This window comes from Streptomyces sp. NPDC090442, from assembly GCF_044769405.1.
Classification (GTDB): Bacteria; Actinomycetota; Actinomycetes; order Streptomycetales; family Streptomycetaceae; genus Streptomyces.
Genome location: NZ_JBIVXW010000018.1, coordinates 1 through 115,343, shown reverse-complemented (window position 1 = coordinate 115,343; position 115,343 = coordinate 1). Strand labels below are relative to the sequence as shown.

At 69.9% G+C, this 115,343-nt stretch carries 92 protein-coding genes and 5 pseudogenes (1 of these 97 running past the window's edge); 47 read left to right on the top strand and 50 right to left on the bottom strand.

Annotated features, from left to right (window positions below; translation table 11 throughout):
- Both ACIQU6_RS15525 and ACIQU6_RS15520 read left to right on the top strand, forming a co-directional pair.
- Positions 1–663: the 3' end of an SDR family oxidoreductase gene (locus ACIQU6_RS15525; RefSeq protein ID WP_403482134.1), read on the top strand. The gene continues 5,301 nt to the left of window position 1, outside the view; 663 of the gene's 5,964 nt are visible here — the last part of the coding sequence; the start codon falls outside the window, past its left edge; its stop codon occupies positions 661–663.
- A gap of 59 nt (positions 664–722) precedes the next feature.
- Complete coding sequence (locus ACIQU6_RS15520; protein ID WP_403482133.1) at positions 723–1,418, top strand: L,D-transpeptidase; 696 nt, start codon at positions 723–725, stop codon at positions 1,416–1,418.
- A gap of 97 nt (positions 1,419–1,515) precedes the next feature.
- Here ACIQU6_RS15520 and ACIQU6_RS15515 read toward each other — a convergent pair whose 3' ends face one another.
- The 4 genes and pseudogenes from ACIQU6_RS15515 to ACIQU6_RS15500 form a co-directional block, all read right to left on the bottom strand.
- Complete coding sequence (locus tag ACIQU6_RS15515) at positions 1,516–2,331, bottom strand: SDR family oxidoreductase (protein WP_403482132.1); 816 nt, start codon at positions 2,329–2,331, stop codon at positions 1,516–1,518.
- 351 nt (positions 2,332–2,682) lie between these two features.
- A complete protein-coding gene (locus ACIQU6_RS15510; protein WP_403482131.1) occupies positions 2,683–3,261 on the bottom strand; it encodes a hypothetical protein in 579 nt (192 codons plus the stop codon).
- Positions 3,262–3,465: 204 nt separating this feature from the next.
- Positions 3,466–4,230, bottom strand: coding sequence for an NAD(P)-binding domain-containing protein (locus ACIQU6_RS15505; protein WP_403482130.1), 765 nt, complete (start codon positions 4,228–4,230; stop codon positions 3,466–3,468).
- Positions 4,231–4,614: 384 nt separating this feature from the next.
- Positions 4,615–4,791: pseudogene (locus tag ACIQU6_RS15500) on the bottom strand (MepB family protein); the annotation flags it as partial.
- A gap of 118 nt (positions 4,792–4,909) precedes the next feature.
- Between ACIQU6_RS15500 and ACIQU6_RS15495 the strand changes: the two are divergent.
- A complete protein-coding gene (locus ACIQU6_RS15495) occupies positions 4,910–5,257 on the top strand; it encodes a PadR family transcriptional regulator (RefSeq protein WP_403482129.1) in 348 nt (115 codons plus the stop codon).
- Positions 5,254–5,970 carry a hypothetical protein gene (locus ACIQU6_RS15490; protein WP_403482128.1) on the top strand — a complete coding sequence of 239 codons (717 nt, stop codon included), beginning with the start codon at positions 5,254–5,256 and terminating at the stop codon, positions 5,968–5,970. The genes ACIQU6_RS15495 and ACIQU6_RS15490 overlap by 4 nt, the downstream gene beginning before the upstream one ends.
- Positions 5,971–6,063: 93 nt before the next feature.
- On the opposite strand, the gene ACIQU6_RS15485 is transcribed toward ACIQU6_RS15490, so the two are convergent.
- Entirely contained in the window at positions 6,064–7,368 is a 1,305-nt protein-coding gene (locus tag ACIQU6_RS15485; RefSeq protein ID WP_403482127.1) for an MFS transporter, read from the bottom strand.
- A gap of 353 nt (positions 7,369–7,721) precedes the next feature.
- Positions 7,722–8,723: a GlxA family transcriptional regulator gene (locus ACIQU6_RS15480; RefSeq protein ID WP_403482126.1), complete on the bottom strand. Its 1,002-nt coding sequence runs from the start codon at positions 8,721–8,723 to the stop codon at positions 7,722–7,724.
- Between the two features lie 71 nt (positions 8,724–8,794).
- Here ACIQU6_RS15480 and ACIQU6_RS15475 point away from each other — a divergent pair, with 71 nt between their 5' ends.
- The 4 genes and pseudogenes from ACIQU6_RS15475 to ACIQU6_RS15460 form a co-directional block, all read left to right on the top strand.
- Entirely contained in the window at positions 8,795–9,718 is a 924-nt protein-coding gene (locus tag ACIQU6_RS15475) for an alpha/beta hydrolase (protein ID WP_403482125.1), read from the top strand.
- A gap of 29 nt (positions 9,719–9,747) precedes the next feature.
- Entirely contained in the window at positions 9,748–10,095 is a 348-nt protein-coding gene (locus tag ACIQU6_RS15470) for a hypothetical protein (RefSeq protein ID WP_403482124.1), read from the top strand.
- Between the two features lie 509 nt (positions 10,096–10,604).
- Positions 10,605–11,222, top strand: coding sequence for a hypothetical protein (locus ACIQU6_RS15465; protein ID WP_403482123.1), 618 nt, complete (start codon positions 10,605–10,607; stop codon positions 11,220–11,222).
- A gap of 149 nt (positions 11,223–11,371) precedes the next feature.
- Positions 11,372–11,494 (top strand): annotated as a pseudogene (locus ACIQU6_RS15460) (IS5/IS1182 family transposase); the annotation flags it as partial.
- A 55-nt stretch (positions 11,495–11,549) separates the two neighbouring features.
- Here ACIQU6_RS15460 and ACIQU6_RS15455 read toward each other — a convergent pair.
- Positions 11,550–11,915, bottom strand: a complete 366-nt coding sequence (locus tag ACIQU6_RS15455) for a MerR family transcriptional regulator (RefSeq protein WP_403482122.1) — start codon at positions 11,913–11,915, stop codon at positions 11,550–11,552.
- A gap of 146 nt (positions 11,916–12,061) precedes the next feature.
- On the opposite strand from ACIQU6_RS15455, the gene ACIQU6_RS15450 reads away from it, so the two are divergent.
- Positions 12,062–12,967 (top strand): NADP-dependent oxidoreductase, encoded by a 906-nt coding sequence (locus ACIQU6_RS15450; protein WP_403482121.1) that lies wholly within the window; start codon positions 12,062–12,064, stop codon positions 12,965–12,967.
- A 352-nt stretch (positions 12,968–13,319) separates the two neighbouring features.
- Here ACIQU6_RS15450 and ACIQU6_RS15445 read toward each other — a convergent pair whose 3' ends face one another.
- Together ACIQU6_RS15445 and ACIQU6_RS15440 are read right to left on the bottom strand one after the other, a co-directional pair.
- Entirely contained in the window at positions 13,320–14,384 is a 1,065-nt protein-coding gene (locus tag ACIQU6_RS15445) for an NAD(+)/NADH kinase (protein ID WP_403482120.1), read from the bottom strand.
- A 256-nt stretch (positions 14,385–14,640) separates the two neighbouring features.
- Entirely contained in the window at positions 14,641–14,883 is a 243-nt protein-coding gene (locus ACIQU6_RS15440) for a hypothetical protein (protein ID WP_403482119.1), read from the bottom strand.
- An 80-nt stretch (positions 14,884–14,963) separates the two neighbouring features.
- On the opposite strand from ACIQU6_RS15440, the gene ACIQU6_RS15435 reads away from it, so the two are divergent.
- Together ACIQU6_RS15435 and ACIQU6_RS15430 are read left to right on the top strand one after the other, a co-directional pair.
- The gene (locus ACIQU6_RS15435) at positions 14,964–15,758 is read left to right on the top strand and encodes an SDR family oxidoreductase (protein WP_403482118.1); all 795 of its coding nucleotides are present in this window, start codon (positions 14,964–14,966) and stop codon (positions 15,756–15,758) included.
- A gap of 68 nt (positions 15,759–15,826) precedes the next feature.
- A pseudogene (locus ACIQU6_RS15430) lies at positions 15,827–15,985 on the top strand (transposase); the annotation flags it as partial.
- A gap of 273 nt (positions 15,986–16,258) precedes the next feature.
- Here ACIQU6_RS15430 and ACIQU6_RS15425 read toward each other — a convergent pair.
- Positions 16,259–16,807: a winged helix-turn-helix transcriptional regulator gene (locus ACIQU6_RS15425; protein WP_403482117.1), complete on the bottom strand. Its 549-nt coding sequence runs from the start codon at positions 16,805–16,807 to the stop codon at positions 16,259–16,261.
- Between the two features lie 139 nt (positions 16,808–16,946).
- On the opposite strand from ACIQU6_RS15425, the gene ACIQU6_RS15420 reads away from it, so the two are divergent.
- Both ACIQU6_RS15420 and ACIQU6_RS15415 read left to right on the top strand, forming a co-directional pair.
- Positions 16,947–17,459, top strand: a complete 513-nt coding sequence (locus tag ACIQU6_RS15420) for an SRPBCC family protein (RefSeq protein WP_403482116.1) — start codon at positions 16,947–16,949, stop codon at positions 17,457–17,459.
- Positions 17,459–18,502, top strand: a complete 1,044-nt coding sequence (locus tag ACIQU6_RS15415; protein WP_403482115.1) for an LLM class flavin-dependent oxidoreductase — start codon at positions 17,459–17,461, stop codon at positions 18,500–18,502. The genes ACIQU6_RS15420 and ACIQU6_RS15415 overlap by 1 nt, the downstream gene beginning before the upstream one ends.
- A 531-nt stretch (positions 18,503–19,033) precedes the next feature.
- Here the strand turns inward: ACIQU6_RS15415 and ACIQU6_RS15410 are convergent.
- The 4 genes from ACIQU6_RS15410 to ACIQU6_RS15395 all read right to left on the bottom strand — a co-directional run bounded on the left by ACIQU6_RS15410 (position 19,034) and on the right by ACIQU6_RS15395 (position 24,079).
- Positions 19,034–20,434 (bottom strand): MFS transporter, encoded by a 1,401-nt coding sequence (locus ACIQU6_RS15410; RefSeq protein WP_403482114.1) that lies wholly within the window; start codon positions 20,432–20,434, stop codon positions 19,034–19,036.
- A 385-nt stretch (positions 20,435–20,819) separates the two neighbouring features.
- Positions 20,820–22,274, bottom strand: a complete 1,455-nt coding sequence (locus ACIQU6_RS15405) for a CoA transferase (protein ID WP_403482113.1) — start codon at positions 22,272–22,274, stop codon at positions 20,820–20,822.
- Positions 22,275–22,343: 69 nt separating this feature from the next.
- Entirely contained in the window at positions 22,344–23,081 is a 738-nt protein-coding gene (locus tag ACIQU6_RS15400; RefSeq protein ID WP_403482112.1) for a helix-turn-helix domain-containing protein, read from the bottom strand.
- A 416-nt stretch (positions 23,082–23,497) separates the two neighbouring features.
- A complete protein-coding gene (locus ACIQU6_RS15395) occupies positions 23,498–24,079 on the bottom strand; it encodes a TetR/AcrR family transcriptional regulator (RefSeq protein ID WP_403482111.1) in 582 nt (193 codons plus the stop codon).
- Between the two features lie 215 nt (positions 24,080–24,294).
- Between ACIQU6_RS15395 and ACIQU6_RS15390 the strand changes: the two genes are divergently transcribed.
- From ACIQU6_RS15390 to ACIQU6_RS15355, 8 genes are all read left to right on the top strand, one after another.
- Entirely contained in the window at positions 24,295–25,824 is a 1,530-nt protein-coding gene (locus ACIQU6_RS15390; protein ID WP_403482110.1) for an AMP-binding protein, read from the top strand.
- A 2,087-nt stretch (positions 25,825–27,911) separates the two neighbouring features.
- Positions 27,912–28,064: a hypothetical protein gene (locus tag ACIQU6_RS15385; protein ID WP_403482109.1), complete on the top strand. Its 153-nt coding sequence runs from the start codon at positions 27,912–27,914 to the stop codon at positions 28,062–28,064.
- A 192-nt stretch (positions 28,065–28,256) separates the two neighbouring features.
- A complete protein-coding gene (locus ACIQU6_RS15380; protein ID WP_403482108.1) occupies positions 28,257–30,803 on the top strand; it encodes a Pls/PosA family non-ribosomal peptide synthetase in 2,547 nt (848 codons plus the stop codon).
- Positions 30,804–30,995: 192 nt separating this feature from the next.
- The gene (locus ACIQU6_RS15375; protein ID WP_403482107.1) at positions 30,996–34,253 is read left to right on the top strand and encodes an amino acid adenylation domain-containing protein; all 3,258 of its coding nucleotides are present in this window, start codon (positions 30,996–30,998) and stop codon (positions 34,251–34,253) included.
- A 56-nt stretch (positions 34,254–34,309) separates the two neighbouring features.
- A complete protein-coding gene (locus ACIQU6_RS15370; RefSeq protein ID WP_403482106.1) occupies positions 34,310–35,317 on the top strand; it encodes a TauD/TfdA family dioxygenase in 1,008 nt (335 codons plus the stop codon).
- Positions 35,314–36,396, top strand: a complete 1,083-nt coding sequence (gene sbnB / locus ACIQU6_RS15365) for a 2,3-diaminopropionate biosynthesis protein SbnB (RefSeq protein WP_403482105.1) — start codon at positions 35,314–35,316, stop codon at positions 36,394–36,396. The genes ACIQU6_RS15370 and sbnB overlap by 4 nt, the downstream gene beginning before the upstream one ends.
- 36 nt (positions 36,397–36,432) lie before the next feature.
- The gene (gene sbnA / locus ACIQU6_RS15360) at positions 36,433–37,410 is read left to right on the top strand and encodes a 2,3-diaminopropionate biosynthesis protein SbnA (protein WP_403482104.1); all 978 of its coding nucleotides are present in this window, start codon (positions 36,433–36,435) and stop codon (positions 37,408–37,410) included.
- A gap of 270 nt (positions 37,411–37,680) precedes the next feature.
- Positions 37,681–38,103, top strand: coding sequence for a hypothetical protein (locus ACIQU6_RS15355; RefSeq protein ID WP_403482103.1), 423 nt, complete (start codon positions 37,681–37,683; stop codon positions 38,101–38,103).
- Between the two features lie 66 nt (positions 38,104–38,169).
- Here ACIQU6_RS15355 and ACIQU6_RS15350 read toward each other — a convergent pair whose 3' ends face one another.
- Positions 38,170–38,691 (bottom strand): MarR family winged helix-turn-helix transcriptional regulator, encoded by a 522-nt coding sequence (locus tag ACIQU6_RS15350; RefSeq protein ID WP_403482102.1) that lies wholly within the window; start codon positions 38,689–38,691, stop codon positions 38,170–38,172.
- A gap of 188 nt (positions 38,692–38,879) precedes the next feature.
- Here ACIQU6_RS15350 and ACIQU6_RS15345 point away from each other — a divergent pair, with 188 nt between their 5' ends.
- The gene (locus ACIQU6_RS15345) at positions 38,880–40,580 is read left to right on the top strand and encodes a chloride channel protein (RefSeq protein ID WP_403482155.1); all 1,701 of its coding nucleotides are present in this window, start codon (positions 38,880–38,882) and stop codon (positions 40,578–40,580) included.
- A 146-nt stretch (positions 40,581–40,726) separates the two neighbouring features.
- Here ACIQU6_RS15345 and ACIQU6_RS15340 read toward each other — a convergent pair whose 3' ends face one another.
- Complete coding sequence (locus ACIQU6_RS15340) at positions 40,727–41,944, bottom strand: IS701 family transposase (RefSeq protein ID WP_403482101.1); 1,218 nt, start codon at positions 41,942–41,944, stop codon at positions 40,727–40,729.
- A gap of 337 nt (positions 41,945–42,281) precedes the next feature.
- Between ACIQU6_RS15340 and ACIQU6_RS15335 the strand changes: the two genes are divergently transcribed.
- The 4 genes from ACIQU6_RS15335 to ACIQU6_RS15320 all read left to right on the top strand — a co-directional run bounded on the left by ACIQU6_RS15335 (position 42,282) and on the right by ACIQU6_RS15320 (position 45,205).
- On the top strand, positions 42,282–43,118 hold the full coding sequence (locus ACIQU6_RS15335; RefSeq protein WP_403482100.1) for a BTAD domain-containing putative transcriptional regulator: 837 nt from the start codon (positions 42,282–42,284) through the stop codon (positions 43,116–43,118).
- A gap of 137 nt (positions 43,119–43,255) precedes the next feature.
- Positions 43,256–43,840, top strand: coding sequence for an RNA polymerase sigma factor (locus ACIQU6_RS15330; RefSeq protein WP_403482099.1), 585 nt, complete (start codon positions 43,256–43,258; stop codon positions 43,838–43,840).
- Positions 43,837–44,640, top strand: a complete 804-nt coding sequence (locus ACIQU6_RS15325) for an Ada metal-binding domain-containing protein (RefSeq protein ID WP_403482098.1) — start codon at positions 43,837–43,839, stop codon at positions 44,638–44,640. The genes ACIQU6_RS15330 and ACIQU6_RS15325 overlap by 4 nt, the downstream gene beginning before the upstream one ends.
- 22 nt (positions 44,641–44,662) lie before the next feature.
- On the top strand, positions 44,663–45,205 hold the full coding sequence (locus tag ACIQU6_RS15320; RefSeq protein WP_403482097.1) for a methylated-DNA--[protein]-cysteine S-methyltransferase: 543 nt from the start codon (positions 44,663–44,665) through the stop codon (positions 45,203–45,205).
- 12 nt (positions 45,206–45,217) lie between these two features.
- Here ACIQU6_RS15320 and pcaB read toward each other — a convergent pair whose 3' ends face one another.
- The 4 genes from pcaB to ACIQU6_RS15300 are packed head-to-tail and all read right to left on the bottom strand — an operon-like array spanning position 45,218 to position 51,422.
- Entirely contained in the window at positions 45,218–46,663 is a 1,446-nt protein-coding gene (pcaB, locus tag ACIQU6_RS15315) for a 3-carboxy-cis,cis-muconate cycloisomerase (RefSeq protein ID WP_403482096.1), read from the bottom strand.
- Positions 46,660–48,648, bottom strand: coding sequence for an FAD/NAD(P)-binding protein (locus tag ACIQU6_RS15310; RefSeq protein WP_403482095.1), 1,989 nt, complete (start codon positions 48,646–48,648; stop codon positions 46,660–46,662). The genes pcaB and ACIQU6_RS15310 overlap by 4 nt, the downstream gene beginning before the upstream one ends.
- Positions 48,649–48,688: 40 nt before the next feature.
- Complete coding sequence (locus ACIQU6_RS15305) at positions 48,689–49,690, bottom strand: methyltransferase (RefSeq protein WP_403482094.1); 1,002 nt, start codon at positions 49,688–49,690, stop codon at positions 48,689–48,691.
- Positions 49,691–49,739: 49 nt separating this feature from the next.
- Positions 49,740–51,422 carry a class I adenylate-forming enzyme family protein gene (locus ACIQU6_RS15300; RefSeq protein WP_403482093.1) on the bottom strand — a complete coding sequence of 561 codons (1,683 nt, stop codon included), beginning with the start codon at positions 51,420–51,422 and terminating at the stop codon, positions 49,740–49,742.
- 198 nt (positions 51,423–51,620) lie between these two features.
- Here ACIQU6_RS15300 and ACIQU6_RS15295 point away from each other — a divergent pair, with 198 nt between their 5' ends.
- The 3 genes from ACIQU6_RS15295 (at position 51,621) to ACIQU6_RS15285 (ending at position 55,439) form a co-directional block, all read left to right on the top strand.
- Positions 51,621–53,276, top strand: coding sequence for an FAD-dependent monooxygenase (locus tag ACIQU6_RS15295; protein ID WP_403482092.1), 1,656 nt, complete (start codon positions 51,621–51,623; stop codon positions 53,274–53,276).
- Positions 53,277–53,444: 168 nt separating this feature from the next.
- Complete coding sequence (locus ACIQU6_RS15290) at positions 53,445–54,335, top strand: BTAD domain-containing putative transcriptional regulator (protein WP_403482091.1); 891 nt, start codon at positions 53,445–53,447, stop codon at positions 54,333–54,335.
- Between the two features lie 297 nt (positions 54,336–54,632).
- Positions 54,633–55,439, top strand: coding sequence for an SDR family NAD(P)-dependent oxidoreductase (locus ACIQU6_RS15285; RefSeq protein ID WP_403482090.1), 807 nt, complete (start codon positions 54,633–54,635; stop codon positions 55,437–55,439).
- Between the two features lie 110 nt (positions 55,440–55,549).
- Here ACIQU6_RS15285 and ACIQU6_RS15280 read toward each other — a convergent pair whose 3' ends face one another.
- The 5 genes from ACIQU6_RS15280 to ACIQU6_RS15260 all read right to left on the bottom strand — a co-directional run bounded on the left by ACIQU6_RS15280 (position 55,550) and on the right by ACIQU6_RS15260 (position 61,699).
- Positions 55,550–56,209 carry a cupin domain-containing protein gene (locus ACIQU6_RS15280; RefSeq protein ID WP_403482089.1) on the bottom strand — a complete coding sequence of 220 codons (660 nt, stop codon included), beginning with the start codon at positions 56,207–56,209 and terminating at the stop codon, positions 55,550–55,552.
- A 79-nt stretch (positions 56,210–56,288) separates the two neighbouring features.
- Entirely contained in the window at positions 56,289–57,515 is a 1,227-nt protein-coding gene (locus ACIQU6_RS15275) for an MFS transporter (RefSeq protein WP_403482088.1), read from the bottom strand.
- Complete coding sequence (locus tag ACIQU6_RS15270) at positions 57,512–59,200, bottom strand: FAD-binding oxidoreductase (protein WP_403482087.1); 1,689 nt, start codon at positions 59,198–59,200, stop codon at positions 57,512–57,514. The genes ACIQU6_RS15275 and ACIQU6_RS15270 overlap by 4 nt, the downstream gene beginning before the upstream one ends.
- Positions 59,201–59,325: 125 nt before the next feature.
- A complete protein-coding gene (locus tag ACIQU6_RS15265; protein ID WP_403482086.1) occupies positions 59,326–60,942 on the bottom strand; it encodes an FAD-binding oxidoreductase in 1,617 nt (538 codons plus the stop codon).
- Between the two features lie 94 nt (positions 60,943–61,036).
- Complete coding sequence (locus tag ACIQU6_RS15260; RefSeq protein WP_403482085.1) at positions 61,037–61,699, bottom strand: O-methyltransferase; 663 nt, start codon at positions 61,697–61,699, stop codon at positions 61,037–61,039.
- Between the two features lie 376 nt (positions 61,700–62,075).
- Between ACIQU6_RS15260 and ACIQU6_RS15255 the strand changes: the two genes are divergently transcribed.
- A complete protein-coding gene (locus ACIQU6_RS15255) occupies positions 62,076–62,642 on the top strand; it encodes a flavin reductase family protein (protein ID WP_403482084.1) in 567 nt (188 codons plus the stop codon).
- Positions 62,643–62,745: 103 nt separating this feature from the next.
- Positions 62,746–64,323 (top strand): 4-hydroxyphenylacetate 3-hydroxylase family protein, encoded by a 1,578-nt coding sequence (locus ACIQU6_RS15250; RefSeq protein WP_403482083.1) that lies wholly within the window; start codon positions 62,746–62,748, stop codon positions 64,321–64,323.
- 159 nt (positions 64,324–64,482) lie between these two features.
- Here ACIQU6_RS15250 and ACIQU6_RS15245 read toward each other — a convergent pair whose 3' ends face one another.
- The 3 genes from ACIQU6_RS15245 to ACIQU6_RS15235 all read right to left on the bottom strand — a co-directional run bounded on the left by ACIQU6_RS15245 (position 64,483) and on the right by ACIQU6_RS15235 (position 67,865).
- Positions 64,483–65,874, bottom strand: coding sequence for a class I adenylate-forming enzyme family protein (locus tag ACIQU6_RS15245; protein ID WP_403482082.1), 1,392 nt, complete (start codon positions 65,872–65,874; stop codon positions 64,483–64,485).
- Positions 65,875–65,952: 78 nt separating this feature from the next.
- Positions 65,953–67,062 carry a 3-dehydroquinate synthase II family protein gene (locus ACIQU6_RS15240; RefSeq protein WP_403482081.1) on the bottom strand — a complete coding sequence of 370 codons (1,110 nt, stop codon included), beginning with the start codon at positions 67,060–67,062 and terminating at the stop codon, positions 65,953–65,955.
- Complete coding sequence (locus ACIQU6_RS15235; RefSeq protein ID WP_403482154.1) at positions 67,059–67,865, bottom strand: 2-amino-3,7-dideoxy-D-threo-hept-6-ulosonate synthase; 807 nt, start codon at positions 67,863–67,865, stop codon at positions 67,059–67,061. The genes ACIQU6_RS15240 and ACIQU6_RS15235 overlap by 4 nt, the downstream gene beginning before the upstream one ends.
- Positions 67,866–68,204: 339 nt before the next feature.
- Here ACIQU6_RS15235 and ACIQU6_RS15230 point away from each other — a divergent pair, with 339 nt between their 5' ends.
- Positions 68,205–69,014 carry a class I SAM-dependent methyltransferase gene (locus ACIQU6_RS15230; protein ID WP_403482080.1) on the top strand — a complete coding sequence of 270 codons (810 nt, stop codon included), beginning with the start codon at positions 68,205–68,207 and terminating at the stop codon, positions 69,012–69,014.
- Positions 69,001–69,705, top strand: a complete 705-nt coding sequence (locus ACIQU6_RS15225) for a M24 family metallopeptidase (protein ID WP_403482079.1) — start codon at positions 69,001–69,003, stop codon at positions 69,703–69,705. Before ACIQU6_RS15230 ends, ACIQU6_RS15225 begins: the two co-directional genes overlap by 14 nt.
- 83 nt (positions 69,706–69,788) lie before the next feature.
- Here the strand turns inward: ACIQU6_RS15225 and ACIQU6_RS15220 are convergent, their stop codons facing one another.
- Complete coding sequence (locus tag ACIQU6_RS15220; RefSeq protein ID WP_403482078.1) at positions 69,789–74,021, bottom strand: molybdopterin-dependent oxidoreductase; 4,233 nt, start codon at positions 74,019–74,021, stop codon at positions 69,789–69,791.
- A 672-nt stretch (positions 74,022–74,693) separates the two neighbouring features.
- On the opposite strand from ACIQU6_RS15220, the gene ACIQU6_RS15215 reads away from it, so the two are divergent.
- Positions 74,694–75,572: an SAM-dependent methyltransferase gene (locus ACIQU6_RS15215; protein WP_403482077.1), complete on the top strand. Its 879-nt coding sequence runs from the start codon at positions 74,694–74,696 to the stop codon at positions 75,570–75,572.
- A gap of 381 nt (positions 75,573–75,953) precedes the next feature.
- Here ACIQU6_RS15215 and ACIQU6_RS15210 read toward each other — a convergent pair whose 3' ends face one another.
- Positions 75,954–76,292, bottom strand: coding sequence for a DUF4232 domain-containing protein (locus tag ACIQU6_RS15210; protein WP_403482076.1), 339 nt, complete (start codon positions 76,290–76,292; stop codon positions 75,954–75,956).
- Here ACIQU6_RS15210 and ACIQU6_RS15205 point away from each other — a divergent pair.
- Entirely contained in the window at positions 76,282–76,638 is a 357-nt protein-coding gene (locus ACIQU6_RS15205) for a hypothetical protein (protein WP_403482075.1), read from the top strand. The two genes, ACIQU6_RS15210 and ACIQU6_RS15205, sit on opposite strands and share 11 nt — an antisense overlap.
- 503 nt (positions 76,639–77,141) lie before the next feature.
- Here the strand turns inward: ACIQU6_RS15205 and ACIQU6_RS15200 are convergent.
- Complete coding sequence (locus ACIQU6_RS15200) at positions 77,142–78,395, bottom strand: RICIN domain-containing protein (RefSeq protein ID WP_403482074.1); 1,254 nt, start codon at positions 78,393–78,395, stop codon at positions 77,142–77,144.
- Between the two features lie 561 nt (positions 78,396–78,956).
- Here ACIQU6_RS15200 and ACIQU6_RS15195 point away from each other — a divergent pair.
- Positions 78,957–79,376: a hypothetical protein gene (locus ACIQU6_RS15195; RefSeq protein ID WP_403482073.1), complete on the top strand. Its 420-nt coding sequence runs from the start codon at positions 78,957–78,959 to the stop codon at positions 79,374–79,376.
- A gap of 223 nt (positions 79,377–79,599) precedes the next feature.
- Here the strand turns inward: ACIQU6_RS15195 and ACIQU6_RS15190 are convergent, their stop codons facing one another.
- The 5 genes from ACIQU6_RS15190 to ACIQU6_RS15170 form a co-directional block, all read right to left on the bottom strand.
- On the bottom strand, positions 79,600–79,890 hold the full coding sequence (locus tag ACIQU6_RS15190) for a hypothetical protein (protein WP_403482072.1): 291 nt from the start codon (positions 79,888–79,890) through the stop codon (positions 79,600–79,602).
- Positions 79,891–79,943: 53 nt separating this feature from the next.
- Positions 79,944–81,614, bottom strand: coding sequence for an FAD-dependent monooxygenase (locus tag ACIQU6_RS15185; RefSeq protein WP_403482153.1), 1,671 nt, complete (start codon positions 81,612–81,614; stop codon positions 79,944–79,946).
- A gap of 306 nt (positions 81,615–81,920) precedes the next feature.
- On the bottom strand, positions 81,921–82,667 hold the full coding sequence (locus tag ACIQU6_RS15180; RefSeq protein ID WP_403482071.1) for an SDR family NAD(P)-dependent oxidoreductase: 747 nt from the start codon (positions 82,665–82,667) through the stop codon (positions 81,921–81,923).
- Between the two features lie 95 nt (positions 82,668–82,762).
- Entirely contained in the window at positions 82,763–83,194 is a 432-nt protein-coding gene (locus ACIQU6_RS15175) for an Rrf2 family transcriptional regulator (protein ID WP_403482070.1), read from the bottom strand.
- Positions 83,195–83,317: 123 nt separating this feature from the next.
- On the bottom strand, positions 83,318–84,169 hold the full coding sequence (locus tag ACIQU6_RS15170) for a helix-turn-helix domain-containing protein (protein WP_403482069.1): 852 nt from the start codon (positions 84,167–84,169) through the stop codon (positions 83,318–83,320).
- A gap of 136 nt (positions 84,170–84,305) precedes the next feature.
- On the opposite strand from ACIQU6_RS15170, the gene ACIQU6_RS15165 reads away from it, so the two are divergent.
- The 4 genes from ACIQU6_RS15165 to ACIQU6_RS15150 all read left to right on the top strand — a co-directional run bounded on the left by ACIQU6_RS15165 (position 84,306) and on the right by ACIQU6_RS15150 (position 89,153).
- Positions 84,306–85,049: an SDR family oxidoreductase gene (locus tag ACIQU6_RS15165; protein WP_403482068.1), complete on the top strand. Its 744-nt coding sequence runs from the start codon at positions 84,306–84,308 to the stop codon at positions 85,047–85,049.
- Positions 85,050–85,083: 34 nt separating this feature from the next.
- Positions 85,084–85,440 (top strand): nuclear transport factor 2 family protein, encoded by a 357-nt coding sequence (locus ACIQU6_RS15160; protein WP_403482067.1) that lies wholly within the window; start codon positions 85,084–85,086, stop codon positions 85,438–85,440.
- A gap of 479 nt (positions 85,441–85,919) precedes the next feature.
- Complete coding sequence (locus tag ACIQU6_RS15155) at positions 85,920–87,524, top strand: SulP family inorganic anion transporter (protein ID WP_403482066.1); 1,605 nt, start codon at positions 85,920–85,922, stop codon at positions 87,522–87,524.
- Between the two features lie 189 nt (positions 87,525–87,713).
- Positions 87,714–89,153, top strand: coding sequence for an alkyl/aryl-sulfatase (locus ACIQU6_RS15150; RefSeq protein ID WP_403482065.1), 1,440 nt, complete (start codon positions 87,714–87,716; stop codon positions 89,151–89,153).
- A gap of 70 nt (positions 89,154–89,223) precedes the next feature.
- Here the strand turns inward: ACIQU6_RS15150 and ACIQU6_RS15145 are convergent, their stop codons facing one another.
- Positions 89,224–89,469, bottom strand: a complete 246-nt coding sequence (locus tag ACIQU6_RS15145) for a DUF1049 domain-containing protein (protein WP_403482064.1) — start codon at positions 89,467–89,469, stop codon at positions 89,224–89,226.
- 470 nt (positions 89,470–89,939) lie between these two features.
- On the opposite strand from ACIQU6_RS15145, the gene ACIQU6_RS15140 reads away from it, so the two are divergent.
- From ACIQU6_RS15140 to ACIQU6_RS15120, 5 genes are all read left to right on the top strand, one after another.
- On the top strand, positions 89,940–91,043 hold the full coding sequence (locus ACIQU6_RS15140; RefSeq protein ID WP_403482063.1) for an amidinotransferase: 1,104 nt from the start codon (positions 89,940–89,942) through the stop codon (positions 91,041–91,043).
- Between the two features lie 92 nt (positions 91,044–91,135).
- Positions 91,136–91,795, top strand: a complete 660-nt coding sequence (locus tag ACIQU6_RS15135; protein WP_403482062.1) for a GAP family protein — start codon at positions 91,136–91,138, stop codon at positions 91,793–91,795.
- A 353-nt stretch (positions 91,796–92,148) separates the two neighbouring features.
- Positions 92,149–92,622 carry a universal stress protein gene (locus ACIQU6_RS15130; RefSeq protein WP_403482061.1) on the top strand — a complete coding sequence of 158 codons (474 nt, stop codon included), beginning with the start codon at positions 92,149–92,151 and terminating at the stop codon, positions 92,620–92,622.
- 556 nt (positions 92,623–93,178) lie between these two features.
- Complete coding sequence (locus ACIQU6_RS15125; RefSeq protein WP_403482152.1) at positions 93,179–94,540, top strand: TrkH family potassium uptake protein; 1,362 nt, start codon at positions 93,179–93,181, stop codon at positions 94,538–94,540.
- Positions 94,533–95,252, top strand: coding sequence for a potassium channel family protein (locus tag ACIQU6_RS15120; protein WP_403482060.1), 720 nt, complete (start codon positions 94,533–94,535; stop codon positions 95,250–95,252). Before ACIQU6_RS15125 ends, ACIQU6_RS15120 begins: the two co-directional genes overlap by 8 nt.
- A 171-nt stretch (positions 95,253–95,423) precedes the next feature.
- Here the strand turns inward: ACIQU6_RS15120 and ACIQU6_RS15115 are convergent, their stop codons facing one another.
- The 13 genes from ACIQU6_RS15115 to ACIQU6_RS15055 form a co-directional block, all read right to left on the bottom strand.
- Complete coding sequence (locus ACIQU6_RS15115) at positions 95,424–96,890, bottom strand: basic amino acid/polyamine antiporter (RefSeq protein ID WP_403482059.1); 1,467 nt, start codon at positions 96,888–96,890, stop codon at positions 95,424–95,426.
- A gap of 147 nt (positions 96,891–97,037) precedes the next feature.
- Complete coding sequence (locus tag ACIQU6_RS15110) at positions 97,038–98,297, bottom strand: arginine deiminase (RefSeq protein WP_403482058.1); 1,260 nt, start codon at positions 98,295–98,297, stop codon at positions 97,038–97,040.
- Between the two features lie 223 nt (positions 98,298–98,520).
- On the bottom strand, positions 98,521–99,084 hold the full coding sequence (locus ACIQU6_RS15105; RefSeq protein ID WP_403482057.1) for a hypothetical protein: 564 nt from the start codon (positions 99,082–99,084) through the stop codon (positions 98,521–98,523).
- A gap of 394 nt (positions 99,085–99,478) precedes the next feature.
- Positions 99,479–100,288 (bottom strand): enoyl-CoA hydratase/isomerase family protein, encoded by an 810-nt coding sequence (locus tag ACIQU6_RS15100; RefSeq protein WP_403482056.1) that lies wholly within the window; start codon positions 100,286–100,288, stop codon positions 99,479–99,481.
- Positions 100,289–100,435: 147 nt separating this feature from the next.
- On the bottom strand, positions 100,436–101,137 hold the full coding sequence (locus ACIQU6_RS15095) for an HAD-IA family hydrolase (RefSeq protein WP_403482055.1): 702 nt from the start codon (positions 101,135–101,137) through the stop codon (positions 100,436–100,438).
- Positions 101,134–101,790 carry a transaldolase family protein gene (locus ACIQU6_RS15090; RefSeq protein WP_403482054.1) on the bottom strand — a complete coding sequence of 219 codons (657 nt, stop codon included), beginning with the start codon at positions 101,788–101,790 and terminating at the stop codon, positions 101,134–101,136. The genes ACIQU6_RS15095 and ACIQU6_RS15090 overlap by 4 nt, the downstream gene beginning before the upstream one ends.
- Entirely contained in the window at positions 101,787–103,817 is a 2,031-nt protein-coding gene (locus ACIQU6_RS15085) for a thiamine pyrophosphate-dependent enzyme (RefSeq protein ID WP_403482053.1), read from the bottom strand. The genes ACIQU6_RS15090 and ACIQU6_RS15085 overlap by 4 nt, the downstream gene beginning before the upstream one ends.
- Positions 103,818–103,827: 10 nt before the next feature.
- Positions 103,828–105,123 carry a D-arabinono-1,4-lactone oxidase gene (locus tag ACIQU6_RS15080; RefSeq protein WP_403482052.1) on the bottom strand — a complete coding sequence of 432 codons (1,296 nt, stop codon included), beginning with the start codon at positions 105,121–105,123 and terminating at the stop codon, positions 103,828–103,830.
- Positions 105,120–106,823 carry an alpha-amylase family glycosyl hydrolase gene (locus tag ACIQU6_RS15075; protein ID WP_403482051.1) on the bottom strand — a complete coding sequence of 568 codons (1,704 nt, stop codon included), beginning with the start codon at positions 106,821–106,823 and terminating at the stop codon, positions 105,120–105,122. Before ACIQU6_RS15075 ends, ACIQU6_RS15080 begins: the two co-directional genes overlap by 4 nt.
- A gap of 10 nt (positions 106,824–106,833) precedes the next feature.
- Entirely contained in the window at positions 106,834–107,820 is a 987-nt protein-coding gene (locus ACIQU6_RS15070; RefSeq protein ID WP_403482050.1) for an aldo/keto reductase, read from the bottom strand.
- Positions 107,820–109,292, bottom strand: coding sequence for a glycosyltransferase (locus tag ACIQU6_RS15065; protein ID WP_403482049.1), 1,473 nt, complete (start codon positions 109,290–109,292; stop codon positions 107,820–107,822). Before ACIQU6_RS15065 ends, ACIQU6_RS15070 begins: the two co-directional genes overlap by 1 nt.
- A complete protein-coding gene (locus ACIQU6_RS15060) occupies positions 109,285–112,053 on the bottom strand; it encodes a DUF4915 domain-containing protein (protein ID WP_403482048.1) in 2,769 nt (922 codons plus the stop codon). Before ACIQU6_RS15060 ends, ACIQU6_RS15065 begins: the two co-directional genes overlap by 8 nt.
- A 14-nt stretch (positions 112,054–112,067) precedes the next feature.
- Positions 112,068–113,888 carry a class II aldolase/adducin family protein gene (locus ACIQU6_RS15055; protein ID WP_403482047.1) on the bottom strand — a complete coding sequence of 607 codons (1,821 nt, stop codon included), beginning with the start codon at positions 113,886–113,888 and terminating at the stop codon, positions 112,068–112,070.
- A 683-nt stretch (positions 113,889–114,571) separates the two neighbouring features.
- Between ACIQU6_RS15055 and cysC the strand changes: the two are divergent.
- Positions 114,572–115,099 (top strand): annotated as a pseudogene (gene cysC / locus ACIQU6_RS15050) (adenylyl-sulfate kinase); the annotation flags it as partial.
- Positions 115,096–115,343: pseudogene (locus tag ACIQU6_RS15045) on the top strand (hypothetical protein); the annotation flags it as partial. The pseudogenes cysC and ACIQU6_RS15045, both read left to right, overlap by 4 nt.

Here is a 115,343-nt window from a genome sequence, read left to right as displayed (position 1 = left end):
AACGGCAGCAACGCCGTTCACGTCCGGATCACCTCGGACGTCATCAGCCCCCACGGACTGCTCCTGCGCCCGGACCGCGAGCTCTTCCGGGCCACCGTCCTCCTGGACGACGAACCCACCGAGAACCACGACCCCGCCCTCACACAACCCTGGGACGCACACGACGGACTGCCGACGACCGACCCCTACTACCTATCCGATTCCCCCGTCGCACTCTCCGGTGTACTGCGCGCCACCTGCCGATGGCGGGACATGCCGCACGGCACCAGCGCACTGTGGTGCCCCGACCCCACCACCCTGCCCGCCGCCCTGACCGGATTCACCCTCCCCTCCGTCCTGCTCGACAGCCTGGCCCGCTGTCAGGCCCTGCGCCCGCGCCCCGACGGCACCACGGAAGTAGCGGTCCCCCGGGCGTTGCGGCGGCTGGAAATCCACTGCGCCGCCAACGACCCCGTGCTGGCCGCCCGCCACCCCGAAGGCATCGAACTGCGCTGGGACTCCCGCACTTCAGACCACGTCGCGCTCTCCCCAGAGGGCCGACTCCTGGCCCGCCTCTCCGGGATGAGCGTCATACCGATGACCACGCGCACCAATACCGCCCGCCGCACCACGAACAACCAACGGCCCGCGCCCGATCACCGTCGTCACGGCCGAACTCCGTGACTCCTTCCGCCGCCGCCGGTAACTTCTGACCAACCGTCCCACTTCCCCCGGGGGTTGCCGTGGCCGTCGTACCTGCCGGTGTCGCACTCACTGCCGTCCTGCTCGCCCTGACCCCGGACGGCAGCGGCCCGCCGCTACCGGACCGGCTCGCCGACACCGGCGGCGGCAGCCAACTCATCACCGCCGTCGCGCCCAGCACCGACGCCACGACCGGGACACTGACCTGGTGGGACCGACGCGGCGGCACATGGGTCGCGGCCGGCAGCGCACCCGCCCGGTTCGGGGCGAACGGCCTCGTCGAGGGCGACAAGCGCAGACAGAGCACCAACACCACCCCCACCGGCCTCTACGACCTCCCCTACGGCTTCGGGATCAAGGCCCCGCCGAGCGGAACCTCGGTGCCGTACCGCCGCGTGAACCAGAACTCCTGGTGGTGCGAGGACAGCCGCTCGCGCGCCTACAACCGCTGGACCGAGCCGCTGCCCGCCGACTGCCGCGCCACCGAGTCCGAGCACCTCGCCGACTACGACACCCAGTACACGCACGCGCTCGTCATCGGCTTCAACTACGCCAAGCCGGTTCGCGACCGGGGCGCGGGCATCTTTCTCCATGTCAACGGCCGGGCCGCGACAGCCGGTTGCGTCTCCGCCCCCGCGGACGCCGTCCGCCGGATCCTGGCCTGGGTCAAGCCCCACCAGCGACCGCACATCGCGATCGGAACCACCTCCGGACCCACCGCGATCACTCGTTACTAGGAGGATTGCGTGAGGCCGTTGTGGATCAGGTGGTCTGGTGCCTGAGGGTGGTTCTGGCCAGCAGTCGCCATCGATCCGCTGTGAAGGGCACCGTCCACTACGGGCGCAGGAGCGTGCGCATCACCGCATCTGCGGCGCTGGACGGGGCCAGACGCAGGAGGCGCGTCAGGGATGCTTCCCATCCGGTGCGGTAGCGATGGTGCGGTCGGCGGGCGGTGAGGGCGCGGCGGACTGTGCGAGCGACAGCTTCGGGTTGTTGGGGGCGTCGCCCGGTGATGATCCGTTGGGAGCGTTCGTAGCCCTTTGCGTAGCGGGAGTGTGCCGGGAGCCGGGCGAGGGCGTCGGTGACCATCGGGGTGTTGATGAAGCCGGGTTCGATGAGGGAGAGGTGGATACCGGATCCGGTGATCTCGACGCGAAGGGCGTCGGTCAAGGCTTCCAGGCCGTGCTTCGCGGCGCAGTACCAGCCCAGGTACGGCAGGGGGAACACCCCGGCGATGGAACTCATCTGGATGATGCGGCCTTCGCCGCGTTGGCGCATGCCGGGCAGGACGAGGCGCGTCATGCGGGCAGTGCCAAGCAGATTGGCTTCCAGCACGGCGCGCGCGTCGGCTTCGTCGAGGTCTTCGAAGGCTCCGGCGGCTGCGACGCCGGCGTTGTTGACCCACGCCCAGGCGCTGCCGCCGGTCAGGTCGGCGATCTCCGCGACGGCGTCCCGACAGGAGTCGGGGTTGGTGATGTCCAGGAGGACCGTGCGCAGGCTGTGGCCGCGTTCGGCGGCGGCGGAGACGAGCCTTTCGGCCTTGGCCATGGACCGGGCGGTGCCGATGACGTGAAAGCCGTGGGTGGCCAGGTCGAGCGCGGTGGCCCGGCCGATGCCGCTGGTGGCTCCGGTGACGACGACCGTCTTCATGGGCAATCCCTGCGGTGTGAGCGGTACGGCGGCACGGTGTCTGTGGCTTGCGGCTTTGGCGGGCGGCCGATTCGGTCGGCCGGGCCGCTCAGACGCTCGCGACAGCGCAGCTTGACGTGAGTGTGCGAAGTCGGCGACTCCGCGAGTGTGTGACTTCCTACCCTTCAACTCACGTGATTTCACGGCAGATTCATCCGCGTCATGCATTCGTGTGAACGGGTCCTTTTCCCGCTTACCGCTGCAAAGCGCTTCGTGAAATGATGCTAAGCATCACGATGCCGTGTCCGGCGGAACATAAGCGATCCACCGGACACTCCGTGGGCCGATTGTGTCACCCGCGTGCGCTGATGCTCAGAATCCTGGACTCACCCAGTGCGCCATGACCCCGGTGCGTCCGTCGCCCTGGTTGAGGATGGAGGCGCCGCTGCTCGCCCCGACGCGGTACGTCTTGAGCTCCACCGTGTCCCCGGCGGCGAAGACGTGAAGGAACGTCTGCCCGGAGGTCGTCTGGAGCCCGTGACCCGCGCCTGCGTTTATGCCGGTCAGTGCTTCACTGCCGGAGATGACTCCGGCCTGCGTGAATAATGCCGTGTGGATCCACAGTGCCCCCTGCGCGGGTAAACCGATGTTTGCGCGGATGTTGTAGGAGACCAGCCACACGCCGGCATAGGGGATGGTGAATTTCGGAACCTCGGAGACCGACTCGTAGTTGGGGCCGGCGCTGTTGACGGGGTGATTGAAGTCGTTCGGGATGATCTGGATCCATGAGCGTCCCTGCGGGGAGCCCGCAGTGGTCGGTGATGTCATGCCCATCACGCTATGTCCGGCATTGATGGTCAGGCGGGCATTCTTGGCATCCCGGCGGGATCTCGCTCGCCAGTCGGCCGGAAGGTCGCAGAGAAACGTTCCCGCCAATGACAGGGTTTCCACAGTGCGTCTCTCGGGACTCCGAAGAGCCTGACGCGGGGCAGGTCGCCAGGACCGGACCCAACCCCGGACAGGCCCGTGTGCACCGGCTGACGGCCCATCACCGCGTCAGTCGCGGTGATGGGCGGCGCTCGTGAGCCATGGACCAACGCGGTGACCACAACCACCGACTCGCAGGTGGCTCGGGCGCGAGGCGCGTGCCAAGGACTACCGCAGATCGGCAAGCAGGCCGTCGAGGGCCTTCTTGAGGGCTTCGGAGTTGGCCTGGCTGAACCAGGTGGTGCGGATGCGTTCGTTGTTGCCGTTCGGGGTCTCGTGGTCGGCGGCGAGTTGGGACAGCGAGCGGGTCTCGTCGTTGAGGGAGCGGCCCACGCCCTGGAAGAGGCTTCGGACATAGCGGTCGGCGTCATCGGAGGCGATGCCCTGGTCGGCCGCCCACGAGGTGAGGGTGGCGAGGTAGGTGTAATGGGTGGTCAATGTCCCCGTCAGAGCGGAGAAGACGTCGAAGGCGGCCTCGTCCGCAACGGGGAGCGCTCCGCCCAACTGCCCGAAGAGGGCGTCCACTTCCGGGTGCGACGGATACACCACCGTGACGGAGCGGCGCTCGCGTATAGCGGGCAGCGGGATGGCCCGGACCAACTGCGCGTCGGTGGCGAGCGTCTGGCGCAGGTCGTCGTTGGCGACGCCGGCCATCACGTTGACCACGATCTTGTCGCTGTCAACCCGCAGGCCGGCCAGCGCATCCTGCCGGTCCTGGCGGCGTACGGCAATGATCACCAGCTCGGAACGGTCCACCACATCCTGGTTGTCGGCGCACACCTGCACGCCCCCGAAACCTTCGACCAGTTCGGCGCCAGTGCGGGCGCCTCGCGGGGAGAGGAAGACCTCCGTCGACGTGTCGCCCCCGTACCGTAGGCCCATCACGATGGCCCGACCGATCTCGCCCACTCCGATGATGCCGATGCGCTTCACAGTGACTGCCTCCAATAGTGCGTTGCGTGGTGGTCCTCGCCGGTGCTGATCCGAGCCTGGGGCATTGAGTCGGGTCGCGGCCCCGCCCTATGCCGCTCCGCGCCTTTTACGCGGGCCATGGCTCGGGGCGCGCCGTCGCCGGGATGGCCGACGACTCCGATCATCACCCACGGAGCCACCCGGAGTCGACGTCCCGTCGGCCGCGGGCTTCTCCATGGGAGCGCGAGCAACCAAGCTCCCTGCCAAGTAGCAAGTAGGGAGCCGCTGCAGCGCTCACAGATGTGCAGTGTGATGTGCCCCGCTGCTGGCGCCGCTTCGCGTGGTGGAGAGCCCTGACATGCTCCAGGTTCACAGCCCTGGCCTAACCCATGGGCAGGAAGTGGTTCACCTGCCACGCCAGGGTGTTGGGGGCCTGACGGTTCGTCGCCGCACCCACGGCGGGTAGACGCGAAACGCCCGCTTTCCGTCGGAGTCGCCCTGGGGGAGGATGCCCCGCCCACAGAGCGCGCCCCCGGGGATCGCGAACTGTCTGAACCGGTCACGGCCACGGCAGTTGACGACGAAGAGGCGAAGGCGCGCCGGGCTACCGGAGTGTGCACGGCTCTCTCATGGACGTTCCGCGCTTCCCTGCCTCGCACTATCTTGCAGTGCATGACTCTTGCTGTGTAAGGTATTGACCATGGAGGAGACATCCACTCCGCGCGCCCAGTGGCTGCGAGGGGTGCTGGATATGTGCCTGCTGTCCTTGATGGCGGAGACCCCGGCCTACGGGTACGAAATGACCGTCCGGCTCGCCAAGGCCGGGCTTGCGGTCGCAGACGGCTCGATCTATCCGGCGCTGGCGCGGTTGCGCAAGCGCGGGCTGGTCGAGGTCGAGCGCCGCAGCGGGGACGGGGGCCCTGCCCGTACCTACTACAGGCCCAGCGAAGCAGGCATGCGGATACTCCGGTCGTGGACCCGCGACTGGAGCGAATTCACCACGAGCATCGGCTCCATCATCAACCAGCCTACGCGGGAGGCACCATGACACCGACGGTCGAGGAAGCCGTACACCAGGCCAGGGAGACCTGGCGCCGCCTCGGGGTCGAACAGGACGCGGTCGAGGAGATGACCGAAGAACTGGCGGCAGACCTGACCGCCGCGGCCTTTGACGGCCAGTCAGTCACCGATTACCTCGGCAAGGACGTCGAAGCCATTGCTGTCTCCTGGGCGGCCGAACGCGGTCTGGTACCGGTGCGTCGGCGCCTGAAGGAGACCGCCGTCGCGGCAGCTATGGGTGCCACCGTGCCCGCCCTGGCCGCCCTTGGCATCTGGTGGGTGTCCTGGTCCGGCCTCCTCGGCGGCACTACTGAGTCAACGACAGCCACAGCTGGCGGCGGAGTGCTGTGGGAGGTGTACAAGTCCCCCAATCTCGGCGTTCCTTTGATGTGGGTGGGCTGGGTCGCGTGCCTGCTTGCTGCCTTCTTCTTGATCCGCCGCACCGTCGCCGCCGAGCTTGAGCGCACGCTGGACCCCGCGCGCAAAGCCACCACGCGGGCCATGACCAAGGCCCTTCCCCTCATTCTCCCGGCAGCGGCCGTACTGGGCGGCGCGATCGGCCTCTTCGGGGCGTACGCGGTTGGGTATTTCCAACTCCTGTTCACCGTCCCGATTGCGCTGGCCGGAATGATCGGCGCCGTCGCAGCCGGTGCCGCCTGGGTCCGACACCGTGCCTGCCCGCCCGTCACCGTCACCGGTTGAGCTGCATCGGACCACCGGAAGAACCGCGGGAGAAGACCGCCGAAAGCGTGTCGCCTGCGGGCGGCATCCCGGCCGCGATCTCGAACTCGTCGATCAGCGTGGTGAGTTGTGCTCCGTCGATGCGGGGTGCGATGACGAGCGCGCCGCCGTCGCCGCGGTGCCGGCCGCTGTCGGTTCGGGTCGGGACGGTGCCGGATTTCCCTCAGCCTTCGTCGCTCGTTGCCGCAGCGTCCATGGCACACCGATGAGGAGGCAGACGCCGAGCAGCCCGGCGGTCACGGCGAAGGCCGCCGGTGGACCGGACCGCCCGACCAGGACACCGCCGACGGCCGTGCCCAGGGAGCCGCCCAGGTTGTAAGCGGTGTTGATCCACGCGCCCGCCTCGGTGCGCGAACCCTCGGGGACGTACCTGTCGACCAGTTGGTAGGCCGCAATCAGCAGGACGTCGGTGCACGCTCCGGCGAACAGGAGGGCCGCCCCTGCGGCCGCGGCGGCGTACACCAGCACGGGAAGTGTGTAGAAGAGGGCGACGGCAACTTCCATGAGAAGTGGCCGGCGCCAGAGGGCGCCACGCCAGCGGCGTCCACCGTACGTCAAGCCACCGAGGACACCGCCGACGGAGAACAACGTCGTCAGCACCCCGGCCGTCACCGAGCCCCAGGCGGCGACGATCGCGATCTCGACCAGGGAGAAGGCGGCCGCGGTACTCAGCGCGAGCAACAGCAACGGCGGGAACTGCCCAGCGCGCAGGGGACTTTGGGGGTGGCCGGCAGCGGGCGATGCCGCGTCGCCAGTCACCGAGCTCCGACGCAGGGCCGTGGCCAGCCAGCCAAACCCGGTGATGACCAGGACCGCGCACAGCACGAGCACGGCGGGTGCGGAGGCGAGGGCGATCAGGAATCCACCGAGGACGGGGCCGAGTGCGAAGACGGTGGACTCCGCCGCCGTGTCCAGGCTCAGCGCACATTGCCGCTGTGCCTCGTCCGCGGCCAACCTGCTCCACGCCGTGCGCATCAACGGGCCGACCGGAGGCGGGAACAGCCCCGCCAGCACGGTCAGGCAGACGGCGAGCGGGGTTGGTACGCGGACGGCACAGGCGGCGGCCAACGTGCACACGAGCAGCGCGTAACAGACTGCCAGGAGCATCAGTGTGGCGCGATGACGCTCGACCCATCGGGCCCGAACGGGGCCAAGGAAGGCGGCGATCAGGCCGAACAGGCCGGTTGCGGTTCCCGCGACGGCGTAGGAACCGGTGCCCTCCCGCAGTGTGAGCAGCAGCGGGAGTCCGAGCAGGCCGTAGCAGAGCCGAGCGAGCATCGCGGCGGCGAACAGGTTGCGGGCATGTGGGAGCGCGAGGACAGCGCGATACGACGCACTGCCCCGGTCGGGGCTTGGCATGGGGCTCTCCGAGGTGGGGGGACCGGGCATCGCGGCCATGGCTTGGCCTGGTCACGAGCGGGCATGACGGATCGGCGTACCGCCCCTTCGGCCATCACAGGTCATGACTCGTCGTGACTCGTCACGAGGATGCGTTCAGGGGGGCGGACTGGCGATCTGTCAGTCCGGATCGGAGAGAGACACGAGCGGCAGAATAGCCGCCTTCGGCATCCGCAGCCGGACATGTTGCTGATGGCATAGTCCCCGGCGGATCGGACGGCTCCCGGCCCGGTGAAGTAGCTCTCTACTTGTCTCCAACTCTACTTATTTCCCACGATGGTGACGCCTGGTGACCTCACCTGGGCATGCCCGCTCTACCGCCGCCGGGACGGCGTGGCGCGGGCTCGGGTGCGGTATCCACGCCGGTAGGTGGAGGGGGTGGTGTGGAGTGCGGCCGTCATCCGCTTGCGGAGGTTGGTGCCGGTACCGAAGCCAGCTTGACGGGCCACCTCGTCGACGGGGAGTTCGGTTGCTTCAAGCAGGTGCCTGGCGTGGTCGAGCCGCGCCTGGTTGAGCCAGCCCACCGGCGACAGGCCGGTCTCCTGCCGGAAGCGGCGGGTGAACGTCCGCACACTCATGTGGGCCTCGGCGGCCAACTCGGCCAGCGTGTGAGGCTGGTCGAGCCGGGCCAACATCCGAGCCCTGGCCCTCGCCGTCGACGTGTCGGCGTCCTCGGCAACCGGCCGGTCGACGAACTGTGCCTGCCCACCGTCGCGCATCGCGGCGACGACGTTGAGGCGGGCCACCCGGTTCGCCACGGCGCTGCCGTGATCGCCACGGACCAGGTGCAGGCAGAGGTCGATCGCGGCAGCGCCACCGGCTGAGGTGAGCACGCCGGCGTCCTCGACGAACAGCGCGTCGGCGTCGAGGTTCACCTGGGGAAAACGTTGCCGGAACAGGTCGACATAGGCCCAGTGCGTCGTGGCTCGCCGTTCCTCCAGGAGCCCGGCGGCCGCGAGGACGAAAGACCCGGTGCACAACGACACGATGCGGGCCCGCTGCGCAGCGTCGCGCAGCGCCGCGGCCGTGCGCGGCTCAAGCTGGCCTGCTTCGCGCAAGCCGGGTGCGTGCGAACCCGCGACAACCACGGTGTCCGCCTCCAACAGTTCTTCGAGGTCGCCCTGCGGGGCGATCCCGTATCCGGCCGTCGTCGGCGCGATCCGGCCGTCGGGGGTCACGGTCCGCAGGTCGTACGCCGATACGCCGGTGACCACCTCGACGCCGGAGAGGATCTGCGCCGGGATGCTCAGATCGAACGGAACCACCGGCGGTACGGCGAGCACGACGACCCGGTGCGCGCTGCGAATCTCGATCATGGCCCGATTGTTGCATAACGTGCCCCTCGGGCCACTTCTCGATCGGCCTGCCAGGGACGACAGTTGCACCCATGACAACTCCCGCAATTGATCCCGAGATCCAGGCGACCTTGGACGCGACCGACGACCCCTTCCTGCACGACCCCGACTTGATCTTCGCCACCACCGCACGGTTCCCGGCGTTGCGTACCGTCGTGGACGTCCCGCACGACGACCGGGTCGCAGTCCAAGACCACTACACCCCAAGCGGGTTGAGGCTGCGCGTCTACCGCACGGCCAACGCCGACTCGCAGCCGTTGATTTTGATGCTGCACTCCGGAGGCTTCGTGCACAGTCGGCCGGAGACGGAGGAGGCACGCGCACTGCGCTATGCCACAGACGTCGGCGCCGTCGTGGTGTCGGTGGACTACCGCCATGCTCCCGAACACCCCTACCCAGCCGCCGTCGAGGACGCCTACGCCGGCCTGCTCTGGGCCGTCGAACACGCCGCCGAGCTCGGTGCCGACCCGCAGCGACTGGCCGTGGCCGGCTGCAGCGCCGGCGGGGCACTGGCTGCGGCGACCGCGCTACGCGCCCGAGACATCGCCGGACCCACCATCCGCTTCCAACTGCTGATCTACGCAGGGCTCGACGACCGCCTGAACACCCCCTCAGCACGCGATTTCACCGATATCCCCGTACTGACCCGCTTCGCCCTCGAACGCATTTGGGAGTACTACGCCCCCGACGGCGCGCCCGACGGATACGCCGCCCCAGCCCGCGCCGCTGACCTCACCGGACTGCCACCGGCCCTGGTGATGGTCGCGGAGGTGGACCCGATGCGTGACGAGAACATCGCCTATGCCGCCCGACTCAGCGAGGCCGGGGTCAACACCGAACTCGTCCAGGTGCCCGGCGCCGTGCACGGCTTTGACCTGATGTTCGCCCACACGACCATCGGCGAGCGCGGCCTGGCCACCCAGGTACGAGCACTCCGCGAGGCCCTGCACTCCTGAGGAGCAAGAAGCCCGCACACGTATCAGGTATGACGACGCTGCGCGGGCGGCTCCACGGCCGCCCGCACGGCGTCGCGCACGCTCAGCCTCGCGATCACTCCGGCCTCCCGATCCTCCCGACAGGCCAGCGACAAGGCGAACGTTCCCGGGTGCGACTGGTAGTGCTTTGCTACGTGATCCTGCCGCGGGCGCCAAGTTCTGCAACACGCATTGGGTTCCACTACGCGGACACCAAAAACAAGACCTATCGCGTCGACAAGGGCCCGCTCAACGGTTCGTGCAAGACCGGTACCGTGCCCATGCTGAGCAAGGGCGCCAAGACGGTCAAGGCGGGGAAGACCTGCGCCCAATTGTGGGTCAACGGGGGCTGTCGGTGATCGTCTCGGCTGCCACTGGTGCGAAATACGCGGCAATGAGCGATGACACCGGATGGCTGCTCGTTGTTCCCGCCGTCGCGGCGGGCGTATGGGCCGCATCGCGCTATCGACGTCGATAAACAGCCCACACTGTCTCGGTCAAGGCAGTGATGGAGCTTGACTCTGGTCCGTGACGGTCCGCCGGGATTTCCGACGGACCGGCACAGCGTTTCGCACCCTGCGTTTCTCGCCCCAATTTCCGGGGTGTCCGAGTTGAGTGGGTCAGAGTCCGTGAGCGCTTGTCGGCAGGTAGAGCAAAGGGGATGCCCCCAGTCTCGCTGGCTCCGCGGTCGAGGAGTGCCGTTGCGACCCTGCGGATCGTGGGTCCCCGGTTTCGAGGCCGTCTCAAGTGGTGAGCCTGCGGCGGCAGATCAGGGTGGCGATGCTCGTGAAGGTCAGGGGGCGCTCGTCAGTACTCGTCCTCTCGTTCGTAGCGGCGCTGGGGACACCAGCTGTGGCAAGGTCGGCGGATGGATCTGGGACAGGGGTGGGCGGCCGTCCTCGCGGGCGGCATCGGCATGCTCGGGGCGCTCGGCGGGTCAATGGTCGGCGGCTGGGCGGCAGTTCGGGGCGCTCGGGACGCGGCGGCGCTCAACGCGGAGACGGTCCGGCAACAGGTCGCCGACCAGGCGGAGATCGAGCACCGGCACTGGGTGCGGCAGGAGCGGCAGAAGGCGTACCGGGAGGTGCTGGACGCCTACGCCGGGGTGACGCCGATGATATGGGTCATCCATGAGTCACTGGCGTCGCAGGACGAGAGCGATTGGCCGGAACGGCTGGACCTGACCGAAGAGTTCGATGTGCTGAACTCGGGCTGCAGCCGGCTGGTTCTGCTCGGACCGGCGCCCGTCGCGGAGGCCGGGAACGCTCTGAGCCTGGTGTTGCACGAGGTCGAGAGGAGCTTCATGCGGCTGGTGACCAACGGGCCCGGCGAGCCGCTGTCCGGGGGCGACCGGGACCGGGCGGTGGCGTCCATGCGCACGGCGGTGAAGGAACTGCGGGCCGCCTACATCGCGTTCATGAGGGAAAGTCAGCGGGTGCTCATAGATGGGGTGGTGGTCGACGGGGCCGTGGAGGGCAGGGGTTGAGAGCTCCTCACGAACTGATCTTCGGTACGGTTAGATCATTTCGGGACCGGTGATCTGGGGGCGCGTGGTGGCGCGGCCGAAGCCGTGGGAAGTCGACGACCCGTGGGTGCTCACCGAATCATTGCTGCCCAAGTCTGAGCGTCGGGCCAGGCATCCCGCTCGCCGCGTCCCTGACCGGCGGGAACCGCGACGACGGCACCCAGCGGATACCCCTTCGCCAGGCGGTGCCGCCGGCGCAGGCAGGTGCCGGCCGGGCGAGGTGTCTTCCTCGCTCTCGCGTGCGCCCTCGTCTGCTGGCGGCGTCCGAAGTCGTCGCGGCGGCAGCCCTCACCGTACGTGAAAACATTCGGCACTTGGGTTCCGCGTGTTGGCGATCACACCGTCGAGCCGGTCGCGCACGGCGAGCAGGTCAGTGATCCGCTGTTCGACACGGACGCGCTCGGCCTCCAGTTGCTCCAAGAGCTTCGGGGGCGCTTCACCTGAGTCCACGCACGGCAGCACCTGGCGGACCACCCTGCTCGGGAGGCCCGCGGCATACAACTGTTGGATCAGCTGGACTCGGCCGACAGCAGTGTCAGGGTAGTGCCGCTGGCCGCCCGGGCTGCGGGACGCCTGCAGCAGATCCTGTTCCTCGTAGTAGCGCAGCGCCCGGACGCTCACTCCGGCCCTCTCCGCGACCTCGCCTATGCGCACCGGTCCTCCTGTGTTCGGCGGCCTACCCGACTTGCACCTGACACTGACGTCAGGTTTTAGCCTAGCCGGCGACGGCGCTCGCCGATCACTCACCCCACTGATCTCACGAACGGCTGCCCACATGCCGCTCGGGAAGGCAGAACATCATGCGCGCAGTCCGCTATCACGAGTACGGCGGTACGGAGACCCTCGTGGTCGAGCAGGTGCCGGACCCGCATCCCGGGCCCGGCGAGATCCGCGTCCGCGTCGCGGCGGCCAGCGTCAACCCCATTGACTGGAAGGTGCGTTCGGGCGCGCTCCACGAGCTGCTGCCTGTGGAGCTGCCCGCCATCCCCGGGCGTGACGCCGTCGGCGTCGTCGACGAGGTCGGTGCGGGCGTGCAGGGGGTGAGCATCGGCGACCGTGTCTTCGGGCTGGGCGGCGTCACCGGTGCGACGGCGGAGCTGGCGGTGCTCTCGGCCTGGGCCCACGCACCCACCACGTGGAGTGACGAAGAGGCCGCCGGCGTCGGTCTGGCATCCGTGACCGCCATGGGCGGGCTGAAGGTGCTCGGTCCCCTGCGGGGGCGCACCCTGCTCGTCGAGGGCGCCGCCGGCGGCGTGGGCAGTGCGGCGATCGAGATCGCGGCGGCTCAGGGTGCCACCGTGATCGGGACGGCCAGAGAGCGCAACCACGAGTTCCTCACCTCTCTCGGCGCCGTGCCCACCACCTACGGCTCCGGCCTCGCGGAGCGCCTTGCCGCTCTGGCTCCGAACGGTGTCGACATCGCGCTCGACACCGCGGCCTCCGGGTCCCTGGTCGACCTCGTCGCGATCGTGGGCGACCCTGCCCGCGTATCGACGGTCGCCGACCACGCCAACGGGCACCGCCTGGGGGTGCACGTGGCCAACGCGGAGAACGACTCCACGCTCCTAGCCGCGGCGGGCGAACTCGGCCGCCAAGGCCGCTACACACCGCGCATCGAGCGGAGCTTCCCGCTGGAACGGATCGCGGAAGCGCACACCTACGCCGAGCGCGGGCGCACGCGGGGAAAGATCGTGGTCCACCTCTGAACTCGCTCTCACCGTCCGGGGTTTCCCGCGGCTTCGGCCGCGGGGAACCCGCACCTCCGGATCGCCGGCGCAGTGTGGCCAGGCCCGCGCAGAAGGGACCCCGGCGGCCGCAACGCCGAGGACGATCCGGTCGGACGCGTCGTACAACGGCCAGGCCCACCAGTGCGGGCGGCCGCCCGCACCGTGCCCGAAGAGGCCGCACAACAGTGGGACCGCCATGACGGTGACGGGCGCGTAGTGGGATCCGGCGTACCGGCCGACCTCCCGCGCAAGCTCCCAGGGTGAAGGCACGAAGCACCGACCCATAGTCGCGGCCCACCGACGGTGTGGCGCGGAGAGCATGCGCAGACGCTCAGCGCGCTGCTGTGGGAGGCGGTAGTCGTAGGCCCGCCAGGTCCGGTGGCAGGGGAGCGTCGGGGCGCATGAAGGGCGGGGACTCCCCGTCGGTCTCCGTGGCGGGCGCGTCGGCGAGACGGAACCGGTCCCGGAGGCGGCCGTAGAAGTCGGTGGGGTGGAGGCGGATGAGTCGCGCGCGTTGCGGGGCGCGGTAGACGCCGATCCAGTCCCCTGGTTCGAGCACGCCGCGGAGTTGGCCGTCGATGCTGACGGCGGCGCGGCCGGAGTTGGGCAGGATGCGGAGGGCGACCGGTTCGTCGGGGGCCGCCACGACGGTGCGGTTGAACGTCATATGGGGTGCGATCGGCGTGAACACGACGGCGTCCATGTGCGGGGAGAGCACGGGACCGCCGGCGGCGAAGCAGTAGGCGGTCGAGCCGGTGGGCGTGGCGACCGCGAGCGCGTCCGCGGAGTAGGCGGCCAGCAGCCGACCGGAGATGTAGACGCCTGCGGTGACCTGGTGGTCGCGGGCGAGCTTCTCCACGACGACGTCGTTGAGGGCGTTGACGTCCAGGGCGATGCCCCAGCCGTCGCGCACGGTGTTCTCGGGGCGCACCTGGGGCGGCGGGAGAGCGGGGCCGCGCCCGTAACAGAGGAAGGTCTCCATCTCGGCGGGCATCTCCGGCGGTCTGGAGGCTCGCATGGTCAGGGTCATGCGTTCCTCCACCAGCGCGTGGCCCGCGTGGACGGTGTCGAGGGCCGTGGTGATGTCCGCGGCCGGCACCTCGGTGAGGAATCCGACCTTTCCGAGGTCGACGCCGAGCACCGCGGCCCCGGTCTTCACCGCGATCCGGGCGCCGCGCAGGAACGTCCCGTCCCCGCCGAGGGTGACGACCAGGTCGGGGTCCCCGGCGGCGCGCGCCTCCTCGCGGCCGGAGCGGCGCTGGTGGTCCGTCGACCAGACGTCGATCTCGGTGCAGGGGATGCCCTGTGCGTCGCACCAGGCGTGCACGCAACGGGCGGCATCCAAGGCGGCGGCGCGGCCTTGATGGACAACGAGTCCAATGCGGTGCACGGGCATGGCGAACCTCGTCTCGGTGCCGTGTTGCGAAACCCCGAGTGCTCGGGGGCCTCCTGCCCAGCCTGCCACCAGATGGGAGTGGATCCCGGTAGCGGCCGACAACGCGCCAGGAAGTCAGACACAAGGGGGCAGGGAGGTTCCAGTTGAGGTCATCGTGGTACCTGCGAGACGAGGTCACTCGTGACATACCGCATGTCGCTGAGATCGATGGAGTCGATGACGAAGCCCTCTCAAGGGTCTGTTGTGAAAGTGCCGGTCACAGCCACTCGTTGAGGACTGCGACCAGCACGGTCGCCTCGTGGCGGACCGCGAGCTCGTCGTACCTCGTGGCTACAGCTCGGTGGCGCTTGAGGCGGTTGATCCCACACTCGACCGCGTGCCGCTGCTTGTAGCCGTTCTTGTCGAACTTGGGTGGCCGTCCGTCTCGCGATCCGCGCTTGAGGCGGTTGCGGACGCGGTCCGTCGGGACCGGGATCCGCTTGCTTGGAGTGCACTCCAAGGCCATAGCGTCGAGACAGCTGAACCGAACCCCCAACGCGTCGGCGCATCATCCCGCACGACCAACTGGAAAGGCAGCAAGTGGTAGACAACCAATTCACGACGCATGCAGAACTCTTCGATCTGTGTGGAAAGCGCGCGCTCGTCACCGGTGGTACCCGAGGCATCGGAATGATGATCGCGCGTGGCCTTCTCCAGGCGGGCGCCAGCGTGGTCATCAGCTCACGCAACGCAGAAGCGTGCGCTCAGGCGCAGGAACGGCTGTCCGAGTTTGGTGAGGTGCGGGCCATCCCCGCCGACCTGTCCCGCCACGACGAGTGTCGGCGACTGTCCGACCTCGTCACCGCCGACTCGGAGCGTCTCGACATCCTCGTCAACAACGCGGGCACCCTGTGGGACGAGCCGCTGGCGACGTTCCCAGACGCGGCCTGGGACACGGTCGTCGACCTCAACCTGAAGTCGCCGTTCTGGCTGGTCCAGGCGCTGCTGCCCGCACTTCGCAGGGTGGGCACCGCCGACGATCCCGCGCGGATCATCAACATCGGCAGCATCGCCGCCATCCACATCCCCCAGCGGCCCAACTACTCGTACTCCAGCAGCAAGGCCGCACTGCATCAACTCACCAGGGTGCTCGCCAAGGAACTAGGACCGCAGCACGTCACCGTGAACGCCGTGGCGCCGGGGCCGTTCCCGTCGACGATGATGGCTGCAACCCTCGACGAGTTCGGCGAGGCGATCGCGGCGTCGGCCCCACTACGGCGGATCGGCCGCGACGACGACATGGCGGGTGTCGCCGTGTTCCTCGCCAGCCGGGCAGGCGCATACCTAACGGGCGCCGTGATCCCCGTCGACGGCGGTATCGCCACAACCGCGTAGGCCGGTAGGGCCTGTTTGCGAAAGTTGATCTTGATCGTTGGTGATCACGCCCTACGACGCGTGGGGATCTGACGAACGGCCAGTGGGCCCGGCTTGAGCCGCTGTTGCCGCGCGGTATCAAGTCGGGCCGTCCGCCGGTATGGACGCGGCGGCAGCTGATGGACGGCATACGGTGGCGGACCCGGACGGGTGCTCCCTGGCGTGGCGTGCCGGAACGCTGCAGGCCGTGGGACCGGGCCTCGCCGCGCGCACCGCCCGGGAACTGTCCGCTGCCGAATCCTCACCAGCGGCAGGGCTTCTGGCAGCAGGACGACGAACTGACCCCCAGGAAGCCTGGGTTGTGCACCTGGCGGCTACTGGTGCCACCAACGCCGAGTCCGCCGTGCAGCCGTTCCCGGACGCCAACTGCGGGCCATCGCCGGGGGACTCTTCCCCCGCGGCCGCGCGGCGGCGGGGGCTGTCTGATCGCGCTGGGAGCGCGGGCAGCCGGCACCCGCGGGTCAAGCCTCGGTGTCCGCCGGTCGCTCGGAGGCCGCCGGGTCTTGTGCTCCGTCGAGATGGAACCGTCGCCGGACGTCGGGGCGGTTCAGGAGCTGTGCCGGGTAGCCAGGGCCGGGCCGCGGCGTGACATCGGCCCACTCCATCGGCTGTCGGCAGTGCGAGCACACGACGTCCGCATGCGCGTCGTGGCCGCAGGATGCGTGGCGGGTCACCACGGGCGTTCCCGCCTCACCTGCCAGCCATCGGTCGCCCCAACTAGTCATGGCCAAGATGACGTTGTGGAAGTCCCGCCCCGACTCGGTCAGCAGGTACTCGTGCCGCAGGGGCTGTGTCTCGTACACGTGCTTCTCCATCAGGCCCGCCTCCACCAGGCGGCGCAGCCGTTCCGAGAGGGTGTTGCGGGCGATCCCCAGTTCCCGCTGGAAGTCGCCGAACCGGCGGATGCCGTAGAAGGCTTCGCGCAGGACCAGCGGCGTCCACCAGTCCCCGAGCAGATCCATGGTCCGCGCCACCGAGCATGGCCAGTTCGCGAAGGAGGTACGCCTCATGCCCCGAGTGTATGGGTCTCATTACGAGACTGAGCTGTCTGCGACGGGGGAAGGTCTTGCCCGAGTCAGTCTATCTACGCAACTATGGCGTGACAGCGCGGCAGTTGGGCCGTGACGGTCCGAAAGGGAGGCAGCCCCGATGGAGTGGACCGGGCAGGTCTACGCCGACGCACCCACCGTGGCCTCGCGCATCCTCATCGAGGCACCGCCGGAACGGGTATGGCGGTACGTCAGCGACATCCGCGTCATGCCCGGCCTCAGCAGTGAACTGCAGGAGGTCGATTGGCTGGACGGTGTGACCGGGCCCGGGATCGGTCACCGCTTCAAGGGGCGCAGCGCGCATCCGTCGCTGGGTCAGTGGGAGACCGTGAGCACGGTGGTGGAGCTGGAGGCGCCGCGGCGGTTCTGCTGGGCGGTGGGGGATCCGGACTTCCCGACCAGCAAGTGGTGTTTCACCCTCCGCGGCGAGGCGGGTGGCACGGTGCTGGAGCAGTGGGCACAGATGGGGCCCGCACCGTCGGGGCTGAGCATCGCCATCGAGGCGATGCCCGACAAGGAACAGAAGATCGTGTTCGTGCGGCTGCGGGAGTTCGAGAGCGGAATCAAGGCCAACCTCGCAGCCGTCAAGGACCTGGCCGAGGCGGAGAACTGATGCGTACCGCGACCACCATCGAGGCATCCAGCGGCCCCTGGCGGCAGACCAGCGACTTCGTCGTCGAAGCGGAACGCCTGGGACTCGACATCTGCTGGGTGGCCGAGGCGTGGGGAAGCGACGCGCCCTCCCCACTGGGCTACCTCGCGGCCCGTACCAGCACGATCCTGCTCGGCTCGGGCGTGATCCAGCTCGGCACCCGCTCCCCGGTCACCGTCGCGCAGACCGCCATGACCCTCGCCGACCTCTCCGAGGGCCGTTTCCTGCTGGGGTTGGGAGCATCCGGGCCCCAGGTGCTGGAAGGGCTCCACGGGATCCCCTTCGCGCGGCCGCTGACCAGGATGCGGGAGACCGTCGACGTCCTCCGTGCCGCCTTCACCGGCGAGAAGATCACCTACCACGGCAGCCAGTACCGCATTCCCCTGCCCGACGGCGAGGGGCGCCCCATGCGGCTCAGCGCCCGGGCCGTCTCGGTGCCGATCTATCTGGCCGCCCTGTCGCCCAAGATGCTGCAACTGACCGGCGAGGTCGCCGACGGCTGGTTGGGCACCAGCTTCGTGCCCGAAGGCGCCGACGCCTACTTCACCCACCTGGACACCGGGCTGGCCCGGGCCGGCCGCCAACGAGCCGACCTGGACATCTGCCAGGGCGCGGAGATCAACCTCGTCTCCGAGAAGGAGCTGTCGGCCGCCCTCGCCATCCGGAAGAAGGAACTCGCCTTCTCCCTGGGCGGCATGGGCTCGGGCGCCACCAACTTCTACAACCGCGCCTACAGCCGCCAAGGCTGGGCCGAGACCGCAGCCGAGGTCCTCGCACGGTGGCAGGCCGGAGACCGTGACGGCGCCACAGCCCTGATCACCGACGAGATGGTCCTGGCCACCACGCTGATCGGAACCGAGGAGATGGTCCGCGACCGACTCAGGGCCTGGCGGGACAGCGGCGTCGACACCGTCCGCCTGTATCCGGCGGGCGACACCCTCGAAGCCCGGCTGGCCAACCTCGGCCGGGGCATCGATCTCGTCCGCGCCATCGACCCGCGCTGACGGCCGAATTGACCGCTGACGAGAGCCGGCAGGGCCTGAGAGCCGCGCCACAACCCCGGTGGCTCCCGGCATCCCCGAGTCCGCCCGGCCCACGATGGAACGGGCGTCGAAGGAGCCGGGCCGACCGGAGTCGTTTCCCGGTCGACCCGCGTACGGCGACACCCTTCGGGCGCGGGACGAGGCCGGTTGCCCCTGGGAGAACCACGAGCCGCTGACTCTTGAGGGCCAGTGCTCGATCCGCGTCCCCGCCTCGGGCGCGACCTTCGCCTTCGCGACGGACGTGGGGGAAGAGCCCGTACTCTGCAGCGTGTTGGTGAGCGAGTGCCGCCTCCACGCCTGTCGTTTACGGGTGTGCTCCGCTGTGTGCCGGGGCGGCTGCACAAGTCCGAGTTCCTGTACCCGGTGGCACGCTCCGGCCAGGGTTGCGCGGACGCGCTAGGAGGGACGGTCAACCGATGGCCGGTGAGCGTCAGTTGACCTCGCGCGAGAGGTGCCGGACTTCTTCGGAGAAGCTGACGGCCCGAAGTGCCGTCAGCCGTCCGGAGCGAGGCGGATGACTGCTGCCGACACCAGGGCGAGGAGGGTGCACAGGCCCCACAGGATCAAGTAGGCGGTCAGAGTGGGCTGGTGGGTGCTCGGGGAGAGCAGTGTGCTGAGCAGCGCGGCGGCGGCTGCCCCGGCGAAACTGCCGCCGGTGGTCTTGATGGTGTCGTACACGGCTGTTGACACGGCCGCCCGGCCGCGCGGGCTGCCTTCGGCGATCACCGTGGGGATCCCGCCGACAGCCAGGGCGGTGCCGAGGCCGGAGAGGACGTGCCCGGTGCCCCAGACCGGCATGGTGCCGTGTCCGGCGGCCTTCACCGCGAAGCCGACGGCCGCGAGAAGGAAGGCGTACGTCAGCATGGTGCGGTAGCCCACGCGGCGGGCGACAGCGGCCGAGGCGCTCACGGCCAGGAAGCCGGCCAGGGACGGTACGGCCAGCCACAGCCCGATCTCCCCCTGCGTGAGGCCGAAACCGTAGCCGGCGCGTTCTGGAGAGGCGTCGAGGTAGGCGACGAGGACGCCTTGGCTGCCCAGGACCATGACGCCCAGGGTGAATCCGCAGGCGAATGCCGGCGCGGTGGCGCGGCTCGCCATCGCCCGCACGTCAGCGAGCGGTTCGTGGGTGCGCAGTGCCAGCCACAGCCACAGGAGGAGGACCACCGGCGCCAGCAGCAGACCGACCAGAACGCCAGGGGAGGTCCAGCCGTTCGACGTGCCGCGGAAGACGGCTCCCAGCAGCAGCGTCAGGCCAAGCGCCAGCAGCACCGTGCCGCGCCAGTCCATGCGGCCGCCGGCCCGGTGCCGGGTCTCCGCGACCCCCGGGGCCAGGCAGACGGCCAGGCAGACCGCGGCCAGTGCCGCGAGGATCCACAGCACCGCCCGTACGTTGCCCAGGGCCTCGGTCAGGAATCCTGCGGAGACGTCCCCGGCGGTGGACCCGAGGATCAGGGCGGCCATCAGCATCCCGACTGCGCGCCGACCGTCGTCTACCGTCAGCCGATCGTGGGCCAGCCCGATACCCAGCGGAACCATGGAGCTGAGAAAGCCCAGCAGGGCACGGCCGGTGAGGAAGAGGCCAAGTCCCGGTGCCAGGGCGCACAGTAGGCATCCGGCCGTGGTGATCCCGAGCGCGACGCGCAACATGCGGCGGTGGCCGTACAGATCGCAGAGGCGGCCGCAGGCGGGTACGCACACGGCGGCGGACATGAACTGCGTCGCCGAGATCCACATGGCCGGCCCGGTGCCGGTGCCCAGGACATCGCGGATGGCGGGCATCAGGGTCAGGACGCTGCCCTCGACGAATCCGTCAAGTGAGGCGAAAACCAGGAGTGGGAAGACAACGGAAACCGGGAAGGGCCGCGGATCACCACGGAGCGCTGCCGCATTCATCACTCTCCCCGAACGGTTCCGGGACCGGGTGGCATCAGGCGGCCCGCAACTTCCGCCGCACTGTGCCGATATGGCTATGGCCACGCCGCACCACGACCACGGTCCCGTGCCCCGGCCGTCGCCGTGCCGCGCCACCGGTGCCGCAACTGCCCCGTGCCTCAACGGCCTTGACGGCCTTGACGGCCAGCGAAACGCCCCGGTCCTGGAAACCTTGCCGACACGGCGCCGGAAGAACCCGGCTCCCCAGCACACCGCCCGATCGAGTGACAGCGCTGAAACACCTGGCCATGGAGGTGTCGTGTGGGAAGGCCGGCGCGGTGGATGGCGACGCTGTCGGAGGCCGTCCCGGCGATGCGTTCGTCGGGGCGGCCTCCGGGCGCAGCTCCTAGCGCCACTGGAGCGCAGCGGACCCGAGGGGGGAGCGTCGGCCGGGCTGGGGGACCGTGCGGCCGCTGTACGCGAACGGCGTCGCCGGTTCGGTGAGGGGGCCGAAGTCGGTTGCGGTGGTCGAGAGTGCGGCGAGCGGTGTGCGCCCGGGGCGGGGCAGGTCGAGTACGTCCTCCCGGGCCAGCAGCCCGAGTTCCTGCACCCAGTGGCACACTCCGGCCAGGGTCACGCGGATCCGCCAGGAGCCGCCCTCGGTCGCGCGTCGGCGCAGGACCGTGGCGACGGCGGCGGCGCCGAGGTAGGCGGCGAGGTAGTCGTTGAGCAGGTAGGTGGGCGGCAGCGACGGGCGGTCGGTCCACTCCTCGATGGCGAATCCGGTTGCGGAGCAGGCGAGTTGGTCGAACCCGCCGCGTTCGCCCCAGGGTCCTTCGGTGCCCCAGGCGTGGTATTCGAGGGCGATGAGTCCGGGGCGGCGCCGGACGAGTTCCTCGGTCGACGCCCCGTGTCGGGCAAGTCCGCGGTAGGCGTGGACGAAGACGTCCGCTTCCTGGAGCGCGTCATGGAAGGCGGCGCGGTCGTGCGCGTCGCGCAGGTCGCAGTAGGCGTTGCGCTTGCCGCCGCCGGTCATGGCGATCATCGGGATCGGGTCGGGGCGGTCGGGGCGCGTCAGATGCAGCACGTCGGCGCCGAACTGGGCGAGGAGACGTGTCGATACGGGACCTGCGATGACGTGGGTGAGATCGAGTACCCGGATGTCCGTGAGCGCCTCGTCGGCCTCACCGATCGGTTCCAGCGGACGGACCGGTCCGTCGCCGACGCGTTCGATCTCGACGACCGGGCGCTGGGCGACATACCGCCCCGCGGGGTGCGCCAGCCACTCGTCCCGGCTGCGCACCACGCAGGCGACGCCGCCCCGTGCGCAGATGGCCTCCTCCAGCGTGAAGGCGTCCCAACCGGCCGCTGCCTGAGCGATGCCGACCTTGTCGAGGCCGCACCTCAGCACGGAGTAGACCGCGTCCCGCAGATGCGGATAGGTGGTGATGATGAAGATCCAACGGCCGTCGCGCGCCCGGTAGAAGTCGTTGTTGTCGAGTAGCGCCGGGTCGTCGAGCAAGGCACCGATCGGGCGCCCGGCGAGTGTCGTGTGATAGGTCGCCATGAGCTGGTCGATCGCGGCTCCCGCCTGCACCTCTACCTTCTGGCGCCGGTGACCGCGCTGTTCGCCGAGGGCCGCCGTCTGCCGACCGAAGACGCCGATCGCGGCGGACATGGCATCGGCGAGGCGGTGCACCGAGGGCACCAGGGGATCGGCCCCGACGACGGTGATGTCCTCGGCTCCCCGCGCCGGGGCGGGGTCGCCGAGGGTGTGCAGCAGTTGGGAGACGATCTCGTCGGTGGACGACGACGTCGTCAGCGGCGTCGACTTGGACGTGGTCAGCGGGTGTGAAGTCATGCCGGGATGCTCGTTCCCGGCACGGCAGGTGCGCCCGGATTCACGGATATCCGTGAATGGATGCGGACGTCACGTCCGCGTCTCCTGGAGGTGCGCGAGGAGCCGGGCCGCCGCCCGGTCCAGGCGCAGCCGCTCCGAACGGCCGCGACGCCGGTGCATCAGAGCGAGGGCTCCCGTCACGACGGAGCCGTCGGTGACGGGGATCGCGAGCGCGCTGACCTCGGGGTCGGCCAGCCCCTCGCTGCGGCTGATCCGCGACGCCCGGATCGACGGAAGAGCGGAGCGGAACTCGGCGACCGCCTCGGGGTCGTGGCGGGCGAGTTCGTCGAGCAGGCCGCGGCGCTCCGTCTCGTCGGTGAAGGCCAGGAGCAGACGGCCCGCGGCGGTGCGCAGCAGTGGCCGGGCCACGTGTTCGTCGGCGAGCGGGACGAGGCGGGGAATGTGGTCCTCGCCGCCGCGCGCGAGGTACACGGCGTCGAGCCCGACCCGCACCGTGAGCAGCACCGGGGTGCCCGCGACGCGGCTCAGGTCGTCGAGCTCGGCCTGGCTGATCCGCGGCACGACCCGGCCGGCGATGAGGTTGAGGACGTGCGGGGCGGGCCCGAGCCGGAAGCGCCGGTGCTGCTCCAGCAGAAAGCCCGTCGCGACAAGGCCGTTGACCAGATCCTGCACCGAACTCGCCGGCGCGCCGGTCGTCCGCGCCAACTCGGCCACGGTCACCCCGCCCGGCGTCCGCGCGGCGGCCTCCAGGATCCACGCGACCCGGTCCACCGTACGGTGGCGCCCGCGTCGGCCGTGCTCACTCATCCCAACCCACCCTGTCCTTGCGAGCCCGTCGTCATAGGTCTGTCTGCCCGCGCTCGTCGTCTACGGCTGAGGCGCGGCAGCGCCAGGGGGATGAGGCCGGCGGTGGTGAGGGCTGCCAAGCCGAGCAGCCAAGTCCCGGTCAGCACGTAAGTGACGGCGGCGGTGATGGTCGGCACCAGCAGGTATTCGCGCACAATCCCCCCAGGGTTGTCTCCATGCGGACTGGGGCGTGCTCGGCCCAGTCATGCCGGAACTCGCGCTCCGGCGTTGCCAGTTGACGTACGAGCGGTGTCCGAGGCTTGCGGCAAGGCGCGTAGGTGGGGCGTTGCTCGTCCTGCGCCCTCGGTTTGGACGGTCTCGCGTGCCGGGCGCCGGCCGGTGCTTCTGGCTGCGGGACCGTGCGGTGTGGGGCTGAGTCAGGGCGTTGGCCCGGTCTTGAGCAGGGCGTCGAGGCGGTCGAGGAGCCATGACCAGGTGTCCTGGGTGTCGGGGGCGCTGTGGCTGAAGCCGCCGGCCGCCTCCAGGCTGAGGTAGCCGTGGACGACGCTGCCCAGGAGGCGGACGGCGTGCGTCTGGTCGGGTTCGGCGAGGTCGTAGCCGCGCAGGATCGCCCGCAGCATCTGGGAGTGCTTGGGGGCGGCGCTGCCGGCCGCCGTCTCGGAATCCAGGCGCAGTTGGGTGGCGGCGTAGCGGCCCGGGTGCCGGCGGGCGTAGTCGCGGCAGACGTCGGCGAAGGCCGCCAGGGCGTCCTTGCCGGCCCGTCCCGCCATGGCGGCCGAGGCCAGGTCGGCGAGTTCCTCCAGGGAGAACAGGGCAATCCGGGTCCTGAGGTCCTGGAGGTTCTTGATGTGTGCGTACAGGCTCGCGGTCTTGACGTCGAACCGTCGGGCCAGCTCCGTCGGGGTCACCCGCTCGAAGCCGATCTCGTCGGCCAGTTGGGCCCCCGCCTGCACGACGCGTTCCGTGCTCAGCCCCGCGCGTCCTCGTGTCACAGTCATCCCTCCATCGAACTAATCGAATTATGCACTTGCCTAACGTGATTAGGAAATCTAGTTTGTACCCGTGGCGGCGATCCAGCGCGCGCCGGTAAATCCCAGGCACCGACTGCGAGTTAGGGACGATCCTCGCTGCCCACCTTCACTCCGAGCCGCCGCCCCACTCCGGGCCGTCGGCTCGATCGAAACCCCGCTCACCCACTTCCGGAGGAAACCCCATGCCCAACGCCGCCCCGCCCTTCCGCTCCTTCGTGGACGACATCCTGGAGTCGCTCGGGGCCGACCCGGCCCACGAGGCGCTGATCCACCAAGGGCGACGAATCACCGCCGGTGCGTTCCGTGACCTGGTCCACCGGCTGGCGCACGCGCTGCGCTCCCAGGGCCTGGCGCGCGGCCAGACCGTCACGCTGCTCAGTGGCAACCTCCCCGAGGCCCTGGCCGCACGCTATGCCGCCAACCTGCTCGGCTGCCCGGTCAACCACCTCTACAACAAGCTCTCCGCCGACTCCCAGTCCGCCATCGTGCGCGACGTGGAGACCCAGGCACTGATCGTGGACCCGGCATACGCCGAGCGGGCCGCCCAAGTCACCGCCGCGGCCCCGGTTCCGCACGTGCTGACCCTCGGTCCCGGCAGGATCGGAACCGATCTGCTGGAGTTGGCCGCCGCCCAGTCCGCCGAGCCGATCTCGGGACTGGCCCAACCCGAGGACATCTGCTCCATCCGCCACACCGGCGGCACCACCGGCCACCCCAAGGGCATCTGCACCAGCTTCGCAAGGGCCGGCAGGATGCACCGCACGTCCGGCGGGCAAGAAGCCACCCCGTCACGGCAGTTGGTGCCCACCACCCTCGCGCATGCCGCCGGGCTGATCGCCGATCATCTGCTGGCGGCCGGCGGCACGGTGGTGCTGCTGGAGGACTTCGACCCGGGCCAGGTGCTCGCCACCATCGAACGCGAACGCATCACCCACCTCTACCTACTGCCGCCGCTGCTCTACCAACTCGTGGACCACCCGCACGCGGACCGCACCGACACCTCCAGTCTGCGCCAGGTGATCTACGGCGGGTGCCAGGCATCCCCGACCCGCATCGCCGATGCCGTGCGCCGCTTCGGCCCGGTCCTCACGCAGGGCTACGGCCAGACCGAGTCCGGCAGCATCAGCGTCCTCACCCCCGACGACCACGACCTCAACCACCCTGAGCGGCTGCGCTCCGCAGGCAAGGTGCTGCCCGACGTCGAGGTGGCGATCCGGGACTCCGCCGGCAGCGACCTGCCGCCCGGCGAGCACGGTGAGATCTGCGTCCGCTCCGGCCACATCATGCAGGGTTACTGGAAGCGGCCCGAGCTGACCGCCGAGGTCCTCCGGGACGGCTGGCTGCACACCGGCGACATCGGATTCCTGGACGACGAGGGCTACTTGACCATCGTCGACCGGATCAAGGACATGATCGTCGTGGTCGGTGGCCACGTCTACACCACCGAGTTGGAGGACCTCCTCAACTCCCACCCGGAGGTGCTCCAGAGCGCCGTCTACGGCGTCCGCGACGCCGACCGGACGGAGCGGGTGCACGCGACGGTGGTACGGGCCTCCGGGGCCGAGGTGGGCACGGACGAACTGCGGGCCATGGTCCGCCGGGAGCGCGGCACGATGTACGAACCGACGCACATCGTCTTCGCCGACGCGCTGCCGCTGACCGACGCGGGCAAGCCCGACAAGAAGCTGCTGCAGTCACGCGCGGCACGGTAACGGCCCTTCTGACACGGCGGGCCGGTTCATCCACATCCTTTGATGCCCAACGCCGATTGCCCGAGCGGTCCGTTCAACGACCGATCGGGCAATCGGCGTCCGGTGCCGACGGGTACCCGCGTCGGATGCTCTTCCCTGAACGATGTCGCGCCCCGCACGATGGGCCTGAGCCAGAGGGCGAATTAAGATTCATACTGCAGCAGTGGCACCTGGCCAGGGTCTCAGTCTCGGGCCCGTGGGGAATGGAGTGAATGTGCGAGACGAGTGGTCGGTGCGCGAGCCCCCAGGGAAAGCGGCGTGTCGCGTCGATTCCCACGTCGCGGCCCCGTTCGCGGACGAATCCGCCGTTGCGTGTGCGGCGTGGGGGCGGGGAGGCTGTCGTGCAAACTACCCCCTCTGGGTGATCTAGAACGAGTCGATGTTCGATGCCTGCCGTGGTGTAGGCATGGGAATCTTGGTCCGTGGGCTGGAAATTCCTATTGTCCGACCGAGGGTGCGATCTTGGAATGCCGTGGAACATACGGCGGCGGCTGCGACCCGAAGGTCGTGCACGCGACGTCATCGGAGAACTCCCTCGCGACGCCGCGCAAAAACTCCCGTGCAGTGGGCAGGGCGAGGCTTTGTGTCCGCTCCCGGTCTTGGCCGTGCTGATGTGTCGATGCTGTGGCGGGGGAGTGCGTGTGCGGCTCGGTGTGTCCGGCAAGCGCGTTGGGGCGATACGGATCGCCTAGCCATCGCCCGCCCGTCACGGCAAGCACCCCGCGGTCCTCCGGCTTCATCCGGCGCCAGTAGGGCGCTGTTGGTTTGCTGTTCGTGCCGATGTCGGTGGTGTGCGTGTTCGACGTAGCAGCCTGACGGGCCGCTCGGCGGCGAGCGCGGGCGACTTGCTCATGGAGGCGAAGCTTCACACGGCTCCGGGCGGGGCCCGCAGCGCGCCGAGGTGGCCAACGCCCACGGCCAGGACGGGGTTTGCGCTCCGTTTACCTGCGGGTGTCAGCGCGCTTGGCTTACCTCTGTCCATGCTCCCGGAAGCGCCGCAAGGACGCTCTGTCTGATTGCCGGCGTCACCTGTCACGGCAGGGCTGTCGGTTGGCGAGGGGCCGTTCGGCCAAAGACGGTTCGTAGAGGGGACGTTCAACTCTTCGACATCGAGCCCAGGGGCATGGTCGAGGCCACGGGGACCACAGAGCATGGGGAAAACGAAGCCCGCGTCAAGGCGACCGCGAAAATGGCAATTTCGAGCGGCTCGGCATCGCCTCACCTGTACCACATGTCACTTGACCAACAGTGGGAGTTTCGCATCCGATTTGAAAGATCCAGCTCTTCTCGCGTTGTACGACGGGCGCGAAGCCTCGGAGTCGGAGCGCGCGGGGCAGGGGCGCCGCACGGTGATTTCCTAGAACTGTTGCGCCATGCAATACCTGTGGCTTCCCTGTGTGTGGGTCGCATTCCAATGGCCTGATATCGACCGGTCGGCATTCAGCCATCTCGTGTGCCCTTCGCCGCCTCCAACCAGTTGACATGGGGAAGGGGAAGGGGCCGGGAATTTGTATACGTGGATTTGGTTTTTGCTAGAGCTACGCGGGGTCGTTACATGGAAGTCACACGGTAAGCTACCGGTTGATCACTGGAGGTGGACTCGCGAGTTCCGCTCCATTCTGGTGCACAGAGTTTCGTTTCCCCTATGGACTTTGGCTCTCAAGGAGTCTCAATGACGAAGCCAAGCCGCCTGCTTGGGTCAAGAGGCGGGGGTGAAGCCCCGGTTGCCGTGGAGGAGTCCTCCTGCGGCGGCCGCGCCTCGGCGGGCTGGGGCGACGCCGGGGGCCAACACGAGCTTCGCCACGGGGGAGGAGGCTGCCGTCGGCGCAGGTGGCGATGTTGTCTGCGGACGTGGTGGTGAGCTGACCGGTGGACAAGGGGCTCATGCCGGCGAGATAGGGGGGAGAGTGTGGCTCGTCGAGGGGCGCGGGGCGGCGTCTCGTTGATCAGCTGCTCGATGGTCTGAGCCGGCCGTCGGGGTGGGGTAGACCAGGCCGTATCGAGCGCGCCGGGTCGGCTCTCGGCCGGCCGTCGACCTTCCTGCTCCGGTGGCAATGCAGCAGTTCGATCAATTCGCCCACGAACACGGCCAGTTGCGTCAAGCGCCGACGCTCGTTGCCGACTTCTTTCGGGTGCATGGCGGCAGCGTTCAGCACTCCAGTGATGCCTTGCCCACGCCTGAACCCATGCCCGTTGAGTAATGCGCCCTGCCCTGCACAGCGTTCGTTCGGTCCGAGAAAGAACCCGGTGTCGTCGCCCTCGGCACCGGCGCACATGGCAGCACACCTGGATCGGAGGCCGGCCCCGGAGAGTCGGGGCGGCCACACCGCCACAGCCAAGACACCACAGCCGCACCGGCCCTCCCGGGCCACCACACACCGTACGGAGCACACATGGCGAGTAAGTCCACCGACATCTCGACCAACGGCCTGACCGAAACCATGCCCGCCCCTCGGGAGGAGGATCCGACCCACGCCTTGGAGGAGGTCTTCGCCGCGCTGTTGGCCGAAGTAGTGGGCGTCGAACAGATCCCGGTCGAGAGCCACTTCTTCAACGACCTCGGTGCCGACTCACTGGTGATGGCGCACTTCTGCGCGCGGGTCAGAAAGCGACCGGACCTGCCGTCGGTGTCGATGAAGGACATCTACCAGCACTCCACCGTCCGCAGCCTCGCGACGGCACTGGAACACGCCGCGCCCGAGCCTGCCACGCCAGTCGGGCCGGCCCCGGTCGAAGCGCCCCAACAAGGGAGCAGCCTGCGCTACGCCCTGTGCGGGGCGCTGCAGTTGCTGTTCTTCTTCGGCTACTCCTACCTCACCGCCCTCGCCACCACGCGGGGGTACGACTGGGTCTCCAACGGCTCGGGAGTGATCGACGTCTACGGCCGGGCGGTGCTCTTCGGCAGTGCCGAGTGCATCGGTCTGAGCCTCTTCCCGGTCGTGGCCAAGTGGGTCCTCATCGGCCGGTGGAAGCCGCGGGAGTTCCCGATCTGGGGGCTGACCTACCTGCGCTTTTGGATCGTCAAGGTGCTGGTGCACGCCAACCCCATGGTGCTGTTCGTCGGCAGCCCCGTGTACGTGCTCTATCTCCGCGCCCTGGGCGCGAAGATCGGCAGGCACGTCACGATCCTCTCCCACCACGTCCCCGTCTGCACCGACCTGCTCACCATCGGCGCCGGCAGCGTGATCCGCAAGGACGCGTTCTTCCTCTGCTACCGCGCCCACGCCGGGCGGATCCAGACCGGCACAGTCACCCTCGGCCGCAATGCGTTCATCGGCGAGCGGACCGTGTTGGACATCGACACCGCATTGGGCGACGGGGCCCAGCTCGGCCACACCTCCACCCTCCAGCGCGGCGAGACCGTACCGAGCGGCCAGCGGTGGCACGGATCTCCCGCCGAGCGCACCGAGTTGAACTACGTGCGGGTCGCACCAGCATGGTGCAGCACGACGCGCCGAGCCGCCTTCGGCCTGGTGAGCCTGCTGAGGACGTTCCTCGTCACCCTGCCGCTGGTCATCGGCGGTGCCGCCCTGCTGCTGACCGACGTCCCCATGCCGGTGGGCCACAAGGCGCTCAGTGAGGAGCCGGTCACCTCGTCGGCGTTCTACCTCGACGTGTTGATCTTCTCCCTCGCGCTGTTCTTCGGGTTCGTCGTCGTGGGCCTGGTCGTGCTCTGCACCGTCCCGCGCCTGCTGCACCGGGTGATCAAGCCGGACACGGTCTACCCGCTCTACGGCTTCCGGTACGGCGTGCACCGATCGATCGCGCGCATGACGAACCTCAAGTTCTTCATCTGGCTGTTCGGCGACAGCTCCTACATCGTCCACTACCTCCAGGGCCTGGGGTACGACCTCTCCCGCGTCGAGCAGACCGGCTCGAACTTCGGCAGCGGCCTGCAGCACGAGTCCCCGTTCCTGAGCATCGTGGGCAGCGGAACGATGGTCGCCGACGGACTGTCGATCCTCAACGCCGAGATCTCCCACACCTCCTTCAGCGTCTCGCGCACCGAGATCGGCAGGCAGAACTTCCTCGGCAACTTCATCGCCTACCCCGTCGGCGGCCGGACCGGCGACAACTGCCTCCTGGCGACCAAGGTGATGGTCCCGCTAGACGGCGAAATCCGGGAGGGCGTGGGACTGTTGGGTTCGCCCAGCTTCGAGATCCCGCGGACGGTGGAGCGCGACGCCCGCTTCGACCACCTGCGCGACGGCGACGAACTGAGCCGCCGCCTGCCGGCCAAGAACCGCTACAACCTGCGCTCCATCGGCCTGCTGCTCCTCCTGCGCTGGCTGCACTTCTTCGCGCTCACGCTGCTGAGCGTGGCCACCTTCTACCGCGATGACGCGCTCGGACAACTCCTGGACGCCGTGTTCCTGGTGTGCTCCGTGGGATTCACCGCCGTCTACTTCGGGCTGATCGAGCGGTGCATCTTGCGCTTCCGCCCCCTCCAGCCGAAGGTGTGCTCCATCTACGACCCGTACTTCTGGCACCACGAACGGCTGTGGAAGGTGCCCGAAACCCACTTCAACGCCTTCAACGGCACGCCGTTCAAGAACGTCCTGTGGCGGATGTTGGGAGTCCGGGTCGGCCGTCGGGTCTTCGACGACGGATGCTTCATCACCGAGCGCACGCTGGCGACCATCGGCGACGACTCCACCCTGAACGCCGGCAGCAAGATCCAGTGCCACTCGCAGGAGGACGGCACCTTCAAGTCCGATCACAGCACACTCGGGGCCGGCAGCACCCTGGGGGTGGGCGCACTCGTCCACTACGGCGTGACGATGGGGGAGGGCGCGGTGCTCGCCGCCGACTCCTTCCTGATGAAGGGCGAAGAAGTACCCGGCAACGCGTGTTGGGCGGGAAACCCGGCCGCCGAGACCTCCCACCACCGGCAGCGGACGCCCAAGCCGGGCGCCGCAGCGGCGGCCCCCCTGCGGTGAGTCGATCGCCAGACCGCCACAGCGCCGCCGAGCCCACGGAACGGCCAACACCAGTCGCGTCGCTGGGCGGTTGCGACATCCCGTACCACCGACCGGAACACCAACCGGTACGGCACCAGCCACCGCCGACCGCCACGGTCCACGACCACCGCACCGTGGCGCCGGCGAGAAGAGGAACAAGAGGCAACCCCGATGGACAAGCCGCAGGACGTCGACCGCGAGTACTGGACGAGAGTGCTCTCCGCCGGAGGGTTCACCGCGATCCCGCGCTGGACACCCGACCCGGAGACCGGCGTGGCCGAACATGAACTACCCCTTCCGGACGCCCTGGTGACCAGGCTGCGCCAACGCACCGACAACCTGGACGTACGTCTGAACGCGGCCCTGCTGGCCGCCCACGCCAAAGTCCTGGCCGCACTCGCCGGCGAGCAGGAAGTGGTCACCGGCTACATCCCCACCGACGGCGGACCCGCACTGCCCTGCCGGGTCTCCACCGCTCCCCGCACCTGGCGCGAACTGGCCCGCGACGCCGCCTGGGCGGCCGCCGAACTCCGCTCGCACCACGAGTACCCGGTGGACGCCCTGAGGTCCGAACTGGGACTGGCACAACAACCCCCGTTCGAGGCCGAGTTGGACCTGTCCGGCACCGCCGAGGAGCTGGCCGACACCACCGTGCTCAGGCTGGCGGTACTGCGCCACGACGGACGGATCACGCTGCACCTGCGCTACCGGACCGAGGTACTGGACGCGAAGTACGCCGCCCGAATCGCCGGCTACCACCTCACCGCGCTCGCACGCTTCGCAGCAGACCCCGACGCCGCACACGCGACCCAGAGCCTGCTGTCCGTGGCCGAACGCCGCTTCCAACTCGAAGCACTGTCGGGCCCCGACCTCGACCTGCCCGACCACCGCTTCCACGAACTGTTCGAGCAACGCGTGCGCCGCCACCCGGACGCCGTCGCCGCCGTGCACGGCGACCGGCAGTGGACCTACCAGGAGCTCAACTCCCGCGCCAACCGCCTGGGACGAGCCCTCCTGGCCCAGGGACTGACCCGCGAAGGCGTCGTCGCCGTCGTCACCGAACGCAACCTCGACTGGATGGCCGCCGTCCTGGCCGTCTTCAAGGCCGGCGGCGTCTACCTGCCCATCGAACCGCACTTCCCACCCGACCGCATCGCCGCCGTGCTCACCCGGGCCGAATGCCGCCACGTCCTCACCGAACCAGGCAGCACCGCCACCCTCGACCAGGCACTCGCGGCCCTGCCCGACATCCACCCCCTGGACATCGACACCGTCCTCGCCGACGACGACCTCGACACCGACGACCTGGACGTCGAGGTCGGTCCCGACCAACTCGCCTACATCTACTTCACCAGCGGTTCCACCGGCGAGCCCAAGGGCGCGATGTGCGAACACGCCGGCTTCCTCAACCACCTCTACGCCAAGATCGGCGACCTGGGGATCATCGAGGGCAGCGTCGTCGCCCAGACCGCACCGCAGTGCTTCGACATCTCCCTGTGGCAACTGGTCTCCGCACTCCTGGTCGGCGGACGGACCCACCTGGTCGAGCAGAAGGTGATCCTCGACGTCCCGCGCTTCGTCGACACCCTCACCGACGGACGCATCACCGTCCTCCAGGTCGTCCCCTCCTATCTCGAAGCCGTCCTGACCCACCTGGAACTCCACCCCAGCCAACTCCCGGACCTGCGCTGCGTGTCGGTCACTGGTGAGGAGCTGAAGACGGAACTCGCCCAACGCTGGTTCGCCGTCATGCAGGGCATCCGACTGGTCAACGCCTACGGCCTGACGGAGACCTCCGACGACACCAACCACGAGGTCATGGAATGGGCGCCGGGCGACGGCCGGATCCCGCTCGGGCCCTGCGTGAACAACGTGCGCGTCTACATCGTCGACGACAACCTGGAGCCGGTACCGCTGGGCGCCCCGGGCCAGATCGTCTTCTCCGGCGTCTGCGTCGGCCGCGGCTACGTCAACGACCCCGAACGCACCCGGGACGCCTTCCTGGACGACCCGCACTACCCGGGCCAACGGCTCTACAAGGGCGGCGACTACGGCCGATGGCTGCCCGGCGCGAAGCTGGAGTTCCTCGGGCGCCGCGACGCCCAGGTCAAGGTCCGCGGCTTCCGCATCGAGATCGGCGAGATCGAGAACGCACTGCTGCGGGCGCCCGGCGTTCGCGACGGCGCCGTCACGGTTGTCGGGGACAACCAGAGCAAGCGCCTGGTGGCCTTCTACAGCGGCCCACAGCCCCTGCACACCAAGGGCCTCCAGCAGCAACTCGCCAAGTCACTACCCTCGTACATGGTGCCCGGCACCTTCCACTGGCGCGAACAACTGCCGCTGACCGCCAACGGAAAGATCGACAAGAAGGCACTCACCGCGCTCGCCAACCAACCCGAGGACACCGAAACCCACCACGCACCGCGCACACCCGCCGAGCGCCGACTGGCCGGAGCCTGGGCGAAGATCCTCGGCATCCCCGAGGACCGGATCGGACGACAGGACCACTTCTTCGACCTGGGCGGCACCTCCCTGTCGGCCGTGAAACTGGCCATCGCCCTCGACCGCGCCGTCACCCTCAAGGACCTCACCCGGCACCCGGTCCTCGCCGACTTGGCCGAACTACTCGACGGCCACCAGGAGCGCCACCGCGGCCTGTTGCACACCCTCGCCGAACCAGAAGGCGAGCCCATCGGCCACCTGGTGTGCTTCCCCTACGCCGGCGGCAACGCGGTCAACTTCCAACAGATGGCCAAGCAACTCCAGACCGGGGGAGTGGCGGTCCACGCCGTCGAACTCCCCGGCCACGACCTCGCCGTCGACCAGGAACCCTTCGCACCACTGGACCGCGTGGTCGAACAGGTCGTCGAGGAGATCACCCGGCGCGGCCTGACCAGGATCCTGCTGTGGGGCCACTCCTCAGGCACCGCCTTCGCCCTGGCAACCGCCCAACTCCTGCAAAGCCGCCAGACCCCCGCCCAACGGGTCTTCCTCGGCGCCCAGTTGCTCGGCGACGCCCCAGACCGCTACGCCGCCGCCAGCACGCTCGCCGCCCAGAGCGACGAGGAGATCGCCAAGGAACTCAGCGCAGACAGCGGCTACGGCACCCTGGGCGAACTCGACCGCCAACGCGCCACCCGCGCCGCAGCCGCCTACCGACACGACGCCCTCTGCGCCCACCGCTACTTCGCCGGCGCCCTCGACCGCCCCCCGACGGCCAGGCTGACCACACCCCTCACCGCGATCGTCGCCGACGACGACCCGATCACCGCGGACGCCGCGCACCGACACCTCCAGTGGCGGACCCTGGCCGACCACGTCGACCTGCACCAACTCCCCGACGGTGGCCACTACTTCCCGCGCACCCGCCCGGCCGAGGCGGCACAGGCCGTCCTGCGCGCCGTCCACCCACCGACGACTCCCCGGTGACGCCCACACCAAGCCCCGAACCAGCAACGAGAGAACGAGAAAGGAACGGGACGTCAATGCCCGCAACACCACCATCAGCCGCACTGTTCGAGATGACCGTCCTCCCCGGCAAGCCACCGATGTTGCGAGCCGAGGCCGGCAACGACCCCGTGCAGTGGGTGGCCCGACACCGCGACGCACTCCGTGCCGCCGTCACCAAGCACGGCGCCGTCCTGGTGCGCGGCCTCGGCCTGCGCGACGCGACCCAGACCACGGCGGCCTTCCGAACGCTGTCCCCCCACCTGATGGCCGACAAGGAGAGCTTCGCCCCGCGCCAGACCTACGAGGAGGGCGTGTACTCCTCCTCCAAGTGGCCGCAGAACCAACCGATGTGCATGCACCACGAACTCAGCTACACATTGGAACTGCCCGGCCTGATGCTCTTCGCCTGCCTGAACGCACCCACCAGCGGCGGGGCGACCGGCGTAGCGGACTCCGCGGCCGTCCTGAACGCACTGCCCCGCAGGCTCGTCAAGCGCTTCGAACGACAGGGCTGGCTGCTGACCCGCACCTACAACGAGGACATCGGCGCCTCCGTCGCCGAGGCGTTCGGCACCGACGACCGCATCACCGTCGAACAGTACTGCCGGGACAACGCCATCGCCTTCGAGTGGCAACCCGACGGCGGCCTGCGCACCCGCCAACGGCGCAGCGCCGTCGTGCGCCACCCCGTCTCCGGCCAGCGCTGCTGGTTCAACCAGATCGCCTTCCTCAACGAGTGGACCATCGCTCCGGAGATCCGCGAATACCTGGTGGACGAATACGGCGCCGACGGACTGCCGTTCAACACCTTCTTCGGCAACGGCGACCCGATCGACGCCGACACCGTCCAACTCCTCAACACCGTCTACGAGACCCACACCGCGCGCGAGCCCTGGCAGGCCGGCGATCTGATGCTCGTGGACAACATCCGCACCGCCCACAGCCGGGAGCCGTTCGACGGGGCGCGCGAAGTCCTCGTCGCCATGACCGACCCGGTGCACCTGACCGACTGCTCGCCCACCATCGAGGTGACCCCCAAGTGACCACCGCACACACCACCCCCCACTCCCAGACAACCGCCGACGAACCGACACCGCGCACCGCCCCGCCCTTCGCGGTGATCTCCGGCGCCCAGGTCCAACAGGCCCTCACCGGGCACGAGCGCGAGATCGTCGACCTGGTCGAAGCCACCTACCGCCTGCACGGCGACGGCAAGTCGGTCAACCCGCCCTCGTACTTCCTGCGCTTCCCCGACCGGCCGACCTCCCGCATCATCGCGCTGCCGGCCTCGCTCGGCGGACAGTCACCGATCGACGGCCTGAAGTGGATCTCCAGCTTCCCCACCAACGTGGCAGCCGGAATCCCGCGCGCCTCGGCCGTGCTGATCCTCAACGACCACGAAACCGGCTATCCGCTCGCCTGCCTGGAAAGCTCCATCATCAGCGCCACCAGGACAGCCGCGTCCGCCGCCCTCGCCGCCGACCGGCTCAGCCTCGGCCGACCGCGCCCCCGGCGCGTCGGATTCTTCGGCACCGGCCTGATCGCCCGCTACATCCACACCTTCCTGGCCGGCACCGACTGGGAGTTCGACCAGATCGGCGTGCACGACCTGTCACCCGACAGCGCCGCCGGATTCCGCACCTACCTCGAACAGACCTCCACCAACAGCCCGATGATCACGGTGCACGACAGCGCCGAGGAACTCATCCGCAACAGCGACCTGGTCGTCTTCGCCACCATCGCCGGACAACCGCACGTCAGCGACGTGACCTGGTTCGACCACCACCCGCTGGTCCTGCACATCTCGCTACGCGACCTCGCCCCCGAGATCGTGCTCGCCGCCACCAACATCGTCGACGACATCGAACACTGCCTGAAGGCCGACACCTCACCCCACCTCGCCGAACAACGCACCGGGGGACGGGACTTCCTCGCCGGCACGCTCGACGACGTGATGGCCGGACGGGTCACCGTACCGAAGGACCGAACCGTGGTGTTCTCACCGTTCGGACTCGGGGTCCTGGACCTCGCCGTCGGCAAGCACGTCTACGACGAAGTGGCCCGCTCCGGCCAACTACACGTCGTCGAGGACTTCTTCCACGAGCTGCGCCGCTATGGCTGAACGACCAAGGTCACTACCACTGTTCGAAGGGGCGTCATGACCATCATCTCCGTCCCCACGGACTTCAACGAAGAGGACCTGTATGTCGACCTGCGGCCGATCATCAGTCACTCCCTCTTCCTGAAGTGCGAGGGCTTCAACTTCGCCGGTTCGATCAAACTCAAGGCGGCCACCGAAATGGTCGAGGCCGCCGAATGGCTCGGGATCCTCAAGCCCGGATCCATCCTCGTCGAGTCCTCGTCCGGCAACCTGGGCGTGGCCCTGAGCCTGATAGCCGCCAGCAGGGGCTACGGCTTCGTGTGCGTGACCGACTCCCGGTGCAACCTGTCCGCCCGACGGTTCATGGAGGCGATGGGCAGCCAGGTACACATCATCTCCGAACCGGCGGCCGAAGGCGGACTGCTCGGCGCCCGGATCGCCCATGTCAAAGCACTGTGCGAGTCCGACGACCGGTACGTGTGGCTCAACCAGTACTGCAACACCGACAATTGGAAGGCGCACTACCGCACCACCGCACCGGCCATCGCCCGCCGCTTCCCGGGGCTGGACGTGCTGTTCATCGGAGCCGGCACCACCGGAACCCTGATGGGCTGCGCCCGCTACTTCCGCACCCTGCACCGACAGGTGCGGATCGTCGCGGTGGACAGCGCCGGCTCCGTGACCTTCGGCGGCGAACCGGGCCGCCGCATGATCCCCGGCCTGGGCACCAGCGTCCGCCCGGCGATCCTGGACGAGTCCTACGTGCATGAGGTGGTCCGCGTGGAGGAACCGGACACCATCCGCGCCTGCCACCGCCTGGCCAGGCGCGGATTCCTCTTCGGCGGCTCCACCGGCACGGTGGTCAGCGGAGCCGCGCACTGGCTGAGCCAGCACGAGGGCCAGGACCTCACCGCGGTGGCCATCGCACCGGACCTCGGTGAGCGTTACCTGGACACCATCTACCAAACCAACTGGCTGCACGACCTTTACGGCGAGGACGTCCTCAACGAACTCGCCACGGATGTGACGGCCTGACCCGGCGCTCACCAGCGCCGTCCATCCCGACCTCGGTGTCCCGCTTCCACGACCGCCAGCGGTCCCACGCATGGCCTTCGTGGAAGGGGCACTGACGTCCTGACGCACGGGCGCGACAGATATTGAGGTACCGCACGACGTCTTGAACCCACTCCTCGCGACGCGCACCGCTCCCGACACTGTCCCTCTCGGCGAAGCCGGGACGCCACGCCAGTCGGCTCGTTGATCTGCCGGGAGCGCTGTCGTCCGCCGCTCCAGGAGGTTTGCCGCATGCACTGTCGTAGCACGGTAGTCGACCGTGCCGCCCGGGTGACGGCCGCGGTGCTGTGCCTGGCCGTCGTCTGGGTCCACGTCGAGGACCAGGGCGGTATCCCCGGCGATGAGACCCCGCGCTACATCGCCCTCGCCTACTACCTGGTGGAAGGCGGCGGCATCGTATGCGCCGGGCTGCTGCTCGCCGGACTTCGAACCGGCCGGTACCGAGACGCGTGGCTGCTCGCTGCCTGGATCGCGGATGGTCCGCTGCTGGGCAGCGTCCTCGCGTGGATCCCCGAGATCCCGGAGCGCGGCGCCGACGACAGCTACTGGAGCGATCCCCCCGGGGGCGAAAGCGTCGTCGTCGAAGTCCTCCTGCTCACCCTCTCCCTCGCGATGACACTCCTGGAACCCCCGTCGCGGCGCCCCTCTCCGTGACCTGACGCATCCTCCGCGATGGGGGGCGGGCCTCACCCGTCTTCGGACAACGAGCCAATTCTGTCGTCAACGAGGGGTGGGCTCGGTCCAACCCAGCGGGTATGCGTCCGGTCCGACGGCAGGGACGGCTGGTTCGTCGGCGGCCGTGGCGAAGGCGGTGAGGGCCTCGACCAGGGCTTGGCCCTGGGCCGGGTCCATACGACTGACGATGCTGGCGATCTCCTCCCGACGGCGGGCGGTGACCTCGTCGACGATCCGGCCGCCGTCCTCGGTGAGTTGGATCAGGGACTCCCGGCGGTTGGCAGGGTTGGCGCGGCGTTCGGTCAGGCCGGCGGCGGTGAGCCGGTCGATCATGCGCATCGCCGTCGAGGGGTTGACGCCGAGCAGGTCGGCGACCGTTGAGAGGTTGGCGTCACTGTGCGTCGACAGCGCCACGAGCAGACGGAACTGCGGCAGCGTGACCGTGTCCTCCACCGCGGCCAGCGACCGTGCGGAGACGCCGACCAGGACCCGTGAGGCGGTCAACACCGCCCGGGTGACCGCGTCCACATCCGCCATGTTCGATGTCCTTCCTCCGCGCTCGATCATTCCCCTTTCTACCGCGCCCGCCCGCGCACTTGACATCGTTTGCATAATGCAAAAAGAGCGTGGAGGGGAAAACCATGACGGGTACAGACGCGATACCGCCTACTCATCTCGCCACCGCGGCACCGACCGTCGAGGCCCGACCCCCGTCCCCGGCGGCACGGTTGTGGGGGTCGTCGTGGGGCGTATGGATGCTCGCGCTCGTGGTGGGAACCGGCGCCGGCCTCGGGTCCATCGCCTTCCGCTGGCTGATCACGACGTTCACCCGTCTCTTCTCCGGCCACGCCGACTACGCCGCCGCCGGCGGCAGCGCCAACCCCCATGTGCCGTGGCTCGGGCCGGCGTTCGTCGTCATCACCCCGGTGCTGGGCGGGCTGCTCTACGGGCCGTTGGTCGACCGGTTCGCCAAGGAGGCCCGTGGGCACGGTGTGCCCGAGGTGATGCTCGCGGTCGCGCAACGCGGCGGACGGATCAACCCCCAGGTCTCCGTCGTCAAGGCACTCGCCTCCGCACTGTGCATCGGATCCGGCGGCTCCGTCGGACGCGAGGGGCCCATCGTCCAGATCGGCTCCGCCCTCGGCTCGACACTCGGCCGGGTGGCGAAGGTGCCCGCAGACCGGCTGCGCTTGCTGGTCGCCTGCGGCGCCGCCGGAGGCATCGCCGCCACCTTCAACGCCCCACTGGCCGGCGTCTTCTTCGCCATGGAACTGATCCTGGGCGTCTTCAGCGCCGAGGCGTTCGGCGCCATCGTGCTGTCCGGCGTCACCGCCAGCGTCATCGGACGCGCCGCCTTCGGCAACACCGCCTTCCTCACCCTGCCGCCCTTCCACGTCGAACACCTCGCACAGTACGGGCTGTTCGCGCTCCTCGGCGTGGTGGCGGGCGTCGTGGGAGTGGGCTTCACCCGCGTCCTGTACTGGGTCGAGGACGCCTGCGACTGGGCCTGGCGCGGACCGGAGTGGCTGCGGCCCGCGGTCGGCGGACTGCTGCTGGGCCTGGTGCTGCTGGCACTGCCCGAGATGTACGGCGTCGGCTACCCCGTACTGGAGAAGGCCACCCGCGGCGGATACGTCATCGCCTTCCTCCTTCTCCTCCTGGTCGGCAAGGTCGTGGCCACCAGCCTGACCATCGGCATCGGCGGATCCGGCGGCGTCTTCGCCCCCAGCCTGTTCATCGGCGCCATGCTGGGCGCCGCGTACGGCGCCCTGGCCGGGCACCTCATACCCGGCACCGCGGGCGAGGCCGGCGCCTACGCCCTGGTCGGCATGGGCGCGGTCTTCGCCGGTGCCTCACACGCCCCCATCACCGCCGTCGTCATCCTCTTCGAACTCACCGGCCAGTACACGATCATCCTGCCCCTGATGCTCGCCATCGTCCTCGCCACCGCCACCAGTCGCCTCCTCACCCGCGACACCGTCTACACCCTCAAACTCCGCCGCCGCGGCATCGACCTCCACACTCCCGCACCCCACGCAGCCCTCGGCGCACAGACGGTGGGCGCGGCGATGGACGACGTACCGGAACCCCTGTCCCCAAAGGCCGAACTCACCACCGCCGCAGACCTGTTGGCCCGGTCCGAGCGCGGCGTGCTCCCGGTCGTCGACGACCACGGACGCTGCCTGGGCACGCTCACCGCCCGAGCCGTCGCCGAAGCACTCGCCGACAGCCCCGCAGCCCGACCCGGGCGAGTGGGCGACCTCGTCCGCCCCACCCCGGCCATCAGCGCAGACATGCCGCTGGCCACTGCCGTGCACGCACTCGCGACCGCCTCCGGCACCAGCCTGCCCGTCCTCGACCCGGACGGGAAACGCCTCGTCGGCTGGCTCACCCACCAGAGCGTCCTCCGAACCCTGCACGGCACCACTCCTGCGCCGACGGCCGCCGCCGTCTGAAACGGGTCGTCGATACCGAGGCAGACCGCTCCCCACTGGACTGTCGGAGGAACGGCGGTGCCGCGACCGGCCGTTCGGTGATCACAGCGACGGGCAGACGGGTCGGCGCCGTCATCGCAAGGGCGCCGACCCGGATGGTGCCGGTGTCAGGAGCCGGCCGGCTGGAGTTCGCCCAAGGGCGGGGTGAAGTCGTCGGTGGGGACGTGTCGGTCGGGAGCGGAGCCGGAGAGGCGGTGCCATCCGTACGCGGCCGAGACCAAGGTCATGTGGTGGTGCCAGCCGGGGAAGGAGCGGCCCTCGAAGTCGTGGAGTCCGAAGCGTTCCCGGAGGGTCTGCATCGCGGCGCCGACGCCGGCCTGGGTGTGCACCAGGGCCTGGAGTTCGTCGATGTCGGCGATGTTGGTGAGCCAGACACGGGCGGGACTGGGGTGCATGGGGTGCCACTTGGCGAGCAGCCGCATCGTCTGCTGGCCGTGCGGCAGATGGACGGGACCAGAGAGGGTCCACATGGCGGCGGTGTTCCGGTGCCGGTCCCGGGCGGTCGTCACCAGGGATGGGGCACCGCGCTGAAGGCGGCGGTCGACCACGCACAGGCGGGCCGCCAGGGAGTTGGTGCCCACCCGCCGCTGCGAACCGAGGTGCGGACCGCCGCGCACCACCAGGGTCCCCGAGACCGTGACGAGGAACTTCAGGCCGCGGTTGGACAACCCGTTGACCAGAGAGGCGGTGTCGAGGAGCTCCCTGGCGTCCGCCACCACCGGTGGCGGTGGCCCCTCGTGGCGGCATATCTGGGTGTCGACGAGTTCCACGCCGAGCGCCCACAGCGGGCGGGCGTCCGCGGAGTCGGGTATCCGCGCGCGGCGGCGTAACTGCTGGTCCCGGCACCAGACTTCGGGAAGGTGAAGCCGCCAGTCCACCGGTACGTCGCCGCAGCAACTGGACAGCAGCAGTCCGATGCCGACCTGGCAGTTGATGACGCGCCCGGCCGCGGGATCGAAGCGGCGGTGCACGCCGACGGAGTGCTCACCCCGCTTCGGAGCCACGACCGGTACGAGGCTCCAGGCCCGCACGGCGGCCCGTTGCCGGGCCCAGTCCGCGAGGGCGCGGCGCGAAGGGTCCCACAGCCAGGGACTCGCGCTGACGAACTGATGGAGTGACTGGGAGGCGGTGGGACCGCCGGAGACCGCGGCGGCCATCCGCCGCACGGACTTCTTGCCCGGTGTGCCGATCAGTCCGCGCAGATACGTCTCGGCCCAACGGCGTTGATCCTGCCGGGGCAGGTGCCCGAACACATCCCTGCTGAAGGCGTCGATCGTCATCTGGCGGTGTGGACTGTGCATGCGCGACGAACGGTTCGTGGTCATGCTTGCTCCCCCTAGCGGCGTGACCCCGGATACCTGAACTGGCAAGAGAATAGCGGGCGTTGTCCCCATTGCCAGGCGCCAAAACCGTCCGGCGACAATTTTGGCAAGTTGCCCCACGGAGCCCGTGGCGCCCGGGCCTGGGCCGTTGCGTGACGATCAGCAAACCTCCTACATCTTTGGGAAGTTGGCGGTTGTGCGCGTGTCGGGTAAGGACGCATGGTGCACCGGCCGCCCACCACCGGAACGACCGGAGGCCGCCAATGCCCCGACGACAGCACACAGTTCGCCACTCCTTCCCCCTCCCGCACTCCACGCACGCGTGCGGCGGGGGCCTCCGATGACCCGGGTGGGTACGGTCGGGCGCCAGGGCGCGGAGGTCGCGGACCTTCCGCTGCGAGTGGGCGTGCTCGGCCCGCTCTCGCTGGTCGTCGACGGCCACCAACGCACCCCCAGCGCTCCCAAGCCCCGGCAACTGCTGGCCCTGCTCGCCCTCAACGCCAACCGGACCGTCCGCGCCAGCGAGTGCGTCGCGGAACTGTGGGGGGCCTGCCCGCCCAAGACGGCGATCTCCACCCTCCAGACGTACGTGCTCTACATCCGGCAGGTCCTGCGCACCGCTCCGGCCGACCACAGTCACCGCCTGATCACCCGCTGCCAGGGCTACCAACTCGGCGTGTCCCCGAAGGCGAGCGACCGGCTCGCCTTCGAGTACCTGGCCGGCCGGGGACGTGAGGCCCGCGCCGCGGGCGACCCCGCCCGTGCCTCCGCGCTGCTGGGGCAGGCCCTCGCACTCTGGCGCGGCCCGGCCCTGGCCGACGTGCCACCCGGACCGCTCAGTTCCGTGCACGTGGTGGAGTTGGAGGAGGCCCGCACAGGGGTGTTGGAACAGCGGATCGAGGCGGACCTCCTACTCGGCCGACACGTAGAACTCCTCCCGGAACTCGGGGTCTTGACGTCACGTCACCCGACGAACGAGAACATCCACGCGCAGTACATGGTGGCCCTGTACCACTCCGGCCGGCGACTTGAGGCGCTGGACGTCTTCCACCGGCTGCGCTGCCGACTGGGCGGCTCCTTCGGCATCGAGCCCCTACCGCGACTGCGACGGCTGTACGAGGCCATCGACACGGACGACCCCGCGCTGCGGGCGACCGCAGGGTTCGCCGCGCCCTGAGCGGCCACGGACCCGGCGCCGCGGGCGGCTCACCGCAACCTCCCGGGGCACCCGGATCACCACGTCCGGGCGGTGGTGGCCGCTGCCCGGGTTCCCCTTTCCGCAACCCTTCTCCACAGGACGGTGTTTGACTAGCGATGGACGAGGTGGCCGAGCAACTCACCGACCTGCTGGCGACGGATCTGGACGACGGCTTCACGGAGCTGGTGCGGACCCACGCCAGGGGCGTACACGCGTTCCTGCTGCGCGTCTCCGGATCGCCCGCGGAAGCGGACGACTTGGGGCAGGACACCTTCCTGCGCGCCTACACGGCGTTGCAGACCTACTCGCCCGAACGGCGACGGACCCTGCGTCCGCGCGCCTGGCTGATGACCATCGCGGCGAACGTATGGCGCAACCACGTACGCACCAGCACCCGCCGGCCGGCGTCGGTCATGCAGATCGACGACGCCGAGGACATCCTGTCGACCGCGGAGCCGGGACCGGCCGAGCGGGCGCTGAACGCGGACGACCGCGGCCGGTTGGTCGCGGCGCTGTCCGAACTGCCGGAGCACTACCGCGTCCCGGTGGTGCTGCGACACGTGGTGGGCATGAGTTACGTGGAGGTCGCCCACGTACAGGGCTGTCCCGTCGGGACGGCCAAGGCACAGGTCTCGCGCGGCATGTGGGGCTTACGGCGCCTGCTGGCGCCGGACGACGAGTTGAGGGAGGTGACGACATGAACGCGGACGATCAGCGGGTCCACCCCGGGCCGGGCGGAGAGCTGGGCCTGCCACTGGAGCCGGCGGACTTCGCGCTGCGGATCCTCCAGCGCGCGGGCATCGGGCGCGAGCGCTACGACACGTACGCGCGCCTGGACACCGCGGCGGGCGGACTCTATGTGGCCTCCACAACGGAGGCCATCACCGGGGCCGCGCTCGCGGCCGGCGGGCTCACCCCCGAGCGGTTCGAGGAGCTGCACCGGCGGCGCACCGGCCGATCCGCAATCCCCACGACCAAGCGGTTCCCCGGCCTGATGACGGCCCTGCGCACGGGACGGGCACGGAACCTGCCGCTGGACCCGGGCCCGGTGGACGAGGCCGAGGCGGCCGTCCTACGGGCCGTGCGGGCCATCCCGGCCGGCCAGTTGCGCCCGCTGTCCTGGATCGCCCGGGAGAGGGGACTGCCGACCACACGGGAACCCGAGTCGCTGGTGGGCCTGCTGGCCCGCAACCCGCTCGCGGTGCTGGTGCCGTGCCACCGCGTGACGCACGAGAACGGGGCGCCGTGCGACGCGGCGTACCTGCCGGCGATCGGCGACGCGCTGCGCTCGGCGGAGGGCGTCGACATGACCGAGGTGCACCGGTGGTCGCACAACGGCACCGTCTTCCTCGGCAGCGCGACCACCCGCATCTACTGCCACCCCACCTGCGCCCACGCGCGGCGGATCACCTCGCCGCACCGGGTCCCGTTCGCCGACGCGCGGGAGGCCCACCGGGCCGGGTACCGGGCCTGCAAGAGCTGCCGGCCGCTGCCCGCCTGAGCACGACCGTCGAGGAGAACCCATGCCGAGCCCCCGTGCCGCCAACCAGCCCGGCGTCGCGCTGACCGTCCGCGACACCGCGCTCGGCGAGCTGCGGCTCGCCGCCACCGACCACGCGCTCGTCTACTGCGGATTCCACAGCGCCGACGAGGTCGGACGGAAGCTGGCGCGCGCAGGGCTGCGCGAGGCGCCCGCCGACACCCGGACACCGCAGCAGACCACCCTGCTCGACACGGCCGAAGACCAACTCGCGGCCTATCTGGCAGGCAGACGGCGGGACTTCACGCTCCCGCTCGACCTGACGCTCGCCACACCCTTCTGCGCCGAGACCGTGCGGGCACTGGACGCACTCGTGCCCTACGGCCGCACGGCGACCTACGGCCACCTGGCTCGCGCACTCGACCGACCGAGCGCGGCCCGCGCGGTGGGCACCGCCCTGAGCGCGAACCCGCTCTGCGTCGTCCTGCCCTGCCACCGCGTCGTGCCGTCGAACGGCGGCACCGGTTGCTACGCCGGCGGCGAGAGGGCCAAGCGCCACCTCCTCGACCTGGAGCGGGGCGCCTGACACCGACGCCGGTCACGGGAACCCTGGGGCGTCCGAGGCCCGACCCGACGGGGCATGGCGCAGCGCGCGGTCGACGAGGGCGCCAGCGGCCCCGGTGTAGGCGGCCGGATCGAGCAGGGTGATCAACTCCCGGTCCCCGAGGTGAGCGGTCACCTCCGGCAGCGCGGCCAGCACGGTGCGCAGGTCCACCCCGTCCCGCTCGGCCGCGGTGGAGGCGTCGGCGAGCAGTCGAGCCGCGCGGGACCGGCCGAGCCGGGGCGCCAGCGCCGCCGCCACCCGCTCCGACACCAGCCGACTGCCCGTCAGATCGAGGTTGGCGCGCATCCGCTCGGGCTGCACCAGCAACCCCTCGGCGAGTTCCACGGCGGTGTGCGCGGCGCCCCCGGTCAACCGCAGGCACGCGCGCAGCAGGTTCCACTCCGCGTGCCAGGGCCCGGCGGACCGCTCGTCCTCGGTGACCAGGCACTGGGTCAACGCGCCGGCGAGGACCGGGACTTGGATGGCAGCGCTGCGCATCAGCGTTGCCAGGACCGGGTTGCGCTTGTGCGGCATGGCGGAGGAGCCGCCGCGGCCGGCGACCGGCGCCTCGGCGACCTCCCCGACCTCGGTGCGGGTCAACGCCTGCACATCCACCGCGATCTTGCCGAGTCCACCGGCGGTGAACCCCAGGGCCGCCGCGAGGTCGGCGAGCGGGGTGCGCAGGGCGTGCCACGGCAGTACCGGTCGGGCGAGCCCCGTCTCGGCGGCGAAGGCGTCCACGAGCCGGTCGGCGTACTCGCCGGGCGCGGCGGGGGAGCCGTCGAGGGCCGCGTACTCCAGATAGCCGGCCAGCGTGCCCGCGGCCCCGCCCAGGGACACCGGCAGGGAGTCCGCCACGGCGCCCAGGCGTTCGCCGGCCTGCAACGTCAACTCCCGCCACCCGGCCGCCTTGAGGCCGAACGTGGTGGGCACCGCGTGCAAGGCGAGGGTACGGCCGGCCATCGGGGTGTCCCGGTGCCGGGCGGCCAGCGCGCCGAGCGCGCCGACGGCGCGGTCGAGGTCGGACCGGATGATGCCCAGCGCCCGCCGGGCCACCAGCATGGCCCCGGTGTCGAGAATGTCCTGGCTGGTGGAGCCCCGGTGCACATACTCCGCGGCCGTCGAAGACTCCTGCGCGACGGCCTCGCCCAGCGCCCGCACCAACCCGACGACGGGGTTGGCGGTCTCACGGGACGCCAGGGCGAGAGCACGGACGTCGAACCGGTCCGCGACCGCCGCGCCCGTGATGACCTCGGCCGCGGTGCGGGGCAGCGTGCCCAACTCGGCCTGGGCGCGGGCCAGGGCGGCCTCCGCGTCGAGCATGGCCTGCAGCCACGCCTCGTCGGAAACGGCCCGCTCCACGGGAGTGCCCGCGCGGACTGGCGACAGGAGCCCGGCATCCCGTCCCGCGTCCGCGTCGGTGTGCGAGGGCATGGTCATAGTGTTGCCTCCTTCAGTCCGGTGCCGGTCAGGTCGTCCTGCGGTTCGCCGCCGTCCCCGACGGGGGCGAGTTCCAACACGGCGCGTGCGAGGGCGTCGGAGTCGCCCAGCGTCACCGAATTGACGCCGGGACGGATGCCCGCCGCGGTGGCCCAGTGCACGGCCTCCGTGGGCACCCCGTAGGCGAACCGGCGCGGATGCGCGTGGCCGTCGGCGGCCACCACCCGGTAGGGCCGCTCCGTGACGGCCATCCCGCCGGTCTGGTAACTCGTGCCGTGTGCACCGGCGATGCGGTACGCGGTGGCCTGACCGGTCGCCAACAGGTGGGTCAGTAACGGGTCGTCGGTGCGCCGCACGTCGGTTTCGGGCAACCGGGCCTCGACGAGGATGGTGGCGCGGACCGGGTCCCCGCCGACCCGGTCGGAGACGGCCTCGTAGGCCGGGGCCCCGGGGCCCTCGGTGACCACGCGGACCCGCATACCCGGGCCGACCGGCCGGACCGTGCCGGCCTCCACCAGCGCGATGAGCTCCTCGATGCGCGAGACGGGCGGGCCGATCGACAGGAAGGCGTTGAGCGGTGTGTACCAGCCCTGAAGGTCGTCCCGGTAGGAGTTGCCCTCCAGCCGACCGTGGTCCACCACCAGCCGGATCTCGTTGCGCAGGTCCCGCAGGACGTCCAGGGCGGCCTTCAGCGGCCCGTTGACGTTCCCCGCGCGTGCCTCGCGCACGTCCCGGGCCAGATACGCCAGCAGCCAGTCGCGGAACGCCGAACGGTCGGTGAACACCCGCTGCCCGTACGGCAGCGAGATCCGACCCCAGTCCCAGCGGTCGGCGACGGGGATACCGTACGCGTCGAGCAGTCCGGCCTCCTCGCCCGGCCGCGCCGCCAAGTAACGGTCAACGCAGCGGGCGCGCTCCGCCGCCCGGCCGCGGGCGGCCAGCAGCGTCCCGTAGTAGACGCTCTCCACCTCCCTGGCGATCAGCGGCCACACGTCGGTGCCGAACTGCACGTGCTCGCCACGGTCGGCCCGTGCCGTGAGGCGGGCGATCCGCTCCGGGGTGAGCAGGCGCGGGTGGTGGCGGCCGTGCGCCCCCTTCTCGTTCTCGCCCCGCGCGTGATACGGGACACCGCGCCGCGAACCGGCGTAGAGCGTGGGTTCGCGCCCCGACGGCAGATACCGCAGCCGACCGCCCTCCTCGCGCTCGAAGCGCCCGCCGCGCCCGACCGTCAACAGGGCCATTTCGTCGAAGAAGTTGAGGCCCAGGCCCCGCAGCAGCACCGGCCGGCCGGGCTCGGCCGCGGACAGGTCCACCTCAGCGGGATTGGCCGGGGGGATGTACGTCAGCCCGCAGGCCCGCGCCTCTCCCATGACCCGCGCCTCCTGCGGCGAGGGCCGGGCCGGGAGATGCCCCTGAGCGAGGACCACCGCATCGAGCCCCGCCAGCCGGGTGCCATCGGCCAGGGCCAAGACCTGTGTTCCGGCGGGCCCGTCGTCCAGGGCGGTGGCCGGCTGCCGATGCACCCGAACCGAAACGTGGCCGGGGGCGCGCTCGACGACACGGTCGAAGCAGTCCGCCAGGTAGCGGCCGTACAGCGCGCGACTGGCGTAGGAGTCGGGGCCAGTGCGCCGCGCCTCGTCGAGGAACGCCCGCTCCTCCGCCGCGCCGGCGGTGCGGCTGTCCGCGGCCCGGGCGAGCCCCGCCGCCCACGCGTACAGGCTCGGCCCCTCCTCCACCGGCCCGTCCATCACCACGCTGGCGTCGGTGTAGACGGTGACCTGGCACGCCACGGTGTTCATGAGCAGATGCCGGGACTGCGCCGTACGCCACACCTTGCCGGGCCCGGGCCGGTACGGGTCCACCACGTGGACCGTCACCGACGAACTCGACGGGGATTTGCGCTCGTTGGCGCAGATCCGCTCCAGGACTGACAGTCCGCGCGGGCCGCCACCGACGATGCCGACCGTGAGGTGGTCGTTGCTCATCTCACCACTCCGATGTGCGGGGAAGGAGCCGGGGCGGGCCTCACCCGGCCGCCGCCGCGACCAGCAGGCTGGTTTCGAGGGCCAGGGCGTGGACCGACGTCAGCTCCAGGTCGGCGGCCGCGAACAGGGCGCGGTAGCCGGCGAGGTCGCGTTCGCGGCCGCCGGCGGCCATCAGCAGGTGCAGGTCGTACAGGAGCGGCAGCAGGGCCTCCCCGTCGTCGGGCACGACCCGTTCGAGGACCAGCAGCCGGCCCTTGGGGGCCAGGGCGCCGCGGATGTGGCGCAGCAGCGTCAGACAGCGGTCGTCGTCCCAGTCCTGGAGGACGCGCGAGAGCAGATAGACGTCACCGCCGGCCGGCACGCCCGCGAAGGCGTCGCCGGCGCGCACCTCGTGGCGGCCGGCGCCCAGCACCGCGTCGAGGTGGGCCTCCGCCACCGGCACCATGCCGGGCCGCTCCACGAGGATGCCGCGCAGGTGCGGGTGGGCCCGCAGCACCGTGCCGAGCAGCAGCCCGCTGCCGCCGGCGACGTCGACGACCAGGTCGCGGCCGGAGAAGTCGAAGGCGTCCAGGACCTCGGGGAAGAAGACGTTGCCCGCGTTCATGGCCCGCTGGAACTTCGCCCCTGCCTCCGGGCTCTCCAGGTGGGTGTGCAGGCTCGTCCCGAAGGCGTGCTGGAAACCGGAGGTGCCGGTGCGGACGGCGGGCACCACCGCGCCCCACGCGCGGTGGAACTCCGCGCCGTACAGGCGGACCAAGTCGCCCATGGCGTGCGGCGCGTCGGTCCGCAGCAGCTCACCGGTCGGGGCGAGCCGGTAGCCGCCCGCCGACTCCTCGAAGACGTCCATGGCGGTGAGCAGCCGCATCAGCCGGCGGATGCCGTCGGTGTCGGAACGCGTCGCCGCGGCCAACTCCTCGTCGGTGGTGCGGCCGTCCTCGATGTGGTCGGCGAGGCCGAGGGTGACCGCCGCGTACAGGGCCTGGGCCTGCCAGGTGCCGGTCATGATGTCGACGATGCGGCGCGCGGCCTTCTGGTCGGGCATGCTGGGCCTTTCGTGTCGGTGGGTTCGCCGGCGGTCGGCGCTATGGCGGTCAGGCCCCGGAGTGGGCGACGGTGTCGGTGGTCGGTCGGCTGAGCACGTCGCGGTGGCGTTCGCGCAGCACCCGCTTGAGGACCTTGCCGGTCACACCCACCGGCAGCTCCTCGCGGGACGGGGCGAGGACCAACGCGTCGAGCCGGGGCAGGCCGGCCGCGTCGAGGGCCGCGTTGCAGTCGGCGAGCAGCCCGGCGGCGTCGCGGGCGGTACCGGCGGGGGAGTGGACGACCGCGGCGGGGCAGGACCTTCCGGGCTGCCGGGGGTCGGCCACCGCCACCACGGCGGCGTCCAGGGCACCGGTGGCCGTCAGGACGACCTCCTCAAGGGGCAGGCTGTACACGGGGCCGGCCGCGGTCCCGATCACGTCGGGCGTGCGGTCCAGGTGGTACCAGTGGCCCGCGCCGTCCCGGCGCACGACGTCGCCGGTGAGGAAGTAGCCGTTGCGGACGGAGCTCTCCGTCAGCCCGGGGTCGTCCCAGTAGCCGGCGGTGATGCTCGCTCCCCGTACCCCCAGCAACCCGGCCTGTCCGGCGGGGAGTTCACGCCCGGACTCGTCGAGGACGGCCGCCCGGCGCACGGCACGCACGGGGCGGCCGATGTGGCGCCCGTACTGCGTGGAGTGGGCGGTGTGCGCGGCCTTGAAGAGCACCATGCCCATCTCGGAGGAGCCGAGGCCGTCGACGTAGACGGAGCCGGTGCCGGGGGCACCCAGGGCGACCAACGGGCGGATGTGGCGCTCGTGGGAGGCGTCGCCCATGCCGTTCCACGTGTGGACGCCGCGGGCGGCCTCCGGGCGGAGCGTGGCCGGATCGAGCTCGGCGAGGGTCAGCGGGAACCCCAACACGACCGTGGGGCGGAAGCAGTTGATCGCGCGGGCGACCCGGTCGCCGTCGGCGCCGTCCAGCACGAGCGTGGGAACGCCCAGCAGAACGGCCAGGGAAAGGTAGCTGATGCCGGCCGAGTGGCTGTGCGGCAGCGCGGTCAACAGCCGGTCGGAGGTCAGTGACGGGAAGGTCCACAGCCGCTCGCGCTTGCCGGCGAAGAACGAACGGTGGTGGAAGACCGGGGCCTTGGGGCGGCCGGTGGTGCCCGACGAGTGGGAGACCATCACCAGGTCGTCCGGAGCGTGCCGATGGGGGAAGCCCGCCAGGGGCGCGGGCGGCCACCCGGCCTCCGCGTCCAGGGCGTGCACGTCCTGCGTGCGAGGGGCCGTTGCGCCCGACTCCGCCCAAGCCGCGCCGAGGTCCTTGAGCAGGTCGCCGTCGCCCACCACGAGCGCGGCACCGGTGCGGGTGAAGTACTCGGCGGCGGTGTCCGCCGCCATCCGCGGATTGCAGTGCACCGCCGCCGCGCCCAGGCTCGTGACCGCGATGTGGTGCAGCAGGCCGAACAGCCCGTGGCGGGTGCAGAGTCCGACGTGGGACGAGGCCGTCACGCCCTGCTCGCGGTACCAGTGCGCGTACCGCAGCACGGACCGCCGCATGTCGTCGAGGGAGAATCCCGGAATTTCTCGGTGCTGCCAGTCGGGCTGGGTGACATCCGGGTGGAACAGGAACGGCCGGTCCCGGTCGTGCGCGGTGCGCCAGGCATGCCAGAAGAAGTTGCCCGCCCCCAGATTCCGGTCCGCGTGGAGGCGCAGGCGCTGCGGAATCGACCGATGCGTGCCAAGGAGAAACATGAATACCTCACACTCCGGGGGACTCTGAGCGAACGGGCGGCTTCCGCACGAGTCTGCGGGTGCCGTCTAAAGGTCCTCTGGAAGCAGAAGTGCAACGCAATTCACGGGAGTTCGCGGACCCTGCATTAATCCTTCAGCAGGCGTCACGAGGATTACGCGCGCCGGTTCTCCCGAACTCAACCGCCGGAGGCGCCTGCCATGGACCGCTCCGCTCGCACACCGGTCGCCATCGTGGGCGGTGGTCCGGTCGGACTGCTGCTCGCGCTCCTGCTCGACCACCACGGAGTCGACTCGGTGGTCTTCGACACCGCGGACTCGGTCCCGACCGAGCCGCGCGGCAGCACCCACGGCGCCCGGACGATGGAGCACTACCGCAGACTCGGACTCGCCGACCGGATCAGGGAGTTGGGACCGCCCGGCGGCCACAGCGCCGGCATCTCCTTCTTCACCCGCTACCGCGGCCACCTGCTGGCCCACCTGCCCTGGCCCGGCCCCGACGCGGCCCGCGCCCAGGTCGCGGCAGCCGCCCGCACCGACCAGGTGCCCGAGCCCATGCACCGGGCGAACCAGATGTACGTCGAGCGCCTGCTCCTCGACCACGCCCGCACCCGGCCCCGCATCGCCCTGCGCTACGGAAGCCGGATCACGGCCGTCCGCGAACGGCCCGGCCACGTCGCACTCACCGAGGAGGGCCGACACGGCAGCCACACCTGGCGGGCCGCCCACGCGGTCGGCTGCGACGGCGGACACAGCCTGGTGCGCCGCGCGTTGGGCCTCTCCTACGAGGGCGCGGGCTCACTCGACCAGGACGTCCTGGGCCGCCGGGCGACCGCCGCGCACCTGCGCGTCCCCGGCCTGTACGAACGGTTCCTGCGCGGCAACGCGGCCTGGAGCAACTGGGTGTTCAACGACGAACTCGCGCTGAACCTCATCGCCCTCGACGGCACCGACGCGTTCTTCCTGCTGACCAGCTCGGTCGACCCGGACGACCCCTCCGACGACGCCCTCGTGGACCTGGTCCGACGCGCCGCCGGAGTGCCCCTGGACGTGCGGGTGCTCAGCCGCCGCACCTGGACACCGGGCGCGGCCCTGGTCGCCACACGGTTCGGCACCGGCCGGATCTGGCTCGCGGGCGACGCCGCCCATCTGTTCACCCCCAACGGCGGCTTCGGGATGAACACCGGCGTCGACGACGCCGCCAACCTGGCCTGGAAACTGGCCGCCTCCGTACAGGGCTGGGCGGGCCCGGGCCTGCTGCCGTCCTACGAGGCCGAACGGCGACCGGTCGCCCTGCGCAACACCGCCGCCGCCCGCGAACTCAACATCGCCCTGGGCGCGATCGAGCGGCCGACCGCCCTGGAGGACGACTCCGCCGAGGGGGAGGCGGCCCGCACGGAGACGGGCGCACGGCTCGCCGCCTACGGACAGCTCACGCTGGACACGCTCGGCGTCCAACTCGGCGCGCGCTACGACGGCTCACCCGTCGTCGTCGGTGACGAGCGCCCGCCTGACGACAGCTTCACCTCCTACGCGCCCTCGGGGGTGCCCGGCGGCCGTGCCCCGCACCTGTGGCTCGACGACCGCCACGGATCGGGCAGTTCACTCTTCGACCGCCTCGGGCCGGGTTTCACCCTGCTGGACCTGTGCACGGCGCCCCTCGACGCCTCCGGCTTCGAGGCCGCGGCCGCGAAAAGCGGAATTCCGTTTTCGGTGCTCCGGGTTCCCGAACCCGCAGCGCGCGAGTTGTACGGGCGCGACCTCGTCCTCGTACGGCCGGACCAGCACATCGCCTGGCGCGGGAACCGACCGCCCACAGATATCGTAGATCTCCTGCGACGAGTCACCGGCCATTAGCGTTCGGCTACCGCCGAAAAAGGAATGAGCAATTCAGCAATCCCTCTCCGGAGTTCACGGAAAACGATCGACGCGGAGTTGCCAAAGTGGCAAACCGATCATTCGTCGTCCGCCGGCGCGTGGTTACCGTTGAGCCGATACCACCGGGCTCGAATCCGTGGAGAGGTAATGCGTTTCTCGATACTTGGGCCCCTGTCCGTCACCGGAAACGGCAACGACAGAACACCCAGCGCACCCAAGCACCGCCAGATGCTCGTCCTGATGCTGATGAACGCCAACCGGGTCGTGTCCATGGCCCAGTTCGTCGAGGAGCTGTGGGACTACAACCCGCCTCCCCGCGCCGTCGCGGCGGTCCACACCTACGTCATGCAGCTGCGCCGCAGCCTGCACTCCGGCACCACCCCGCCGGCCGACCCCGACCGGATCGTCACCCGCGACCAGGGCTACCTGCTCCGGGTCCACGACGGCGAACTCGACCTGCACACCTACGAACACCGCCTCCGCGCCGGCCACACCGCCCTGGACGCCGGTGCCCTGGACGCCGGCGCCCGACACATCCGCGCCGCCCACGCCATGTGGCACGGACCGGTCTTCGTCGACGCCCCCGCCGGACCACTGCTGCGCGCCGCGCTCGCGGCCCTGGACAGCGACCGCCTGGAATCCGTCGTCCGCCGCGTCGACGCCGAACTACAACTGGGCCGCCACCACCAACTCCTCGCCGAACTGCACGCCCTCGTCCATCAGGACCCCACCCACGAAGAACTCGCCGGCCAACTGATGCTCGCCCTGTACCGGTCAGGCCGCCGCGCGGACGCGCTCACCGTCTTCCACCGCCTGCGCCGCGCACTGCGCGAGGAGTTGGGCGCCTCCCCGCAACCGGACACCCACCACCTCGTCACCGACATCCTGGCCGGCCACACCAGACTGGAACCGCCCCTCCTGCCCCAGGCACGCCTGTCCCTCGACGCCGCCGCCCACACCCCGTCAACCCCGGGCCGCCGTTCCCGCGCGAGGTCCGCGGACCGGCCGCAGGACCGGCCGCTGCTGCTCGGCGCCTGACCCGCCCCCACCACCCCCGACAGGCCGAGGACGAAAAACCCGCGGGCGCGCCCCGACCGCCCGCACCCCCACCACCACGCAAGCGCCAAACCCACGCCACCCGACGGACATCGACGCCCGGCACCCCGCTGCAACCCCTTCGCGCCGGATGGTGTTCAACCCCGCGAGAGCACCGAACGGCACTCTTACCGGCCTCCGGGCCGACACCACCGCACGCCACGTCATCGGATCGCCCGGCACGACGCGAGACGTCAGCACACCGGCATCCGCGACACGGAACCCAAGACAAGGACACCCATGGATCTGCAGCTATCCGGCCGCGTCGCCGTGGTCACCGGAGCCTCCAAGGGCATCGGCCTGGCCATCACCCGCTCCCTCCTCCAAGAGGGCGCCAAGGTCGTGGCGGTCTCCCGCAAGAGCAGCCCCGAGCTGGACCAACTCGCCAGCGCGAACCTGCTCCACGTGCCGGCCGACCTGATGGCTCCGGAGGCCCCGGAGGCGGTCATCGCCCGAGCGGTGGACCACTTCGGCGGCGTCGACATCCTCGTGAACAACGCGGGCGGCCCGCCGCCCGGAGTCACCATGCCGCGCACCGGCTTCTTCGCCGGCAACGACGAGGAGTGGCAGTCGATCTTCGAGCTCAACCTGTTCTCGGCCGTCCGCGCGATCCGCGCGGCGATCCCGAAGATGCTTGAGCGCAACGGCGGCTCCATCATCAACATCTCCACCGGCATGGCCCGTCAGCCCGCGCCCGCCAACATCGAGTACGGCGCCGCCAAGGCCGGCCTGTCCAACCTCACCCAGGCCCTGTCGGAGGAGTTCGGCCCGCAGGGCATCCGCGTCAACACCGTCTCCCCGGGCGCGGTCCGCACCGCCTGGTGGACCGAGGAGGGCGGCGCGGCCGACGTCATCGCCGGCATGGCCGGCGCCGACCGCGACAGCGTCATGGACAACATCGCCCCGCAGATGATGGGCCAGGTCACCGGCCGGCTCATCGACCCGCAGGAGGTCGCCGACGCGGTCCTGCTCCTGGCCTCGCCGCGCTCGGCGAGCACCACGGGCTCCGACTACGCCGTCGACGCCGGTTTCCACAAGAGCGTCTGACCGGACGACGAGCACCGGCCGGGCTCCCCGGCACGCCGGGACCCCGGTGGCCCACAGGCCACCGGGGTCCTCTCACATGCCCCGGACCGCCCCGACGCGGCGGCCCGGCCTCACGCCCCGTCGTCCGCGCCACCCCGCACCGCGCCGAGCCGCGCGGCCACCACCTCGGGCAGCTCCTCCAGTTCGGCCGTCTCCGACGGACCGCGCTCAAGGTACTCGGGATTGCACGCCTGGTACCCCAACAGCCGGGCGAGCGGCGCCAGCGCCCCGTTCAACAGGCGTTGCAACGGCCAGGGACGGTCCGTGAAGCGGAGCACGTCGGCGAACTCCCGCATCGTCACCGCATGCTGGAGCAGCCCCGGGCGCCCCTCGGCGTCCGTCTTGCCGTCCTGCGCCAACCCGAAGAGTTGACGCAGTATCAACTGCTCGAAGCGATCTGCCCGGTTGACCAGCTCCACCACCGCGAACGAGGTCTCCTCGTCGGTGTTGCCGAACCACCGGTGCACCGTGCCCGCCGGCACCGTCACCGTCTGCCCCACCTCGTTGAGCACCACCTCGCGACCGCCCAGGTGCACGCGCAGACTGCCGCGCACCAACGTGAAGATCTCCTGGCTGTACGGATGGACGTGATAGCCGGCCGCGAACCCGCCAGGCTCGACATAGAGATCCATCACCGCCCGACCGCCACCAGTGTGCGCGGCCGGCGTCCTGATGACGATCTTCTCCCGGCAACGGGGGTTGTAGTAGACCTCGCCCGGACGAACGGACATCTCTCCTCCAAAAAAGGAAACGCCCGGCCGGCCCTCCGACCGGGCACGTCGGCCCAGCCTCACCCAGGCCGACCGGGTGTCACACCACCTGATCCCGCTGCGGCGCCCGGCTCCCGCGACGCCCCGCGACCGCGGCCACCAACACCGCAGCGCCCGCCAACACGGCCCCCGCGCCCAGGCTCACGCTCAGCCCGTAGCCATCGACCAGCACCCCGCCCAGCAACGACCCCGCGGCCAGGGAGATCTGCACGGTGGTGACGAAGGCCGCCAACCCACCCTCCGGCGCCTCGGGCACCGCCCGCATCAGCGCCGTCTGCAGGCTCAACGGCACCGCACCGAACGCCGCACCCCAGACCAGGACCAGGACGACCACCGCCACCCCCGCCCCCCGCACCACGGGCAGCAGCCCCGCGACGACCGCGATCCCGGCCGCCGCCCCGACCACCGTCCCCCACACCGAACGGGCCAGGGTCAGCCCGGCCAGGAAGTTGCCCGCGACCCCGGCCACGCCGTACCCCAGCAACACCGCCGCCACCGCGCCGCCCCCCAGATACGCCCGACCCTCCAGGTACGGAGCGATATAGGTGTACGCCGCGAAGTGCCCCAGGAAGGCCAGCGACGTCGCCAACAGACCCACCCGGGCGACCGGACTGCCGAGCGCCGAGACCAGGGCCCGCCGGCCGGTCACCGCCGTCGCCGGCAGCGCCGGCAGCAAGCGGAGTTGAACGGCGAGCGCGACCAGCGCCAGCACCCCGGCCACCCAGAACGCCGTCCGCCACCCCGCACTGCCGCCGACCAGCGCCGCCAGCGGCAGGCTGGCCACCGTCCCCACCGCGATGCCCGCGGTGACGAGCGAGGACGCCCGATGGACGGCCTCCGGCGGAACCAACCGCGGCGCCACGGCCGCCCCCAGAGCCCAGAACCCGCCCAACGCCGCCCCGAGCAGCACCCGCCCGACCAACACCACCAGCAGGTCGCCGCCGATCGCACAGACCACGTCGGCCAGGCACGTCACAGCGGCCAACGCCCACAACAGCGGACGGCGGTCCAGCCGCCCGGCCACCACGGTGAGCAGCGGCGCGGCGACGGCCGCCGCGAGCCCGGGCACGACCACCAACAGGCCGGTCGTCCCCGTCGAGACCCCCAGGTCCGCGGCGATGCCAGGCAGGGCACCGACCGGCAGCAACTCGGAGAGCACCAGGGCGAAGGAGCCCAACGCCACCGAGACGACCGCCGGCAGGCCGCCGCGGCGCCGGACGGTACCCGACACCGCAGCGGCCGACCGATGCCCCGTCGTCCCGGTCACGACTTCGGCAGTTGTACCGACTGCTTGTGCCGGAAGACGTCATGCGGGTCGTACTTCGCCTTGACCCGCTGCAGCCTCGGGTAACCGTCCTTGTAATACAGCGTGTACCAGGGCACGTTGGACTTGTTGTACACCGGGTCGCTCAGATCGACGTCCGGGTAGTTGACGTAGCACCCGTCGGTGACCTCGTTGGGCACCGGTACGCCACCGGTCTCGGCGTAGACACCGTGGAAGAACTCCCGGATCCACTTCAGACACTTGGCCTCGTCCGCCCGGTCCGTCCACCAGATCATCCAGGCCGCCTTGTACGCGGCCTTCCGGTGCGGGGCCGCGGTGGCGTCCGGAGCGACCGCGTTGACCTGCCCCCCGAACGAGCTGAGCATCACCGACGCCGTGGAGTTGCCCACGTCGTCGCGGGTCAACTGCTGGTAGAACCTGTCGATGTGCGGGTCCGGCATCGCCGTGCGGTAGTACGCCGACTTGAAGTCACCGTTCAGGCTCGGGTCGTTCAGCGTCGGGTTGGTGGTCCCCAGATAACGCGCGGCCTGCAACCACGGCATCTTCCGCGGCTTGACGAACTCCGGCATGGCCGGCAGCTCTCCCATGTGGACGCTCAACGGCTCGTGCTCGATGCCCAACCCGGCCGTCACCGCGGTCAGGAAGTCGTCCAACACCTTCTCCGCGCCGGGGGCCGTCGCATCGGCCTGGGTGACCAGACCGATGTACCCGTTCGACTTGTGGTTCAGCGACAGCATGCTGACCAGGTGGTCGTTGGGAGTGCCGGACCCCAGGTGCTTGGCGTGCCAGTCACCGAAGTTCTTCACCAGACGCTTGAAACGCTCCTTCGTCATCTGCTGCCACGGCCAGGAGATGGCGCTCAGCAACACCTCCGCCGGCGGCTGGGGGAGCAGCGCGGTCGGGTCCGAGCCCTTGGCAGTGGGCGAGCGGAACCAGAAGCGCGTGATCACCCCGAAGTTGCCACCGCCACCACCGGTGTGCGCCCACCACAGGTCGTGGTGCGGGTCCTTGGGGTCCCGCGTCGCGACCTTGGCCCGGGCCACGCCGTCCGCGTCGACGGTGACGACCTCGACGCCGTGAAGGTGGTCGACCACCAGGCCCAGCGGGCGGCACAGCAACCCCCAACCGCCGCCGCTGACGTGCCCGCCGGCGCCGACCTGGAAGCACATGCCGGCCGGCACGACCACGCCCCACGTGCGGTACATGCGCTCGTAGACGTTGAGCAGCTCGGCCCCGGCCTCCACCGCGATGGCGTTCATCTTCGGGTCGTAGTAGACCCGGTTCATCTTCGTCATGTCGAGGATGACCCGGACCTCGGAGTTGAAGACGAAGTCCTCCCAACAGTGGCCGCCGCCGCGCACGGTCAGCCGCTTGCCGGCCGACACCGCCTGCTGCACGACCCGGGTCACCTGGGCCGTCGTCTCCGCCAGGCACACCTTCTCGGGCGAGGCCACCCAGCGCTGGTTCCATCCCCGGACCACGTCCGGATACCGCTTGTCGGACGGTGTGATGACGGTGACCGGCTCCGCAGCCGTCTCGCCCCCGCCGTCGGCCGCGACCGCCGTCCCCGACAGGCCCGCGCCCCCTAACAGCGCGGCACTCCCCGCCACGGCGCCCGCGGCGAGGACGTCCCGCCGCCGCACCGCGCCCTCATCGTTCCCCCTCATGACAACTCCTTGCCGTTCCAACGTAGTTGTGGTCGATTGACGCGATCACGCTGAGGAGCGCGCCCGGGGTGCCGGCACCCCGGGAACTGCGCTCGAAACCGAGCCGGCCCCCGCCGGCGCACGGATCAGCGGGCGAGCGGCCGCACCGACTGGCGGTGCCGGAAGACATTGCGTGGGTCGTACGCCGTCTTCACACGCCGCAACCTTGAGTAGTTCTCCTTGTAGTACAGCTCGTGCCAGGGCACGTTGGACTTGTTGAACGCCAGGTCGTTCAGGTCGGTGTCCGGGTAGTTGACGTAGCAGCCGTCGGTGACGTCGTTCGGCACCGGCACACCGCCGGTCTCCACATACGTCTCCGCGTAGCTCTCCCGCGCCCAGGCGATGTACTTCGCGTCGTCGGCGGGGTCGTTCCACAGGACGGACCAGAGCATCTTGAACGCCGCACCCCGGTGCACGAGAGCGGTCTCCCGCTCGCCGACCGCATGCGTCCGACCACCGTAGGGCGTCAACTGGATGTTGATCTTCGGGTTGTCGATGTCGGTCCGCGTGAGGTGCTTGTACAGCGTCTCCGCGTGCGCCCGCGGGAAGTTCGCCTTCATGTAGGCCGACTTGTACTTCGCCCGCAGCGTGGGGTCGTTGAGCTGCGGGTTGGTGGTCCCCATGAAGCGCGTGCACTGCAACCACGGCATCCGCTGCGGCTTGGCCAGATGCGGCATCGGCCCCACCAACTCACCCATCGGCTCGGTCAACGCGCCCGGCCCGGTGGAGACCCCGGCGCTCATGTACGCGAGGTACTCGTCGAGCAACTTCTCGGCGTGCGGGACACCCGCGTCGACCTGGGTGACCATCCCGATCTGACCGTTGGACTGGTGGTTGAGCAGCATGAAACTCGTCACGAAGCGGTTGGGACTGTCCGGCGCCATGTTCGCGACGTGCCAGGACGCGTAGTTCTGCACCAACCGCACGAACTCGTCCCGGGTCAGGTCGCGCCACGACCACGACACCGCGCTGAACAACACCTCGGCCGGCGGCCTGGGCAGCAACCGGCACGGATCGGTACCCGTCGCACCCGGCGAACGGAAGAAGTAGCGCGTCACGACCCCGAAGTTGCCCCCGCCACCGCCCGTGTGGGCCCACCACAGATCCCGGTGCGGGTCGTCCGGCTCCCGGATGGCAACCACCGTCCGAACCGAACCGTCGGCCCTGACGTGCACCACCTCCACCGCGTACAGGTGGTCGACGACGAGGCCGTCGCGGCGCACCAACATGCCCCAACCACCGCCGCTGACATGCCCACCGACCCCGACCGAATAGCAGATCCCACCCGGGATGGTCACACCCCAGGTGCCGTACAGCTTCTCGTAGACATCCAGCAGCCCGGCACCGGCCTCCACTGCGATCGCATTGAGCCCCCGGTGGTAGTACACCGCCTTCATCCGCGACAGGTCGAGCACCATCTGCGTGCCCGCATTGAAGACGAAGTCCTCCAGACAGTGCCCGCCGCTGCGCACGGTCAGCCGCTTGTCACGCCGCACGGCCTCCGCGACGACCGCCGGAACCTGACTCGGCGCGTCGACCACCCGCACCGACTCCGGACGGGCGACGAACCGCGCGTTCAACGCCCGCACCAGGTCCGGGTACTGCCGGTCATCGGGAGTAACCGTCGTCAGGCCGGCCCTGACGCCTTCCGATCCGTGGTTTTCGCAGAGGCCGACGGCTTCGTCGGCAGGGTGATGCACCATGGTCTTACCTTCGTGACGAGGACCCTGAGGTCGTGAATGGGAGAGAAGCCCGGCACCCGCCGGGAGCCGGCCGACCGGCCGGCTCAGGACCTGCTCAGCGCTTGAGGGCGAACGTCAGGCCATCGGCGAACGGCACCACGCTCAGGACCACCCGCTTGTCGTCGCGCACCTTGGCGTTGAAGGCCCGCAACGCGGTCGTCTCCGAGTCCTGCTGCGCGTCGTCGAGCACCGCCCCGTGCCACAGCACGTTGTCGACCACGATCAGCCCGCCGGGCCGCAGCAGTTCCAACGCGGCCTCGTAATACGCCGCGTAGTTCTCCTTGTCGGCGTCGATGAAGACGAAGTCGAAGGAACCGGCCGACCCGTTCTCCCGCAGCAGGGCCGCCAGCGACTGCCGGGCGTCACCGACGCGCAACTCGATCTTCTCCGCGACCCCGGCGCGCCCGGCGAACTCCCGGGCGATCGAGGTCCACTCCTCGCTGATGTCCAACCCGACCACCCGACCGCCCGCGGGCAGCGCCATGGCGGTCGAGAGCAGGCTGTACCCCGTGAAGACGCCGATCTCCAGCGCGCGCCGGGCACCGGTCGCCTTCACCAACAAGGCCAGGAACTGGCCCTGTTCGGGGGAGATCTGCATGAGCGCCAAGGGCAGCTCGGAAGTCTTCTTCCGCAGGTCCCTCAGCACGTCCGGCTCACGCAGGGAAATGCTGGCGACGTAATCCTGCATCGCCTCATCGACGGTCACTTGAATGCGCATGAAACCCCCGTTTCACAAATCGCGATCACGGCTGGTCCGGCAGTCAACGACGGCCCACCCACCGTGCTCTCGGGGCCGCGGTCGCGCCCAACTGGCGCACGACTGACGGAACTTGCCGGTCCATGACCAGACCGCACCCCCGGCTTCCGAAAGCTAGAACGCCGAACCGACGCCCGTCAAGCACTCCAGGAACACCCGTCCCTGGACCGTTTCTTCAGCGCTTGCTCGAACAATGCGAGTAATGCCGCCGGACACACGCACGGGAATTTTCCCAATTCCTTGCCGAACCGCCGACGTCGGCGACACCGGCGACCGGAGCGGAATGCCGGGCACCCGCGCCCGCCTTCCCTCCCCCTTTCCCGGAGGAGGCCCCGTAGTGGATCCGGAACAGCGCGCGCTGAGGGACTGCCTGGGGCAGTTCGCCTCGGGAGTGACCGTGGTGACCACCGCCGACGGCACCGCCGTCCACGGCGCCACCGTCAGCTCCTTCACCTCGGTGTCCCTCACCCCACCGCTGATCCTGGTCTCCCTCGACCGCCGCAGCCGCACCTGCCACCGACTCGCCAAAGCCCCGACCTTCGGCGTCAACGTACTCGCCGCCGACCAACGCGACCTCGCCCTGCTCTTCGCCGGACACCCCGGCGGACCGGCCCCGGAGATCCACTGGACGGGCGAGCCGCACGCGCCCCAACTCCCGGGCGCCGTCGCACACTTCACCTGCCGCCCCTGGGCCGGCTACGACGGCGGCGACCACGTCCTCCACATCGGCGAGGTCATCGACTTCCAGGCACCCGGCGGACCCCCGCTGGTCTTCCACTCCGGAAGCCTCGGCGAACTCCACCGAACACCCGGCGGAACCGTATGGGCCGGCTCGCTCGACGGCCCCGCCCACGGCTGGACCGCCGACTTCGGCGCCCTCGCCGCGACCGCCGGCACACCATGACCACCACCTCGCCACCACCACCGGCCGCCACACCACCCCGGACCGCCGCCCGCACCCGCGGTCCCCACCACCACACGGCCACCAACCGGACAAGGAGCGAAACATGACGCCACCCAACGGCGCCCCGGCATCCAACGCCCCACAGGATCCCGGAACACGTCCACTGACCGGCCGTGAGTACCTGGACAGCCTGCGCGACGACCGCGAAATCTACCTCTACGGCGAGCGCGTCAAGGACGTCACCGCCCACCCCGCGTTCCGCAACTCGGCGCTGATGACGGCCCGGCTCTACGACGCCCTGCACGACCCCGCCCGGCGCGAGGTACTCACCTGCGCCACCGACACCGGCAACGGCCGCACCCACCCCTTCTTCCGCACCCCGCACACCGTGGACGACCTCGTCGCCGACCGCGAGGCCATCGCCGAATGGGCCCGCATGACCTACGGCTGGATGGGCCGCAGCCCCGACTACAAGGCATCCTTCCTCGGCACCCTCGGCGCCAACAGCGACTACTACACCCCCTACGAGGACAACGCCCAACGCTGGTACAAGGAATCCCAGGAGAAGGTCCTCTTCTGGAACCACGCCATCATCCACCCACCCGTGGACCGCCACCTGCCCACCGAACAGGTCCAGGACGTCTTCGTGCACGTGGAGAAGGAGACCGACAACGGACTGGTCGTCTCCGGCGCGAAAGTAGTGGCCACCGGCTCCGCCATCACCCACTACAACTTCATCTCCCACTACGGACTGCCCCTGCGCGACCGGAAGTTCGCACTCGTCGCCACCCTGCCGATGGGCTCGCCCGGACTCAAGCTGATCTGCCGCCCCTCCTACGCCGCCACCGCCGCCGTCATGGGCAGCCCCTTCGACCACCCCCTCTCCAGCCGACTCGACGAGAACGACACCATCTTCGTCCTCGACAAAGTCCTCATCCCCTGGGAGAACGTCTTCCTCTACGGCGACGCCGACCGCGTCAACGGCTTCGCACCCAGATCCGGCTTCCTGGAACGACTCACCTTCCACGGCTGCATCCGACTCGCCGTGAAAATCGACTTCCTGGCCGGACTGCTCCTCAAGGCCGTCGAGATGACCGGCAGCAAGGACTTCCGCGGCATCCAGACCCGCATCGGCGAGGTCCTCGCCTGGCGCAACATGTTCTGGGCACTCAGCGACGCCGCCGCCCGCAACCCACAGGAATGGAAGAACGGCGCACTGCTGCCGCGCCTCGACTACGGCATGGCCTACCGCTGGTTCATGACCCTCGGCTACCCGCGCATCAAGGAGATCATCCAACAGGACGTGGCCAGCGGCCTGATCTACGTCAACTCCGCCGCCGAGGACTTCGCCAACCCCGAGATCCGCCCCTACCTGGACACCTACGTCCGCGGCTCCAACGGCTACGACTCCGTCAGCCGCGTCAAACTCATGAAACTGCTCTGGGACGCCATCGGCACCGAGTTCGGCGGCCGCCACGAACTGTACGAACGCAACTACTCGGGCAACCACGAACAGGTACGCACCGACATCCTCCAGGCCCAGGCCGCCAGCGGCCAACTCGACGAGTACAAGGGCTTCGCCGAACGCTGCCTGGCCGAATACGACCTCGACGGCTGGACCGTCCCCGACCTCGACTCGTTCCCCGAACTGCGCGAACAACGCAAGCGGTTCTGGGGCTGACACCACACACCACGACGAGGCCGGCCCGCTGTCGTGCGGGCCGGCCTCGTGATGGTGTGTGGTGTCAACCGGCGCGACGGGGCACCAGCGCCGGGCGACCCTCCGCCGTCGCTGCGGTAGGCCGCCGTGACGGCCCCCAACCGGCGGTACGCGGGCGCATCACCGGCCCCGACCCACCCGGTCCGGCCACGGCGCCCAGCCCCGCCCATGCAACCGGGCCCGGTCCCGCAGCACCTTCCCACTGGCCGAGCGCGCCAGTTCGGGCACCACATGGAAGGACTCCGGCACCGCCGCCTCCCGCAGGAACCGCCGGCACCAGGCCGCCAGGTCATCCCGCCGCAACGCACCGGACCCGGCCACATGCGCCTCCACCGGGTCCGGGCCCAGCACCACGGCGTCCCGGACGTCCCGGTGAGCGAGCAACACCGCCTCGATATCGACCAGATACTCACCCGAGGACGTCCGCCCATCGCGCCCGCGCAACCGCCAGGCGCCCGTCGCCGCATCCCTGGCCACCAGGTCGTGCGTCGCCAGCCAACCACCGCCCGCCAACGCCGGCCACGGCTCGTACGGATACGGCGACGCGGGAACGTGCACCTGCAAAGCACCGGCGACCACCCGGGTGCGCACACCAGGCAGCGGCACCCCGATCGCCTCCGGCCCGTACGCACCCGCCAGATCCGTGGCGACCACGCCCGTCTCCGTCGTGCCGTACGCCTGCCCCACCCGGACCCCGTAGCGCCGGGCGAACGCGCCCGCGGTCTCCACCGGCAGCACATCACCACCGGACACGGCCAACCGCAGCCGCGGCAGCCGCGTTCCGGCAGGGGCGTCGGCCAACTGCGCGATCTGGCGGGGGCCGCCCAACACCACGTCGGCATCCGCCGCGGCCGCCACGACGCCCGCATCACCACCGGACGTCGGGAAGACCACCGTCGCACCGGACGCCAACGCGTGCAACACACCCCCGATCAACGCGAACGAACGCGCCACCGGCTCCAGGACCGCCACCCGCTCGCCACCGCGCGGCGCCAACGGCAGCGCACCGAACCGTCGCACCTCCGTCAACAGGGACGACGCGGTGCGCCCCGCGGCCTTGGGCCGCCCCGTGGTACCGGAGGAGAACTGCACCAGACAGTGGTCCGTGCTCGCCGGCCGGCCACCAGGCCGCCGCCGCACCAGGACCTCACACTCCGCCGCGAACCGGTCCTCGTCACCGAGGAGTTCCCCGAGCGTGATCACGAACTGCGGGCAGCTGAGCTCCAACAGCGCCCGCCGCTCCGCGCGCGATACCGACGGCTCCAACAGCACGACCTGCGCACCCAGGGACCACAGCGCGCACACCACCCACAACTGCGTGAAACTGGGCGTGCCGTGCAACGCGACCGTACTGCCCGCACGGATGCCATGGGCGGGCAGCACACTGGACAACCACGCGGTGCGGGCGCGGAACTCCCGGAAGGACACCGCGTCGGCGCCCGCCCGTGCCCACTGCGCACGCGGGTCGCCGGCAGCCAGGAGCCCCCCGCCCCACCAGCCTTCGTCGTTCATCTTCTCTCCCGGCCGATGCCTCCCCGCCGGCGGTGCCAACCCCTCACGGGAGCGCGGCACCACCGGCACGCATGGCGGCTACTTCTCGACGCAGAACTCGCCGACGGGCCAGCCGACATGGCGCTTGTCGGTGGCGACGTGCCCGAGCAGCAGGTCGCCCTGCTTCAGCTCCGTCACGTTCAGGACCGCCGCACCCGGGCCAAGGACCCGCACATGCCAGTCGTCCTGCACGATCAGGTTGACCTCGACACCCTCGGGCGACACCGCCCGGATGCCCAACAGCGGACGCGATTCGAGCTTGATCCGCCCCACCACGATCCGCCGGGTCCGACCGTCGGCCCCCACCGCCAACACCGCCGAGCCCGCCTTCAACTCGCTCAGGTAATTGGTGCGGTTGTCCTGGCCGAAGACGTACGAGTGCAGCGCCCCCGCATTGACCCGGAACGGACGCGTTGGCATGTACGGCAGCGGATGCGTCTCGCTCACACACAGGACGAACCCGTGCGCGTACGAGCCGATGAGCATCCCCTCGTCCTTCTCGAAGTGCGTGCAGGTGTCGATGCACACCCGGTCGCCCAGACCGAGGTGCTCGATCGACTCCACCGTCAACGTGGTCAGCTCCAGGTCGGGAGTCCCCTCCCGCAGCAGCTCCACGAGCCGGAAGACGTCGTTGGCGTCGCGCGGGGCCAGCAGGACGCCCTCCGAACCCTTCTCCAGCACGTCGACGATGACCTTCGCCTCCTCCAAGTCATCTGCCCGGCAGACGAGTTGACCGGGGGAGCGGTCGGCGGCCGCGATCACGATCTCCAACGGGATCTTCGTCGGATCCTTGAACTGCACCACCGCGTACGGCAGCGCCACCGCCGTCTCACAGGCCAGGGTCAACGTGGGATCGTCCACGACGTCCACCAGTCCCGCCACGTCCGGCTCACCCGCCAGGTGCCGGGTCCGGAGCCGGTCGAGGCCACCGGAACCGGCGACCTCCCGCAGCACGATCAGCCCGTCCGGAGCCCCCTCGGCCGGCGGCTCCGCGCCGGCCAGGATGCGCTTGACGGTGACCGGGAGCGTGGCGAGCGTGTCGATGTCGCCGTCCACGATGCCGTCGACACGGGCGTGCACGGCCGCGTCGACGACCGCCTCCCGCTGCTCGGCGGGAACGGTACGGAGGTCGATCCAGGCGAACTTCACAGGGCACCTGCCAATTCGGGAGAGGACTCGGACGGACGCGCGGGACCGCTGCCGTGGACGATCGCGGCCAGGTCCCGGACCACGGACTGGGGTGAGGCACTGGTGAACACCCGGCGGCCCACGGCGAGTCCGGCACAACCGGACGTCATCGCCGCCCCCGCGAAGGCCGCCAGATCCTCCGCGGAGCCACCGCCGCCCGCGACCACGACGGGCAGCGGAGCGGACTGGACCACCTCGGCCATCCGCGCCGCCGGCGCGGCGAGCACCGTCTTGACGATGTCGACACCGAGATCGGCCGCGACGCTGACGGCGTGCGCCACGAGCTCCGGCCGGGCGGGATCCGTCACCCTAGGACCCCGGGGATAGACCATCGCGATCAGGGGCATGCCCCAGCGCTCGCACGCCCCGGCCACGGTTCCCAGGTCGCGCAGTTGCGCGGGCTCGGTGTCCGAACCCAGGTTGACGTGGACGCTCACCGCATCCGCCCCCAGGCGCAGACACTCCTCGACATCGCCGACGAGGACCTTGGCGTCCACGTCCGGCCCCACGACGGTGCTCGCGCTCAGATGCACCACGAGTCTGGTGTCCGCCAACAGACTCGGCGGGATCGTCCGGGCTCTGCCCTTGTGCACCACGACGGCGTCCGCACCGCCCGCCGCCAGGTCCGCCACCAGGCCGGGAAAATCGGCCGCGGGCACGATCGGCCCGTCGGAGACGGAATGGTCCAGCGGGACGAACAGATACCGGCCGTCACCGGGACGCGACAGCCGTGCCAGGCGCAGTGCTCTTCCGGTCAGCGGCATCGATGTCATGACACGCCCCCATTCGTACGCGACAGCTCTGCCTCATGACGGAACTCTCGCAAGGGCCGCTGAAGAATCGAGCCAACCCGTCTCCGCAGCCAAGCACCGCCCCCCGCCCGGGACGTCGCCTCGTGGGGCGCTCCACCTCGGAGCGGCCTCCAGATCCCCATGTGCAAACCATTTGGTCAAAACCCCAAGCATGTGCCAGATCATTTACGGATCGGCATCGCAGTTGCAGTATGGAGAGGGCTTCGCCGGCGGCAGGCGAGGAGTACCGACACCTCAGGCACTGCCGGCGTGACCTTCCCGATTCCTGCTCACAAGGCGAGGTACGGAACCATGGACGCACGCACCCTGGACGGCAGCGCGGGCGATGTCGACTACGGCAGCTTCGGCTCCGGCTACTCGGGCTACCGGCGTCCCGACGCCCGCATCGCCCAGTTCGTCGCGGACGCCCTGGGCGGCGCCCGCACGGTCATCAACGTCGGTGCCGGCACCGGATCCTACGAGTCGGCAGCTCCGGCCGTGACGGCTGTGGAGCCGTCCGAGACGATGCGCGCGCAGCGCGCGACGGGCCTGCCCCGGGCGGTGAACGCGGTGGCGGAGAACCTGCCCTTCGGGGACGGGGAGTTCGACGCGGCGATGACGCTGTTCAGCGTCCATCAGTGGAGCGACGTGGAGACGGGTCTGCGCGAGATGCGCAGGGTGGCCCGTGGCCCGGTGGTCGCGCTGACCTGTGACCCGGAGTCGGTACGGAACTTCTGGCTGTACGCGTACGCACCCGAGGTGATCGAAACGGAGGCCCGCCGGTACCCGTCGATCGACAAGATGGCCGCCTCGCTCGGCACGGCTGTCACCGTGCGGTCCGTGCCGATCCCCCTGGACTGTACGGACGGCTTCAACGAGGCGTACTACGGACGCCCCGAGATGCTGCTCGATCCGGCAGCCCGACAGGCATGCTCAGCCTGGAGTTTCGTCGACGACCAGGTGCGCGAGCGGTTCACCACACGCCTGCGCGACGACCTGGATTCCGGCCTGTGGGACCAACGCTTCGGCCACCTGCGCAGCCAGGCGTTCTACAACGGCTCGCTCGTCATCGTGCGCGCGGCACCGCGAGGAGAAGAGGAGCACCGCCATGGGCATACCTGATCGTATGGACGAGAAACTGCGAGCCCTGGGCCTGGTCGAGGCGCAGCGCAAAGCGACGGCACTGTTCGCCGAGGTCGAAGCGCGACACCTGGTGGCACCCGGCGCCGGCGAACGGGAGGTCAGCAACCGGATCCGGGATCTGGCGAACGAGATGTTCGGGACAACGAAGCACTGGCACAAGCGGATCGTCCGTTCCGGCCCCCACACCCTCTTCCCGTACCGCGAGAATCCGCCGGACCGCGTCATCGACGAGGACGACATCGCCTTCGTCGACTTCGGCCCGATCTTCGAGGAGTACGAAGCGGACTTCGGTCGCACCTTCGTCTTCGGCGACGATCCGGTCAAGCACCGGCTACGGGACGACCTGGCGACCGTCTTCGCGGCAGGCCGACGCGCGTTCCAGGCCGACCCCGACATCACGGGCAAGCAACTGTACGCCGAGGTGGAGCAGTTGGCGGCCGAGGCCGGCTGGTCCCTGGGCGGCTGGCACGCGGGGCATCTGGTCGGGGAGTTCCCGCACGAGACGATCGACGGTGCCAAGACGGAGTCGTACATCGTGCCGGACAACGACCATCCGATCCGTCGCACCGACAGGGCGGGCTGGCGCTGCCACTGGATCCTGGAGATTCACCTGGTCGACAAGGAGAACGGATTCGGCGGTTTCTACGAGCAGTTGCTGGACCTGGCCTGACGGGAAGCCGGCGGCCAGGAAGTCGTCCACCACCGGCCGCCGCCCCGGTCCCGACCAGTGGCACAACCGCCCCCGGAACAGGGTCAGTAGACGTCGCGGACGTAGCGCTTGTCCGCGGACAGGCGCCTGACGTAGTCGGCGGCCTCGTCGGCGTCCATGTTGCCGTGGGCGGCGGCGATGTCCCTGAGGGCCTGGTCGACGTCCCTGGCCATGCGCCCGGCGTCGCCGCAGACGTAGAAGTGGGCACCGTCCCGGAGCCACTGCCACAGGCGGGGGCCGTGCTCCCGCATCCGGTCCTGGACGTAGACCTTGTTGCGCTGGTCGCGGGAGAAGGCGACGTCGAGGCGGTCGAGGTGGCCGGACGCGCGGTATGCCTCCAGGTCCTCGCGGTAGTAGAAGTCGGTGGCCCGGCGCTGCCCGCCGAAGAAGAGCCAGTTGGGGCCGGTGTGGCCGCGGGCCCGACGGTCTTCGAGGAAACCGACGAAGGGCGCCACGCCGGTCCCGGGTCCCACCATGATCATGGGGGTGGCGGGGTCGGCGGGCGGGCGGAAGTGCGGCGAACGCTGCACGAAGACCTGCACCGGGCCGTCGTCGGCGTGCTCGGCAAGGTAGGTCGAGCACACGCCCTTGCCGTCGCGGCCACGGTCGTCGGTATAGCGGACGACGGAAACGGTGAGACGGACCTCACTCGGGTGCACGAGCGGGCTGGAGGATATGGAGTACAGGCGGGGCTGAAGACGCTTGAGGACCCCCGCCCAGTCCGCCGCCGAAGCACGGACGGGGAACTCTGCGACGACACCGGCGGCCTGACGGCCCCAACTCCACTTCGCCAGCGCGTCCTTGTTGTCCGGACGCAGCAGCCGCCTCAGCTCGTGACTGCCGGTTCGTTCGGTCACGAACCTGAGCAGGTCGGTGGTGACGCGGGTGATGTCCAGGCGGGTGCGCAGCGCCTCTTCGAGGGGCAGCGACGCCCCGTCGCCGACATCGACGACGTCGTCGGGGTCCAGGCCGGTGAGGGCGAGCCATTCCGCGACGAGTCCGGCGCCGTTGATCGGCCATACACCGAGGGCGTCACCGGCGTCGTAGGCGAGCTCGCCGTCGCGGGTGTCGAAGGCGAACTGCCGTACCTCCTTCTCCGAACTGGGCAGGCTCAGCAGCCGGTTGCCGACGAGCAGCGTGGCGAACGGTGACGCCTTGGTGTAATCAACTGGTTCCGGAGCGGGCGACGGGGTGGGGACGGTCGGTGTGGTGGCGGTGGGGTCGGGCGTGGCCGTCTCGACCGCACCCGCCGGAACGGACCGCCGCTCGTCAGCCGTGCCCAGCGCGGTGACCACCTGCCCGAGCCACCGCTCGGCGGCCTCCTCGAAGTCGGGTTCGCAGTCGGTACGGGGGAGGAGACGGATTGCTCCGAGTGTCGCAAGGCGTTCGTCGAGCCGGCGGCCATGGCCGCAGAAGTCGTCGTAGGTGGAGTCACCGAAGGCGAGGACCGCGTACCGGATTCCCTCCAGTCGCGGAGCGTCCGGCGCGGACAACTCCTGCCAGAAGTCCGCGCCGTTGTCGGGTGCGTCGCCGTCGCCGAAGGTGCTGCTGACGAGGAGGACATCGGTGCCGGGGGCGAGACGAGCCGGGGTCGCGTCGACCATGGGCAGCAGCTCGGCGGTACGACCCGCCTCGGCGAGGCGCGCCACGACGCTGCCGGCGAACTCCTCGGCGTTACCGGTCTGAGAGGCCCACAGGACGACCAGGCCACGGGTCGGTACGGCGGCATCGGCGTCCGGTGCGCCGGTCTGCGCGGACGTCAGGGCCGGCGCGGCGTCGACGGTGCGGGAGTACATCCCGGCGAGGACTCCGTCGACCCACAGCGCGTGGCCCGGATCGAAGGGCGCGCCTGGCGGCAGGACGGGGACGTGCCCGTCGGGCGGGGTGAGGGCGAGGCCGGCGAGATACCCGGAGAGGTAACGGCGCTCCGCCTCGGCCAGCGGCGCGGGGGCGAGGCCGGCGATGCCGAACAGCGTGGCGAGCGCCTGGACGGGGGAGTCCGCGGCAACGGTTGCCGCGTCTGCCTGTTCGGGCACGGGGGGCACCGGCGCGGCCTCCGGCTCAGCGTTCGGGCGGGCCGCCGGGACCGGGGCGACCGTCTTGGCGAGAGCGACGGCGCAGACCTTGAACTCCGGCTGGAAGGAGATCGGATCGACGGCGTCGCTGGTGACGGCATTGACGCTGAGGTACTCGCCGAACAGGTCGTTCCAGTGGAACGGGGCGAAGCAAGTGCCCGGCCGCACGCGGTCGGTGACCACGACGGGCAGGACCGCACGCCCGCGGCGGGAGGTGACCTCCAGGTGGTCACCCTCGACAACGCCGAGAGCCCCGGCGTCCTCGGGGTGGACCTCCACGAACGGGCCGGGGTTGAGCTTGTTGAGCTTGGCGACCTTTCCGGTCTTGGTCATCGTGTGCCACTGGTGCTGGAGGCGGCCCGTGTTGAGGGCGAACGGGTAGTCGTCGTCGGGGAGTTCGGCCGCCGGCAGGTGCGGGCGGGCGAAGAACCGAGCACGTCCGCTCGCCGTCGGGAAGGCCAGCCGGGGACGGGTGCCGTCCCCCCGCTCCAGGAGGGCCTGGCTGACGCCGTTGTTGAGATAGCGGATCGGGTTGCGGTCCGGGCCGTCGACGGCCGGTGCCGGCCACTGGACGGGGGAGACGCGCAGCCGGTCGTAGGTCACGCCGCGCAGGTCCCAGCCGGTCTTGGGGTTCCACGCCCGCTTGAGTTCCTCGAACACCTCCTCGGCACAGGCATAGGTGAAGCCGTCGGCGAAGCCCATCGCGCAGGCCACCCGGGCGATCAACTGCCAGTCCGGCAGCGCCTGGCCGGGCGCGTCGACGACTCCCTGAACAAGGGTGAGGTTCCGTTCGGAATTGACCATGACGCCGTCGGACTCCGCCCACAGCGTGGCGGGCAGTACGACATCGGCGTAGGCGTTGGTCTCGGTCTCGGCGAACACGTCCTGGGTGATGACGAGTTCGGCGGCCTCCAAGCCCGCGATGACGGTCTTGCGGTTGGCCACCGAGGCGACCGGGTTGGTGCAGATGATCCAGCACGCCCTGATGTCGCCCGCTGCCAACTGCTCGAACATCTCTACCGTCCCGCGCCCGACCTCGGTACGCAGCGAACCCTCGGGGATGCTCCACAGGTCCTCGACGAACGCGCGCTCGGAGTCGACCAGTAGGGAGCGCTGCCCGGGCAGGCCGGGACCCATGTAACCCATCTCGCGGCCTCCCATGGCGTTGGGCTGGCCGGTAAGCGAGAAGGGGCCGGATCCCGGGCGGCAGAGGGCGCCGGTGGCGAGGTGCAGGTTGACCAGGGCGTTGGTGTTCCAGGTGCCGTGGGTGGACTGGTTCAGGCCCATGGTCCAGCAGCTCATCCACTCGCCGGCTTCACCGATCCACCGCGCGGCCAGGCGGATGTCGCCTTCGGGGATGCCGGTGATCTCCGCGACCTGCTCGGGCGGGTAGTCCGCCAGGAAGGCGGGTATCTCCTCCCAGCCCTCGGTGAACTCGGCGATGAACTTCTCGTCGGTGTGGCCGTTCGCCACCAGCAGGTGCAACAGGCCGTTGAGCAGGGCCAGGTCCGTGCCGGGCTTGATCTGGAGGAAGAGGTCGGCCCTGTCGGCGGTGGCGTTGCGGCGCGGATCGACGACGATCAGCTTGGCACCCGCCGACTTCACCCGGTCCATCATCCGCAGGAACAGGATCGGATGGCAGTCGGCCATGTTGGCGCCGATGACGAAGAACGCGTCCGCATGGTCGAAGTCCTGGTAGGAGCCGGGCGGGCCGTCCGCGCCCAACGACAGCTTGTAGCCGGTTCCGGCGGAGGCCATGCACAGCCGGGAGTTGGACTCGATCTGGTTGGTGCGCACGAAGCCCTTGGCCAACTTGTTCGCCAAGTACTGCGCCTCCAGGGACATCTGCCCGGAGACGTAGAAGGACAAGGCGTCCGGCCCGTGCTCGTCGAGGATCGCCCGCAGCCGGCCCGCGACCGACTCGACGGCCTCGTCCACGTCCGTCTCAACGGGCTCGGCGCCCCGCTCGGCACGCACCAGCGCCTTCGCCACCCGCCCCGGAGCCGCCATCAGGTCCGCACTGGTCGCCCCCTTGGTGCACAGGCGACCGGAATTGGTGGGGTGCGCCCTGTCCCCGGATGCCTTCGCCACCCGGCGTCGCCCGTCAGCGGGGTCCCGCGCCACGTCCAGAACGATCCCGCAGCCCACCCCGCAGTACGAACAGACCGTACGGACGCTGCCGTCCTTCGAGCCACTTGCCACCAAAACTCCACTCCGCGGCGTGTCCACTCCCTTGAGCCGGACCGCCCCCGTCAGCGGCGGCAGCCCAGAGACAGCACCCTATGGAGATCGAATTTCGATTCCGTCACGTGGTGGGAATGCCTGGGGTTACACCCGGCGCACACGGCACCAAGGGCACGTGTGAGGTGCTCGCGCCGCCCCCTGCAGACAGCCACCGCAGCAGCGTGCGGACGAACTACGGCGCGGCCGCCACCGCGCCGGGCCAGCCACGCCGCGCGCAGCGCTCCGCCAGCCAGCGGCATCGTTGTCATCACACGCCCCCATCCGCACGCGACAGCTCTGCCTCAGGGCTGCACACTCGCAAGGACCACTGAAGAACCGAGCCAGGCACCAACGACGCACGCCGGCAACGACACGGCGATCACGCGCACCTGGCAGAGCTCATCGGGGCCCACGACCGCCTGGCCGACTCGTTCCCGGCCGCCCTTCGGACGCCAGCCCGGCGGGTCGGGGTCTCGCGTGGCAGGGGCTCAGTGCCGGCGGAGTGACGTGGTGTCACCACGCGAATGACTCGATTTCAACCTTGGCAAGAACATGTATGGCACACCTAACATGTCGACTGCTCAGTGACCGTGCCGCGCTCGGCGAACGTCGCCGCCTCGCGGGCGTGGTCCGGTGATCGTGGAGGCGCTCGTGGATACGCACCAACAGTGGGACATCGTGACCGGCATCGGGGTTACCGCACTGGCGGTGGCAGCGGCCAGAGCGGTCGAGACCAGTCGTCCGGCATCCCTGGCCCAAGACCCCTTCGCTGCACGGTTCGTTACTGCGGCTCAGGCTTCGTCGCCGATGCCCACCTCGGTCGAAGACCTGGCCGCCGAGGCAGGCGAAGACGGCGGCGTGTGGCCGAACATGATCGACTACATTGCCGTCCGGACCCGGGCCTTCGACGACCACTTCCTGAACGCGGCCCGAGACGGCATCGCCCAAGCCGTCATCCTCGCCTCCGGCCTCGACAGCCGGGCCTTCCGGCTCGACTGGCGTCCTGGCACGGTCGTCCACGAGATCGACCAGCCGCTCGTACTGGACTTCAAGCTGCGGGTGCTGCGCGAAGCCGAGGCCGAACCGCGCTGCGACCACCGCCCCACGGGCATCGACCTGCGCGACGACTGGGCCGCGGCACTGCAAGGCGCGGGATTCGACCCAACCCTTCCCACCGCCTGGCTCGCGGAAGGACTCATGCCCTACCTCCCGCCCGAGGCCGAGGAAAACCTCCTGCATCAGGTCCACCGACTCTCGGCCCCGGGCAGCTACTTCGCGGCCGAGTACTTCTCCGACATGGGCACGGTGCTGACCGACCCGATGATGGAACGGAACGTGCTGGCCCTCGGTCTTGAACTCGGCGACCTGCTTCACAGCGACCGGCGCCCCAGCCCGGCCGAGCGCCTGGCAGAGCAAGGCTGGCAAACCCAGGTGGTGACAGGCCCAGACAAGGCCAACACCTACGGGCGTGCCCTGCGACCTTCCGCCATGCACGACAACGTCCGCCTCGTCTCCGCACACCTGCCGTGATCCGGGGGCCGCGGAAGACGAAAGCCGAGCACTTGTTGCGCTGAGGCGCCAACGAGCGGCGGCGCCACCTCAGAAGGCTCCCGCCGTCGCCCGCGTCTCTGACCGGGTGCCTGTGCCGTCGGCCTGAATACGCTCGACCTCTTGCTGATCACCCTCGATCGATGAGCCGGCACCGTGCAACATGCGGATGCCCCTCCCCAGCGAGAACACCCCGGCGGAGACATCCTTCGCGACCTCATCGGGAGTGGCGCCCCGATCCGTTGAGGTGTGCGGCCCGACCCGAACACGAGCCGGGCCGGGAGTGGAGCCCTGGTCGGCCAACCTTCGACAGGGCCAGCCTGGTGGACGCACTGACGCAACGGGCAGTCTTGCTACGGCCTGTCAGCGCTCTTCGAAGACCGGGGTGACTTCCAGCTTCCCCTTGCCGGTGTCGCTCACCGGCAGGCTGACCGAGACCGGGACGGTGACGTGGTGCGTCTCGTTCGGCGGGGTTACCACAAGGGCGGTGCCCCGGACGCCTGAGCCGCCGGTGTTGTTGATCGGATAGGCGATGTTGGCGGTGGCCCTCTTACCCGCCTTGAGGGTGAACGGCACCCCCACCTCCTGCTTGTTGCGCTCCACCGACTGCGTGCCGTAGTTGGTCTTCAGGTCGACGCCGGGGAACCCCTCCATCCGGCAGTTACTGCCGGTGTTCGTGAACGTGATGAGGATGTCGCCCACATCCTCGCGGGCCGCGCCCTGGTCCTTCGCCGTGATGCGCAGATTCGAGGTGAGGCACGTCGACTTCTTCGAGGGCGCCGAGGAGGCATGCGAGCCGTTCCCGGACGAAGACCCGGACCCACCGGAGGAGTTGGCAGACGATCCGCTGGACGAGTTCGAGGACGGCGCCGCGGTCGACGAGGAGCCGTCCTTGCCGTTCGAGTTCGAGGAGTCGTTCGCCTCACACGCCGTGAGTGCGACGGTGGCGGCCAATCCGACGGCGGTGGCGGTAACGGCCCTGCGGACGGATATGCGGTGCATGATGTGCTCCTCGGTAGCTGCGGACGTGACGCCCGGCGCAGTTTAGTGTCCGTCGCCGATCCTCTGGCCACCGGACGGCAGCCAGTATCCAATCCTGCGCTTTCGTCCGGCTAACTCCTCGCTAACACCTGCCCGTTGAGAATCGCCCTGCCGTCCCGTCACCTTTGTGCAGTCGCGCCGGCTACGTCCGTGCCCTCGCCGGGCTGCAGCCCGAACCCTGACAACTGCACCGCGCATCACCCGCGTTGGCTTGCCGCGTATGTCTGGCTGCGGTACTTCAACCGTGAGAGGGCCACCGTTACCACCTTCGAGCCAGACGGCCATCGCCGTACGGGACCGAAGTGGTGCGGAGGTGGCCGCGAGTGGGCCGACCTGGCGATTTCCCGTGTCAGGCGAGTCGGTTGATGAGGGGCGGGCTTGTCCGCATCGAGTCGGGTAGCCGCGTCACGGCAACGTGACGCGGCTACCCGACTCAGAGGGTGGACGGGCGGTGGGTCCGGCCGCTGCGAACGGCGGCGAGCTCACCGCCCTCATGGGCCGGGGCGAGGCTTACGCCGGGGGGCCTCCGGGTGTCCCGGGTCCGCCGGGGTCTCCGGGTGTCCCGGGTCCGCCGGGCGGGTCGGCCGCCGCGCTGGCGGGGTCCGGGTGGAGGTAGAAGACCTCGCCGGGGATCGGCGGGGCACTGGGCTGGTTGTGGCGCTGCACGATGGTGGCGTCGTCCGATTTCGAGTTGTGGTCGATGCTGGCGTACAGGCGCGTGGAGCGGTTCCGCAGCTCGGTCTGGTTGGGCCGGAACGGGTCGGGGTGGACCAGGGTCCAGTTCTGGGTGTCGGCCGTCGGGCCGCCCGGGGTCGGGGAGCCGTCCCTGCCGTGGCAGGTCCAGATGTTGAGGGCGTCGCCGGGCCGGGATTGCTGCCCGCTGTCGACGTCCAGGCACTTTTGGCTGCTGTAGCTGATCAGGCGGTACAACGGGCTGGTGTCGATGCCCCCGTTCCGCAGCAGGCCCCACAGCTGGTTGGTGGCGCCGTTGCCGTGGTACTGGACGACGTGCGTCCCGTCGCGCAGGCCGTCCTGGTAGACGTCCAGGTACAGGCCACTATGGGACGAGGTCACGGTGAGGTCCTGCGGCCCGGCCGCGGCCCGCAGCGAGCCGAAGTAGACGGGCCAGTGGTCACTGCCGCGGTTGGCCTGGACAGTGGCCTGCCAGTTCTCCGTCTGGATGTTGGAGACCATGTAGTCCAGTTCACCGCCACTTCGCTGGGTGGCCTGGCCGCTGTTGTAGATCCGGGATCCGGCCGGGAACTCACCGAGGTTCTGCTGGCCGGGGTCACGGTTGAAGTCCCCCAGAGCCACCCAGTTGGTGACGTTGCGCGTGGCCGCCGCGGCGGCGACCCTGCGCACCAGCGACGGTCCGTCGGCACCCCGCCCCCCGCCGTTCCGCCCGGCAGAGGCGTGGACGCTGGCGAACAGGACGTTGTCGGCCTGGCGGACCAGGCCGAGCCCGTCCCGGTACCTGCCGCCGATCTGCACGACCCGGTCGGCGCGGAACGAGGCGACCATGCCGACGTTCCGAGACGCCTGGGGGAGGATGTAGAGGTAGCGGTAGGTGTTGCGGGCGATTCTCCAGGAGTAGACCTCGACATTGCCGATCGAGCGCAGCTGCCGGACCCCCCGGGCCGGCACACTGGGTACTTCCTGAAGTGCCACCACGCTGTTGGTCTGCGCGATCGTGGCCACGCTGGCCCAGCGGTCGCGCCCGTTCTCCATGTTCCAGGTGACCAGCCGGTGGCTGTCGGGACTCACCGCCTGTGCTGTGCCTCCTCCCATCACCAGCAGGCCGCCTAGCATCAGTGCGCTGGCAACGACGGCGGCGGCACGGCGCGGCCGTCTGTCGCGCGCCCGGGTCATGGGCGCCTCAGACGGTCGCTTCGCCCGCCGTCGGCGCAGTAACGCGAGGAATTGCATGATTTGGGCTCTCCTTCGTGAGGAGTTGTGAACTCCGCGACGATCGCGCGGAGCCGGTGGCCCATCGGCACCGGAAGGTGACGGGGCGCCCCGACTCCGACGCTAAGGCCGAAGCCGGCGAATCGCCTGCCCCCCACCGTGCTTGGTAAGACCCCCGTAATAGGTCGACGACGCTCCTGCGTGCGCACAGGTGAAGTCCCTTTGCACGCAGTGGGGGTGAGGCTGTCTCACCAGGTTCTGCCCGAGTCCCCGAGCCGCGATCCGCGCCGTGGAAGTCGCGGTGCCTGCACGGTTGTTGGGACACCAAGGCTTGCGGACACCGTAATCGCCGGGCAGGAGAATGCAATTGGCCTCGACGTCCGCCGGTTCTCCTGGGTGTCGACGAGTTCGCGTTCCGCCGTGGCCGGCGCTACCCCAAGACCGTGCGAGATCGCCGCCCGCGGCTACCAGGGCTGTCGCGGAACCGTCCGCCGCTTCCTCAACTCCCTTGCCCAGCACAACGGTTCGCGCCCGACCTCACCGCCACCACCTGCGGCCGCTTGCCGCCTGGCCCGCAGTTTCGCGGTGATCCTGAGGTGGCGGGAGGGACACCGCCTCAACGAGTGGTGCACGCAAGCTGAGGAGCATGAGGTCAAGGAGGCTCGCGCGTTCGCCAACGGCCTGCGGAAGGATCTCGCGGCCGTCGTCGCCGGCCGCACCCTCCCACTCGGCTCGGGCGGCGTCGAAGTCAACGTCACAAGGATCGAGCTCCTCAAGCGCCAGCACTCTGGACGCGCCGGCTTCGACCTCCGCCGAAGACGCATCCTGCTCGCACACTGACCGACCGCTTCACGGAAATCGCCGAAGAGCCAGTTGAGCGAGTCCATGGACGGCAGCGTCCATACCGTCAGGAGAGTTCATGTCCGCGCCCACCTGACCATCCGGTGCTCCAACTTCGCCCACTCGCCTACGTGATGGACACGTCCCCGTTCACAGAGCTGAGCGATCGACTCGGTCCGCAGCCGCTTCCCCTGCTTCGCCGTGACCGGAAAGACAACGGGCATCAGCATGTTCTCCGTGCGTTGCCCGCACTGGAGTTCCTGCCATGCCTGGCGCAGGATCCGGGCGCCGCTGTAGCCGCCGAAGTCGGCTCCATCGCGATCGCGTCCGCCCGAACCTCAATGACCAGCAGGCAGACTTCGCGCACCCAGGCATCGGCGCCGCGGTCGCCGGAACGGTCATCGAGCACGTACAGGTGACCGTCACGTTCCCGGCCGGTGGCGGCGATGCCCGCTTCGTCGCCGACGGCGGACTGGCTGCCGCTCGCCTTTCGGGCCGCGCGCGAGGGCGACAACTGGCCGGGTAGACCCGCAAGTTCTGGTGCCGCTCCGCCCTCGGCAGCGGGAGTCAGACGAAGGTTCGGCGCAGATGTGCCGTCAGACGTTCCGGTACGGCGGGGTGGAAGCGTCCGGAGAGGTAGCCGTCTGGACGGATCAGGATGGCCTCGCCGTCACGCGGCGCGTAGGCGTCTCGGAACTCACCTGCCGCGTCGCACACCCGTGGTGGGTGCAGGCCGACCGGCCGTGCGTCCCCCGGTACCTCTGCGGCGGTGACCAGGTAGGCGTCGAGCAGGCCGTGAGCGGCGCGATGCGCCTCGGCGGCACAGGACTCAAGCCGGGCGGCACCGTCTCCTGACGCGTGCTGCGGGCCCGCGAACAGCAGCAGCACGTGACGCGGAGTGCGCAGCAGGTCGAAGAGGCGCCGCGGGTAAGTGGCGAGTTCACTGAGCAGGCCGCGGCAGTCAGGTGCCCGGTCGCCGGGAGCAGGGCCGACATCCGGTGTGCCGTCCGCCTGTGGCTGGGTGAGTGGGCTGTCGGGATAGGCGACCAGCAGTTGGGCCTGTCGCCGCAGCATCATCTCGTTGTCGGATCCGTTGTTGAGGGGCCCGGAGCCGGCCTGACGGACGGCGCGGGCATGACGGACCGTGCGGTTGAGTACTTCCTCCGCGACCGGACGTCGTTCTGCGTGATACGTCTCAAGCAGGCCGTCTGTGGCCAGGCCGCGGACGACCAGGGCAAGTTTCCAGGCGAGGTTGTAGGCGTCCTGTACACCGGTGTTCAGGCCCTGCCCGCCGAGCGGTGGGTGGATGTGCGCGGCGTCCCCGGCGACGAAGAGGCGCCCGTTCCGGTAACGGTCGACCAGGCGGTGACTGGTCCGGAAGCTGGACGACCAGCGCAGCGTGGAAGCGGTTGTCACCTCCGGGGACAGCCGGTCGAGCACGGCCTGGATCTGGCCGAGGTCCAGACCCTGACCATCTCCCAGGCCAAGCCCGCTCTCGTCCGACGCGCTCGACTCGTCTTCGCCCTCGGCCTGGGCACTGGGACACAGCATCGACAACCAGTACCGCCGGCCCCCCGGCATCGGGATGCAGACGAGCATGTCGTCCACCTCACCGTTCGCGTCCAGTTTCACGGATCGCATGCTGTGGCCAGCGGGCAGTTCCCAGTCGACCTCGACGTCGCCGATCATGTACTGCTCGGGGAAGGCGTCGCCCTCGAAGGTCAGCCCGGCCACCTTGCGGACCAGGCTGTGCGCACCGTCGCAGCCTACGACGTAGCGGGCGTGCAGGCGCTCGATCTGGCCGTCGGCGTGGGCGAGAGTGGCTTCGACCTCGTCAGGGTGGGTCTCCAGCGAGCGGAGCTCGATCGATCTCTCCACTTCGGTGCCAAAGCTCGCAAGGTGCTCGGCGAGCAGCCGCTCGGTCTCGTACTGGGGCAGCGTGGCGAAGGGGTAGGGGATCTCCGGTGGCAGGGTCAGCTCCACTCGGGGGCGAGGTTTACCGTCGATGTAGACCAGCTGGCCCAGATGGGGCACCGCCTTGTCCAGGGCCCTGCGGACCAGGCCCATGGCGTCCCACACCTCCAGCGTGCGGGGCACGATTCCGATGGCCTTGGCATAGGGTTCCGGGGCGGCCAGCCGATCGACGATGCGGCAGTCCACGCCGTGCCGGCGCAGCTCGGCCGCTACCGTCAGGCCCACAGGACCAGCACCCACCACGAGTACGTCGACATCGGCCATGGTCATGCCCTCTCGTCATCCGGATCGGCTCAGGAGCAAGTCTGCTTGACCAGATCGCATCGTGCCTGCTGGGACTACGCCCCGCCGCGGGAATTGGGTCGCGCTGACTTCTCTCCCTGGCGGGAACATCTGCCATATGGGGCCCTTCCCGAATCTGTCTGTTCCTCGGGAGGCAACACGTCAGACCAGGTTGCATGTTGACCGGTGCGAGGTCGCGTGGCGCGCGGAGGAGATGTCGGTGCGGCGCCGAGTCGGTGTCAGGGAGTCGCCCTCGGCGCGGGATTGCGCCGAGGGCGATCTGTGTGACTAGAGCTGGGTGGCACCGCCGTCGACGAACAGTTCCGCGCCGGTGGTGAAGGAGCTCTGGTCCCCAGCCAGGTAGAGGGCGGTGGCGGCGACCTCGTCGGGACGGCCGGCTCGGCCGAGTGGGGTCGGTGCGGCGGGCTCGGCGGCCTGGCCGTCTTGGGGGAGTGCGGCGCGCAGTTCGTCGGCGCCGGGGGTGGTGACGGGGCCGGGGGTGACGGCGTTGACTCGGATGCCGCGGTCGGCGAGTTCGGCGGCCCAGGTGCGGGCCAGGCTACGGATCGCGGCCTTGGTGGCGGCGTAGATGCCCAGGCCCGGGACAGCGCGCAGGGCGGCGCTGGAGGAGAGCAGGATCACCGAGGCGCCGGCCGGCAGCAGGGGAAGTGCCTTTTGGACGGTGAAGACCGTGCCCTTGAGGTTGATGGAGGTGGTGCGTTCGTAGTCCTCCTCGGTGATGGTGCCGAGCGGGCCGGAGTCGCCGACGCCGGCGTTGGCCACGACGATGTCGAGTTGACCACTGCGCTCGGTGATCTCGGCGAAGATCCGGTCGAGGTCGTCGAGCTTCGATACGTCGCTTTGGATGCCGATGGCGCGGCTGCCGATCTGCTGGACGGCGCTGTCCAGTTCGGCCTTGCGGCGGCCGGTGAGGTAGACGGTGGCTCCCTCGGCGGCGAACCGGCGGGCGATGGCCAGGCCGATGCCGGTGGACGCCCCGGTCACGAGGGCGGTCTTGTTGTCGAGCTGTCCCATGACATTCTCCCAATGGTTGATGTAACTGTTGTGGTTACATTTAGGGGCGCGAAAAGCGCCCGACTGTCGCGGCCCGGTGGGGCCGGCGGTCGAAACTAGGCGGCTTTGAGTACGTCGCGCAGCACGTCTTCCAGGGTGGTTCTTGCCAGCTCCGCGCGGAGGGCGGTCTCGACTCCGTCGTAGGCGACGCCCAGCACCGGTGCGATGCCGTGGCCCACGACGCACTCGGGGTCGGGTGTGGCCGGGTGCAGGGCGAAGATCGGCCCTGGCTCCACTGCCTCGTAGACGTCGAGCAGAGTGATCGTCGACAGGTCCCGCGAGAGCGTCCAGCCGGCGCCGGCGCCTCTTCGGGAGTCGACCAGTGCCGCCTTGCGCAGCTGGGCCAACAGGCGCCGGATCACTACGGGGTTGGTGTTGACGCTTGTCGCGATCTGCTCGGAGGTGGCGACGTCATGGCCGCGGCGCTGATACAGCCCGATCCAGGTCAGGGCGTGTGCGGCGACGGTCAGCCTGCTGTTGGCACTCATCTGGTCTGTGACCTCCCTTCGTGTTGTAACTATAACAGTTATGACTGTCCTCGGCGAGTGCCTGAGCTGACCTCCCGGGTGGAGACCCCGTTCGGGAGGAGCGAGAGACCTCGGTGGTCGCCGTCACCGCCGGTCGGCCGGGCCGCTCCGGTCGCCTGCGGAGCGGTGGGCATCGAGCGAGGCCAAGCGGCGGGCGTCGGGGCTTGCGGGCTCGGCGGTGCCGACCAGGAGGTACTGGCCGGGAGCGTTCTGGACCTCGAACGTCTGGTAGGCGAGCGTCAGCCGTCCGGCCCGCGGGTGGTGGAAGGTCTTGGACTTGTTGGTCAGGCGGCTGACGTCCTGCCGGCTCCAGAGTTCCGCGAACTCCGCGCTCTCCGTGCGGAGTTCGTCGATCAGGGCGCGCATAAGCGGGTCGTTGCGCTCGTGGCCGTGGGCCAGCCGCAGCGTGGCGACGGTGTCACGGGCCACGGTGTGCCAGTCGGCGAACAGTTCGCGGGCCGCGGGGTCGCAGAACAGGGATCGGGCCATGTGTCGAGGGTCCGTGAGCGGAGAGAGCAGGGCGTCGGCGAGTGCGTTCGAGGCGAGGACGTCCAGGCGCCGGTTGACCACGTAGGCCACCGCCGCGGGGAAGGCGTCCATCAACTGCAGCAGTTCCGCCGCGACCTGCTCCTCGGCCGGAGAGGAGGGCGCCTGGTGCTCGGGCACGAGCCCGGCCAAGCGGTAGGCGTGCCAGCAGGCATCGACTCCCAGTCGCAGGGCCCGCGCGAGGGCGTCGACGACCTGGCCGGAGGGATGCCGTTCGCGGCCCTGTTCCAGACGGGTGTAGTAGTCGGCGCTGACCCCGGCCAGGACCGCGACCTCCTCGCGCCGCAGTCCGCTGACGCGGCGCCCTCGGGAAAGGGGGAGGCCCACGTCGCCCGGGCTGAGCCGGGAACGACGCGCCAGCAGGAATTCCCCCAGCTCATTGCCGCTCACCCCCGGATCGTACGCCGCCGCTTCCTGGGAGTGGCACACCCAGGAAGCCCCGTCCTGCCACCTGCGCGGGATCGGACACATCCTGGAGGCACCGGTCATCGCACCCCGTGGCCGTCGTCACCCCGAAGGGAAACCCATGTCCAACCCGTCCACCACGGTCACGTCGAAGGTGGTCCTCATCACCGGAGCCAGCAGCGGTATCGGCGAGGCCACCGCCCGAACACTCGCCGCCGCGGGCCACCACGTGGTTCTCGGGGCCCGGCGCACCGACCGCCTGACTGCCCTCGCCACGGACATCGAAGCCCGAGGAGGAAGTGCCCTTCCGCTCAGCCTGGACGTGACCGACCCGGCCGCCGCGCGGTCCTTCGTCGCAGCCGCCCACGACCGGTACGGGCGCATCGACGTCCTGGTCAACAACGCCGGCGTCATGCCCCTCTCGCGCCTGGACTCGCTGAGGATCGACGAGTGGAACCACATGATCGACGTGAACCTGCGCGGGGTCCTGCACGGCATCGCCGCCGTCCTGCCGATCATGCAAGCCCAGCGCCGCGGGCACATCGTGAACATCTCCTCCGTCTCGGGACTGCGGGTCGACCCGACCGCAGCCGTCTACAGCGCCACCAAGCACGCCGTACGCGCCCTCTCGGAGGGCCTGCGCCAGGAGAGCCGGGAACTACGAGTCACCGTCGTCAGTCCGGGCCTGACCCGAAGCGAGCTGACCGAATCCATCGGCGACAGCGGGGTCAAGGACGCGGTGCGGGACCAAATGGGCATCGCGATCCCCGCCACCGCGATCGGTGCAGCGGTCCGCTACGCCATCGACCAGCCCGCCGACGTAGACGTCAACGAACTCGTCGTCCGACCCACGGCCCAAGAATGAAAACCCGCACCCGAGTCACGGAACGGCAGCACCGATGGTGAGCGAACAGCAGGTACACGACTGGGTCGAAGGCTACGTGCGAGCCTGGACCACCAACAGCAGGAAGGACATCGCCGCACTGTTCACCCCACACGCCGAATATCACGAATGGCCTTACGAGACCGCCTGGTTCGGCCGCGAGGCGATCGTCGACGGCTGGCGCGACCGCGCACCATGGCAGGAGGGCGGCTGGGAATTCGAGTGGACCCTTCTCACCATCAACGGCGACACCGCCGCGATCGAGGGCACCGGCCGGTACAAAGAACTGGGCACCTTCGCCAACCTCTGGACCATGACATTCGACAAGAACGTCACATGCGCCATGTTCCGCATGTGGAACAACCAGGTCTGAATCGCGCGACGGGCAGAGCCGAACGCCGGCGCCCCGCCGCGCTTGGCCCTTCACCAGGTCGGTATACGGCTCGTCCCACGGGTCCTTGAGCCCGAAGCCGCGGTGTGGGTTCTCCAACCAGCTGCACCAGTGCCAGCCCAGACGCCACGACCGGGCCGCGAACGTGTCGGCGATCATCCGGTAGCCCTCGCCGCGCTCGGCCTGGTCGCGTGCCGACCCGACGCGCGAAGGGCTCATGGCTGTCGGACACCAATTGCCGGTATCCGCCAGGAGGATCGGCAGCCCGGTGCGCTCGTGCCACAGGCCGACGTTGTGCGGGTACCGCAGATTCGTGTCGTCCGCGTGGACGATGCCGATGGACGAGAACGGATTCCCATCGGGTGTCAGGAACCGCCATCGGGCCGAAGTGTCCAGCGTGACGTATCCGTGCGCGGCCATGCCCGTCCCTCTCCCGGTCGCCGTGTTCGCGGACCGCGGCAGTGCGCCGGGCCGAAGGTCTTGCTTCGGGGCTACTCGCCGCGGTGAGCCCCGTTGCGGGTCTGTACGGGTACCTCGTGGGGACTATCGCGGGCGCACTGTCCACCAGTTCGGTGCTGATGTCCGTGCAGGGCACCGGAGCGATGGCAGTGCTCATCGTCAACGTGCCCCAGGTGAGGGGCGGACCACAGGCAGCCGGGGCCCTGGCCACGCTCGCCGTGTTGAGCGGTGTGACCATGCTCGTCTTCGGCGTGCTGCGGCTTGGGTCGCTGGTGCGCTTCGTGCCCAACGCGGTGCTCACGGGCTTCGTCAACGCGGTCGCGGTGAACATCGTTCTGTCGCAACTGGCCCACGTCACCGGGTACAAGAGCGCGAGTCCCAACCGTATCGCCAGCGCGGTGGTCACCGCCCTGCACGTGGAGTCCTTCCGCTGGCAGACAGTGGTGGTGGCCGTCGCAACCCTGGTACTGGTCGTGGGGCTGGAGCGGACGCCACTGGGCGCCCTGGGCATGGTAGTTGGAGTGGTGGTCACATCGGCGCTGACGGTGGTGACGGGTTGGAAAGGCGTCGTACAGGTGCAAGAAGTGGCCGCCATCCCCCCGCATCTTCCGTCGCCGCAGCTCCCGTCGCTGTCGACCGTGGCCCCGTTGCTCGTCCCGGCCGTCTCGCTGGCATTCGTCGGCCTGGTGCAGGGCGCGGCGATCAGCCAGTCGGTGCCGAACCCCGACGGTAAGTACCCCAACGTCTCGGGGGACTTCCGAGGGCAGGGGGTCGCCAATCTCGCCGCCGGACTCTTCGGCGGCGTGCCGGTCGGTGGGTCCATGTCGGCGACCTCCCTGCTGCGCACAGCGGACGTGCGCAGTCGGCTGGCCAACATCACGGCAGCCGCCGTGATGGCCGCTGTCATCCTGTTCTTCGCCGGCCTCGCCGGCCTCGCCGGACGCATCGCCATGCCTGCGCTCGCCGCACTGCTGATGTTGGTGGGATTGCGCACCTTCAACATCGACCGGGTTCGGATGGTATGGCGCACTGGGGGGACCCAGGCGATGGTGATGACGGTGACGTTCTTCCTCACGCTGTTGATCCCACTGCAGTACGCCGTGCTCTCCGGGGTGGGGATCTCCGTGGTGCTGTTCGTGGCGCGGCAGTCCAACAAGGTGACAGTCGTCCGTTGGAGATTCCCGGAAGGGGCGATCCGCCCGCGGGAGGACGAACCCCCGCAGGCGCTGCCGGCGCACGAGGTCGTGGTGCTCGCGGTGTACGGGAGCCTGTTCTTCGCCTCGGCACGGACCGTCGAGGCACAACTCCCCGACGTCACAAGGGAGTCGGTGGGATCGGTGGTGGTGCTCAGGCTGCGTGGCAAGGAGGATCTGGGCAGCACCTTCATCCAGGCCGTCACCCGATACGAGCGGGAACTCGACGAGGTGGGGAGTCACCTCGTCCTGGCAGGAGTGGGAGACCGGGTGCGCAGTCAACTGGAGCGCACCGGAGCGCTGGCGCAGCTCGGACCCGACAACGTCGTTTCTGCCACGGCCGAGGTGGGAGAGTCCTTGCAGGTCGCGATCGAGCGGGCACACCGGCTCAGCGGCGAGCCTCCACAAGACTGATGTCCCATCCCATCGAGCGTCGTAGTCAACCGGTTGAGAGTCGGGCTGTTGTACTGGGGCAATGAGCCAGAAACCTGCCGCCTCGGTACTGGTGGAACAGCAGCAACGGTTGAGGGGAGCACTGCCCTTCGCGGACACCGCGGACTTCGACAACGCGGGTCGTGCGACCACTTCGGCGGGGTCAAGGGCGTGACCAACCAGCAGGATGTCGACGCGGGCCAGGTTTGCGTCCTGGCACCTGTGGGCTTCGAAGAACACGCGGTGGCCGAGAACGTCTTCGCGGGCACCGCCATGGCCCGCCGAGCCGGATACATGTACGGCGCCGCACTCGAACGCGGCCCGCGCGGGCAGGTGGGAGCGGGGCTTGGCCAGACCACCTCGACCGGAACCTTCACGCTGATCCGCCCCACCGTGCACGTCACGGAGACGGGCCAGGAGGAAGTCGTTGACGGCATCAGGATGCGCTTCCAACTGGCTCCGCACTCCGAAGCCCCCGCGGAGATGCACATCCACTTCCCCGACCACCGGGCACTGTGCATTGCGGAGAACGCCACCCACACCCTGCACAACATCCTGACCATCCGCGGGGCGCGCGTGCGCGACCCCCATGCATGGGCCGGCTACCTCACCGAGGCGATCGACCTGTTCGCCAACGAGACAGAGGTTGCGTTCGCCCCACACCACTGGCCGACCTGGGGCAAGGACCGCGTGGTGGAGTTCCTCTCCCTCCAACGTGACCTGTACGCCTACCTCCACGACCAGACACTGCGGATGCTCAACCAAGGACTGGTCGGCTCCGAGATCGCCGAACACCTCCAGCTCCCGCCCGCGCTGGAGAACACCTGGCACACCCGCGGCTACTACGGGTCCGTCAGCCACAACGTCAAAGCCATCTACCAGCGCTACATGGGCTGGTACGACGGCAACCCCGCTCACCTGTGGCAGTACCCGCCCGCCGAAGCCGCCACCCGCTACCTCGACTTCATGGGAGGCGCCGACGCCACCGTGGCCAAAGCCCGGCGCTCCTACGAGGCGGGCGACTACCGCTGGGTCGCCGAAGTCATGGGCCACGTCGTTGCCGCCCACCCCGACCACGCCGACGCTCGTACCCTCCTCGCCGACGCCTACGAACAACTCGGCTACGGCTCCGAGAACGGCACTTGGCGCTGCGCCTACCTTTCCGGGGCCCACGAGCTGCGCCACGGTATCTTCGGCACCCCCGTCTCAGGAGTGTCGCCGGACTTGATCGCCCAGCTCGCCCCGGAGCAGCTCTTTGACGCCCTGGCCATCCGGATCAACGGCCCCCGCGCCTGGCACGAACACCTCGCTGTGGACGTGGAGTTGACCGACACCGGCCAGCGCTACCGGCTGCGGCTGGCCAACGGAGTCCTCACCCACAGCGCAGCCCAGCAGCACACACCGGCTGATGCCACGCTGAGGGTGACGAGAACGGCACTGCCGAAGCTGACAGCCGGAGAAGCGACACCAGAGGCCCTCAGTGACCTCGGCGTAGAGATGGACGGCGACCCGTCAGTGCTCGACCGGCTGCTGGCCACACTCGACTCCCCGGACCCGAACTTCGCCATCGTCACCCGTCCACCCGCCGCATGCGGCGATGCCCGTGCCTGACGGGCGCCAGCAGCCCTGGTGGACCCTCGACTCTGACGACGCGGCTACGGGCACGCGAGCGGCATCGCGCTCAGTGTTGCCGTCCGCGCCGGCTCGCGAACCACAGGCCGGAGATCAAACCGATGACCCACACGATCAGCAAGGCCACCCACAACGGCATCGTGATGATGGGGATGATCAGCCTGATCTGAGCTTCCGCTCTGTTCTCGAAGATGAAGACCAGAGCGAGCACGCAGAGCAGAACTGGGACGAGCCAGCTGCTGTGACGCCATCCGCCCGTGCGGTTCGATGATTGCTTTGCCGTCCGCTGTGCCATGACCGCAGAACCCTGCCCTTCTGCGCCATTCGCTATCCACTCCCTTCCAGGGTGCGCTCGAAGGGACCTGCCCGCCATCGGTCTCCCCGGCCGCGCCGGACGTCAGGGTCGACCTTGTCGAACAAGCTGTTCAGAAGAGCTACGGTCACCGCAGGCTGCGATCGCGGTGAAGGCCATAACAGCTCCAACAGTGCCGATGGCATACAGATCGGCAGCGCCACTGTTCAGACCGCCCGACATGGCCACAGCAGGATTTCGGTATGGCGGCCGACAGCAGCAGACTCAGAGACGAAGCCAAGGTCGACTTCGGCAGGATGGCGCTCGATCAGGCGATCATGTCCCGCGCTCCGCACCTTTCGGACACTCATCCCGTTTGCCGGACATGGAGGTAGTGCAGTGGCTCAGTATTTTGCCCACGACGGTCCCTCACTACAGGCTCTGGACCACGCGTGATGTCAGCACTATCGGCCATGACTGACGACGCTGCGGAATCGTCCGCCCCGCCGGTCGGTTCGCACAACGAATGGGACCCGCTGGAAGAGGTCATCGTCGGGCGCCTCGATGGCGCGAGGATCCCGTCCGACCATCCGGTCGTGGCCTGCAACATCCCGCCCTGGGCGACGCGGTTGCAGGCGTTTGCCGCCGGACACAGATATCCGCGCATGCTGATCGAGCCGGCACAGCATGAGCTCGATCAGTTCATCGCTCTCCTCCAGTCGCTCGACATCACGGTCAGACGCCCGGACGCAGTCGACCACGGGCGACGCTTCGGCACCCCCGACTGGTCGTCGCGCGGCTTTTGCAACACCTGTCCGCGGGACAGCATGCTCGTGATCGGCGACGAGATCATCGAGACCCCGATGGCATGGCCGTGCCGGTATTTCGAGACCCACTCCTACCGCGAGATCCTCAAGGACTACTTCCGGCGCGGCGCGCGCTGGACGGCGGCACCAAAACCGCAGCTCACTGACGCACTGTTCGACGCGGATTTCACTGTCCCCGAGCCCGGGGAGCCGATGCGGTACATCCTCACCGAGTTCGAGCCGGTTTTCGACGCGGCGGATTTCCTGCGCGCCGGACGCGATCTGTTCGTGACGCGAAGCAACGTCACCAACCGCATGGGAATCGACTGGTTGCGTCGCCACCTCGGACCCGGCTATCGCCTCCACGAGATCGAGAGCCGCTGCCGCACGCCCATGCACATCGACACGACGTTGACCCTGCTCTCGCCCGGCAAGGCACTGGTCAATCCCGAATACATCAACGTCGACCACCTGCCCGACGTCCTGAAGTCATGGGACATCCTGATCGCGCCCGAGCCCGACCCGATCGACGACCGCCTGCTGAGGATCACCTCGATGTGCGGTGCATGGCTCAACATGAACCTTCTGATGATCGACGAAAACCGGGTGATCGCTGAGCGACACCACACCACCATGCTGCGCGCCCTCGAAGAATGGGGATTCGAGCCGATCCCGTGCGACCTACTGCACTACGCGCCGTTCGGCGGCTCGTTCCACTGCGCGACGCTCGATATCCGGCGCCGCGGCACGCTCGAATCGTATTTCCAGTGATCGGCCCCCAGCTCACTGCGCGCCAACCCCAGGATGGGCCCGCGTGAGACGATCACAGTGCGTTGCAAGGTTGGAGGCAGCCGATGAGTTCCGTGATCGGCGAGGTCGCACCACCTGCGCTGGGAATCGCGCTGTCACCGTTCCCCGTCATCCCGGCGATCTTGTTGTTGTTCACCCGCAGGCCACGGGCGACCAGCAACGTGTTCCTGACCGGCTGGACGATCGGGATCGCCGTACCCACCGGCGTCTTCACCACGCTGGCCTCGGTCATCGAACAGCATGAGGAGACGCCCACCTGGGCCTCTTGGGCCAGGATTGTCCTGGGCACAATCCTGCTCGCCGTCGGTATCCAACGCTGGTTCAGCTCGCGACAGCAGAAGACGGCGCCGCAGTGGATGCGCTCCCTTGAGGAATCAACCCCCGCACCGGCTCTGCGACTGGGGCTGCTGCTGTCGGCAGCCAACCCCAAGATCCTTCTACTGGCCATGGCAGGCGGACTCAGCATCGGCGCCGCCGACCTACCAGCACCCCGCACCGTCACCGCCGTCGTCGTTTTCACCGCCATCGCGGCCTGCACCGTCGCCCTACCCGTGCTGCTCCACGCGCTCCTCGGCGAGCGGATCGTCGCCCCGCTGCGCCGTGCGAAAGGCTGGCTCGAAGTCCACAACGCCACGGTCATGACCCTGGTGATCACCGCGATCGGCATCGTGCTGATCGCCGAAGGATGCACGACGCTGTGGAACCAGCGCTGACCGACGACGGACCGAACCACCTGCTCAGCAACGCCGCTCACGACAGCCACGGAGAGCCGCCTCGCCCGCGGCTCGGTCCATCGCGCGCCCAGCGTCGTCCGAGGCGTCGACACCGACGACCAACGGCGCACGCGGGCCCCCGCCACCCCGTCGGCACGACCGGAGCAGACGCGGTGCAGCGCGCCGCACCACCGGGCCGGCCGGAGGCCGGACGGCCGTGCTGGGGCCGGGTGGCCCCGACGGTGTGGACCTGTGGGCCCAAGCGCCCCGACCCGCTGCGCCGGAACCTGACGACGGGAAGGTGCCCAGGAGCCGATGCCGCTCCTGCGGAGCGGCGGATCACGGAGGTCACCATGAGCGGAACACCAGGGAAGGACCGCATCGTCGTGGGCGTCGACGGCTCGGACTCCTCGAAGGATGCCCTGCGTTGGGCGGTGCGCCAGGCCGAGTTGACCGACGGTGTCGTGTGCGCGGTGACCGCGTGGGAGCACACGCCATTGTTCGGCTCGGTCGGTCGGATGGGCGTGCACGCGGAACTCGCCGACGATCTGAAAGCCGAGGCGAGCCGGGTACTCGACGATGCCGTTGAGGAGGTCGTACCGCCGGAGCAGGCGGCCCGCGTCCGCCGTAGCTTGGCGTACGGCACCCCCGCAGCGGCGTTGGTGGACCAAGCCAAGGGCGCTGACCTGTTGGTGGTCGGCAGCCACGGCCGCAGCGGGTTCACGCGCGCTCTCCTGGGATCGGTCAGCCAACACTGCACTCAGCATGCGCCGTGTCCGGTCGTCGTCGTCCGCAGAGGGCGCGAAGCGCCGGACCGCGGAACGTAGCTCCTCCGCGCCGTCCGCCCCGCCACACCGCCCGCCGGCACCCTCCTGAAAACGGCTCCATCGACAACTGAGGTCGTGTACCTGGCGCGTCTGCCGGGCCCAGCGCTTCGCCAACCACTCCCAGACCGTGGCCAGTTCAGCGACCAGCTCCTGGCGGTCTTGGCACAGACCCCAGTGTTCGATCTGCCGACGTGGCCCGCAATCGGGCCACTACGGCTGTCTACACGGAAAGTCGGCGGGCAGAGCCCCTGACAGTCGAGCCGTGGTCCGTGGACGACAGAAGGCAACAGCAGGACCAGCCCCCGGGGCGGCTCGGCCGACGGTGCTCGTGACCGGCAAGAGGCGGGAGAGCTGGGCAAGTCGTCCTGTGCGGCAGCCTGTCCCCACTTTTTGACGGCACGACTCCGACAGTCGGGCGCCAGCCGCATACGTCGGGGAGTGCTTATCGCGGAATGAAGTGAAATCTGCGGCAAGCCCGTCTATATCTCAGACAGGCTTTGTCGTAAAACCAGCTGAAGGACTGCCGCAAGGAAGGTCAGACGTAGTGCCCGGACGCATGGCACGGCTGTGGCACTCGCTGACCACCGCCCATCCGGCCCGCACGGTCGTCATGGCGTTCGCTGCAGTGATCGTGATCGGCACCGCGTTACTGGCGCTGCCCGTGTCGTCCCGAGAGAACAGTGCGACCGACCTCATCACCTCGTTGTTCACCTCGACCTCGGCTGTCTGCGTCACCGGGCTCGTGGTGGTCGACACCGGCACGTACTGGAGTGGCTTCGGCGCCGGCGTCATCCTCGCGCTCATCCAGGTTGGCGGCTTCGGCATCATGGCGCTGGCCTCGTTGCTCGCACTGCTGGTAACCGGAAAGCTGGGGCTTCGGATGCAGTTGAGCGCCCAGGCGGAGACCAAAAGCCTGGGCATCGGGGACGTGCGCCGTGTCCTGCGCGGGGTCGCGGCCACCACCGCCACCGTCGAAATCGCCGCCGGCGTCATCCTCGCCCTACGTTTTCGCTACAAGTACGGTGAGCCGGTCGACCGAGCGGCATACATGGGTCTCTTCCATGCGGTTTCGGCCTTCAACAACGCTGGCTTCGGACTGCACGCGAACAGCCTCACCCGCTACGCCCAGGACCCCTGGGTGACGCTCCCCGTCGCGGTTGCGGTCGTCCTGGGAGGCATCGGGTTCCCCGTAGTGCTGGAGCTGTTGCACCACCGCCTGCAACGGCGCACGGGCGGACGCCGGCGATGGTCACTGCACACCAAGCTGACACTGGTCACCACGGTCGTCCTGCTGGTCACCGGCACGGTGTTGACCTGTCTGCTGGAGTGGACCAACCCAGCCACGCTGGGACGCTTCGACTGGGACGAGAAGCTGCTGAACGGCTTCTTCCACTCGGCGATGAGCCGTACCGCCGGATTCAACGCCCTCGACATCAGCGAGATGCAAGCCTCGACGTTGCTGATGACGTGCATGCTGATGTTCATCGGCGGCGGCAGCGCGGGCACCGCCGGCGGCATCAAGGTCACCACCTTCGCCGTGCTCGCCGCGGCGATCCTGGCCGAGGTGCGTGGCGAACCGGACTCCACCGTCATGGACCGACGCCTGGAACCGCACGTCCTGCGCCAAGCGCTGTCCGTGGCACTGCTCGGTATGGGACTCGTGACAGCAGCCACGATCTCGCTGCTCACCGTCGTCAACGCGCCTTTTGAAGACGTGCTCTTCGAAGTCGTGTCCGCCTTCGGCACGGTCGGACTGTCCCCAGGGATCACGGCAGACTTGCCCACGTCCGGCCGGCTGGTCCTCATTCTGCTCATGTTCGTCGGCCGACTTGGACCGATCACCCTGGCCTCGGCGCTCGCGCTGCGCAATCGCACCCGCCGCTACCAACTACCCGAGGAGCGACCCGTCATTGGGTAACTACCTGCACGCCCTGCGCCGTCGCCGCCGCGAATGGCTCGCCAAGCAGCACCTGGAGCCGAGTGACGAACGGCTCGCCGTGATCGGCCTGGGCCGTTTCGGCAGCTCGCTGGCCCACGAACTGACGCGCTGCGGTTGGGACGTCCTTGGTATCGACACCGACGCGGCCCTTGTCCAACGGCACAGAGAGGCGCTGACCCATTCCGTCGTCGCCGATTGCACCGACCCCGAAGTCCTCCGGCAGCTGGGAGTGCACGAGTTCACCGTCGCGGTCGTCGGCATCGGAACCGACATCGAGGCCAGCATGCTGATCACCTCCAACCTGTTGGATGTCGGCGTGCCCAACATCTGGGCCAAAGCGGTCAGTCACCAGCACGGCCGGATCCTGGAACGAATCGGCGCCCACCACGTTGTCCTCCCCGAACACGAGATGGGTGAGCGGGTAGCTCACCTGGTGACTGGAGGAATGCTCGACTTCATCGAGTTCGACGACGACTACGCACTCATCAAGACCGTCGCGCCCGCGGTCGTCACCGGCACCCCACTGGGACAGTCCGTCGTGCGCAGCCAGTACGGCGTAACCGTGGTCGGCATCAAACGGTCAGGCCAGGACTTCACCTACGCCACCGCCGAAACGGTCGTCGAAGAGGGCGACATCATCATCGTCACCGGAAAGACCCACGCGGTGGAGGCATTCTCCGGACTCAGCTGACGGCTCTGCGGACTCCGGCATCCTGGAGACGATCGCCGGGACCCGGTGAGCCCGTCACTGCCCGCCGTACTACTTCGTCCTTGCACGGGGCGTTCGTGCTTGGGCCAGCAGGTGGTCACGGGCTCCTGTGAATCCGTCTGCTGGACACGACGGTGGATCCGGTTCGTGGTGTCACAGTTCGATCCAGCCGGCGGCGATCGCCAGGATGCCGACGACGGCACCGACCACGGAGACTGCGAAGATGACGAGTTCGCGTGAGGTGAAGAGGATCCGGCCTTGCTCGCGGCGGGCCATGACGAACAGCACGGTGGCGGGCGCGTAGACGATGAACGAGACCAGCACGAACTTCAGCCCGGCTGCGTACAGCAGGAACGCCGTGTACGCGGTGGCCAGTGCGGCGGTGACCAGTTCGCGGGTGGTGCCTTCCCGTCGGGTGGCGCCGGGACCGCGGTAGAGGGCGATCTTCAGCGCGTAGCCGGCGGCCAGGAGGTAGGGGATGAGTGACAGCGCGCTGGTCAGGTCGAGGGTGAAGTCGAAGGCGTCGTTGGAGAACAGCGTGATGACGAGGACGAGCTGCGACAGGCAGGTGGTCATCAACAGGGCGGGCACCGGCACGTCGGCGGCGGACGAGCGTCGCAGGAAACGGGGCATGTCGTCGTCCTTCGCGGCGACGAACAGCACCTCTGCCGCCATCAGGCTCCAGGCGAGGTAGGCGCCGAGCACGGAGACGATCAGGCCCACGCTCACGAACACGTTGCCCCAAGGGCCGACGGCAGCCTGCAGCACCTGCCCCATCGAGGGCTGACGCAGCGTCGCGATCTCGCGCATGGGCAGGATGCCGTAGGAGACGATGGTCACCGAGGCGAAGACCGCCAAGACGCTTAGGAAACCCAGGATGGTGGCCCGGCCGATGTCTTCGCGGCGCTTGGCGTGGCGGGAATAGACGCTGGCGCCCTCGACACCGATGAAGACGAAGACCGTGACCAGCATCGTGCTGCGCACCTGGTGGAAGAGCGAACCCGCGTAGTCGGCGCCGAAGAGGTTCTCGGCGAAGACACCGGGTCTGAGACAGAACAGTGCCAGGACGATGAAGACCAGGATGGGGACGAGTTTGGCGACGGTGACGATCCGGTTGATTGCCGTGGCTTCCCTGACCCCGCGTCTGATCAGGAAAAAGAACCCCCAGAGGCCGATCGAGGAGAGCGCTGCGGCGAGCAGCGTCTCACCGTTTCCGAGCGCCGGCGCGACGGCCCCGACGGTGGACATGATCAGCACCCAGTAGGTGACGTTCCCCACGCATGCGCTGGCCCAGTAGCCGAACGCCGAGAAGAAGCCGAGGTATTCGCCGAAGCCGGCCTTGGCGTAGGCGTACATGCCGGCATCCAGCTGCGGCCTGCGGACGGCCAGTGTCTGGAAGACGAAGGCGAGCATCAGCATGCCCAGGCCGGCGATCGTCCAGGCGATCAGTGATCCGATGACACCGGTCGCTTGGGCGAACCGGTTCGGCAGTGAGAACACTCCGGCTCCCACCATCGAGCCGACGACCATTGCCGTCATCGTCGTCAAGCTCAGCTTGGCAGGAGCCGGTGACGCACCGTCGGCGCTCTGCGCGCCCCCACCAGCATGCGCCTCGGTCATGTCGCCTCTCCGTTGGTGTCGGCCGGACCCGTGATGGGCGCGGAAGCTCTTTCGATCTCGAATCCGGTGACGCCGCAGGGGACGCTCTTCGCACGTCTGCCGTCAACCCTGATGGCATCGCGTCCTCACGCGCCTGTCGACGGCTGGTCAGTAGGCCACCGGTTCACGGATGATGGGGCAGGTCATGCAGTGGCCCCCGCCTCGGCCACGGCCGAGTTCGGCACCGACGATGGTGATGACCTCGACGCCGGCTTTGCGCAGCAGGGTGTTGGTGGTGGTGTTGCGGTCGTAGGTGAAGACCACGCCCGGCTCCAGGGCAACGGCGTTGTTCCCGCTGTCCCACTGCTGGCGTTCGGAGGCGTAGACGTCGCCACCTGTGGCGATCACGTGCAGCTTCCCGAGGCCCAGCGCCTTGGCGACCACCGTGGTGAAGGAGCGTGAGCCCTCGTCGGTGATCTCGACGCCGGAGGCACCGTCGGAAGGGCGCAGCGAGAAGGCATGGATGCTGTCGGTGATCGTGGGGTAGAGGGTGACGATGTCGCGGTCCGCGAAGGTGAAAACGGTGTCCAGGTGCATCGCTGAGCGCAGCTTGGGCATGCCGGCGACGATGACGTGCTGAGCTGCACCATGGCGGAACAGGGAAGCGGCGACCTGGGTGATGGCCTGGCGGGAGGTTCGCTCGCTCATGCCCATCAACACCACGCCGTTCCCGACGGGCATGATGTCGCCGCCTTCGAAGGTGGCCTGGGCCCAGTCCAGTTCGGGGTCGCCCCACCAGACCGTGGACCCCGCGTAGTCGGGATGGAAGGTGTAGACCGCCTTCATCAGCAGGGTCTCGTCATGACGGGCGGGCCAGTAGAGCGGGTTGAGAGTGAGGCCGCCGTAGAGCCAGCAGGTGGTGTCGCGGGTGTAGAGGGTGTTGGGCAGAGGCGGCATCAGGTACTCGCGTGTGCCGGTCGCCTCTCGGGCCAGGGCGAGGTAGCCGGTGCGGTGGTCCTCGGGGAGATCGGAGGTGGCGAGTCCTCCGATGAGGAACTCGGCAAGTGCGTGCGGCTGCAGGGACTCCAGGTATGCACGGGTGCCCTCGATCAACCCGAGACCGACCTGGTTCGCGGTGATCTTGCGGTCCAGCAGCCATGAGCGGGCCTCGGGAAGCGCCACGGTCTGCGCCAGCAGATCGTGAAGCTCGACGACTTCCACCCCGCGCTGGGTGAGCTTGTTGACGAAGTCTGCATGGTCGCGCTGGGCGTTCTCCACCCACATGACATCGTCGAACAACAGGTCGTCCGCGTTGGTGGGCGTCAGGCGGCGATGGGCCAGCCCGGGCGCGCAGACCAGGACCTTGCGCAGTCGGCCGACCTCGGAATGCACGCCGTAGGCATGGGCGGGTACGGCGGTGTCGGTCATATCCATCCTTCGGTTACGCAGTCGGAGCCCTGCGTCTTTTCGATCCACCGTTGCCCAGACTTCCCGAACGAGGCCAGTGCACATGGGCCGTTCGGACGTCCGGCTCCGGCGGTAGCGCTCCTCCGGTCCCGACGGCGGAGCTCCTGCGCGCCTGGCGCGCTCGACTGGCCCACCGGGCACGGCTACTTTCCTTCGCGGCCCCGGGAACCATGTGTATCGACGGTCAGTAACGTTGTGCCTTGGCCAGCCGGGCGGTGAGTTTGGGCTCCGGAGGCTGGCGGCTGAACGCGATGGGCTGTACACGCTGGCCCGGCTTGAGGTCCTCGGCGCCGACATATCGGGTCTCGACCACGTGCCCCTTGGCGTCCACGAAGTCGATTTGCGCGGCGTACGAAGCGACATGGTCGGTCTTGTTGACGATGGGGACGTGAACAGCGAGTACGCCGCCGGTCTTGGCCCGGGCGATGCCGGTCATGCCGACCTCGTTGAGGGCGTTCCCGCGCCCCGAAACGTTCTTGAGTGCCTTCTGGGACGCCGCGGCGGCACGTGCGGTCTCCGCCGACACCGAGGCTTCGAACTCCGAGGCGCTCGCGGATACGGAGGGCGGCGTACCGGACGGCGTGGCCGTTACCGGCGAGGAGGTCGTTCTGGACGCGGACCCGGCGCCCGTGCCGCCGTGGCTGCCGCATCCAGCCAGCGCGCCGGCTGTGAGGGTGCACGTGAGGGCGGCCGTCATCGGGGCCAGCAGCCTCACCTTCCGACGGCGGGCGGGGTGGGAGGTAGGCATCGGTCTTCCTTCGGTGTGGGGGCTGTTCTCGGCTCATCGTCGGTGCTGCCCGCCACCCCCGCGACCCGGCCGGCCCCAACCGGCGGCGCCCCGGACTGCGGCGAGCGTTTCTCCCGACGGCGATCCGGTCACGGAAGACCCCGCCCAGGCCCGCCGGGCGGATTCGTGGACATCTCGCCGTACGACGCCGTGCGTTGCGCGCAGTGCGAAACGCGATCCCGTCGTGAAGCCCCCTGAGGCGCGCCCTGACGTCAGTGGGCGCCTGGTCGAAGGCGCGGCCCCGTTCCGCAGGGGGCTGGCTTGTGGCTGAGTGTCAACTCCGGGTCACGTAGGCACCGTTCGGGGGCGCCCCATTGCCATCGCGCCGGTCCTCGAACCGCTGTCGCGGCCCGGATCACGACTGTGCCGAAGGGAAACGAGGCGGGCGCTTCTCGCGTAGGGCCGTGTAGCCCTCGACGACGTCCGGGCCGAGGAAGGTGAGCATTTCGTAGGCGGCGGACTGGTCGAAGGTGGGGCCGAAGGTGCGCAGCCAGTTGTTGAGCGTCCGCTTTGTGAGGCGGATGGCTTGTTGGGGGCCGGTGGCCAGGGTGTCGGCGATTCTGAGGGCCTCGTCGAGGACCTGGTCGCGGGGGAGGGCCTTGGCGACCATGCCGAGGCGCTCGGCTTCGGCGCCGGTGAGCATCTCGCCGGTCAGCAGGTAGTAGCGGGCCTTGGCCATGCCGGCCAGGAGCGGCCAGATGATGGCTGCGTGGTCGCCCGCGGCGACGCCGAGCTTGACGTGTCCGTCGCCGATCTTCGCGTCCTCGGCCGCGATGGCGACGTCGGCGAGCAACGCGGCGACCGTACCGGCGCCCACCGCAACGCCGTTGATCGCCGAAACGATCGGCTTCTCGCAGTTGATGATGTTGTAGACGAGGGCGCTCATCTCGCTGAGCATGTGCGAGACCCGGTCGTAGTCACCGGCCATCCGCTCGACCATCGCGAGGTCCCCGCCGGCGGAGAACGCCCGGCCCGCGCCGGTGATGACCGCGACCCGGGTCTCGGGGTCGGCGGAGACGTCGTTCCAGACCCCGGCGAGCTCGGTGTGCATCTGCTCGTCGGCGGCGTTGTACTTCTCGGGCCGGTCGAGGGTGATGAGCAGAACGCCGTTCGGGCGGCGGGAGAAGGCGAGTTGCTCGTATTGCCCGTAGCCGTCGAAGGTCACCGGAATCCTCCGTTCGTCCCGGTCCGCGTCCGCGCAGACCGGTGTGGTCGACGGCCACAGCCAACCACAGGCGGCCGCAGTGGCTGTGTGCGGAGACAGCGCCGCGGGGGCGCCCCTTTCGGGCGTCCCCGCGGTCACTGGTGTGGGTCAGTCGCGCCCGGTGCTCGCCACGGAGTCGTGGGCGAACTCCAGGTGGGCGAGACCGGGGAGTACGGCGTCGGCCTCGACCAGTGCGTCTGCCTGATGTGTGGTGGTGATGGCCACGACCGTGCAGTCGGCGGCCCGTCCGGACCGGATTCCCGACGGGGCGTCCTCCACCACCAGACAGTCGGTGGGGGAGACCCCGAGGGCCTCGGCCCCGAGCAGGTACGGGGCCGGGTCCGGCTTGCCGCGCGGGCAGTCGTCCGCCGTGACCAGGACCTCCGGGACCGGCAGCCCCGACGCGGCCAGGCGGTGCCGGGCCAGCGCGGCGGAGCACGCCGTGACGACGGCCCAACGCTGGCCCCGCGCGGTCAGCGACGCGAGGAGCTCGGCCGCGCCCGGCATCGCCGTGCCGGGCGTGGGGTCCTCCTCCTGGATCTGCAGCTGGTAGCGGGCCGCCCGCGTCACCTTGTCCGCGGGCCAGTAGGGCCGCACGGTCCGGATCAGGTCGACGGCCGTGTGACCGTGCAGCAGCCCCTCCAACTCCTCCGGGGCCACGTCGTACCGCGCACACCACAGATTCCAGGCCCGGTCCACCGAATCACCCGATTCGACCAGGGTGCCGTCCAGGTCGAAGAGCACCGCCGCGTAGTCCCGACCGACGGTGGCGGGGCGCAGCACGGTGGCCGTGGCCGCGGCGGGAGTCACGACGCGGCCCCCGCGCCGCCGCGGTACTGCGCGAGGAAGTCGTCCTCGGCGGCGACCGAGGAGGGGTGCGAGACCAGCGCGCGCAGCACGGTGAGCGGCACGGTCACCCCGTCGGCACCCTGCCGCAGCACCTCGGCCACCTGCTCCGGAGTCTTCACGGACGCGGCCACCACGAGCGGGGCGGGACGGTTGCCGCGCACCGCCACCAGACCGGCCACCAGCGGGTCGGAGACCTGAGGGTCCTTCAGACCGCGGTCGTGGTAGGGGATCACGGCCTGGCAGCCGAGGGCGAGGGCGGTGATCATCGCCCGGGGCGCCTGGGCCGCCGTCAGCGCCACGCGGGCACCGAACTGCCGCGCGGCATGGGCCACGGCCGTACCGGACGCGGTCGCCATGGCCTTGATCGCCACGCGCTCGGGGTCCAGGTCGAACGCGCGACGGGCCTCGGCCACCAGGTCGTCGCCGTAGGCCCCGGAGGGCTGGTAGCACACCTCCCCGGGCACCAACGCCAGCAGCGTGGCGAGGTGTTCGAGGGGCTTGTCGGTGACCGCTCGCATCAGCTTCGGGTTGGTCGTCACACTGGTGACCAGTCCCGAGGCCACGGCCTCCTTGACGTCGTCGGGGTCCGCGCTGTCGATCAGCAGCATGCTCATGCCTCCACCTTCCGCTGGGTCTCGAAGCCCTGGGTGACCCAGATACCGCGCCAGGCGTCCGGGTCGGAGGGCAGTCGCAGTTCGATCAGTGCCGGACCGTCCACGGCCGCGGCCTTGTCGAGTTCGGCCGACAGCCGCTCGACGGCCTCCTCGACGGCCGCGGGGTCACCGCCGACGGGAACCTCCACGGCGGCCGCCGGGATGCCGAACGAGCTGGCCAGCGCGCAGTAGTCGAAGTCGTCGACATTGTGCAGGAACGGCCGGGTGCCCTCCCCGAACCACTCCGGACCGGAGGCCGCCGACTGCTTGGTCAGCGAGACCGACCGGCCGTTGTTGCACACCAGGTAGGTGATGCGGGGCCGCTCTTGGACCGCGGCCACCAGCCCCTGGAAGGAGTTGGTGAACGCCTGGTCCCCGAGCGTGCACAGCACGTCCGCATCGGGGTTGGCGATGGCGACGCCGGTGGCCAGCGGGATGCCGCCGCCCACGAAACCGCCGTGCCCGCCGAAGACCCGCAGGCCGGGCGGGAACCCGTCGTAGCCCTCGGAGAGCAGACCGCCGAACATCTGGCTGTCGTCCACCAACACCGGGTTGCGCCAGCAGGAGAGCAGCCCGGCGACGGCGTCGACGATCCGCTGACGGGCCGCGACGACCGGCTCGCGGGCCGGCTCCGGGGTGTGCATCGCCGTGGCGGCCACCTCGGGACCGAACCACTGCTCCCGCGCGGTGCCCCTCTGCTCCAGCCGCGAGGCGATGCCCAGCAGCGCCGCACCCGGGTCACCCGGGACCAGCAGGTCGTCGGGGGCCATGTACTCGTTCTTCTCGACCTTGGCCGGGTCGGTGTTCAGCGCGATCTTGCGGCACTCCGGCAGCGGACCGACCACACGGGGGTAGATGTTGCGGTCCTCGACGGTGACCAACAGGTCGCAACGGTCCAGCAGTTCGAGGTGGGCCGGGCTGTAGGGGTTGAGCCAGCCCGCGAAACCGTGCACCTCCTCGCTGCGCAGCCGCTCGAACAGCATCGGGCCGCGGCGGTAGCGGACCTGGAGCACCGCGGCACCCAGCGCCCGGCTCACCCGGTCCAGCCCCTCGCGCACCCCGTCGTGACGCAGCGCGTAGTCGTCGACCAGGATCACCGGGCGCTCGGCCGTGGCCAGCAACCCCGTTGCCGCGGCGACGACTTCGGTCTCCGGCAGCCCCGGCGCCGGCGGCGTCGGCGCCTCCGCGAGCGCCTCCGCCGGGATCCACCGCTGCTCCGCGACGTCCTGCGGTATGCCGAAGAGCGCCGGACGGTACGGTGCCTGGCGCACGACCCGGCACGCCTCGCGCAGCCTGGCCACGAACGCGACGGCCGCCGCTCCGGCCGCGTCCCCGGCCGGCACCGCCGGGGCCTGCCACCACCAACTGGTGAACTCACCAATGGCGGCCAGCAGGTTGTCCTCGCCGTGCGGCGGCAGGAACCGGGCGGAACCGCTGCTGGGCAGCCCGACCAGGAACACCGTGCCGGCCTCGTTGCGCCGCACGTCGGCCACCGCGCCCGCGCCGTTGGTCAGGCCGCGGGCGCCGTGCAGGATCGCGGCGGCCCGACCGGGGGCGAGGAAGCTGCCGCCGCCCGCCATGAACGCCGACTCCTTGTCGCCGCGCCCGTTGACCATGGCGACGCCCTGGGTCCGGTCCACGGCGTCGCACAGGGAGAGTTCACTGGTTCCGGGATAGCCGAAGACGGTCCGGGTGCCGCTCTGCGCCAGGATCACGGCCACCGCCTCGGCCCCGGTGAGTAACGGAGTGCGGGTCAGCAGACAGTCCACCACGGCGGCGGTCTCGGTCACGGGCCGCTTGAGCACCCCGGCGAGGGTGGCCTCGGCCGCCCGCCGGCCACCGGCCAGGAGTTGACCCACCAGACGGGCCGCGTCGGGACCCGCCAGTTCCAGCAGCCGGTCGGCGACGGCCTCGGGCGCGCCGGGCTCGGCGGTCGGCAGGTTCCGCAGCGCGGGGTGTTCGGTAACGGGCAAGGGGGTGACAGACATGGAGCCTCTTTCAGCAGTGGGTGGATCGGTCGGCATCGATGCAGCGTCGGAGGTGCTCGTTGGTGAACTTGCCGTGGGGGTCGTAGGCGTGGACGAGGTCCACGAAGTCGGGCAGCTTCGGATAGTGGGAGCGCACCACGTCGGGCGCGGTGGTGTAGACCTTCGCCCAGTGTGGTCGGGCGGCGAACGGGGTGAGGACGTCCTCGACCAGCCGCACCACCGGCAGCACCGCGTCGAGGTCGGAGGTCCAGGTGAAGTGGATGCTGACGCTGTCACGGCCCTGGGCGGGGCTGAGCCACAGCCGGTCGGCGGCCACCGTGCGGACCTCGCAGATGTGCAGCACCGGCGCGAGCCGCTCACGCACCAGGTCCAGCGCGCGCAGCGCCGCGGGGGCGTCCTGGGTGGCCAGCAGGTACTCCGACTGCAACTCGTCGCCCGCGCTGGGCACCGCGTCCGGCCGGAAGTGCGACAGCCGCTCGTGCCAGCGGCCGATGACGCCCAACTGCTGGGTGCAGCAGGTGGCGTCCAGGCCGTCGACCGGGTGCCGGGGGCCGTCCGCGGGCACCGCGGTGAACCACGGCTCGTGCACCACCGTCGGATCGGGGTCGCCGATCCGCTGGTTGACCCACACCTGGGTGAGGCGGGGGCCACGCCAGTCGGTGAACAGGCACACGCTGTAGGCGCCGGCGACCAGCTCCGCGAAGTGCGCGTCCAGCACCTCCAACGGCAGCCCCTCGTAGACCCGTTGCCGCATGGCGAACGTCGGCACCAGATCCAGTGTCACGGACGTCACCACACCCAGCGCCCCCAGGTTGACCACCGCGCCCTCGAACTCCCGCGGATGGGTCTCGCGGGCGAGGGTCACCAGGTCGCCGTCGGCGGTCACCAGGTCCAGGGCCGCGACGGAGGTCGACAGACAGCCGTTGCGCACCCCCGAACCGTGTGTCCCGGTCACCACGGAGCCACCGACCGAAACGTGCGGCAGCGAGGCGAGGTTGGGCAGCGCGAACCCCGCACGCTCCACCGGGCCCACGACGTCCGAGTACGGCAGGCCGGCGGCCACCCTGACCGTCGCGGCCGCGGAGTCCACCTCGACGACCGGCGGCAGCTTCGTGACCGAGACCAGCGTCCCCGGGGTGTCGGCGATGTCGTTGAAGGAGTGCGCCGTGCCCAGGGCCCGCACCTGCCGGCCGCGGGCGACCACACCTTGCAGCTCGGACACCGAGGCGGGAGCGGCGAACTCCCGCGCGCCGAAGGTGACATTGCCGGACCAGTTGGTCACGGTACGGGGCTGTGTCGCGCTCACGCGGCCGGTCCCTTCGACGGTGCTGCGGCGGCGCCGAGGTCCGTCGGGACACCGTCGAGCCGGACCACCACCGCCTCCAACGGGCCGAGCGCCAACGGGCCCAGCGGGACCGTCGCCCCGGCCCGGCCTTCATGGGTCGACAACTCGATGCGGCCGGCGGCCGGCAGGTCCACACCGGTGACCTCCACCCGGGCCGGGACATGCCGGAAGTTCACCGCGACCAACAGGCGTTCGTCGGCTGTATGGCGCAGATAGACATAGGAGTCGCCGGAGCTGTCCAGCGAGCGGTAGCCGCCGCGCCGCAGCGCCGCCGAGCCGCCGCGGTACCGGATCAGCCGCCGATAGAGCCCCCACATCGACGCGGGATCGTCCCGTTGCGCCTCGACGTTGGCCCGCCCGGCGTCCGGCCCCGGCGCCAACCACGGCGTCCCGCTGCCGAACCCCTTGCCGGAGGCGTCCCACTGCATCGGGGTGCGCTGACCGTCCCGGCCGTCCACGTCCCGCTCCAGGCCGACCGGCGGAGGCGCGTCCGCCATGCCGATCTCCTCGCCGTAATAGACGCACGGCGTCCCCGGCAGCGTCAGCATCATGACCGCCGCCGCCCGCGCCGGACCCCGACTGCCGAACCGGCTGACCGCCCGCGAGATGTCGTGGGTGGCCAGCGCGTACGTCGGCCAGGAACCGGGCCGCATCGCCGCCAGCAGACCGTCGACCGTACGCCGGAACGCCGCGCCCTCCCACGGCTGCTCCCAGAAGGCGATGTGGAAGACCGTGTGCATCCCCTCGCCGCCGAAGTAGTCGGCGAGCCGGGAGTCGTCGCTGATCGGCACCTCGCCCAGCACGAACCGGCCCTCGACCTCGGACCCGTCGAGACCGGGATAGGAGTCCAGCACCTCGCGCAGCTCCCGCAGCACGTCGTGCACCTCCGGCAGGTCCAACTGGCGCTGTCGGAAACCGGGCACGCTCACGTGACGACGGGCGAGCGCCAACTCCGGCGGGTTGTCCCGCAACCGCTCGTCCTTGAGCAGCCGGTGCGCCACATCGGCGCGGAACCCGTCCACCCCGCGGTCCAGCCAGAACCGCCACACCTTGCGCATCGCCTCCCGCACCGCGGGCTCGCGCCAGTTCAGGTCCGGCTGCCCCGGGGTGAAGCTGTGCAGGTAGTACTGGCCGGTGGCCGGATCGAGGGTCCAGGCGGGCCCGCACTTCTCGAAGGCGCTCAGCCAGTTGTTGGGCGGACCGCCGTCCGGCGCCGGATCGGCCCAGATGTACCAGTTCCGCTTGGGGTTGGTGCGACCGGAACGGGACTCGGCGAACCAGGCATGCTCGGTGGAGGTGTGGTTCATCACCAGGTCCACCACGACCCGCAGCCCCCGCCGGTGCGCCTCGACGACCAACTCGTCGAAGTCGGCCAGCGTGCCGTACACCGGGTCGACGCCCTGGTAGTCGCTGATGTCATAGCCGAAGTCGGCCTGCGGAGAGGGGTAGAAGGGCGAGAGCCAGATCGCGTCGACGCCCAGCGAGGACGACGTGCCGTCCCGGAGGTGGTCGAGTCGGGAGATGATGCCCCGCAGGTCCCCGATGCCGTCACCGTTCGAGTCGGCGAAGCTGCGCGGATAGATCTGGTACAGGACCGCCTCACGCCACCACGGGCCGGGCCCGTCGGTGTCCTGCGGCGGTATCTGAGGGTGCGTGGTCATGCGGGCCCGCCTATCGGTCGACACCGGACATGTCGGGGTAGCGGTCGCCGGCGGCAGCACCGAGCGGGGCCGCCTTGGACAACCGCTCCAACTCCTCGGCCGTCAGCCGTAGTTGCCCCGCCGCCACGTTCTCCTCCAACCGCGCCACGGTCTTCGTCCCGGGAATGGCGAGGACGTCCTCACCCTGCGCGAGCACCCAGGCCAGCGCCAACTGCCCCACGCTCACCCCACGGGCCTCGGCGACCGCGGCGATCTCCCGCACCAGCGCGGTGTTCTGGGACAGGTTCGCCGGCTGGAAGCGGGGGAGCGAACGCCGGAAGTCGTCCGTACCGAGGTCGCCGAAGGAACGGATGCGACCGGTGAGCATGCCCCGGCCCAGCGGCGCGTAGGCGATGAACCCGATACCCAACTCCCGTAAAGTACCCAGCAGTTCACGCTCGGGATCGCGACTGACCAACGAGTACTCGGTCTGCACGGCGGTCACCGGGGTCACCGCGTGGGCCCGGCGCACGGTCGCGGCGGACGCCTCCGACACCGCCAGGTGGCGCACCTTGCCCTCCTGCACCAGCTCCGCCAGCGCACCGAAGGTCTCCTCGACCGGCGTGTCCGGATCCACCCGGTGCTGGCAGTAGACGTCGATGGTCTCCACGCCCAACCGGCGCAACGAACCCTCGCAGGACGCCTTCACATACTCGGGCGTCCCGTTGACGCCGATCACCCGACCGTCCGGACCCTTGACGTTGCCGAACTTGGTCATCAGGACCACCCGGTCACGGTTGCCACGCACCGCCCGCCCGATGAGCTCCTCGTTGGTGTACGGGCCGTACATGTCCGCGGTGTCCAGCACGTTCACCCCGAGGTCCAACGCCCGGTGAATGGTGCGGATCGACTCCGCGTCGTCCCAGGCACCGTAGAACTGCGACATCCCCATGCAGCCCAGGCCCTGTTCGGACGTCACCAGCACGTCCCCCAACGCGTTCTTTCCGAGCTTGCGCATCAGTGCTCCTTCGTGCCGCTGCGTCGTTGTCCGGACCCCGGCCCGCCGGCCGCCGGCCCGGGGATGTCCTTGAGGGCGTCCTCGATCAGTTGCGCCCACTGCGTCAGGTGCCGGTCGGGCAGGAACCGCTCCGCCACCCGCTCCCGCGCGCCCGCACCGAGCCGGGCCGCCAGGACGGGGTCGGTCAACAGGCGCCGGATCGCCGCGGCGGCCGCCGGAACGTCCTTCGGGTCATCGAGCAACAACCCGTGCCGGTCGTCGTCGAGTTGGTCCCGCAGCCCACCGACCGCGCTCGCCACCAGAGGCCGGCGCTTCCACATCGCCTCGGTCGCGGTCAGCCCGAACCCCTCGGCCAGGCTCTTCTGCACCACCACCGTCGCGTGCCGCTGCAACGCGTTGACGACCAGGGCGTTCTCCCGCAGGTCGGTCATCGGCAGGCACAGCAACTGGCTGCGGCGCCGCAGCGCGTCGGGCAGCTCCCGCCACTGCTGCCGGCACTCCTCGAACAGGGCGGCGGCCTCGGGATCGTCGGCAACGGCCCCGCCGACATCCGGCCCCGCGAGCGTGAGGTACGCGTCCTCCACCCCGGCCTCGCCGAACGCCCGCAGCACCCCGCCCATGTCCTTGAGCCGGTCCCAGCGCGACACCTGCACCACCATCGGCACCCGAGCCGACGGCGGATCGCCCTCCCGCACCGCGGTCACCGGCCGCCGCACGGTGACGGGCTCGCCCACCGGCACCGGAACGGTCACCGGCAGCGGGCCCCCGTTGGCCAGGATCCCGACGGCACCCAGCACCGTCGTGGCCGTGGTGTCGGTGAGATCGGTGTTGCGCGGCGCGCACGGGTCGATCGACGGCGGGATCACCGTCGGCCGCTCCGCCCACCCGGGCACATGGCGCGGCGTGGAGAACACCATCCGGTCCTCCGGCTCCAGGAAGTGCCGCAGGAACGCCCAACCCTCCGCGGTGTGTTGATTGGGCCGGTCGCTGCCGATGTGACAGCGCCACACCACGCTCGCACCGCACTCCCGGGCCACCCGCACCAACCCGACCGGCTGCGGATCGTGCACGACCACCACATCGCCCGGCCGCACCCGACGCGCCAACTCCACGGCGTTGGCCTCGGTGACCGCACGGAAGTGCGCCAGCTCGGCCGGGCCCAACGCGCCCGAATCACCCTGGATGCCGTACAGCCGCAGACACAGGCGCTTGGTGATGGCGAAGAACTCGGCATCACCGTCGATCACCAACCACCGCGTGCCCACCCCGAGCGCCCCGGCCAACGGACCGAGACCGTACAACAGCTCGGCCACCCCACCACCGGCCGCGGTGGAGTTGAGCTGCCAGACCACCCGCCCGGCCAACCGCTTGCCCACCCGCTCCGCCACGGAGGCCAACTCGGCACTACGGGCCGCGCCGAACGCCTCCTCGTAGGGCTCCAGGCGCACCGGGGGAAGATCGACCTCACGCATCGCAGACCTCCCGCGGCAGCAGCTCGATCACGACCGGCCCCGAATGGTCGGCGAGCTCCGCCAGGGTCAAGGCCAACGCGGTGGGGGAGACCCGGCGCGCCGACACCCCCAACGCCTCCGCCATCCGCACCGGAGACGGCACCTCCCCACCAGAGCGGACCCCCGTCTCCGCCACCCCCTCGGCCTCGGCCACCACCAGGACGAGCCGAGCCAACTCACGCCGGGCCACGGCCAACGCGGGCAACCCCTCGGCGAAGGCGGCACCGTCCACCAGACAGAGCACCCGCGCCTCAGGCTCCGCCAGTGCCCGACCGAGGGCGAAGGGCACCGCACGGTACGGCGGAGCGTCCCCGCCGGTCGCGTGCCGACCGCCGGCCACGAACACACCGCGGGGATACGGCCGGGCGACTGCCTCGCGCAGCGCCCGACCCAGCGGACCGTCGACGGCCGGCGCGACGGGGACAGCCTCCGAGCCCCGGGGCTCCACCACCTCCTGCCCCAGCACGGACAACGGGACCCACGGCCGCACGGCAGCCTCGGGGGAGAGGGTCAACAACACCGGCCCTGACGGCGCATCGGCGGCGGTCCGCAACGCCTGCCGCACCGACGCGGCGAAGTCGGCGGCCGAGGCGTCGGCATCCCGCTCGGACGCCGACCCGCAGTCGTACCAGGACCGGGCCGGCTGGGGAGTGGCCCGCAACAGGGCGAGCGCGGGCCCGTCGGACGCCGGGGCGGCCAGCACCAGCGGGGCGGTACCACTGCCGTGCGAGGCGGCCAACGCCACCGAGGCGCCCAGCAGTTCGGCATCCGAGGTCAGGACGGCGACGGCCGCCCCATGCTTCGCCTGGCTCGCCCCCGCCGCCTGAGCCAACGCGTCCTGCGCGTCCCTCGCCCCGGCCAGAGTGCCCAACCGGGCGAACGCCGCGGCAAGGGCACCGTCCTCGATAGTGGCGAACGCACGCCCCGCCCCGAGCGCATCGCTGCTCCGCAGAGCCGCCAGCGCCACCGCCTCGGCACCGGTCAGCAGGGCCTGCGACGGCTCGGGCAACAGCTTGGCGACCGTGTCGTCCAGCGCGGCATCCGTGCAGTCCAGCGCCTGGGCCACGGCGGTCGTGAACGCCGAACGCCCAAGGTCCTCGATCCGCCCCAGGACCAACCCGTCCGGCTCCCCGGTCGGGCGGTGGAGCAGGGCACGCACCATGTCGTCGGCGAGCGGACCCGCGGTACGGGCCGCCGCGGCATCGACCGGCGCGATACCGAACGCGCGCAGTTGGACGTACCGCGCCTCCCGCACCACCGCATCCACCACGACGTCGGTACCGCTGAGCTCGTCCTGCAGATCGAACGGCTCACCGTCGTCCTGCGTGAGCGTCACCCGCAACCGGTACCGGCCGGGCACCGAGGGCACCCGCGCCCGCATCGGCACCCGCTCGTCGTCCCCCGGAGGAATGGACCGGGTCAGCGCCGACCGCAGCGACTGCGTGGTCACCTCCTTGCCCTCGGCGTCGAACCAACGGTGGGTGACCCGCACGGGATACGGCGGCGCGGGCGTCAGCAGAGCGCTACCGATGTTGCGGACGGTACAGGTGAAAGTGACCAGACTCTCGGGCTCGGCCTCGACGACCGCGACGTCCGCGCCCGAGACCAGGGCCTCCGCAGCCTGGTGCGCGGTGCCCCGCGGCTCATGACGGGTGCCCTGCGGCCCGGTGAGCGTCAGACGGGCCCGGCTCTCGTGCGGGGTGAGCCGATCGCCGATCGCCCACAACCGCCGCGGCTGCACACCGAGTTGGTCGAAGAGCTGCCGCTGGCCCTGCTCGTGCACCCGCGTGGCATTGGTACCGAACCCGGTCCGGACACCGGCCGCCACCGCATCGGGCACCAGCGCCAGCGCATACACCTCGCGCGCGGACAGGTCCAACAGCCCGGCCAGACTCCACCGATGCCGGTCGACGACCGCGACCGCAGCCGTGGCCACGGACGACGCGGCATGCCGGTGCGGACTCAGCCCCACGAAGACGTACCGGTCGGTGACGACCAGCCCCCGCGGCCAACCCGGCACCGTCAGGGCCCGGGTGGGACGCCGGGTCGCGTCGTCGAACTCCACCAACTCGCCCGCGGCCGAGTCGCAGATCAGCCAGGTCCCGTCCTCGTACCAGGGGTTGTGCGGGGCCCGCAGCCCCTCCAGAACCGGCTCACCCGTGTCGAGCCGGACCACCCGCCCACTGGCCGGCTTACCGTTCTCGTCCCAACCCCGGCGCCGCAGGTACTGCCCGAACCCACACACCACCGGCTGCCCGCGGTACAGCGCCAGGCTGTTGACGTGCCAACTGTCCGGCTCACCCGGCGCGTGCCAACTCCACACCGCCTCGCCGTCCGGCCCCACACACCGCACCTCGTTCTGCATGGTCGCGGCAACCAGCACATTGCGCCCGACCGGCAGCAGATCGTGCGGGGTGGAGACGTTGTCCAGCCGGTGATAGCGGCGCACCCCGGTGGTGTCGTAGGTGACGAGCTCCGCCGGACTGCCGTCGGCGCTCCACAGGCACCGGTGGAGCAACCCGTCATCGCCCAGCACCATCCCACTGCTGGAGACCCGGTCCACCACCTCGGCACCCTGTGTGCCCCGCCCGATCGCGAACAGCCCACCACCGATGGTGTGATGGGCGTCGAAACACGACACCAGCAGGGTCTGCCCCTCGGGGACGAAAGAGGGCAGGTCGCCCTCGGCGGCGCTCGGGGCCGCGGCGTTCTCGGTTCCCATTCCCGCTCCCGTCGTCATCGGCCCGCCGCCTCAAGGGAGATGCTCTGCCACCGGGCGCGCCGCGCCCCGCCCAGGAACACCGCCGTCTCGGCCAGCGCCGCCGGGTCGGCGCTCGCCACGGCATGCGCGGACACGTCGTGCTCCGCGCCCCGCCCGTCGAGCTCCGCGGCGGCCCCGCGCAACGCGGCGGACGACGTCCCCGCCACCAGCAGGAACGTTCCGCCGTGGCCCTGCCGAGCCATCACGTCCAACGCGGCCCCCGAACGACCCGGCCGACCACCGCCCGCCAGATCGATCACGATGTCAAACCCGCCATAGGCGAGCACCGCCTCCTGCACCGGATCGGCACCCCCACCCGGCAGCGCGACCACACGACGCTCGCCGTACTTCCCGCAGATCCGCTCCGCCGCGGCACCGTCCCCGGCCGCCAGCGCCACATGCGCCTCCTGGGCCGCGAGCAACTCGGCGACCGCCGCCGCATCAGGACCCGCCTCACCGGCCCCCAACACGAGCACCACCTTGCCCGCCAACAACCCGTCCGCCACCTTGAGCTGCGGCTTGAGCCGCATCAACGGCCAGTACTCGTCCGCAACGCCCTGAGCCTCGGTCAACGACACATAGCCGCCCACCGCCTCCGTCACCCGGACCACCGTCATCGTCTGCCGATAGTGGTCCCGACGCAGCCGCGCCGCCGCGGCGTCCGCACCCTGGGTGACCACCCCGATCCCGGGCAGCACAAGGGCACGGGGAGCGTCACTGCGCCGACCACCAACCCGGCCGTCCTCCGTGATGTTCTCCTCGTAGTACGACCGGTACCAGGCCCGATGCCGCTCCACCCCGTCCGCCAGGGCCTCCACCGTCGCCCGCCCCGGATCGGTCAACGCGCCCAGAACCAGCGGACGGTAGCCGACGGTCACCAGGTGATCGGGGCAACCCGGCCCGCGCAGACTGGCCCCCGGCCCCTGCACCGACGAGACGAACTCCTCGGTCGCCGCACTGCGGTCCACCTGCAACACCGGACCGCGCCCACCCTCGAAGCAGGCACCGCGCAACGCCGGCAACACCTCCGCGAGCACCGCCTCCGCCCGCTCGTCCGACAGCGCCGGCACGGCACGCCCACCGAGGTCCAACGGGCCGCGCGGAACCCTGCCCAAAGCCGCGACCGAACGAGCCACCGCCTCCAACGAGTTGCGATAGCACTGCTCACTGGTGTCGGCCCAGGTGAACAGGCCGTGATTGGCCAACAGCACGAAACGGCAGCGCGGGTTCGCGGCGATCCGGTCCGCCAGCTCACGCGCCACGCCGATGTCGAACTGCCGGTAGTCGAACCAGATCGCCTCGTCCCCGAACTCCTCCTCGGCCAGCTTGCGACCCTCAGGGAAAGAGGTCAGCGCGATGACCGCGTCGGGGTGACTGTGGTCGACGTGCGCCGCCGGGATGAACGCGTGCGTCAACGTCTCGATCCCCGGACGCCGCTGCTCACCCGTGACACCGCAGGCGACCAGATGCGTCACCATCTCCTGCACGTCCAGCCGGTCCCGCTCGCGCAGCGCCAGCAACTCATCCAGCCGCAGCGCCGGAAAGTCCTCGTCGGTCGTGGTGGCCCCGTCACAGCCCCAGGCACTCATCCACAACACCCGGGTCGAGCGCCCGCAATGGTCCGTCACCGTCCCCTTGACCGAGAAGTTGCCGCCCCCCTCCTTGGACAACGCCGACTCGGAACCCACCAGGTGCGAGCGGAATATCGCCTCGTCGCGCCCTGACAGACCCCGCGCCGCCACGGGATCCCAACGGTCCTTCGGCAGCGGTAACAGTTCCTCCGGCAACGCGCCCACGCGGCGCCTCCTTCGTGGCTGACTGGCAGAACAATCACGGACCCGACCCACGGGGGCCATGGCCCGAAGCGCACAAGAACTCAAGTCAGGGGACCGACAAAGTCCGACCAATACCAGGGAAATGATCGAGGGCAAGGGGGAGACACAGATGCAGAATGGAGTAGGGGGGTCTTAGGGGGGTCCTAGGGGGGTGTGAAAAGCCCGAAGTTTGCGACTCGTTCATGACGACCACAAAACACCCCCGAGCTCTTCGGCGAAAAGCGAAGCACACGGTTCCAGACGCCGACAAGCGGCCAACGAGCGTGCAGCGATGTGATCCGGACAGAATAGGCTCGACGCGCCCCCGGAATGTAAAGCGGCCGTGGCGCACCGTGCAACGGACGTAAACCGCCGGGTCAACGGCCCCTTTCGCAGCTCCACCGCCGGGCACGGCACACACACGCGGGACCTGCCGCAACGAGGTGGCGTGCCGCCTCGCGGTCCGGGCCCAACGAGCCCATTCCCCCGGGGTTTCAGCCAAGCTGAAGAAGCAGCCAACCGGGTCGCCATTGACCACGTCGGCGACGGATGTGGATCCTGACTGCATGGACCGGTCGAGCACATTCGATGAGGATGAGTGTGGCGCCTGGCAACATCGGGTCGCCGAACCGTGGACTACTCCCGAATTTTGTCGATGTTGGCCAGGAGCCACCGTCTGGCTGACCGGCCTCCCCAGTTCCGGAAAGACCACCATCTCCCGTGGAGTGGCACAGGAACTGCACGCCCGCGGACGGCGCACGGAAATACTCGACGGCGACGAGAACCGGAAGTTGCTGTCCGCGGGACTGGGATTCGGAAAGGAGGACCGGCTCACGAATGTGCGCCGGGTCGGTCTGATGTCCGAAGTCCTCGCGAGAAACGGGATCCTGGTCCTCGTACCGGTGATCGCCCCCTACGCGGTGGCGAGGGCCGAGGTCCGCGAACGCCACACCGCCAGCGATACCGCCTTCCTGGAGGTCCACGTGGACGCCCCACTCGAAGTGTGCCGCGAGCGAGACGTCAAGGGACTGTACGCCCGCCAAGCCGCGGGCCGACTCTCGGGCCTGACCGGCGTCGACGACCCCTACGAGCCGCCGCTCACCCCGGAGTTACGCATCGAGACACACCGCCTGAACATCGACGAATCCGTGGACAGCCTGCTGCTGGCCCTCGCCGAGCGTGGTCTCGCATGACGGCGGAACCGTCCCGGTCGTCCACGACCACCGAGGGCCGCACGCCGGCGGACCCCTCCGGTACGACGGCGGGATCCTGCACGGCGACCGAGACACGCAGGCCGGCCCCGTCCCACGCACCCACCCGGCCGGACTTCGACCGTTGGACGCACCTGGATGCGTTGGAGTCGGAGGCGGTGCACATCTTCCGTGAGGTGGCGGGGGAGTTCGAGCGGCCGGTGATTCTGTTCTCCGGTGGCAAGGA

Bases quoted from the DNA above. Each gene is read 5' to 3' on its own strand.
- ACIQU6_RS15515 (WP_403482132.1), bottom strand. From the start codon at position 2,331: ATGAAGACGGTCGTCGTCACCGGAGCCACCAGCGGCATCGGCCGGGCC.
- ACIQU6_RS15495 (WP_403482129.1), top strand. From the start codon at position 4,910: ATGGAGGAGACATCCACTCCGCGCGCCCAGTGGCTGCGAGGGGTGCTG.
- ACIQU6_RS15490 (WP_403482128.1), top strand. From the start codon at position 5,254: ATGACACCGACGGTCGAGGAAGCCGTACACCAGGCCAGGGAGACCTGG.
- ACIQU6_RS15485 (WP_403482127.1), bottom strand. From the start codon at position 7,368: ATGCCAAGCCCCGACCGGGGCAGTGCGTCGTATCGCGCTGTCCTCGCG.
- ACIQU6_RS15480 (WP_403482126.1), bottom strand. From the start codon at position 8,723: ATGATCGAGATTCGCAGCGCGCACCGGGTCGTCGTGCTCGCCGTACCG.
- ACIQU6_RS15475 (WP_403482125.1), top strand. From the start codon at position 8,795: ATGACAACTCCCGCAATTGATCCCGAGATCCAGGCGACCTTGGACGCG.
- ACIQU6_RS15470 (WP_403482124.1), top strand. From the start codon at position 9,748: ATGACGACGCTGCGCGGGCGGCTCCACGGCCGCCCGCACGGCGTCGCG.
- ACIQU6_RS15465 (WP_403482123.1), top strand. From the start codon at position 10,605: ATGGATCTGGGACAGGGGTGGGCGGCCGTCCTCGCGGGCGGCATCGGC.
- ACIQU6_RS15450 (WP_403482121.1), top strand. From the start codon at position 12,062: ATGCGCGCAGTCCGCTATCACGAGTACGGCGGTACGGAGACCCTCGTG.
- ACIQU6_RS15445 (WP_403482120.1), bottom strand. From the start codon at position 14,384: ATGCCCGTGCACCGCATTGGACTCGTTGTCCATCAAGGCCGCGCCGCC.
- ACIQU6_RS15425 (WP_403482117.1), bottom strand. From the start codon at position 16,807: ATGAGGCGTACCTCCTTCGCGAACTGGCCATGCTCGGTGGCGCGGACC.
- ACIQU6_RS15420 (WP_403482116.1), top strand. From the start codon at position 16,947: ATGGAGTGGACCGGGCAGGTCTACGCCGACGCACCCACCGTGGCCTCG.
- ACIQU6_RS15415 (WP_403482115.1), top strand. From the start codon at position 17,459: ATGCGTACCGCGACCACCATCGAGGCATCCAGCGGCCCCTGGCGGCAG.
- ACIQU6_RS15410 (WP_403482114.1), bottom strand. From the start codon at position 20,434: ATGAATGCGGCAGCGCTCCGTGGTGATCCGCGGCCCTTCCCGGTTTCC.
- ACIQU6_RS15405 (WP_403482113.1), bottom strand. From the start codon at position 22,274: ATGACTTCACACCCGCTGACCACGTCCAAGTCGACGCCGCTGACGACG.
- ACIQU6_RS15400 (WP_403482112.1), bottom strand. From the start codon at position 23,081: ATGAGTGAGCACGGCCGACGCGGGCGCCACCGTACGGTGGACCGGGTC.
- ACIQU6_RS15395 (WP_403482111.1), bottom strand. From the start codon at position 24,079: ATGACTGTGACACGAGGACGCGCGGGGCTGAGCACGGAACGCGTCGTG.
- ACIQU6_RS15390 (WP_403482110.1), top strand. From the start codon at position 24,295: ATGCCCAACGCCGCCCCGCCCTTCCGCTCCTTCGTGGACGACATCCTG.
- ACIQU6_RS15380 (WP_403482108.1), top strand. From the start codon at position 28,257: ATGGCGAGTAAGTCCACCGACATCTCGACCAACGGCCTGACCGAAACC.
- ACIQU6_RS15375 (WP_403482107.1), top strand. From the start codon at position 30,996: ATGGACAAGCCGCAGGACGTCGACCGCGAGTACTGGACGAGAGTGCTC.
- ACIQU6_RS15370 (WP_403482106.1), top strand. From the start codon at position 34,310: ATGCCCGCAACACCACCATCAGCCGCACTGTTCGAGATGACCGTCCTC.
- sbnA (WP_403482104.1), top strand. From the start codon at position 36,433: ATGACCATCATCTCCGTCCCCACGGACTTCAACGAAGAGGACCTGTAT.
- ACIQU6_RS15355 (WP_403482103.1), top strand. From the start codon at position 37,681: ATGCACTGTCGTAGCACGGTAGTCGACCGTGCCGCCCGGGTGACGGCC.
- ACIQU6_RS15350 (WP_403482102.1), bottom strand. From the start codon at position 38,691: ATGATCGAGCGCGGAGGAAGGACATCGAACATGGCGGATGTGGACGCG.
- ACIQU6_RS15345 (WP_403482155.1), top strand. From the start codon at position 38,880: ATGCTCGCGCTCGTGGTGGGAACCGGCGCCGGCCTCGGGTCCATCGCC.
- ACIQU6_RS15340 (WP_403482101.1), bottom strand. From the start codon at position 41,944: ATGACCACGAACCGTTCGTCGCGCATGCACAGTCCACACCGCCAGATG.
- ACIQU6_RS15335 (WP_403482100.1), top strand. From the start codon at position 42,282: ATGACCCGGGTGGGTACGGTCGGGCGCCAGGGCGCGGAGGTCGCGGAC.
- ACIQU6_RS15330 (WP_403482099.1), top strand. From the start codon at position 43,256: ATGGACGAGGTGGCCGAGCAACTCACCGACCTGCTGGCGACGGATCTG.
- ACIQU6_RS15325 (WP_403482098.1), top strand. From the start codon at position 43,837: ATGAACGCGGACGATCAGCGGGTCCACCCCGGGCCGGGCGGAGAGCTG.
- ACIQU6_RS15320 (WP_403482097.1), top strand. From the start codon at position 44,663: ATGCCGAGCCCCCGTGCCGCCAACCAGCCCGGCGTCGCGCTGACCGTC.
- pcaB (WP_403482096.1), bottom strand. From the start codon at position 46,663: ATGACCATGCCCTCGCACACCGACGCGGACGCGGGACGGGATGCCGGG.
- ACIQU6_RS15310 (WP_403482095.1), bottom strand. From the start codon at position 48,648: ATGAGCAACGACCACCTCACGGTCGGCATCGTCGGTGGCGGCCCGCGC.
- ACIQU6_RS15305 (WP_403482094.1), bottom strand. From the start codon at position 49,690: ATGCCCGACCAGAAGGCCGCGCGCCGCATCGTCGACATCATGACCGGC.
- ACIQU6_RS15300 (WP_403482093.1), bottom strand. From the start codon at position 51,422: ATGTTTCTCCTTGGCACGCATCGGTCGATTCCGCAGCGCCTGCGCCTC.
- ACIQU6_RS15295 (WP_403482092.1), top strand. From the start codon at position 51,621: ATGGACCGCTCCGCTCGCACACCGGTCGCCATCGTGGGCGGTGGTCCG.
- ACIQU6_RS15290 (WP_403482091.1), top strand. From the start codon at position 53,445: ATGCGTTTCTCGATACTTGGGCCCCTGTCCGTCACCGGAAACGGCAAC.
- ACIQU6_RS15285 (WP_403482090.1), top strand. From the start codon at position 54,633: ATGGATCTGCAGCTATCCGGCCGCGTCGCCGTGGTCACCGGAGCCTCC.
- ACIQU6_RS15280 (WP_403482089.1), bottom strand. From the start codon at position 56,209: ATGTCCGTTCGTCCGGGCGAGGTCTACTACAACCCCCGTTGCCGGGAG.
- ACIQU6_RS15270 (WP_403482087.1), bottom strand. From the start codon at position 59,200: ATGAGGGGGAACGATGAGGGCGCGGTGCGGCGGCGGGACGTCCTCGCC.
- ACIQU6_RS15265 (WP_403482086.1), bottom strand. From the start codon at position 60,942: ATGGTGCATCACCCTGCCGACGAAGCCGTCGGCCTCTGCGAAAACCAC.
- ACIQU6_RS15260 (WP_403482085.1), bottom strand. From the start codon at position 61,699: ATGCGCATTCAAGTGACCGTCGATGAGGCGATGCAGGATTACGTCGCC.
- ACIQU6_RS15250 (WP_403482083.1), top strand. From the start codon at position 62,746: ATGACGCCACCCAACGGCGCCCCGGCATCCAACGCCCCACAGGATCCC.
- ACIQU6_RS15245 (WP_403482082.1), bottom strand. From the start codon at position 65,874: ATGAACGACGAAGGCTGGTGGGGCGGGGGGCTCCTGGCTGCCGGCGAC.
- ACIQU6_RS15235 (WP_403482154.1), bottom strand. From the start codon at position 67,865: ATGCCGCTGACCGGAAGAGCACTGCGCCTGGCACGGCTGTCGCGTCCC.
- ACIQU6_RS15230 (WP_403482080.1), top strand. From the start codon at position 68,205: ATGGACGCACGCACCCTGGACGGCAGCGCGGGCGATGTCGACTACGGC.
- ACIQU6_RS15225 (WP_403482079.1), top strand. From the start codon at position 69,001: ATGGGCATACCTGATCGTATGGACGAGAAACTGCGAGCCCTGGGCCTG.
- ACIQU6_RS15205 (WP_403482075.1), top strand. From the start codon at position 76,282: ATGTCGCCCACATCCTCGCGGGCCGCGCCCTGGTCCTTCGCCGTGATG.
- ACIQU6_RS15185 (WP_403482153.1), bottom strand. From the start codon at position 81,614: ATGGCCGATGTCGACGTACTCGTGGTGGGTGCTGGTCCTGTGGGCCTG.
- ACIQU6_RS15180 (WP_403482071.1), bottom strand. From the start codon at position 82,667: ATGGGACAGCTCGACAACAAGACCGCCCTCGTGACCGGGGCGTCCACC.
- ACIQU6_RS15175 (WP_403482070.1), bottom strand. From the start codon at position 83,194: ATGAGTGCCAACAGCAGGCTGACCGTCGCCGCACACGCCCTGACCTGG.
- ACIQU6_RS15165 (WP_403482068.1), top strand. From the start codon at position 84,306: ATGTCCAACCCGTCCACCACGGTCACGTCGAAGGTGGTCCTCATCACC.
- ACIQU6_RS15160 (WP_403482067.1), top strand. From the start codon at position 85,084: ATGGTGAGCGAACAGCAGGTACACGACTGGGTCGAAGGCTACGTGCGA.
- ACIQU6_RS15145 (WP_403482064.1), bottom strand. From the start codon at position 89,469: ATGGCACAGCGGACGGCAAAGCAATCATCGAACCGCACGGGCGGATGG.
- ACIQU6_RS15140 (WP_403482063.1), top strand. From the start codon at position 89,940: ATGACTGACGACGCTGCGGAATCGTCCGCCCCGCCGGTCGGTTCGCAC.
- ACIQU6_RS15130 (WP_403482061.1), top strand. From the start codon at position 92,149: ATGAGCGGAACACCAGGGAAGGACCGCATCGTCGTGGGCGTCGACGGC.
- ACIQU6_RS15125 (WP_403482152.1), top strand. From the start codon at position 93,179: ATGGCACGGCTGTGGCACTCGCTGACCACCGCCCATCCGGCCCGCACG.
- ACIQU6_RS15115 (WP_403482059.1), bottom strand. From the start codon at position 96,890: ATGACCGAGGCGCATGCTGGTGGGGGCGCGCAGAGCGCCGACGGTGCG.
- ACIQU6_RS15110 (WP_403482058.1), bottom strand. From the start codon at position 98,297: ATGACCGACACCGCCGTACCCGCCCATGCCTACGGCGTGCATTCCGAG.
- ACIQU6_RS15105 (WP_403482057.1), bottom strand. From the start codon at position 99,084: ATGCCTACCTCCCACCCCGCCCGCCGTCGGAAGGTGAGGCTGCTGGCC.
- ACIQU6_RS15090 (WP_403482054.1), bottom strand. From the start codon at position 101,790: ATGAGCATGCTGCTGATCGACAGCGCGGACCCCGACGACGTCAAGGAG.
- ACIQU6_RS15085 (WP_403482053.1), bottom strand. From the start codon at position 103,817: ATGTCTGTCACCCCCTTGCCCGTTACCGAACACCCCGCGCTGCGGAAC.
- ACIQU6_RS15075 (WP_403482051.1), bottom strand. From the start codon at position 106,823: ATGACCACGCACCCTCAGATACCGCCGCAGGACACCGACGGGCCCGGC.
- ACIQU6_RS15070 (WP_403482050.1), bottom strand. From the start codon at position 107,820: ATGCGCAAGCTCGGAAAGAACGCGTTGGGGGACGTGCTGGTGACGTCC.
- ACIQU6_RS15065 (WP_403482049.1), bottom strand. From the start codon at position 109,292: ATGCGTGAGGTCGATCTTCCCCCGGTGCGCCTGGAGCCCTACGAGGAG.
- ACIQU6_RS15060 (WP_403482048.1), bottom strand. From the start codon at position 112,053: ATGGGAACCGAGAACGCCGCGGCCCCGAGCGCCGCCGAGGGCGACCTG.